Here is a 115,343-nt window from a genome sequence, read left to right as displayed (position 1 = left end):
CCTCTGATATGGCATTAAAAGTGGCGAAAATATATCTTGATACTTATCAGGCCAAAGAAGTTTTAGCTCTGTCAGAAGACAATCTGGCTATCCATAAAAAGATCTATGCTGACATAAAACGTAAGGCAGAGCTCGGACTTGGATCGACAGCAGATGTGTCTCAGGTTGAGGCCCGTATAGCAAAAGCAGAAGCCAATGTTTTAGCTGCTCAGAATAATTACTTCGATTCTCAGTCCGAATATGAGCGTTACGTAGGGGAAGCCCCATCTCACTTGATTTATCCTGAAGTAGACATGAAACCAATGCCGGATAAATTGAAAAATGCAGTCAAAATCGCATTTAAGCAGAATCCGACTATCAAAGTAGCTCAGTTTGACGTCGTTGCAGCAAAGTATCAGTACAAACAATCAAAAGCACCAACGATGCCGACATTTTCAATTGAAGCGAGCCACAGCCTTCGTGATGATGCAGGAGGTTACGTCGGAGGCAGTAGCGAAACGACCGCAATGCTAAGAATGAATTACAATCTGTATAAAGGCGGTTCTGACCTCGCAGACATAAAAAGTAATGCTTACAAACTCAATAAAGCAAAAGATCTGAGAGAAGATACGTTCAGGCAGGTTAAAGCAGGGCTTTCCTTATCGTGGAACTCATTAGAGTTTACTAAGAAACAAATGAATTATCTGTCTCAACATGTAGACACCGTTTCTGATACCGTCATTGCCTATCAGAAACAGTATCAAATTGGTCAGAGAACATTGTTAGATCTGTTAAATAGCCAAAACGAATTATTCGAGGCACGAAAAGACTACCTAAGTGCTAAATATTCCCATCAGTATGCTAAGTATCGCGTCTATAATGCGTTAGGCAATCTACTCAATATTTTACGAATAAACATTCCACAAAAATGGACTGTTTCGGAGGTAGAATAGAGCATGATGAATAATCTATTCAGAATTTATGCTCCGATAATCGTAGCTTTGATTATGTCGGGCTGCACATCCCTTTCAGAAAATACATTGACCGACGAATATAGTTACATTCAAACCCCGGCAACAAAACAGTCTGCTGATTTGAATGATATTGATAAGGACGGCGTAATCAATGCACGAGATCGATGTGAGTCAACGGAAACCGGTGCAAAAATAAATAATAATGGTTGCGGACATACTTTTGGCAAAAATGAAAAAAAACAGCTCCATATTTTATTTGCACATAATTCCAGCGTTATAAATCCGATTTTCGCCGGTCAGATAAAAGAGATGGCCGCTTTTCTGGCGGATTACCCATCAACCTCAATAGAGATTAACGGTTACGCCAGCAAAGTTGGTGATGAAAATAGCAATTTGAAATTATCTGAAAAACGAGCTCAGGAAGTTAAAAAATGGCTAATTAATTATGGAGTGGCACCATCAAGAATCCGAATTGTAGGACATGGTGAATCAAATCTGGTAATCGATGATGATTCCGAATTTGCCGCAACTAAGAACAGACGGGTTACCGCAACCGTTGTCACTAATGGTCGTGTTGTAGAAAAACAATGGACTATTTTCTCTAAAATTCCGAGAAACGCTGATTCGTACTAACCATAAGTCTCTCCGACACCGAATGTTGGATGGAAGCAGAAATCCCATCGAAGGCGCCATAGTGGCGCTTTCTTCTGTATTAAAGTATGGGAAATTATTCTCTTCAATGATACCCTCTAAACACTTTGTATATGAGGTATTAATCATGTCTAAATTAACTAATGACGTTAATAAAAATCTTGATCTCTTCATAGAAGAGTCAACAGCGACAAAACTTGTCTGGGGACTGAAAAATGACGAAGGCTGGTTGTCTTGCGACTCAGCAGAATTTGAAAACAGCGAAGTTATGCCATTTTGGTCTGCCAAAGAAAATGCTGAAATTCATAATGTTGAAGAATGGAGTGATTTTGACGTTGTAGAGATTCCACTTGATATTTTCGTTGAAGACTGGTTGATAACCTTAGATGAAGATGGGATTCTTCTGGGAATTAACTGGAATGAAAACCTGGAAGGCAAAGAAATTGAACCCGTTGAATTAGCCAAAAAATATCTCTGACACTATTTGAAGTACTAACCAAAGAACGACAATTACTATGAAACTAACTAAATTAACTCCGGAAATTTTCCAACACATATATCGGGATATCGTTGAATTCAGAACCACATTCGATCTGCCAGTCGCCGATCCGGACAGCCTTGACTCTAACGCAGACACCCTGCATACCTCACTGGCAATTGAAGAACTTACGGAGCTAGCTCAGGCAGACAATATTGTTGAGCAGGCTGATGCCATTGTTGATACCGTATATGTACTTATGGGACGTCTTGTTCATCTGGGAATGAACTCGATAGAAGCAAACCTTGGTATCAATTATATTATCGACTTATTATTAAATGTTGCAGAAAACCGTGGCATAGATTTTATTCCTTGCTGGGATGAAGTTCACAGCTCAAATATGAGCAAAGTGTGTAAATCTTTTGATGAATATAAACAAACAGAAGATTTTTATTCAAATCAGGGCATCACAATATCACCAAGTGAAAAAGGCGCTTACATTATCGCAAAATGCTCTGCCGATTTTATTGGCGAAGAAAAAACCATTCGTAAAGGAAAGGTTCTCAAATCAGTTAATTATCGCCCTGCTGATCTGGCCCAATTTTTCAAATCATAATCCCTTTAAATAAAAAAAAGCCATCTTGTTAAACAAGATGGCAAGAAGACTATAAAAAGCCTAACAAGAACGAGAATGTATCACTCTTATTAATGCCAATTGTGTGCCAACTTTTTTAAAACCATTAACTCTATGAATAATAGGGAATTTTTCCATTAAGCAATTTCCCTAGCATGCTGATTGGTAATTAACTGCTCCACGGTTGTGCTTATTGCACCAAAATTAATCGAAAATTAAGTGTCTTTTTTCTTCAATTTCAATTTGTTGAACTCCGGTATGGAAAACGTTCTGAATCGTTTTTGCCGTTACAACCTCATCGGTCATACCACAACACACGGACTTTGAATCTGACAGCAAAACAACATACTCAGAATACTGAAGAGAACGATTCAAATCATGATTAGCCATAATAACGCTCAATCCTTGCTCTTTCGCTTCGTTAAGCAAAGAGTAGAGATACCTCTCCTGTCCGATATCCAAAGGTGCCGCCGGTTCGTCTAGAATCAACAATTCCCCATCAGGATTCAGTTCGGGCCACACCTGTAAACAGCACCCGATAATTCTTACCCGTTGCCATTCTCCACCAGACAACTGATGGATACTCGATGTTAATTTATCCCGGACATTCAATAAATCAATCAAATGACTCACAACATCCGTGACCTTCTTATGTGATAATGTGACATGGACGGGTAATGAAAGTCTTAAATACTCATAGACAGTCACATTGAATACGGGCTTTTCATTCTGAGCCAGATACGCTCTGACCTTAGATAATTCTTCTAATGAAAAAGTACTTATCTCTGTATTATTCAGTATTATCTGACCTTCATACGAAATAACCCCGGCAAGAGAAGCAAGTAATGTGCTCTTCCCACTCCCGTTAGGTCCGATAATATGTACCTGTTGATTGGCCGGAATCTCAAAAGTAACATTGTCCAGACGCCCCTCAACAGTAACGTTCTTAATATGTATCATGATTTTTTAACAGCATCCATACAAATACGGGGGCACCAATCGTTGTTGTTACAACACCTAATGGCAATTCAGCAGAATCCAGTAACGTTCTCGCCAATAAATCAGCCATAACCAGCAGTAAAGCTCCTGAGATTGCAGTAAGTGGCAATAAATAACGATTTTCACTACCAAATGCCAGGCGTAAAAGATGCGGGACGATAAGACCTATAAACCCGATAATTCCACCCAAAGCAACGGAACCACCAACTAAGACAGCAACAGCTATAATGAGCTGCCAACGTACTTTATATACATCTATACCCAATTGACGGGCGTGAACTTCACCAAGCATCAGTCGGTCCAACAAGTTCCCTTTACTCATGACCCAAATCACAGCAGGAAACATAATTAAACTTATCCAATGCTGCTTCCATGTTACTCCACTAATACTTCCCATTAACCAATAAATGAGCAGGCGTAAACTTAAGTCATCACTGAAATAAAAAAACCAGGTCACAACCGAACTTGCCAGAATTCCCATCGCCACCCCAACTAACAACAAACGGGCTGTGGTCAGCCTCATCGCTCTGGCGATAGCAACTAATATAAATGTAAATAAGAGCGCCCCCATAATAGCACTAATCATGAATCCAACAGGTGTCGCAAACATGGGAAAAATAAATAAAAGAATAACCATTGCAACACTTGCGCCACCCGATACCCCGATGATACCGGGTTCGGCAAGTCCATTCCCAAGCAAAATCTGTAAAGTTGCACCAGACAAGGATAAAGCCGCACCAATCATGATTGCAGCCAATAACCGGGGCAATCTTAAATCTGTAATAAGCTGAATTTCAAATGATGACTTAGGTGATAAAGGAGAAATAAACACTTCCCCAAACATGAGATAGACAAATGAAAAGACAATAAGAGTAATAAAAAAGAGACAGATAGCTTTTAACCATTTCTGTCTCTGTCGTTGAGTAAGCTGATAAAAATCCATTATCTGAAAACTAAAATTTTATTTCAGATAACATTACCTGTTAAAAAAACGAATAGAAAGAAAATTTAGCTCATTAATCATAAATCAGCTGACTTTCTTCATATCTCGGTAGTACATCAAACACCATAATAGCGGCAATATCTCCAACAGATACCGTGCTATCAGGAAATAACACCGCTTCACCATCATTTTTTGCCATCAACGGCTTTTCTCCGTCCATACCAAATACCTCACCATGTTTAAACCGGGTAAAATTCGGAAGCTCAGACGAAAATAAAAAACGGAACTCATTATGCTGTTTGACAATGGTCCTTGTTACTCTGAAATATTTAGGGGCTTTCGGTATATGTTCGCTCTTCTCTTGTGCCATAAAATCCCGAAGGGTTAGTTCAAACCCTTGATTTCTTCTTTGACTGATCTCAGCGGCTTTTACGGATAATTCAATTTGAGCTGAATCAACCTCAAACTGATTGGCAATATTCCAGGTGAGCGTCTGTGTTGGTGCATTGTGCAAGACAACAGCATCAATATGCGATAATTCAAAGAATTCAAACAAACGGGATGAACGAACCGGCGCCCGGACTTTGGGACTATACGCAACGGTTGGATAAATCGATGAACGGTCATTAATCGTAATATCCAGATAAAGCCCTTTCTGCGGATTAATCCCACTCCAAAAAGCTTTCACGTAGTTCTGCAAAGCATCATCAAGAGTAACCGGAAGACCGTCAGAAATCTCATTTAAAATAAACAGACAATGTATTTTTACCTTCTGAAAACCACTAATAACGTCATCAAGAAGGGAATCAATAAAACTAAGATGTGATGCATTCTTTGCGGATGCACAGCAGGTTACCAGCAAATGGGGAGTCTCATCACTAACTTCCGAAGGAATAATTTCAAAAACGCCAGCATCATGTAAAACAACTCTGACATCATTCGAGACGGTTTTCTCCTCTTTCTCCAGTCTGGCCGTCAGATATAGACTGTCGTTTAAAAAGGACTGTTCAAATAACTTGCTGCACATGCTTACACCTGAATCTTAACAAAAACTAAAGACAACACATTGAGATGGTAGAATTACGTGTAAAAACTAATAGTATCATGACGTTGTTTATTACGTGAATCGAATCGCTCACAATGTGACGCCGATACTTTTCACAGTAACGAAAGGCTTTCTGTCCATAACAATTTCAAAATGGGTCAATGACTGATTGGAAATCGTTAACCGAGTAAATAAAGAAGCATTATTCCAGGGGAAACCCAAAACGTTAGCCAGAATCATACGAATAACACCGCCATGAGTAATAATTAATAAGTCTTGATCCAGACCCGAGATAACTCCTTCCCAGGTGACAGAAATCCTGTGATAGAAATGCTCTAATGTTTCTGCCTCAGGTAATGGATTTGCCTGAGGATCCTGCCAGAAGCGGTCAAGCGTACCCCATTCATCTTGAGGGATACGATCAAAAGGCACTCCGTCATAAACACCAAAATTCATTTCACCCAAATCGGGATGAACCCTCAACGTTTTATGTTCCGAATCTGAGATTAACTTCCCCAGAGACAGACAGCGGGAAAGTGGCGAGCTGATAATCGTCGAAAAACTGACCTCTGCCGCATGAAGCTTCTGATGAATTTCCTGTTGCGTCGTCACCGGAACTTTAGCGTCAAACTGGCCATTCAATGCTGCTGCTCCTTCCGTTTTCCCATGCCTTAATAACCAGACGTTAATTTTTCTCACAACGCCCCCTTCAAGACTAACGGGAGCCCGGCAGACACCAGGAAGACATTGTCTACAACACCGGCAATAGCCTGATTCATCCAGCCGGCGTTATCAACAAACAGCCGGGTAATCTTGCCCATAGGGACAACCCCAAGTCCAACTTCATTCGACACCAGAACATAACTGGCTTCGGAATCTGAGAGGACTCTGACAAGTTCCTGAACTTTATCCTGAACTTCGTTCTGAGAAATGTCATTTCCGTCATTATAAATAATGTTATTCAACCAGATGGTCAGACAATCAACTAATACCACATCACTTCGCTGAAATGTTTGTAACTTCGATGCAAGTTCTGTCGGACATTCATGTTCAATCCATTCGGAACCTCGCCTTTTTTGATGCTCGGTAATCCGCTCTTTCATCTCAGCATCAAAAGCAATAGCGGTCGCGACATAGTGAAGACGAGTATGCGGCTCTTCAGAATACAACCTGGAAACAATACTTTCCGCAAAACGTGATTTCCCGCTACGTGCTCCGCCCAGAATAAGGTATGTTGACATTATTAGTTACACCGTCACACCAGCTTCATCAAAACTCGCCATTGTATTATAAAATTCACAGGCAGAACGGAGTAATGGAACAGCCAGAACGGCCCCTGTTCCTTCGCCAAGTCTTAGCCCTAGAGAAAGCAATGGCTTCGCTTCCATTTTACTCAAAACCAACTTATGGCCGGATTCTTCCGACTGATGTGAGAAAATCATATATTCTCTGCATTCAGGCTCAATTAAAGACGCAACATAAGCAGAGACAGTCACAATAAAACCATCAACCAAAACGGGGGTTTTCTTCCTTCCTGCACCTAAAAAAGCGCCAACCATTTGGACAATTTCATAACCTCCGACATTCGCAAGCACTGTCAGCAGGTCCACATCTTTATTTTGCTCTGCCGCTTTAGTAACAATCGCAAGTTTAGTCGCATATTGCTCTGGATTTATTCCGGTACCAAGTCCAACGCACGCCTCAGGATTACTTTGAGTAATAGACGCAAGAATTGCTGCTGCACTGGTTGTATTGGCAATACCCATTTCACCAAACATAACCAGATTAGAACCCGATTCGATAGTATCAGCGACGATCCGCTCACCCAGATCCAACCCCTGTTTCACCTGCTCTGATGTCATAGCTGGTTTGTGAGCGAAGTTTTCTGTACGCTCTCCAAGTCGTTGCAAAACAAATATCTCATCCTGCGGACGGTCAACCGGAATCATGATGCCACAATCGATTACCTTCATCGCCACATCATTACTACGGCAGAAACAGTTTACTCCGGCTCCTCCGGCTAAAAAGTTCATGACCATCTGATAAGTGACCTCACTTGGAGCGATACTCACACCTTCATCAGCGACACCATGGTCACCGGCAAATACCAGGACGGTTGGTTTTGTTACGTCAATATGATCTACCGTACTCTCTTTCCCCTGAGACTGAATCAATGCTAATTTTGTTGCCAACTGCTCTAAAATGCCCAAAGAACCAAGAGGCTTTGTTTTTTGATCAATACGATGCTTGATGTCAGCTAAATATTTTGTCTCCAACATGGTTTTCTCTTTTCTGATTAATGAGTTAATCCTTCCAGTGTACTCAGCCATTTGATAAATACCACAGGAAAATACGTCTTCTCTATGCTCATTCCCTCTAATAGTGACAGCTTATTCCCTACAGAAACTAAATCATTTCAGCGAAAAAATGGGTCAATGCCTTCCACGAGCGATTAGTTGATCGAGCCTGAAAAGCAAAGCCTGGATTGTTCGCTTTGGGGTTAGTAAAAGAATGTCCGGTATGACCAAATGTCAGAATTTGCCAATCTGAACACCGTTCTGACAATTCCTGGCAGAGGGTATCGAGCGAGTCTGGTGGAGATAAAGGGTCGTCATACCCATGTAGAATCAGCACCGAAGGCTTAATCTCCGGTATGTCCGCATTATCAGAGACCGGAGCGTCATAGACCCCATGGAGAGAGACTACGGCAGTGAAAGATTCGCCACTACGAGCCAAATCAAGTACCCCCTTGCCACCAAAGCAATAGCCCATTGCTCCAATCCGTTGCTCGTCCACGCCATCAATCCCACGAAGCGCATTCAACGCGGCAAGCATTCTCTGACACAAGACATGTCGGTTTTCATCAAGTTCGCTCTTCCATAATGTTGCCTCTTCCGGAGAGGTAGTCGAACGCCCATCCCCATAATAGTCAACAACAAGAACGGAATACCCCTGTGCAACCAGTTCTTTCCCTCGTTCAACGAAGAATGAAGTAATCCCACAAAACGCTGGCGCAATTAGTATACCGGGCACCGGTGTCGTTTGTTGATCATCCCAGATAAATTGTCCGTGCATGGTGGTATCACCTTCCGTGTAAATATGTTGCTTTTGCTGAATCATCCTTTCTTCCTCATTGATTGTTATGTGTGTTCTACTTTTCGTAGACTGACCCGAACCCTGTATCCTGTATCCTGTATCCTGTATCCTGTATCCTGTATCCTGTATCCTGTATCCTGTTAGAACATTTATAACGAAATCTCAATAATACAGCCAGCCTTGCTTTATCTGAACCTACTTTGCTCCCATTGAATCTACCCCGGTATTAGAAGATAATGGCCGCATTTAGTATTGCCTTCGTGCTATGTAGTGCAATAAAAAAGCCCGAACAGACAACAAATAAAACAGACAGAATCCATTTTATATTAAGGGTTACTTTGAATAATTCAGAATTTGAGCAAAAAGGGACTCAAAAAAAGGGAGAAAAACCGACATTCTTCTTTTTTGACTATGAAACCTGGGGTGTAAGTCCGGCAAAAGATCGACCTTGCCAGTTTGCGGGAGTCAGAACAGATGCCGATTTTAATATAATCGAAGAACCTTTGGTTATTTATTGCCAGCCACCTCACGACTACCTACCTGCACCGGAAGCAGCACTGGTCACCGGTATTACTCCTCAGGTAGCGATACAAAAAGGCTTACCGGAACCTAAATTTATCAGCAAAATTTACGATGCCTTGTCTTGTCCGAATACCACCAGCGTCGGCTATAACAACATTCGGTTTGATGACGAAGTAACCCGTTATACCTGCTATCGCAATTTTCTGGATCCCTATGCCTGGGCATGGAAAAACGGTAATTCAAGGTGGGATATGCTTGATGTCATGCGGGCATGCTATGCACTCAGACCAGACGGTATTCAATGGCCTGAAAATGAAGATGGTTTCATCAGTTTCAAGCTTGAACATCTCTCCGTTGCAAATGGGATTGAGCACAGTAATGCACATGATGCAATGGCAGATGTAATCGCAACGATAGAAATAGCAAAAAAAGTAAAATCGGCTCAACCCAAACTGCTCAATTATTTTTTTGAGAACAGACAAAAACGCAAACTCAATACCCTGGTCGACATTGTAAACCTGACACCACTCGTCCATGTGTCAGGTATGTTTGGGCGTGAATGCCAATATACCAGTTGGGTTGTGCCTCTGGCCTGGCACCCCGGAAACTCAAATGCCGTAATTGCCGTTGATTTGGCGAAATCACCAGAACTGTTGATTTCGATGACCTCTGAAGAACTGCGCAAAAGGCTATACACAAAGAAAGAAGAATTATCCGATTCTGAATTGCCCGTCCCGATTAAACTTATTCATCTGAATAAATGTCCGATACTGGCACCGGCAAAAACGTTAACGGCGGAGAATGCCCAACAAATTGGTATAAACAGGCAGCAATGCCTGGAAAATTTAGCCCTTATCCGGCAACACCCGGAGATTCGAGAAAAAGTAACAGAGATTTTCAGTGAAAATAATGAATTCCCAACCAAAGATATCGACGAGCAACTCTACGACGGTTTCTTCTCCGATACGGATAAAGCAGCAATGGACATCATACGTGAAACTCATCCGGATGCTCTGGGCAGTCTGAATCTTACTTTTGAGGATGCCAGAATCGAACCGCTTCTGTTTCGTTACCGGGCAAGAAATTATCCCTGGACATTAACATTACAAGAACAACAGAAATGGCAGAGTCATTGCCAGAACTATTTTGAAGGACATATACACAACTATATGAATAATCTTGAAAATCTTGTAACTCAATATGAGAACCAACCAGACAAATTAAATGTCCTGAAATCCGTTTATAGATATGTTCTTAATTTAACAGACTGACTGATTGTTTTTTTATTTATCATAATGTGGTTGAAATAAAATGATAAAAACACTTTTTCATTATCTCATTTCCTTATTTCTCATTTTTGGTTCCCTGTTCGTCGGGAATTCGATTCAAAGCGCACTAGGTATTGCAATTCCAGGCAGTATCATTGGAATGCTTCTTCTGTTTGTTTTACTGGCCTCCGGTATTTTCAAAGTCGAGTGGATTCGCCCGGGAGCCAGTTTGTTTATCCGGCACATGATGTTTCTATTTGTTCCTATTAGTGTCGGATTAATGGTCCACCTTGATACTCTGATGAGTAACGTCATTCCAATTGTGGCCAGTGTCATTGGCGGTTCGCTGATCGTGATGGTGACACTTGGACTTATCCTTGATAAATATTTATCTAGAAAAGGGGATTGATATGTGGTTTGTTCTAACTGTTGCAGTATTTTATGCGGTTAAATGGATCGCTCAAAAAATTAATTCACCTGTTTTCAATCCATTGCTAATCAGTATCATTGTATTGATAACTGTTTTAATGTCTTTTCACATTCCGTTTGATACTTATTATGCTCAAAATTCATGGATAAGTTTTTTACTCCAGCCTGCCGTTGTCGCTCTGGCTTTTCCTTTGTATGAACAACTACCTCAAATACGGGCCAACTGGAAGCTTATCATCACGTCATGCCTGGTCGGCAGCTCATTATCAATGATTACCGCTAGTATTATCGCAGTTTTACTTCATGCCGACATACCACTTATCGCAGAGCTGCTAACCAAATCAATTACAACCCCTATTGCTATGGAAGTCGCTAGTCAGCTTGGTGGCGAGCCCTCCATCGCCGCAATATTAGTATTACTGGCAGGATTATTCGGAGCAATTCTTGGTTACCCTATCTGTAATATTATTAAAATAAAACACCCGGTTGCCCGAGGGTTAACCATGGGAACGGTGTCTCACGCTCTGGGGACATCGGCTTGTGCAGAAAGAGATCCTAGAGATGCAGCATTCAGCTCTCTGGCTTTGGTTTTATGTGGTGTCATTACATCCATACTGGCGCCCCTCTATCTTGCATTTGCCATGTGGTTATTTCATCTCTTAAATTAGTGAGATTTAGATCGCTATTAAGTGAAATATCAAATAGCGTACATCATAAAATAGTGATCTTAGTATCAGAATATGCCCAAAGGTCTGTATAATCTATCTATACAAAAATGCAGATTCAGGCATAAGAATGACAATTACACAGCGTTTAACCGAGCGTTTTCTTTCAGAAAACACGACCACTGTTTGTGCCATTGAGCATAAATTAAAATATCAACTGCTCGAAGAGTTTAAAACAAGCGAACCTGAGCTATGCTTTGCGCTTCTGCCACTAGCGGCATCTTTAGCTCATGTTCCTCTCTCTGGATTTTCTGTTGGAGCTATCGTAAAAGGCCTGTCCGGAACACTTTATTTTGGTGCCAATATGGAATTTTCAGAATCGGCTATCGGGCAGACAATTCACGCGGAACAAGCGGCATTTAATAATGCATGGATGAATGGCGAAACCGGTATTTCAGACATATTTGTCAGTGCAAGCCCCTGTGGCCATTGCCGACAGTTTCTGAATGAAATTACAACGTCAAAAGAACTCAATGTGTGGGTCAAGGGTAAACCTGGTAGCAAGCTCACCTCACTCCTCCCGGAAGATTTTGGCCCACAAGATTTGGGGGTTCATACCGCTTTAATGGCCAATAAATCCACTGAGGGTCACTCTGAGCTGGAATCAGCGCTCTCCCGCAGTTACTCCCCCTACACACATAGCCCTTCTGCCGTCGTACTGACAATGAAAGACGGAACACAGTATGCCGGTGCCTATGCTGAAAATGCAGCGTTTAATCCAAGCCTACCGCCATTACAATCGGCACTAATAATGTGTTTACTTCATGGCAATCAATTAGCAGATGTCTCCGATGTCTTACTCACTGAGAATAAAGGCAACAAAGTAAAGCACGGGCAAATCACAAAATTACTCTGCTCAGTCATACTTCCAAATGCAACATTTCATCAGGTTGAAGACTTTAAGTAGAAAACCTGATTTCTGTGCCTTATTTACACAGTACTCTTGTAAATAAGGCTTTTATCTGAAAGTGTTCCTGACAAAGTTAAAAAACAAAATATACGTCAGACAAACGACGCAAACGTTTGCTTTGTGTGTTTTTTTAGGTATCATCTGCTCCGGTTTAGTCATGATAGTAAGGTAGTGGTTTATGTTAGGGACAGCAACAGCAAACTCAGCAACAAAAGTCCTGCTCCTTGGTTCCGGTGAACTGGGTAAAGAAGTAGCAATTGAATGCCAACGTCTAGGCTTAGAAGTTATTGCCTGTGACCGATATGAGAATGCACCTGCAATGCAAATAGCTCACAGATCTATTGTATTCAATATGCTTGATGCACATGAGCTTCGTTCCGTCATCAACAAAGAGAAACCGGACTTTATCGTTCCGGAAGTCGAAGCTATTGCCACAGAAGTGCTTGTCGAAGTCGAGCGAAATGGAATTAATGTTGTACCAAATGCAAATGCAACCCTGTTAACGATGAACAGAGAAGGTATTCGCCGCCTGGCAGCTGAACAGCTCAATTTACCGACATCACCTTATTCTTTTTCTGAATCCTATGAAGAGTTTTGTAATTCCGTTGAGACTGTCGGTATTCCTTGTGTAGTAAAACCGGTAATGAGTTCGTCAGGCAAAGGACAAAGCATAATAAAGTCTCAAAATGATGTTAAATCCGCCTGGAATTATGCACAGGAAGGAGGCCGTAGTGGTGCCGGAAAGGTTATTGTTGAAGGGTTTATTGATTTTGACTACGAAATAACACAACTAACCGTCAGAGCGACAGATGGCATTCATTTCTGTGAACCTATCGGGCATCGTCAGGAAGATGGTGACTACCGTGAATCATGGCAACCTCAGATTATGTCTCCTCAGGCGAAAGCCAATGCACAGGAGGTTGCAGGAAAAATCGTGGATGCTCTCGGTGGTTACGGGATCTTCGGTGTCGAACTTTTCATTAAAGGCGATAATGTAATATTCAATGAAGTCTCCCCACGTCCTCATGATACAGGCCTGGTCACCCTGGTTTCACAGAACTTATCTGAATTTGCTCTTCATGTCAGAGCGTTTCTGGAACTTCCTATCGGGCCAATACAACAAATTTCATCCGCTGCTTCTGTCGCTTTGCTGGGCAATGGTTGTTCAGAAGATCTGAAATACAATGGCATAGCCGATGCTTTATCAATCACAAACTGTCAGTTACGCCTGTTTGGAAAACCTGATATTAATGGTAAACGTCGTCTGGGCGTTACCCTTGCAACAGATGAGACAATCAATAAGGCAAAAGCAAAAGCAATCGAGTGTGCAAATAAGATAGATATTATTTACTAATATCTATCTCTTAAAATACAGTTATCACGTTCAGATAAAATCAAAAAGGCCTTTTTACAGGCCTTTTTTCACAGTACCAGCTTAGAATTTCTTTTTATTCTGGCTTAATACTTTCCACCCGAGCTTTTAACTTTTGACCAGGTCTAAACGTAACAACCCGTCTAGCCGTAATTGGAATGTCTTCCCCCGTTTTTGGATTTCTTCCAGGCCGTTCGTTTTTATCTCTTAAATCAAAATTACCAAAACCTGATAGTTTTACCTGTTCGCCATTTTCCAGTGCTTTCCGAATTTCTTCAAAAAACACTTCAACCGTTTCCTTGGCATCCCTTTTACTAAATTCGAGTTTCTCGAACAGGTTTTCAGCCAAATCGGCCTTTGTAAGCGCCATAAAACTTTTCCTCAAAGCTATGTTGAACCTTACTGTTCTACAACAGCACCAAAGCAGTAGTCTACTGTCAGACCTTAATGACAAGTAACACTACAAAAGTGTAAGCCAACCTTATGATTTACGCCAACTTTTTTAATAACAATCGTGTCCAATTTGTGCTACTGATTAATCATTGAACAATATTTTAAACCAGACCATATGGATATAATCTCTGTGAAATAATAATTAACAGGAATAATATTCTATGGTATTCAATAAAAACAGTAATTTTAATCAGAATCCAATTTTGTGAAATACGTCTAAAGACTGATTTATAAATTTCTGAAAAATAAAGAACTTCTCAAAAATGAGACAAGATAAAATAAAAAATGGACCGCATTGCAGTCCATTTTTATCATCCGTTTTTTCAAAATTTAGTCGCGAAGTGTCGCAGAAAATTTTGCATGCATCTCATTAACCACAGTTTCCACTGCTTCGCTAATTTCTGCTTCTTCCAGAGTACGTTCAGTTGATTGAAGCGTTAAGGCAATAGCTAAACTTTTCTTACCTTCTTCAACCCCTTTACCAACATATACATCAAACAGTTTCGCTCCGGTTACAAGCGGGCTTGCAGAAGATTTACAAGCCATAACAACATCACCAGATGGAACTTCATCAGCAACAACCAAAGCAATATCGCGTCGGTTTGACGGAAATTTACTCAATGAAGCCGCTTCAGGCACAACCCTCTGACTTATCGCATTCCACTCAATTTCGAAAACGATGGTGCGACCATTCAGACCAAGTTTACGTTCAACCTCAGGATGTACAGTTCCGATAACACCAACAGGTTTACCACTTAACAATACTGCCGCGCTCTGCCCCGGATGAAGTGCAGGGTGTTTTACCGTCGCAAACTCAAAATTATGATTAGATGTCAGTTCTAAAACAGCCTCTAAATCACCTTTCAAATCAAAGAAATCAACCGTCTCACTTTCAATATTCCAGTGCTCATCAGAACGGGTACCGGAAATAACGCCAGCCAGAATCGGCTCCTGACGCATACCATTTTCCGCATGTTGATCAGGCGTAAATCTCAGGCCATATTCAAACAGGCGAACCCGGGGTTGTTGACGTTTCTGATTGCGCACAACGGTATTCAACAAACCTTGCATCAACCCAAGTCTCATAGCGGACATGTCAGCCGAAATTGGATTAGGCAACACTAACGGCTCCACATCAGCAACAAACAATTTTTGCTGCTCTGGCTCAACGAAGCTGTAAGTAATCGCTTCGTGATAACCACGATCAACAAGTAAATCTCTGACACGTTTCAGTGGCATATTAGCTTCTTTGTGGAAATTCATCGTCAAAGCTGCCAATGGTGCCTGATTAGGAATATTATCGTAGCCATAGATACGACCAATTTCTTCGATCAGATCTTGTTCAATGGCGATATCAAAACGCCAGGTTGGAGCCGTGGCTGCCCATCCCTCATCCGTTACTTCAACAGCCATACCAAGGCGTTCCAGTATTTCTACCACTTCAGCATCTGAAATAGAATGACCCAACAGAGCATCCAGTTTAATACGACGTAACGTCACTTTGTTCGTAGTTGGAAGGTTGTCATCAGATTCAACGGCAACAACCGGGCCAACGTCACCACCGCAGATATCAACAATAAGCTGAGTAGCACGGGTAACAGCATCATTCTGAAGAGAGTAATCAACACCTCTTTCGTAACGCAAAGAGGATTCGGTATGTAAACCATAAGATCTTGCCCTTCCGCGAATGGCTTCAGGAGAAAAGAAGGCGCACTCTAAAAGAATGTCTTTCGCATCTTCATTCACACCTGAATGCTCACCACCGAAAATACCGGCAAGGGCCAAGGCCTGTTTATGATCGCCAACAACTAATGTATCGGGTGTTAATGTCACTTCATTACCATCAAGAAGGGTCAGTTTCTCTCCTTCTTCGGCCATTCTGACACGAATACCACCATCAATCTTCGACAGATCGAATGCATGCATTGGCTGACCCTGTTCCAGAAGAACATAGTTAGTAATATCAACAACAGGGTCAATGGAACGAATACCACAACGACGTAGTTTTTCCTGCATCCAAAGTGGCGTTTCGGCCTGTACATTCACATTTCTAATAATGCGTCCCAGATAACGAGGGCATGCAGAAGGCGCAAGGACTTCTATCGATGGAGCATCATCAATTGTGGCATCAACATCTTTAATCTCAGGATAGCTGACATCCAAACGATTTAAAACGCCCACTTCTCTTGCCAGACCGCGGATACTAAAACAGTCTGCACGGTTTGCTGTCAAATCAACGTCGACTGTCACGTCATCCAGACCTAAAAATGCCCGGAAATCCTGTCCGATTTCTGCATCATTAGATAATTCCATGATGCCATTTGACTCAACATCAATACCAAGCTCGCTAAATGAACACAACATACCGTGACTGGGCTGCCCACGAAGTTTGGCTTTTTTTATTTTAAAATCACCAGGCAAAACAGCACCAACGGTAGCAACAGCTACCTTTAATCCCTGACGACAATTTGGTGCACCACAGACAATATCCAGTAATTCATTTTCACCGATATCAACCTTAGTAACACGTAATTTATCTGCATCCGGATGTTGAGCACATTCAACAACCTGCCCAACTTTTACACCTGTAAATGTACCTGCGACAGGCAGTACATCATCTACTTCAAGACCAGCCATTGTGATCTGATGAGTTAGCTCGTCAGTGGTAATCGACGGATTCACCCACTCACGAAGCCATGATTCGCTGAATTTCATTCTTAATTACCCCTGAATTATTTGAACTGTTTTAAAAAGCGTAAATCGTTTTCAAAAAATGCACGTAGGTCATTTACGCCATAACGCAACATGGTCAGGCGCTCAACACCCATACCAAAAGCAAAGCCAGTATACTCTTCAGGGTCAATACCTACACTGCGAAGAACATTAGGATGAACCATACCGCAACCCAAAACTTCAAGCCATTTTCCGTTTTTACCTTTTACATCCACTTCAGCAGAAGGCTCTGTAAATGGGAAATAAGACGGACGGAAACGCACTTCTAAATCTTCTTCAAAGAAATTACACAAAAAATCATTCAAAATACCTTTCAGCTGAGCAAAGTTAACATTCTTATCAACCAACATGCCCTCAACCTGATGGAACATCGGAGTATGAGTCTGATCGTAATCATTTCTGTATACACGCCCAGGAGCGATAAACCGTAATGGAGGTTCACTGGCCTCCATAGTACGAATCTGAACTCCTGACGTATGTGTACGCAGCATCAGTTTAGGATTAAAGAAAAACGTATCATGATCCGTTCTTGCCGGATGATCTTCTGCAATATTCAAGGCATCAAAGTTATGAAAATCATCTTCAATTTCCGGACCAGACTGAACCGTAAAGCCCAGCTCTCCAAAGAAACTTTCAATTCGTTCAATTGTACGTGTAACCGGGTGCAAACCACCATTATCTATTTTACGACCAGGCAGGGTGACATCAATAGTTTCCGCAGCCAACTTAGCATCAAGCTCTGCTTTTTGTAATGCTTCTTTTCGTGCTGCAATCGCCTGTTGAACCTGCCCTTTAGCAGCGTTAATTTCCTGCCCCGCACTACGTCTTTCCTCCGGCGGTAATTTCCCCAGATTCTGTAACTGAGCCGTTAACTCACCTTTTTTTCCTAAGTATTGAACACGCACGTCATCCAGTGCGTTCAATGACTCCACAGCTTCTATTGCTGTAGTAGCATTAGCAATGATCTCTTGTAGATGTTGCATCGTTTCCTCGTCTGCCAACGGCAGTCTTTTCAGGACCCTTGGAGGGTTTCTTGGGTATTATCAAAATAAGAAATAAATAGTAACCAAAGTCGGAAATGTTTCCAAACCTAATCTAAAAAGGTAATCAATAACCCGGTCATTGTTGGTTACTACATAAAATTTGAGTGATTATAACAAGTAAAAGCCAGTTGAAACAGACGAGTTAAGTGGAAACCGATGTTTTTTGGAAAGAATATGATTAAGGATAATTCTCAGGTGTAATATAACAAAAAACCCCGGTATCAATACCAGGGTTAGAGCATCTCTGGAGCGACACACGAGGTTCGAACTCGTGACCTCAACCTTGGCAAGGTTGCGCTCTACCAACTGAGCTAGTGTCGCATAAGTCAAGAAGAGATGGTGCCCCGGGCCGGACTTGAACCGGCACAGCGCGAACGCCGAGGGATTTTAAATCCCTTGTGTCTACCAATTCCACCACCAGGGCACGCAATTTATATTAGTATCGCTTAATGGTCTCGGCCATACTAAATTGTCTGGAGCGACACACGAGGTTCGAACTCGTGACCTCAACCTTGGCAAGGTTGCGCTCTACCAACTGAGCTAGTGTCGCAAATGGAGGCGCGTCCCGGAGTCGAACCGAGGTCCACGGATTTGCAATCCGCTGCATAGCCACTCTGCCAACACGCCATTGTATCTTTAAGGTCATCCCTCTCCGGTACGCCATGCATTCTACGGATTCGGTCTTTTCAGTCAACATAAATTTTATAATTTTAATTTGTTTGGTTATTTTACAGTCAAATAAGCGCAAAACTGTGAATAAACTGACAAAAACCATACTAAAACAGAGACTGGCGCAGCATAAAACTTACCATCTGGAGACTTCTCTATATACCCAAATAATGGCAAAAAACGTTCGCAAAAAAACGAACGAACTCTGATAATATTTTACTTAACGAGATATTATAATTAACCAACTCTAATTAGGATCTGATATGACTGTAGTAACCATTATAGGAGCGGGCTGGCTTGGCTCATCACTAGCAACCTATCTGAAATCTGAATACACAGTATATGCATCCCGGACAACGCCAGATGGAGTCAGTGAACTCAGACAAAAAGGAATTAATGGATTCAAATTTGATTTTAAATCCCCGGAAGATTCTCTGGAAACAGTATTCAGTCAACAAACACCAGATATCGTTATTGGCAGCTTCCCTCCGGGATTCCGGAAAGGACATCGTGAAGAGTATACGCTGTACTGGCAGCAGCTATGTCAAGCCTGTCAACAGGCCAAAATCAGTAAGATAATAATGGTAAGTTCTACCTCCGTCTATCCGAATTGTGCAGAAATAATGACGGAAGAATCTGCTTCTCTTTTAATGACGAAACAGGACCCACAATTTACAGATAATGCAAAAATTCTTTTGACTGCTGAAAACTTTGTCCAGAAATCAGGTATTCACTACTGCATACTAAGAATGAGTGGGTTAGTTGGTCCGGGTAGAAATCCCGCAAGATTTATCAATAAAATGAAACAACTGAGTACATTGGCTCCGGCTAACATTGTCCATTTAATTGATGCTGTAAAAAGCATTGATTTTGCAATAAAAAATTTGAATGACGAGATAGTTAATGTCACTACACCCTATACGGTAAGCAAGGCTGAGTTTTATAAATACGCCCTATCCCGGTCAGAATACGATTATGATTTACCTGAGATTGTCAGCGTTGAAGATAAATGCATTGTCAGCGATAAACTTCAGAATCTCGGCTACTCATTTCACTTTTCAGCTACCAGCCAGGCAATTGACAATATCAATGAAACCCCGTAAAAAAGATGCCAAAGTGCATCTTTTTCATTCATCACATATTCAGCAATTCCTTGAAGTGGCGACGGCACAAAGAAACATAACGCTCATTTCCACCAATCGCGACCTGATCACCATCTGAAATAGGCCTGCCATTTTCATCCAGCCGTACGACCATGATCGCTTTCTTACCGCAATGGCAGATTGTTTTTAGCTCAATCAGTTTATCTGCCCAGGCAAGCAAATAGCGGCTACCTTCAAACAGTTCACCCTGAAAATCTGTTCTGAGACCATAACAAAGAACCGGTATTTTTAGTTTATCCACCACCTCAGTGACTTGATAAACCTGTTGTTTTGTCAAAAACTGACATTCATCGATTAAAATACAATGGCATCGCTGCTCTTCATTTAATGATGATATTTCCTGAAATAAATCCGTCGTATCCGAAAATAGACAGGCATCGGATTCTATCCCGATTCTTGAACTGACTTTTCCAGCGCCAAAGCGTGAATCAATAGCCGCCGTGTAAATCACAGGATTCATGCCCCTTTCTTTATAGTTGAAAGCAGACTGAAGTAATGTCGTCGATTTTCCGGCATTCATTGATGAATAATAAAAATATAACTGAGCCAAGTTAATGATTCTCTTTCGTACACAAAAAAGGTGGCCAAAGCCACCTTGATAATAAAGAAATGACTTACTCTTCTTCCGCTTTCGCGATAGAAAGAGCTAATTCCTGAAGGGCGGCCGGGTTAGCCACACTCGGTGCATCGGTCAGCAGGCAAGCGGCAGCCGTTGTTTTCGGAAACGCAATCACATCACGGATATTTTCGGTACCACACAATAGCATGACCAGACGATCCAAACCGAATGCCAAACCGGCATGAGGCGGCGTACCAAATTTCAGTGCATTTAATAAGAACCCAAACTTCTGACGCTGCTCATCTTCACTGATACCCAGAACATCAAAAACGGCAGACTGCATTTCAGAATTATGGATACGGACAGAGCCACCACCTACTTCATAACCGTTTATCACCATATCATAAGCATTGGAGCTCGCAGCGGAAGGATTGGCTTTTAATTCTTCCGGAGTGACGCCCAGTGGAGACGTAAACGGGTGATGCATTGCCGCCAGATTTCCTTCATCATCTTCTTCAAACATTGGGAAATCAACAACCCATAAAGGTGCCCATGCACTTTCATCTGTCAGTTCGAAATCTTTACCGACTTTCAGACGCAATGCTCCCAAAGCTTCGGATACAATGTTGCTCCGATCTGCACCAAAGAGAAGGATATCACCGGATTGTGCGCCGGTGCGTTCAATCATGGCATTAATGATGTCTTCATTAAGGAACTTCGCTACCGGAGACTGAATACCATCCATGCCCGCTTCTTTGTCATTCACTTTCAGCCAGGCTAATCCCTTCGCACCATAAACACCGGCATAGTCACCATACCCATCAATCTGTTTACGGGACATCGCTGCACCACCGGGAACTTTCAAAGCAGCAACACGGCCTTTAGGATCGTTCGCAGGTCCGGCAAAGACTTTAAAGTCGATATCTTTAACGAGATCCGCAACATCAACAAGCTCCATTGGGTTACGCAAATCCGGCTTATCACTACCGAAACGACGCATCGCTTCACTGAACTTCATCACAGGGAAAGTGCCCAGATCAACATCCAGTAATTCTTTCCACATTTCACGGATCATTTCTTCTGTTACGTTTCTGACATCATCCGCCGTCATAAAAGACGTTTCGATATCAATCTGAGTAAACTCAGGCTGACGATCCGCACGCAAATCTTCATCACGGAAGCATTTTACAATTTGATAATAGCGGTCAAAACCGGACATCATCAGCAATTGTTTAAATAACTGAGGCGACTGAGGCAGAGCATAAAACTTACCTTTATGAACCCGGCTTGGCACAAGATAATCACGCGCACCTTCCGGAGTTGCTTTGGTCAGAACCGGGGTTTCGATATCTAAAAATTCGTTGCTGTCTAAAAACCGACGAACAAAGCTGGAGGCTTTAGCCCGAAGCTTAATGCGGTCACTCATTTCCGGACGACGCAGATCTAAATAGCGATATTTTAATCTCTGTTCTTCGGTATTATTCTGGTTAAAGTCCAGTGGTAACACATCTGAACGGTTAATAATGTCAAGACCTGTCGCCAAAATTTCCACTTCACCCGTTGCCATATCTCTGTTGATCTGACTTTCAGGACGAGCCCGTACGTCCCCTGTCAAACGAATACAAAATTCGTTTCTCAGCTGGTTTGCTACCTGGAAAACGTCTGCCATATCTGGATCAACAACAACCTGAACAATCCCTTCACGATCCCGCATATCAATAAAAATCAATCCACCCAGATCGCGACGGCGGTTAACCCAGCCGCACAACTCTACTTTCTGTCCCACCAGAGACTTGTTCAGGTGCCCACAATAATGGCTACGCATAATGAAATTCCCAATAATATCTCTAAAATTTAACTTCCATTACCGAAAAATACCCCGGTAACATAACAAATTACTTTATACTCTGATTACTGAATCAATTCGAGTCATCAATGAAAGATAGTGACGAAATCGCGCATCACCGAAGTTAAGCTGAATAACAAACACACAAAGCGTGTAAATTTCAACCAGTTCTTTCGAATTATTCGAATTCGGAGTGTACTCAAAAAAATTGTCGCTGATTATAGCGCTAAAACTCCGGTAACTACAAAATCAATAATCACTTTTTATATCAATGAAGAACAAAGCCCCTTTAAAATTAGGATTGACCATGTGGTCACACTCACCATGGCAGCAATCACTGTTCGGCCCGGGGACAAAACCCTCAGAACGGCTGGAAAAATATGCCCGGTTCTTCAATACGGTTGAAGGCAATACGACGTTTTATGCGACGCCATCCGTCAGTACGGTGAAAAACTGGTCTGCCGCTACCCCCGGTGATTTTTCGTTTACCTTCAAGTTACCAAAAAATATTACACACAGCGGTAACCTCAGGACAAAACGTACGGAACTCTATGCGTTTCTTTCCATCATGGAGCCGGTAATGGAAAAAATTGGTCTGTGGACGATTCAGCTACCGGCCTCATTCTCTCCCGAACATTTGAGTGATTTACAAACTTTTGTCCGTTATTTTCCCCAGAGTGCCTCGCTTGCTATTGAAGTCCGGCACCAACATTTCTTTTCCAAAGGCCCGGAAGAAAAAGCATTTAATGCATGGTTAATCGATAAAAATCTGGACCGTATCATTATGGATAGCCGGCCTATTTTTTCGGTGTCCCCAACCGGGCCTCTCCTTGCGGATGCGCAGAAAAAGAAACCCAAAGTTCCGGTACATGCGATTTCAACAGCAAACCACCCGCTAATCCGCTTCATCGGTTTGCCTTCGCCCGCGGACAATACCGATTTTATTCAGCCGTGGATCGGAAAGTTATCGGATTGGATGTCGAGAGGGAAAATCCCCTACCTCATGGTTCACACAGCAAATAATGACTATGCGCCTGAGCTTGCAATGGCATTTTACGATACGCTCTGTAAGCAATGTCAAATGCCCGAGCGCGCCGTATTATTAAATGAAAATCATCAACCCCAGATGACGATGTTTTAATTTATTGATATCCGGATGACATTAGTCCTATTTTTTTCTAGAATACGCCGTTTTCAATAAAATTCAGGCGGGTTTTCTTATTTGCCTGGAATTGGTTCAATGCCCAGAGGTTCGTAATGGCAAATAAAGACACCATTTTTTCAGCACCCATTGATAAAATCGGTGACTTCGCATTTGATGAACGTGTTGCCGAAGTTTTTCCTGATATGATTCAACGGTCGGTTCCCGGCTACAGTAATATCATATCCACCATTGGGATGCTCACTCAACGCTTTATAACTGCAGACTCAAATCTCTATGATTTGGGATGCTCTCTCGGTGCAGCAACGCTTTCTATGCGTCGGCATGTTAACCAGAAAGGCTGCCGGCTCATTGCTGTCGATAATTCTCAGGCCATGGTTGAACGTTGTAAACTTCATATCAATGCCTATCGTTCTGATACTCCTGTGAGCATCATCGAAGCTGATATCAGGGACATTAAAATAGAAAACGCTTGTGTTGTTGTATTAAATTTTACACTTCAATTCTTATCTCCGGATGACAGACAGTCATTACTTACGAAGATTTATCATGGAATGAAAAAAGGCGGAATTTTAATCATCTCAGAAAAATATACCTTTGATGATAAAGCTTCAAATGACCTACTCATCGAACTTCATCATGATTTTAAACGGGCAAATGGCTATAGCGAACTCGAAATCAGCCAGAAAAGAACCGCAATCGAAAATGTCCTGAGATCGGATTCTATACAAACGCATAAAGACCGTCTTTACGATATTGGCTTTAAATCAGTTGAGGTCTGGTATCAATGCTTTAATTTCGGCTCAATGTTTGCCATCAAATAAAAACAACAATTTCTTGATTCACTTTTCACTTGGACACAGCGAATGTTTAATTTTTCAGACATTTATAAATTATTAGCTGACGATGAATGTTTACAACCCTGGCTAACTATTTTGCCGGGGCAACTAACACAATGGCAGAATGATTCCCACGGTGACTTTGAACGCTGGTTGAAGGCATTAAAGAAAATTCCGGATTTCAAACCCGATAATATCGAGCTAAAACAAGAAGTTCGTCTTTGTAATCAGGATCCCATTTCAGCTTCAGAAAAAGCGAAGATAGAAAATCTTTTACGCACCTTTCACCCATGGCGTAAAGGGCCGTATCACATTCATGGAATACATATTGATACCGAATGGCGTTCAGACTGGAAATGGGACCGGGTTATTCCTCACATTTCTCCGTTAAAATACCGGAAAGTATTGGATGTTGGATGCGGAAATGGCTATCACATGTGGCGCATGTTAGGCGAAGGCGCAAAAATGTGTATAGGTATTGATCCTTCCCATTTATTTTTACTTCAGTTTGAAGCAATCAGAAAATTGATGGGTAATGACCAGAGAGCACACCTTTTACCTCTGGGTATTGAACAATTACCAAAATTAGAAGCATTTGACACAGTTTTCAGTATGGGCGTTCTCTATCATCGCCGCTCTCCTCTGGACCATCTTTTTCAGCTAAAAGATCAATTGGTCTCCGGTGGCGAGCTGATTTTAGAAACACTTGTTATTGAGGGGGATGAAAATCAGGTCCTGGTTCCTTTTGATAGGTATGCTCAGATGAGAAATGTTTACTTTTTCCCTTCAGCTAAGGCGTTGAAAGGCTGGTTGGAAAAATGTGGATTCGTCGATGTCATTATTGCTGATGAAAATGTAACATCGACAAAGGAACAACGTTCCACCGACTGGATGACCAACAATTCGTTACCAGAATACCTAAACCCGGAGGATCCATCGAAAACAATTGAAGGCTACCCAGCCCCAAGACGAGCAATTTTAGTTGCCCGAAAACCATAATTTACAATCCTCTAACGCTCACAAAAAAGAATAGCGTTAAGCTACCTGCCAGATTTATTAAGCAGATCTGTTCAAAGTAGCAAACTGTAGATCAAACGTAGTAGTAAGGCTCTCAATGTTTAAAAAATTTGCCATTATAGTAGCAATGATCTCTCTTGTCGGTTGCGAATCAATCAACGCAGAGAAATACCATCAAGCCACGCTCAAAGCTATTCATAATTCAGAAGAAAAAATTGGTGAAAAACTCACAAATTTAGAAACAAAGGTCAATAATCAAACTAAATACATTGATAGCCTCGAAACTGAATTGTTGACCTTAAAAAAACAAGTCAATAAGTTAAATTCTCTTACCTATCTTGGCAACAGCAGCCAAAACATCAAAATCACTTCAACGGCGAGACGAAACACAAAAAATATTGATAGCAATAATAAAACTATTATTTTGGGATCTGTCGAGAAAGCCACTATTGATATGATCAACGAAACTTTGGATGCCCGCGTAGATACCGGTGCAAAAACATCTTCCATCAATGCAGAAGATATAGAAAAGTTTGAACGAAATGGGGCTGAATGGGTTCGGTTTCATATTGCTAATAACAAAAATAAAAAAGAAAAGCAGTGGATTGAAGCTCCGGTCATCAGAAGCGTAAAAATCCGGCAAGCCACGAATGAAAATGCACAGAAACGCCTTGTCGTTAAATTATGGGTTACGGTAGGAAATATTCATGAAAATACAGAGTTTACACTTGCTGACCGCTCTCAAATGAGCCATCCCCTTTTACTTGGCCGAGAATTTATAAGAGATATTGCCCTTGTGGACGTCAGTAAACAGTACATCCATACCAAAAGCTCGAAAAATTCGACTCAAACACAAATTCAATAATTAAGCAGATCAATATCATGACATCCCGGATTCCACTTTACGTTTCGATTGTTGCTCTCATTTTATTTGGCTTATACCTGACACTTTTTCGCCACATAACCTATGGTGTTCCCTGGACCCCGGGAGAAACCAAACAGGTCTGGGAAGTAGAAGCCAGAATTCAATTTGATGCCTTAGGGAAACCGGTCAAAGTATCACTTGCAGCCCCGGAAACTCAGGAAGGGTTTACTCTGTTAAACGAGTCAGCATCATCTCCCGGTTACGGTGTTTCTTACGTAAACGTCAATAATAGCCGCCGTGCAGAATGGTCGAAACGCATAGGAAATGGCCCGCAAAGTATTTACTACAAAGCTCAGTTTTTAGTGGACCCACATGCTATATCGAACAAAAAAGGTCCGGATAAACCGGTCACTACGCCATCATTTGACGGCCCGGAAGCAACCGCAGCCCAATCACTTATAAATCAGGCAGAAGAACGTTCATCAGACGACGTTACCTTTACCAGAGAGCTGATAAAAGCACTAAATGATACAAACAGCCAGAGTGCTCAGTTGCTGTTAGATAAAATGGAAAAGTATCAGGTTATAGAAAAAATTCTTTCCTATGCCGGCATTCCGAACAAAATTATTGGTGTATTACAACTAGAAGATGGCCGTCGCCGTCAAATGATAGAGCCAATGAATCAGGTATGGAATGGTAAAAAATGGGTTCTCTTTGATCCGAGAAGCGGTTCACAAGACCAGCATTCAAATTTACTGATCTGGGATGAGTCCAATATTTCACTGCTTGATGTGATTGGTGGTCAGCATAGCCGGGTTCAGTTCAGCATGATTAAGCAGGAAGTTTCAGCAAATCAGGCAACAAACAGCAAAGTAAATGCGGACAACTTACTTAACCTGTCTATACACAGTCTGCCTCTTGAAGAACAAACAATGTTTAAAACCATCATGCTTATCCCAATTGGTGCTTTCATAGTTGTCTTCCTGAGAGTGATTGTCGGACTCAAAACGTCAGGAACCTTTATGCCGGTTTTAATCGCGGTTGCCTTTGTCCAGACTCAACTACTGCCCGGTATCATTGGATTCTTACTTATCGTAGGAACCGGCCTGGTTATACGAAGTTACCTGTCCAAACTGAACCTTCTTCTGGTTGCCCGAATATCGGCCGTTATTATAGTCGTCATTTTAATTATTGCTCTGTTCACGGTTCTCTCCTTCAAACTGGGAATTACTCAGGGGCTAACCATCACGTTCTTCCCTATGATTATTCTGTCCTGGACAATAGAAAGAATGTCTATTCTGTGGGAAGAAGAAGGCGCAAAAGAAGTCATGCTTCAGGGAGGTGGATCTTTGCTTACGGCCATTCTTGTTTATCTGGCAATGACAAACAGTTATATCCGGCACCTTACATTTAACTTCATCGGAATCCAGCTCATTGTTCTGGCTTTCATCCTGATTCTCGGAACTTACACAGGCTACAGACTAAGCGAATTACGTCGTTTTAAAGCCCTTGCCGAGGATGAATTATGATTGGTTATTTCACCTCCCCTTTTCAACTGGCTGGCAAAGGGATATTAGGAATGAACAAACGCAATCATAGCTATATCGGCCGGTATAATGATCGCTCTAAATATCCGCTTGTTGACAATAAACTCAAAACGAAAATCATTGCAGAAAAAGCCGGCTGCATTATACCTGAGCTGATTGGTGTTATATCCAGCCAGTATCAGGTACGGAAAATTCACGATATTGTGAAAAACTGGCCCGGATTCGTTATCAAACCAGCGCATGGCAGTGGTGGTAAAGGGATACTGGTAATTAACAAACATGACTGTAACTCATACCAGAAGCCATCAGGCTCAATTATTAATAAAGAGGATCTGGAACGTCATATCAGTAACGCTCTGGCAGGTTTGTTTTCTCTTGGAGGGAAAAATGACGTTGCTATTGTTGAAAGTCTGATTCAGTTTGACGACTGCTTCGACGGGTTCAGCCACGAAGGAGTTCCTGATGTACGGGTTATCGTATTCAAAGGATTTCCGGTTATGTCGATGATGCGCCTGTCTACCACCGCTTCAGATGGCAAAGCAAATCTGCATCAGGGAGCCGTCGGAGTCGGACTAGATATGGCAACAGGCAAAGCAGTAAAAGGGGTTCAGTTTGGACAACCGGTCACCCAACACCCGGATACTAAACGAAATCTGTCAGAGTTATGTGTTCCACACTGGAAAAAATTGCTGCTCCTCGCTTCGAGTGCCTGGGAAATGACGGGGTTAGGTTATATGGGAACAGATATGGTATTAGATAAAACTCAGGGACCTATGGTCCTTGAGCTGAATGCCCGTCCCGGATTAGCAATACAAATTGCAAATGGTGCCGGGTTGTTACCCAGACTGAAAAAAATTGAAGCATTTGGCGAACAATATCAAATCCCTTCTGTTGAAGAACGGGTTGACTATTGTATGAATCACTTTAATGTTGACTCGAAATTATAAAAAATTACAGATTCAGATGTTCAATAAGAACAAATTTGGTATCAACGCTTAATTCAACCCATTAACACGTGCCTTAACTTCAGTTCTGCATACAAAGCTCAGCCTATTTAGTTGCTCGGCTATGCTCTCTTATTCGCCCGTAACAAATATAAGATTTTCTTCATTCATTTAGCACTTTTCCTTCATATAAAAATAGGAAAAAAAATGCCATTTTCCGACTGTTTTTCTCTTCGCATTAATGGACCAGTATTTAGTTACAGGTTCTAAAGAGGAAAAACCAATGCGAAAACTCATAGATGTGATTAAACACCGGAACAACAAAAATACCAATATTAGTTATATGAGAGATTATTATAATTTCAGGCTTAAGGCGACTACGAGTAAACTAGAAGCGACAGCAATTATCTATATGTCATCATTGCTTAACCTACACCTTGAAAATGAGAATAAAGAAAGTGAATCAAATAAAAGGTAACTACATAGCAATTAGAACGTCTGTCATTATTTTACAGCATGCCAGTTAAGGCCTGTATTTAATTAATAACACGAATCATTGTAATCATAGAACATAACCCCAAAGGGGTGGTAACCTTGTTAAAAGTCAAACTGTTGAGATACTATAAACGCTTAATCCCATACGGTTCACTTCAAAACTGTTGGATTACCTTAAGCGATATTGCAGATACGCTCTGCACAACGATACGTCATGCCAGAAATTTGATAAATCAAATGCGAGATATTGGGTGGATAGACTGGCATCCTAATACCGGACGGGGTCATCGTTCTCTGCTTTTTCTTAATTACGATTTGAGCCAGCTTGAAGAGCTTATTGCATTAGAATGTATTGAACAGGGCCTATACGATAAGGCTCTCGCAGTGCTCGAAGAAAATCAGTGTCGACTTGGCACTCTACTTAAAACAACCACTGGTGCGACCTATAAAGAAGGACAACTATGCCTCCGACTCACATACTATCGTCCTTTTTCCGCATTACTTCCTCATACACCCCAGAAAAATAGTGAACGTTTCCTATTACGCCAAATCTACAGTTGCCTGACTCAATGTGATGAAAAAGGCGTGATATCAAGCCAATTAAGCCATCATTGGATAAGTGAAGATAATGATCAGCAGTGGTCTTTTTATTTGCGACCGGATCTCACCTTTCATAATGGAGAGGTGATCAATGCTGACGTTGTATCAAACTTATTCACTCAATTAAAATCCCATCCAGACTATAAGATTGAATTGGAGCACCTAAAAGAGATCTCAGCCGTTCAACCGCTATGTGTTAAGTTTACTTTGAGTGAACCCGATCTCAGTTTTCCGGGACTTTTATCAGATATAAAATACGCTATCCAACCGCCGGAGCAACTGAGCGCGAATTTAAGACATCCGGTTATTGGCAGTGGATTCTTTCAAGTTAAAGAACATACTGAAAATACATTGTATCTATCAGCTTTTCGTGATTTCTATGGTAGTCGGGCGTTGCCGGAAAAAATCGCCATTTGGCACGTGGCTGATGAAACAGTTTCGGCTAATAATACATCGCAATCACATCAATCATATGTTGGAAAAGTCCAGCTTAAACTTGACAATCATACATCGAACGCTGCTAATAAAGAACATGTCAGACTTGAATACGGTTGCCAATACTTATTGTTTAATCTTAATCAAGCCTTTTCTCCGTTGACAAGTGAACAACGGCAATGGCTATCAACTTACTTAGCTCCTGAAAATATTATTCAGGAGCAGCATTTGGATATTTCTATATTAGGTACCGTTATTGCCAGAAATTTACTTCATTCATGGCAAGCCGTTCCAAAGATATTCTCACCTAAAATCACGCTGCCAGAAACAATAAAAATAGCCGTGTATGACCAACGCGATCTCAGATATTACGCAGAAGCGATTACTCGCCTGCTAGAGAAACAAAATGTATGTTGTGTGGTGCATTATTATTCTCTTGTTGACATACAACATCGTGCCAGAATAAATAGGTTATCAGAACAAATAATTCTGACCAGTGTAAATATTGATGATAACAGACCGATATCATTGTTTCGCTGGTTTTATGCAGATCCACTATTTAGAATTTCATTATCAAATAGTAAAAGCCAATTTTTTTTCAATAATCTGAGATTAATAAGAAAAACAAATACCATAGATCATTATGATATAAAGTTGGAAAAATTGGCTTGTCAAATGATCAATAATTTTTGGATAATACCGTTATTTCATCACTTACAAGTCGTATTATTTCAGGATGAAATTCAAGGAGTCTCTATTTCAAACTGGGGATGGCCTGAACTAAAAGACATATGGATTACTGAAAAAAGTTGAACCAGTTCGCGGATCGTATTAAGAGGGTTCAACTGCCTAGATCCATTTATTCAATATGTTGAAAGCATGTATGCCCCTCAAAATTGAATGATGTAAACACTATAACCAGATGAATATACGGCTCATATCCATGAGTCATGGTATTCATTAATATGGCTATACAAGCAAATAGTGTAGCAATATCCGATATGTTACGATAAATAAAAGTTCAAAAGCATAAGATGTCTGACATGCAAAAGCTATTAGAGCCTGTTAACTCGTTTCTTCACTGTGAAACACCTGATGAATGGGTTAACAAAGCAAAAAAAACAGAAAATTTACAATTAATCCTAACTGATCATTTGATGGCAGAGCTTAAAGCTGCACAGACAGCTTTATGGCTGATTAGAAAATATGCTGTCGATAAAAAAAGTGGTGATGCTTTATTAGCGTGGCTAAAGCCATACGAAGACTTTATTTATCGAAAAGAGGGGGATTTGGATAAACTGGCTAAAAACTTAAAATTTAGTAAATCTGTTGTTCCTGAATCTGACTCTCAACTTGGCCAAGACCTTATCAATAAGATGATTTTGCTCATTAATGAGGAGTTACACCACTTTTATCAAGTTCTCGAAATTATGCAGTCCAGAGGTATTCCATACAAGAACATCACTGCTGGTCGTTATGCGAAGGGGCTGATGACTCACGTAAGAACTCATGAACCTGAAACACTGATAGACAAGCTGATATGTGGAGCATACATCGAGGCAAGGTCTTGTGAGCGGTTCGCTAAGTTAGCGCCATATTTAGACGATGAGTTAAATAAGTTTTATGTTTCATTGTTGCGATCAGAAGCCAGGCATTATCAAGACTACTTAGCCCTGGCTCAAAGTGTTGCTGAATCTGATATCTCGGAGAGAGTTAAATTTTTTGGTGAAGTAGAGGCTGAGCTAATTAGTTCACCAGATACTGATTTTAAGTTTCATAGTGGTCGGCCTCTGAAGTAATAGGAATAACGGGAAGCAAATGCTTCCCTTTTCATAGTTTAATGTAACTCAGGCTTACTGGCCGTTTTTCCAAATCCCTTCAAACCAACGACATGAACATGTTCATGGTCCTTGAAGACTTTACGAACCAGCTTATATGTTGTTCCTTTTTCAGGACTGATATTTTCAGGCGCGGCGATAAGTAACTGCATATCCAGTCTCTCACACAATTCAAACAGGGTGGAAATTGATTTTCCATCCAGCCGTGCAGCTTCATCGAGAAAGAGTAACCGGCAAGGCACAATATCTTTGCTGCGAAGACGTCTTGATTCTTCTTCCCAGCTCTGAATAACCATAAGCAAAATGGATTGTCCGGTACCAATTGCTTCTCCCGTCGATAACGCTCCGGATTCAGCCTGTAACCACCCATCAGACCCACGGTTAACCTCAACGCTCAGTTCCAGATAGTTCCTGTAATCCAGCAATTCTTCACCAAAGATCTGTGGTGAGCGCTGTCCTAAGTCAATGTGTGGATTCACTCTCTGGAACAGTTTTGCCATTGCCTCTGAGAATGAATATTTGGCACTATCAAATAGATCTTTATGCTGTGACTGCTGATCTGCAAGACTTAGGAGTAATGTCTCATGGCTCTCACGAATTTTAACATTCAGACGAACACCATTAACCTGACCAAAGTGAATATTCGATAGGCCCTGATTGAGCATCCGGATGCGGTTTTCCTCACGTTGAATTGTTTTACGAATTATACTTGCAACCGATTCAGAACTAATTGCCAGTCTCATTTCCCGTAAATTCAGTTCTTCTGTCAGTCTTGCCAGTTCGACTTCCATTTCTTCAATCGCTTCAACCGGGTCATCAGTCTTAATGATATCCTGACGAATCCGCTCTCTGAGATGCTGATAAACGGCAATATAGAACAATACTTTTTTCTCAGGATGAGCATTATCTTCTGAATGTCGCAAAGCATCACGCAAAACTTCATTATTTGCGACTGCAATACGAAGTGCTCCTAATGCCTTATCAGACATGGATCGTAATTCATCGGCACTCAGATAAACCAGTTCCCGCTTATTTAAACGCCGGTCTACATCATTTTCTCGGGCCAGTTTAAGGACAGAACACCATCCAGCTTTCGCATTGACGACAAATTTTCGTGTTTCGGAATACTCTTTTTTTACTTTCTTCACACGTTTCATCAATGCAGACATTTCAAGTTCAGTGGCTGTCACTAATCGTTCCAGCTCACTGTGTCTTGAGCGGAGTGTGCTGATTTGATTATGTAGCTGCATTTTACGCCGTTCTGCTCTTTCAAGTGAATGCTCATCAGCATCTACCCCAAGATCAGATAACTCCTGCTCAAATTCCTGAACCGTCTCCTGCTTAGACTGGTAGGCACTCTTTAATGAAGCCAATAGCTGGTTATACTGATTATATTGTTGCTGAATCTGTTTCAGCCCGTCTCTGGACTGAGCTCGTTTCTCTTCAGCGACAACAAGTTGTTGTTTCAGTTGTTCACTTAATTCAGAACTATGATCCGCCAAACTTACCGATTCTTCATAGGCAAGATGATGACGGCGTTCATATAAATTACTCAATGCAAATAACTGACGTTTCAGTCTCTGCAGTTCATCATCAACCGACTGATACTCCTCTTGCAAGGTATCTCTTTCTTCCGGATCAACTTCCAGACCGTTAATTCTGACCTGCAAATTTTCAATAACCTGCCCGTGCCGGTTTATAAACAGCTTTGCATCAGCAACATTTTCAAGTTTTTCTTCTAACTGAATTTTTTTCTCAGATAAAAGCTCAAGATTATTCAGTTCACCAATCTGATGGGAAATTTTCTCTAATACAGAGCGGACATGTTGACTATCTTTCAATGCTGTCTGATATTGCATTGCTTTACTCTCTAATTCCTGAAGTTCAGGTTCCATTTGAGCAAGCAATCTACGCTTTTCATCTATTTTTGCTTCAGGATCTTCTTCAAATGCGATAGAAAGGTGCTGGGACACAAATTCATTAAAAGCCTGATACAAACGCTGCAATTTCTGAGAATCAAACGCCGCCTTTGCATGAGATTCCACTATGTCATCCCTTTCCTCTCTTAATAACTCCAGACGCTGTTCTCTTGCTGCTCGCCCGAATAAAGGTATTTTGGGAAAACGGGAGTACCGTAGCTGCTTATCGTTCAGCTGAACACAAACAGCCCCATCAAGCTCTTCGGCATCAAAACTGCTGTCATCAAAAGCATCAATATCGCCTTCAATAACATAAATATCTTCCGGGCAATCATCCATATTGCTCAGAATTTCTTTCACACCATCCAGATCACTGACCACAATAGCGTGTCGTGCCGGGCCATACATCGCACTAAAATACGGCGCATCATCCAGTGTAATATCATCATAAATTTCGGATAGTAATATGCCACCGACGGAGTCCGCCAACGCTTTCAAACGAGGGTCATTAGCCCCGCCCGGCAATCCAAGGCGTTCAATTTCCTGTTCTACCGACTCACGTTTTCTAAACAGCTCATCCTTTAACTTGGATTGTACTTTCTCATCATCCAGCACTTTCTGCATTTCAGTCAAAACCTCCGACTGAGACGTCAGAGATACGGCTCTTTGCTCTTCGATCTGATGTAATGCACGCTGAGCTTCAATCCAGGCCGGCGCTTTTTTCTCAAGTTCCTGCAGATCTTTTGTCAATGTTTCGCGACTTGCCACCAAAGCCCGCTTTTGCTCCCGGCTCTCCTCAAGAAGCTGTTCTGCCTCATCTATCCGTTCCTGACATTTTTCAGATTCCAGCTCGACATCAGACAGCTCTCCTAATGAAACACCACATTGAGCGACATAATCATTTCTGAGCAGTGCCACTTCTTCAACCGATTGGATACGTTGAGAAAGGGAATTCAGACTATCCAGCCACTGAGGCTCATTATCAAGCGTTCTTTCTGCGTCTTGTCTCTGAAGGATATAAGATTGAGCGACATGTTTCGCCTCTTTCCGGCTAACCGTCGGCACCAGTTCTTTCACCAGCGAATACGCTTCATCAAAATTTTGAGTGGCCGCAGAAACGATATCCAGCTTGTGCTTAGTGGCTAATAGACGTTCCGTCAGCTCCGTCTGCTTACTCTGTAAGTCAGCAACATAATCCGCAATATCATCAACCGATAAGGCATCATTACCCAGCTCTGTTTTAGCCTGCTGCAATAGCTGCCATGCCTGTTGATATTGTAAAGCTCTGGTCTGCTGAATATCCAATGCCTGTTGGTAATCGGCTAACTGAGTTTTCAGGCTGTCAACTTCATCCTCATAATGGGCATATAGCTCTTCACCGGACAAGACTTTTTCCTGAGCTTCTTCGACCACCATCAGTTGTTCTTCCAGCCGGTAATGAATGTCTTCCAGATCTTCACGGTAACGCTCAATTTTTTCTTTCTGACGTAACGCACTCTGAACCAGCTGAAGATGATCACTTGCCGACTGATAATCCAGCTCAACATGATTTTCCTGTGAGGCTAATTCATCGAGCTCAGAATGAGCATTCTGCAAACGTTCATTCTGAATCAACAAAGAAGACTGTGATTCCAGCAATTCCTGACGAAACGACAAAGCGTTTTCAAGTTTCATACGCCTTTCATTAGCGTGACGCATGTAATCTGCAGCAACATAATCCGTTGACTCTGCAATCAGGTGTTTGAATAAATCGCGATCCGTCTGAGTTGTTTTTATCGCTTCTAATGTCATCCGGTTTTCACGTAAGGCGGATTCCATATCCTGAAATGCTTTTTTGACTCCACCATTTTGTGGTAGTAAATAATCTCTCAGTGAACGGGTAATTGCACTCGAGATACCGCCATATAATGAAGCTTCAATTAATCTATAAAATTTCCCGCGATCGGAACCAGAGCGTAATTTTTTAGGAATCACACCAAAATCAAACATTTGAGTATGATAATCAACAATTGAGTTAAATGTTTTGCAGTTTACCCCTTCTAATCCAACCAATACCTCTTTAACTTCATTCAGTTGACGAACACGAGCCTGTCCGGTCGACAATGTTTCCGTCAAGATATCAGTCGGTTTTTTATCACTTGGCAGCCCTTGAACCAAAAAAGGTTTAATATCAACTTTTTTATCTCTTCCGGCGACTTGCTGAAGCTTAACAACAAACAACAGACGCTGTTTTTTTGAGTTCACGACATCCAGACATGAATAACAGGTACCAGGTTGTAATTTACCAAACAGTCCTTTGTCCCTTGACGCCTGAGAACTTCCGGCTTCGGTCGTATTTCGGAAATGCAGCAGGCTCTGATCCGGAATTAACGCAGTGATGAATGCCGCCATTGTCGTTGACTTCCCGGCACCGTTCCCGCCAGACAGTGTCGTTACTAAGTCATCGATATCAAATGTACGGGCAAAAAAACCATTCCAGTTGATCATTGTTAATGACTGATATTTACCCCGTTCAATCATGCTTCACCTTCTGCACGTTCTAATTCTGCCTGTTCATCTGTTTCTTCGCTGTCATCATAAGACAAATTTTGTTGATTTGGTGATAAGTCATCACTTTGAACAACTGCCTCGCCATCTCTGATTAACCGAATCTGAGCCTGTTTAGGATCTTCACCGGTTCTGACATCCGCACCAAAACGAAATGCCGCTTCTGTTATTCGGAATTTTGACATTTCCCCGATGGTAATTAACATCCCCATGCGCTTTAAACGACGGAGAGATCCCCTAACTTTATCGAATAGCTTTTCTTTATCTAAATCAGACCCTGTTGCACGATTGGCGGACAGCTTAAGCAATTTATTTTCATCAGTTAAAGACAACAGTTCATCAAAAAGCTCCTGTTGAGTAAAAATACCTTCATGAGCAAGGCGCTCAGGACTTAAGTATAAAAAACACAACACTTTCCCAACTAACATATCCAGTTCAGACAGAACACTTCTGTTAATTAACGACGTAGATCGTGGTCTCAGATAGAAAAAACCCTCAGGCGCCCGGACTAATTCAGTATTATAACGTTGATAAAATTGAGATAATTCAATTTCAAATTCAAGCAGAAACGCATGATTATCAAGATCATCCGTAGAAATATGTCTTCCTCCCCGCAATAAACTGTCCAGTGCGGGGAAAAGTGGATTTGAAATTGCTTTTGCCAGTTTCTCCGGCATATAGTCATTAATATCTGTCGATGACATTTGCTTGTACCTTTGCGCCAAAATCGTTTATTGCCTGCCAGTCCGGCTGAATGGCTCTGTAATCAGCTTCTGAATAGCCAAGCCTCACGGCTTGGTCAATTACAATTCTTGCTAAATCAAAATGATGTGCATATGGATGTTCTGCCAGATATTCACGAAGTACTGTCCCAAGATCAAGTGGGGTCCCCTGCTTTTTATGAACAGACAACATCTCTCCTATTTTTTCAGACAACTGATTACTTACTTCCTCAAATTCTTCAAATTCCAGCGCTTCAGGAACAGCTCCCGTGACTTCTTCATCACGAAGTACCAGTGAGTCATCTCTCATATCCTGGAGGCGCTCCGCATTCGCAAATGTAAGCATCCACGGATGTTCAAAATAATGTTTGATGGACTCTCTGAGTCTCTGACTGAAAGCTCTGTTCTGATCCATATCAATAGCGGTACGAATGAATTTATGCACATGCCGATCATAACCAATCCAGAGGTCTATTGCCTGCTGACCCCAACTGATAATCCGGTCCAGTTTAATTTGCAGCATATATAAGATTTCACTAATAAAATCCAGTTCATCACGACCATGCACGATCTCCTGAATATCTAAAATCTGCGTCTGTAAATTATCACCGGCAGCCTGAAGCGTATCCTGTAATTCTTTCAATGTATTCGATGTTTCAGAGAGTAATTTTTCACAATTATGAATAGCCTCGCGCCAGTCTTTATTTAACAACTGAGCAATATCATCTTTCACTTCCTGTTGTTGCTCGTCCATCACTCTCTGATTCATATCAATCTGATCAAAAATCTCAGCAACAGAATATTTCAACACTCCGTATACTTCTTTTTGCCAGTATGCCTGCGAACCACCTTTAACAGCAGCGTCAGTGGCTTTGCTCATTTCATCTGCGAGCATAGCCAGTTGAATGGATAGCCTCAATTTTGAAAACTGACGGTGACGGATATAATGATCGGTGATACCAATTGCCAATGGAGACAGTCGGTAAATGCTATTCCCATCGTTCAGCTCACTGGTAAACCGTCGCAATAAACGCTGACTTACTAAGTCATTAATCGCGTTATTTGCACGAAATGATGACGCATCTGCCGTGTCCTCAAACATATCAGATACTATCTTAAAGGCATCGTGCAATTCACCTTCACCCAGTTCTTCATCAAATTTATCGCCATTCAGAACGGCTATCGCAATCAAAAAAGCCAACTTCTCTGAAGTCAGATTCAGCGAAAAACCATTCGTTTTAACCCAATAAACTAATTCATCTATTGGTTGTAGTTCTTTTTCCTGAGTCTCTTCAATCACTACTCAACCTTTATAACTTACGAGCCCAAACATGGATATACCTTCCCATCGATAGGAAAGGCTCCTGCCGGCAATAGGTTCTTTCCAGCTCTAACAGCTCATCAAAGGAGTACTCTCCCATATTTTTCCGGTTTCCGATATAGTCTGCAAAAGATCGAATTCCAGAGCGCCCTTCAATAGAAAAACCGCTATCTTCGATCCACCGATAAACATCATCAGGTATCAAACCTTTCTGAGGTTGAAGTTTAAACCTTTTACGATATGGCATACCATTAAGAACATGCGGGATATTGCCACAGACTGCATTTTTAAATAATAAACCGTGCTGATTGTAAAACATAATCGACACAATTCCGCCTTTTTTAGCAAAAGACAATAATTGCTTCAACACTAATTCTGGTTCAGATAACCACTCCATTACAGCATGGAAAAGGATTAAATCATTATTCCCATATTGATTAAGATCCAGTTCCTGAACAGGACTGTGAACGAACTTAAACTGCTCAGAAAGTCCCTTTATCTTTATGTCTTCTTCTGCCAGTTTCAGCATTTCGGATGAAACATCACACAATGTTATATCATGCCCCTGCTTTGCCAGTTTTTGGGAAAGTTGCGCTAGCCCCCCTCCTGCATCTAAAATAGAAAGAGGGAAACAATTATTTGAAAAGCTTTGTAAAATTTGCTCAAAATCTTCCCAGACAATGATTTGACGAATTTCGCCTTTATCTGAGCCGTATATGTTTTTCACAAATTTGTGGGCAATATCGTCGAAATTGCGATCTTCAGTCACTTTAATTTGAGTTATGATAACGAATCGTATGGTTATTCTGTCATAGGAATGGCAATAATAAAGAGGGATTCTGAGATTTTACTCTCAACTGATGTTTTTTCGGGCTATTTTCTATGTTTGAGTTAAAAAAAATTCTGGCTTCGGTGGTTATGCCACTCCCAGCCCTGCTTATTCTTGGTTTCGCCGGACTTATGCTGGTGATGTTTACACGAAAAAGAAAAACAGGATGTGTCATTATTCTGTTCTCTTATGTCACCCTTTTCTTAGCGTCTTTTCAACCGGTATCATCGCGCCTTCTTATGCCATTAGAGCGACAATACCACTCCTTTCTCCCAATTGAAGGTAATATTGATTACATTCTTGTTTTAGGCAATGGGCACGTTGTTGATGACTCACTTCCACCAACATCTCAAATTAGCCGTACGGCATTGATGAGATTAGCCGAAGGTATTAGGATTAATCGTATGTATCCCGGTTCAAAGCTCATTCTTTCCGGTTATGCCGGAGGCACAGGTATTAGCCATGCCCGGATGCTGGCCAAAGTCGCCCTATCTCTCGGTGTCGCTAAATCTGACATTGTACTAATGGAAACCGCCCGCGATACTTGGGAGGAAGCAAGACAAACAGCCGCTTTTGTAGGACAAGACCGCCTGGTCGTTGTTACATCCGCCAGTCATATGCCTCGGGCAATGCTCGAGTTCAAGATGGCCGGACTGAATCCAATCCCAGCCCCCACCAATTATCTTGCACAAAAAAATATTAAACAGTTTTGGGTAAAATATACTCCAGGTTCACAATATCTGGAACAAACTGAAATTTACTGGCATGAAACTCTGGGCCGTTTCTGGCACTATTTGAAAGATTGGGCTGCATCTCAGGAAGCGGCTGTCAGTAAAAACGAAATGACAACTTTGTAAAAAGCATGTGTAAGCATCCACTGCAGCATTCATAAAATTGTCACAATTTTATATGTTTTGTATTGCCTTATTTCAGCCCCCAGACTAAAATTCTGTCGCTAATTTATAGCAATCAGCAAATCAATTGTGTAAAACCGCTTGTTAAGCGGTTTTATTATTTTAAATGCTTAAGGCCTCCCCTAAACATTTAACGATTAGGCCATATTGAGCAGTTTCACTGATATCATTAAGTATTCTACAGGAATTAATATGGCCACAATCAAAGATGTTGCGCGCCTTGCCGGCGTATCAACAACCACGGTTTCACATGTAATAAATAAGACCCGGTTTGTTGCAGAAGCGACACAAGAAAAAGTCATGGGCGCAGTAAAAGAATTAAATTACGCACCCAGTGCTGTCGCCCGCAGTCTGAAATGTAACTCGACCAGGACCATTGGTATGCTGGTTACTCAATCCACCAACCCTTTTTTCTCTGAAGTTATAGATGGTGCCGAGAGCTATTGTTACCGGCAGGGTTACACCTTAATTCTGTGTAATACCGGTGGCATCTACGAAAAACAGAGAGATTACATCAGAATGCTTGCCGAAAAACGGGTCGATGGCATATTAGTCATTTGTTCTGATTTAACAGATGAACTTCTATCTATGCTTGATACCTACAATGATATTCCAAAAGTTATCATGGACTGGGGAGCTCAAAGTGCTCATGGTGATAAGATTATTGATAATTCAGAAGAGGGCGGCTATCTTGCTACAAAATATTTAATTGATAATGGGCACCGGGATATTGCATGCCTTAGCGGTCATCTCTCTAAGGCAATCTGTCAGGAACGTATACAAGGATTTCGCCGGGCAATGAGTGAAGCATCTCTTACTGTCGAAGATGACTGGATTCTGGAAGGTAACTTCGAATGCGATACCGCCGTACTTGCTGCCGATAAAATTCTGGTTATGGATAAAAAACCAACAGCAGTTTTCTGTTTTAATGACACAATGGCTCTTGGATTAATAAGCCGCTTGCAGCAAAAAGGGGTAAATGTCCCGGATGATATTTCAGTGATTGGCTATGATAATATAGAACTAGCTGAATATTTCTCACCACCGTTAACAACCATACACCAACCCAAACGACGGGTCGGTAAAAATGCCTTTGAAATTTTACTGGAACGTATTAAGAATAAAGAGCATGAACGTAGAGTTTTTGAGATGAAACCTGAAATTGTCATCAGAGACTCGGTAAAGACAATAAAATGAAGCTAATTTGTTGTATTTGCAATAAATTATTATACGAATAATTTTTTCCTATTACATATTAGAATGTTAGCATTTTCTTAACCTGTAAATACGGGTTGCCGTTCAAAAAAAATTGAACTAGAATCACATTGAACACATCGCGAATCTTCGTAGTTCGCATGTCAGGTAAATGGGCAAACCATTTGAAAGAATGGGGCGCAAAGCTTCCGGCCTTAGTCAGTCACCTGAAAGGTAGCGGGGTTGCCGATGACAAAGGATTCATTACTTTTGCTAGTTATTCGGCGACGGCGGGTAATAATATACCGAGATCGAGATAGAGAATAATGAATAAACCAGTACTACTAAATTCCATGAGATTGTTCGAATCTCTTGGAGAAGTTAAATCACGTTCAATGTTCGGTGGGTTTGGAATTTTTGTTGATGATGTAATGTTTGCATTAGTCGTTAATGATCTTCTTCATATTCGTGCCGATAAACACTCAAAAGACGCCTTTAATGAGGATGGGTTTAAACCCTATGTCTATTCTAAAAAGGGATTTCCAGTTGTAACCAAGTATTATGCACTTCCCCACTCTTACTGGAGTACTCCCGAAATCATATTTTCACTAGCGAAAAATGCATTTCTTTTCGCTAAAAGTGAAAAAAAGCACCAGCTAAAGTCCAGTCCCCAAAGAATAAAAGATCTGCCCAATTTAAGATTATCAATTGAAAGAATGCTAAAAAAAGCGGGGATAAAAACCGTTGACGAACTGGTTGAACAAGGTTCACTAAACGCGTATAGCGCGATTTTAAAAACCTCAAATTCCACACCGTCTCTGGAACTGCTATGGGCATTAGAAGGGGCAATAAATGGTATCCACTGGTCTGTTATCTCAAAAGAACGCAGAGATGAGTTATCAAAACAACTCAACGCACACAGCTAGTCTATAAGAACACCCACCGCAACTAAAATCATTAGCTGCGGTGGCTTTCAATAAAATCAATCACGATCTGATTAAATTCCTCGTTTTTTTCGATATTACAGACGTGACCACAATTATTAATGACATAAATACTACACAGCGAACTCTCAGTAACCGTCTTTCTAACCAGGTTTAAGAAGAACCGGTCCTTATCACCCATGACATACAACGTTGGGCATGTTGGCTTATTTACCGCCAGTCTTTTCATTAATTCATCGACTTCTCCTATCAGAGCAAACCAATGTCGGAACTCAATCCTTTTTAAACTTCGTGCTTCACGGATAAATAATTTTCTCGCTTCCTTCTGACTTCGGTGAGGCATGATTATCCAGGCAAAAAACTTATATAACCACAAATATGGAATAATACTCTTACATGCATTACCCAGTATTGCCAACATATTGGCAGCAGACGTCAGACTGACTACTGCACCGGCTAAAGTCATACTCAAAACCACTGAAGGTTTGATTTCTGCCAAATGTCTTACGATGATAGTTCCTAATGACATTCCTATAAAATGAGCCTTAGCAATATTATTCTTATCTAGCACTTTCAGAACATCATTAACGATCAGATTAAACGAATAATTATTGACAGATGCTTCATCAATATAAGAACAAGATCGACCATGACCACGCAGATCAATCAAAAGAAGATTATAGTGATGTTTTAGAGTCTTGATTTGTTTATACCAGGTTGCGCTACTCCCCCCTGCCCCATGAATGAATACGATCCAGTCAACATCTGAAGATAGAAAATGTTCTTTGAAATAGAGAGTACCTTCGGTCATCTGTTTTAATCAGAAATTTGTCAATAACAATCTGATAACTCTAACATAAAAAGGCGCTGACGCGCCTTTCAAAAGTGTTACATTAGTGCATTTTTATACATTTTTATGTACTCATTTGCAGAATCACTCCAGCTGAAATCTCTCGACATCGCTCTGAGCTGAACCTCTTTATAAATATCAGGCTGCTGCAAGTACAAAATCAACGCTCTTTGCATACAAATCAATAATGCCTGAGGCGTCGGATCACTAAATGAAAACCCTGTCGCATCATCAGGGTTCCGGTCAAAATCAATGACCGTATCCTTCAGACCTCCAACCGTCCGGACTATAGGCAATGTTCCGTAAGCCATACTGTAGATTTGATTCAAACCACAAGCTTCGAACTCCGAAGGCATCAGAAAGAAATCACTTCCAGCTTCCACCAAATGAGCATATTCATTACTGTAAGCTTCAAAAAATGCACATTTTTCAGGATATTGAGATGCAATATTGTGCAACTGGTTAGCCATTTCCGGTTCACCGGTACCAACAATAGCAATCTGAACATCATTTCGCAGAAATTCACTCAAAATCGGTAATAAGTAATGAAATCCTTTCTGAGCCGTCAAGCGGCATACCATCCCAAAAAGAGGCACATCTCTTTTAGGCAGGTGGAAAGACTCTTGCAGCGCATTTTTATTCGCTAATTTGCCTTCAGCTACTGATTCAGCAGAAGAAGCATCGTAATTTTTCGGTAAATAAACATCTGTTTGTGGGTTCCACTCTGAGTAGTCACAGCCATTCAGAATTCCGTACAAATCCCTTGATCGACTGACAAAATCATCAACCAGTCCATGAGAACCTAAAGGGGTCATCAACTCCATCGCATAATTAGGACTAACAGCATTAACTCTGTCTGCATAAGCAATGCCCGCACGTAACATACTGATATAACCATATCCATATTGAAGATGTTCCATCCCCGATACATGCAATTCTGGTATCGACTGCAATTCATCGGCAGAAAATACACCTTTAAACATAGCATTATGAACGGTCAGAACACTCTTCATGTCTGCAAAATAATCGTCACTGACATAACGAACCTTCAGCAGAAAAGGAACCAATCCGGTATGCCAGTCATTAGCATGTATAACGTCGGGCTTTAAACCCAATTTGGGAAGTACATCCAAACTTGCAGAAGAGAAAAAGGCGAACCTGTCTCCATTATCCGCATAGGCTCTGTTATGCTCAGCATAAAGCTCCGGTCTGTTAAAAAAGTCATCGTTATCAATAAGAAAAACTTCTATACCGTTAAACTCGGCGCTTCTTACTTTATAAGGAGTATGCGGCCAATACGATAACTCGGTATCCAGTACAATCGGACAACTTTCAATATCAGGTACAGAACGATAAGCGGGCATAACAACCCGAACAGAAAGGCCTTTATCTTTTAATGCGATAGGGAGGGCCTTAGCAACATCCGCCAGCCCTCCAGTTTTCACAATCCCTTGCACTTCTGAAACAGTAAACCAAACATCGATTTGTTTCATGTCAAAATCCAACTTTCGCCCCTTTACTCACTACAACAACACCACCAGGTGAGACATGATAGCGTTTTCTATCTAACTCTAAGTCTTCACCAATTACTGTTCCGGGAGCAATTTCTACATCTTTGTCAATTATCGCGCGCTTGATAATACAATTTTCCCCAATTTTTGTATCACCAAGAACAACGGTTTCACTCAACATACAACCCGATGCAACATTACTACGATAGCCTAAAACCGATTTATAAATCTGACTTCCCTGCACATAGCTTCCCCCGGAAACCAAACTATCTGTTATCTTAACTCTATGATTTTCAACGTCAACAAAAGTTGCCGGTGGTAATGGAGGATAGTAAGTATGCAGTGGCCAGCTACGATTATAGAGAGAGAACTGTGGATCTTTGACCAATAAATCCATATGAGAAGCCCAGTATGAATCGATAGTACCGACATCCCGCCAGTAATGATCGATCTCTCCTTTTATCTTGTTAGATGAGAAGTCATACACATAAACGTCTCCACGAGGATACATTTTAGGAATGATATCCTTACCGAAATCATGACTTGAGTTTCGGTCAATACAGTCCTCACGGAGTTCAGAACAAAGTGCATCAGAATCAAAAATATAGTTCCCCATAGAGACTAACGCCCAATCAGGCTCTCCGGGAATCGATTTAGGATTACGTGGTTTTTCCTGAAATCCTACCATTTTCCCATTCTTATCCACTTCAATTACACCAAAGCCAGACGCATCTTTGATTGGCATTCTAATTGCTGATACGGTTAATTTTGCCTCCATTGATTTGTGATATTCAAGCATTTGCCTGACATCCATTTTATAGATGTGGTCCGAACCAAAAATACAGACGTAATCCGGTTCAGCGAGTTCAATAAAACGAATATTTTGATAGATAGCGTCAGCTGTGCCTTCATACCAACGTTTTCCATCTCTCATTTGTGCAGGTATAACATCAATAAAACGATCCGTAATACCTGAAACGTGCCACCCTTTTTTTAAGTGTAAATTTAAGGATTGTGATTTGAATTGGGTTAACACGTAAATCCGCATAATATCTGCGTTAACAAAATTATTAAGCGCAAAATCAATTAAGCGGTAGCTTCCCCCGAAAGGGACTGAGGGTTTACTTCGAGATTGAGTAAGAGGTCTTAAACGAGAACCTTCTCCCCCAGCTAAGATCATGCTTAATACACCAGCCATATTTTTATTTCTCCATCTACTTTCTTTTCATTCCTTGCCCAAAAATGAGACATTTTTTTTATGGGAATCTTTCTTACATCGCACATACAGTGCAACATGTTGTTTATAAGTTATCGAATTTTAAAAAGAATACAATGATAAAAACGTTAAGTTACGGCATCTGATATATTGTAATTTCAAAGTCACAACATTGGTCACATAAACAAAATAAGATTAGGACAAATTCAGAAAAAAGGATCAAAATTATAAATTAAGTCATATGACACCAAATTCTTTCTATTTCCAGTGTCGAAAAGCACAAAAAAAGCAGCCGAAGCTGCTTTTGGTAATTGTTATCATCTAAATCACTTCTTGCTTTTTTTCCGATTATCGGTAATCACCCAGTCACCGTCGATGTACAAAGCAGTCCAGCCAGTAGGTTTGCCATTCTCCTCAGAGCGGACATAGTGTTCTTTAGATTTTCGACTGAAGCGTATCACGGCAGGACGTCCGTCCGGGTCCTGTGCGGGCGCTGAAGCCAGATATTTGAATTTATCTGAGATACGCTCTTCATACTTAACAAACTCCTCAACAAGAGGCGCTCTGGTCTCTCTGGATTTAGGGAAATTGCTGGCAGCCATAAACAACCCGGATGCACCATCTCTGAGCACAAAATAGGCATCAGAGTTTGAGCATGGTAATTCAGGGAAGTGAACCGGATCTTCTTTTGGCGGTGCAACTTCACCATTCTTCAGTATTTTACGGGTGTTCTTACACTCTTCGTTAGTACATCCCATATATTTCCCAAACCGGCCATTTTTAAGCACCATATCGGCACCGCATTTATCGCATTCGACAACCGGCCCGTCATAACCTTTAACTTTAAACTCACCGAATTCGACTTCGTATCCATCACAATTAGGGTTATTACCACAAACATGAAGCTTTCTTTTCTCATCGATAAGATAAGCATCCATCGCTGTACCACAAATAGGACAACGTTTTTTTGCTCTCAGGGCCGCAGTCTCGACATCTTCTTCAAGAACATTGATGATACCCTCTTCATCACCGAGGTTTATGGTCGTCTTACAACGCTCTTTAGGAGGAAGAGCATATCCGGAACAACCAAGAAAGACGCCTGTGGATGCAGTGCGGATACCCATGGGACGAGAACAAGTCGGACACTCTATATCCGTAAGTACGATATGGTTTGGCTTCATGCCGCCTTCAGCTTCATCTTTTTCAGCGTCATTGAGCTCATCAGAAAAATCATGGAAGAAATTATCGAGAACCCCCTTCCAGTTCATATCACCTTCAGCAATCTTATCGAGCTTCTCTTCCATACGGGCAGTAAAGTCGTAGTTCATCAAATCCTGAAAGCTTTGGTCGAGACGATCCGTCACTATCTCGCCCATTTTTTCTGCATAAAAACGACGCTGTTCAACTTTTACATAACCACGATCCTGAATCGTTGAAATAATAGAAGCATAGGTAGATGGACGCCCAATACCTCTCTTCTCTAATTCTTTAACAAGAGCGGCTTCTGTATAACGTGCCGGTGGCTTGGTAAAGTGCTGTTTAGGATCCAGAGACTTCAGCGTCAGCGTATCGCCCAGCTTAACTTCAGGTAGTAGCTGATCTTCATTTTTACCCAAAGGACGTTGAACACGGGTCCAACCATCAAATTTCAGAATCCGGCCTTTTGCTTTTAATGTAAAATCGTCAGCTTTAACGCTAATGGTACTGGAAATGTATTTCGCAGGCGTCATCTGACAAGACACAAACTGATTCCAAATCAGTGAATACAGCTTGTGTCCGTCCGGATCCATACCTTTTAAATCCGCTTCAAGAACAGTCACATCTGATGGACGAATGGCTTCGTGTGCTTCCTGCGCATTTTCCTTACTGCCATATACATTCAATTTACCCGGCAGATAATTCTCACCATAATTGTCTGAAATGTATGCTCTGACAGCATCGATGGCTTCCGAACTTAAATTGGTCGAATCCGTACGCATATAAGTAATATACCCGGCTTCATACAACCGCTGAGCCAACATCATGGTTTTCTTAACCCCGTAACCGAGACGGGTACTGGCAGCCTGCTGCAAAGTAGACGTTATAAATGGTGCAGTCGGTTTACTTGATGTGGGTTTATCTTCCCGCTTACAGACTTCATAGGTAGCACGTTTCAGTGTCGCAAGCGCTGAATTGGTTTCTTCTTCGTTTCCGGGTCTGAACGATTCACCATTTTTCTGAGCGACTAATAGCTTTAACTGTTCTGAACCGGACGTTTCCGTATTTGCATTGATATCCCAGAACTCTTCCGGAATAAAGGCTTTGATTTCTCTTTCCCGTTCAACAAGCAGTTTTACGGCAACAGACTGAACTCTGCCGGCGGATAATCCCCGGGCAACTTTTTTCCACAATAATGGCGAAACCATAAAACCCACAACACGGTCCATAAAACGCCGGGCCTGCTGCGCATTTACGCCATCAATATTAACAACACCCGGATGCTCAAATGCCTGCTGAATCGCATTCTTTGTAATCTCGTTAAAGACAACACGTTTATAGCGATCTTCATCACCACCGATTATTTCTTTTAAATGCCATGCAATTGCTTCCCCTTCACGGTCCAAATCCGTTGCGAGATAAACATAATCTGCGTCTTTGGCCAGCTTCTGCAATTCAGCAACCACTTTTTCTTTGCCTGGAAGAATTTGATAATTGGCTTTCCACTCATGATATGGGTCAACACCCATTTTTTTCACTAATGAATTTCTTGCCTTCTCTTCCGCAGACAGGTTTTTGTTGGTTTTAGCTTTGGTTTTTTTTGTACTATTCGCTTGACCAGATGTAGGGAGATCGCGAACGTGACCGACACTAGACTTAACTATATAGTCTTTACCAAGATACTTATTAATTGTTTTCGCCTTGGCAGGAGACTCCACAATTACCAGTGATTTACTCATAATCGACCCAAATGTCCTTAATCACTATGCGAATCCAGAACTCGCAATATAAATATATTCTTTGAAAACTCTTCTTTTTTTAATATCGAGCGTTAAATGAATAAGATCAACCTGTTTTTTTAAATTGACTTCTGATTGCTCGACAATTGCTCTATTACTCATCATATATTGATTGAAACGAAAATAACTATCATTACATATTGAATACAAAGAGAAGGTGGTGTGCATTATGGGACAAAATTCATTATAAATGTCAAATAAACCATAACTATTTTACTTAACTGCTATTGATATCACAGCATATATCAATAAAATCGTTGCAATAATTATAGAGGAGAACAGTTATGAGTGATCTAAAACACATTCACAAAGATGAACTGCTAAATATTGCAAATAAAACACTTTCTGAACACGAACAATACATAGAAGGAATGAAAGTTACCGACGTTTCCGAGAGCAATAATTTCCTCATTTTTAAAGGCGACTATTTTCTGGATCCGGCCGGTTTACCAACAGCCCAAACGACGACAGCCTTCAACCTTTACAAGTACTTAGCTCATGCATTATCAAAAGAGTACACGCTAAACTAAGTTAACCGGGCAACATTGACGCCACCCGGTTTTTACTAGTAACACAGGCTAACTCAGACTTAGCCGGGCAAGCCTGTCAAAATAGTCCGGAAATGTTTTAGAGGTACATTTCGGATCATTAATTGTTACCGGTGTATTACTCAATGCAACCAATGAAAAACACATCGCCATCCGGTGATCATCATAAGTATCAATGGTAGCATGCACAAACTGCTCAGGAGGGGTAATAACTATATAATCTTCCCCTTCTTCAACCGTAGCCCCAACTTTACGCAACTCAGTAGCCATAGCCGCTAATCGATCCGTCTCTTTCACACGCCAGTTATAGACATTTCGTATGGTTGTTGTTCCATCCGCAAACAAGGCCGCAGTCGCAATTGTCATCGCAGCATCCGGGATATGATTAAAGTCCATATCAATGGCTTTTAACACGCCTCTACGGGCAATAACATAATCGTCCGCCCATTCTATTTCAGCGCCCATTTCAGCTAATGCATCAGCAAACCGGATATCACCCTGAATGCTGTTTTTGCCAATCCCGGTGACTTTAACTTCTCCACCTTTAATCGCAGCAGCGGCTAAAAAATAAGAGGCTGAAGATGCATCACCTTCTACCAATAATTTCCCCGGAGACTGATATTGCTGGCCAGCCGTAATAACAAATTCTTTATAATCGTGATTACTTACCGTTACACCGAATTTTTGCATGATATCAAGCGTAATATCGATATAGGGCTTAGAAACCAAATCACCAACGATTGAAATCGTTATATCTTCCGATGCCAGTGGGGCTGCCATTAAAAAAGCTGTTAAAAACTGACTTGATATCGAACCATCGATTTCAACCCGTCCACCATTTAAGCCTGTCCCTTTGATCTTCAACGGAGGAAAACCGCTGTTCTCCAGATATTCGATATCAGCACCTGACTGACGTAACGCGTCAACCAAATGGCCAATTGGGCGTTCTTTCATACGGGGTTCCCCCGTCAAAACAAATTCACCTTCTGACAAAGTCAATGCGGCAGCAAGCGGCCTCATTGCCGTTCCGGCATTTCCAAGAAACAGTTCCAGTGATTCTTTTGACAAGAATGGATGACCTAATCCTTCTACTTCACAAACCGTTTTATCCTCAGATAATGTGTACTGAACACCTAGTTTCTTCAGGGCATTCAGCATGTGTCTGATATCATCGCTGTCCAGCAGATTTGTTAATGTTGTTTTACCGACTGCAAGAGCAGCCAGTAACAAAGCTCGGTTTGATACACTTTTTGAACCAGGCAGGTTCACCTCTCCATTAATTGATTTAACAGGCGGTAACGTTAGGCTTTCCATCTAATGTGATTAATCCTTGACGCCCTACTTTTCCAGAGAGTAAGGCGAATAATTCTTCGTATGGTGAGACTAACGAAATTTTGGGGGTTTCTCTAGATCTAATTAGCACTTTTATCGGAATTAATAGTCTTTATCTACCCGAACACCATCTTTAAAATACAGGATTCTGACTTTATCATTACGGAGAAAAATCATCTGTCGGTCAACATCCTGGATAACATCGATTAACTGTCCGTCCTTAGTTCTGATTAGCAAATCAACACCTTCATCATGCATTTCATACGGTTGGCTTACATAATGATTTGTCACAGCAGCACCGGCAACGGTTCCGACAATCGTCGCCAGTCCTTTTCCCCGACCACCTCCAAACTGATGTCCAATCACACCACCGGCAACCGCCCCCAAAAATGTTTTCAGACCATTATTTTTTGCATATTCAATCTCTGTGCTATTAAAATAGCGAACAGAGTCCACTGTTCCGAATACTACTTTGTCGACAGGTCTTGCAACATTTCTCTGATAACCTGCATTGGCAAAAAAGGGTAAAAAACTTAATATCAATACAACCCAACGCATGAATTTCTCCGTATATGACAATTTATTTAACTGAGCTTAGTCCAGAATGTGTGAATTTCCCATCGCCCTTTGACGCACTTGATGAGCCAAACGGACTACTCGCTTTTGGTGGCGACCTGCAACCGGAAAGGATTCTTTATGCTTATCAACATGGCATCTTTCCCTGGTATGGGCCAAACGAACCCATCTTATGGTGGAGTCCGGCACCACGTGCCGTATTTAAACCTATGACATACAAACCCGCGAAGAGTGTTAAAAAATTCCAGAGAAAGACACAATTTTTGGTCAGTATTAATAAAGATGCAGACTCTGTCATAGATTTTTGTGCCTCAACCCGGACACAAGAAGAAACCTGGCTTAATCAGGATATGAGAACGGCATATAAAACATTACATAAACAAGGATATGTGCATTCCGTTGAAGTATGGCACGATAGTACTCTGGTAGGGGGGTTATACGGTGTCCTGATCGGTTCACTATTTTGTGGTGAGTCCATGTTTTCGCTGGAATCAAATGCTTCTAAAATCGGATTATGGTTTTTCTGTCATCATTTTGCTGCCAATGGAGGAAGACTGATTGATTGTCAGGTGATAAACCCTCACTTAAAATCATTGGGAGCAACTGAAATGAGCAGAGAGCGTTTTTTATCAACCCTGACTATTTGTAAAAATGAGCAAGTCACTTCCTCATGTTTTTCAGCTCAATGGCTAACTCAACCAGAAGACTAAAAAGATCTTAATATGCAGAGCATTCAGATAGGACTAACAAAAGAGCACCCCTGTAGTTATCTAGATGGACAAAAAGAGCGTGTTGCGGTAGCAATCGACCCTAAAATGCAAACCGCAGAGAATTATGAAATTCTGTTAGCCAATGGATTTCGCCGAAGTGGAGCCACTATTTATAAGCCATATTGTAAGCATTGCTCACAATGTCAGGCACTACGAGTTGATGTCATGAATTTTATTCCATCTCGCAGTCAGAGACGGGTGATAAACAAATCCAGGCATTTGCGATTTGAATTAAAAGACAGACTTGATAGCGAATGGTTTTCTCTGTACGCCGATTATATCGCAAAGCGACATAATACCGGCTCAATGTATCCTCCGGATAAAAAGGAATTTGAACATTTTGCATCCTGTCCCTGGCTTCAAGTCAATTATCTTCATATCTACGACGAGGATAAACTTATCGCGATTGCTGTGATGGACGTATTACCTGATTGTGCCAGTGCATTTTATACTTTTTTCGACCCGGAAAATTCTTTATCTCTGGGAACTGTCGCAGCAATTTTTCAGATTGAATACTGCAAATTGGCACAAAAACAATGGCTATATCTCGGTTATCAGATAGACTCTTGTCCGGCAATGAACTATAAAGTTCGATTTCACCCTCATCAAAGGCTAGTAAATCAGCTTTGGCGAGGGTAAAATACGGGCCAACTTTACTAATCTCGTTTTTGGCGACACTTATGGGTCGTCATTTCCGCCACATTTTCTAAAGAGGATTAAATGGCTAAAGAAGACGTAATTGAAATGCAGGGAACTGTCCTTGATACTTTACCGAATACCATGTTTCGAGTTGAATTAGAAAACGGTCACGTAGTGACAGCACACATTTCAGGAAAAATGCGTAAAAATTATATCCGTATTCTTACTGGAGACAAAGTGACTGTAGAGATGACTCCTTACGATCTTTCTAAAGGTCGCATCGTCTTCCGTGCTCGTTAATATCCCGAGAATATCTCAACAAAAAACGGAGCATATGCTCCGTTTTTTGTTCCTGTTTATTCCAGAGAAGTGACTTAGTGAATAGCTTCTTCTTTTCTACCCACACAAACAAAAGACAATTTATCATTCCCTTTGTCTAAAGATACTTTCACTGTTCCGCCATCAACCAGAGAACCGAACAGAAGTTCATTGGCGAGAGGTTTCTTAACCTGCTCCTGTATGGCCCGGGCCATTGGACGAGCCCCCATCGTCTTATCGTACCCTTTGACTGCAAGCCAGTCTCTGGCTGCCTGATCGACTTCGAGTGAAACCCCTCTGGCATCAAGCTGAACCTGTAATTCAACAATAAATTTGTCCACAACCTGATGGATAACTTCTTCATCTAAACTACTGAACCAAATGATATTATCTAACCGATTACGAAATTCAGGGGTAAAGACTTTCTTAATTACAGCCATTGCATCATGGCTGTGATCCTGCTGGATAAGCCCGATGGATTTTTTCACGGTTTCCTGAACACCCGCATTGGTGGTCATCACTAAAATGACATTGCGGAAGTCCGCTTTTCGTCCGTTATTATCAGTTAGAGTACCATTATCCATGACCTGTAATAGCAGATTAAAAATATCTGGATGCGCTTTTTCAATTTCATCCAGCAAAACCACGGAATGAGGATGTTTTATCACCGCATCCGTCAACAGTCCTCCCTGATCAAAACCGACATAACCCGGAGGCGCTCCGATCAAGCGACTCACCGAATGACGCTCACCATATTCCGACATATCAAACCGAAGCAGCTCTATGCCCATTAGTTTCGATAGCTGAACCGTCACTTCTGTTTTACCGACACCTGTCGGACCGGCAAACAAAAACGAGCCAACAGGCTTGTTCTCTGCACCCAACCCGGCCCGCGATAATTTAATCGCTTCAGTCAAAACATCAATGGCCTGATCCTGACCAAAGACCAACATTTTCATCTTATCATCCAGATTCTGTAACACATCTTTATCACTGGCTGACAAAGATTTTTCCGGAATACGGGCAATTTTGGCTACCATGGCCTCAATATCACCAACACTAACCGTTTTTTTACGGCGGCTCACCGGAACAAGACGAGCTCTGGCACCAGCTTCATCAATAACATCAATGGCCTTATCCGGTAAATGTCTTTCATTGATGTATTTCGCCGATAACTCAACCGCCGCTCTTAAGGCTTCTTTGGTATAACGAACATCGTGATGCGCTTCATATTTCGGTTTCAGCCCCATCAGAATTTTTGTTGTATCATCAATGGATGGTTCAACAACATCAATTTTCTGGAAACGTCTGGATAACGCCCGTTCTTTTTCAAAAATATTATTATATTCCTGATATGTGGTCGAACCAATACAACGTAGCTGCCCACTACTTAATAATGGCTTAATCAGATTAGCGGCATCAACCTGACCACCCGATGCCGCTCCGGCACCAATAATAGTGTGAATCTCATCTATAAACAGAATCGCATCATCTTCACGTTCTAACTGTTTCAAAATATTTTTAAAACGCTTTTCAAAATCTCCCCGATACTTAGTTCCGGCTAATAATGAACCAATATCCAGCGAATAAATCACACTGTTCTTAATGACATCCGGAACCTGTCCCTGAACAATTCGCCAGGCAAGACCTTCCGCAATCGCCGTTTTCCCAACCCCGGCTTCACCAACAAGTAATGGATTATTTTTACGACGACGGCAGAGAACCTGAATGGTGCGTTCTAATTCAGCATCCCTACCAATCAGTGGATCGATCTTACCCTGTGCAGCCTGATGATTTAAATTTGCAGCAAAGTTATCTAAGCGATCTTCGGTATTGGTTTCTTCCGGAGATTCACCAAAAGCATCCGATGATGAATCACCATCACCGGAATCAGAAAGCTTTGTAATTCCATGGGAAATAAAATTAACGATATCAAGGCGGCTGACATCATGTTTTTTCAGAAGAAACGCAGCTTGTGATTCCTGCTCACTAAAAATAGCGACTAACACATTTGCTCCACTCACTTCGCTCCTGCCTGAAGACTGGACATGAAACACCGCTCTCTGCAGTACTCTCTGAAAACTTAATGTTGGTTGTGTTTCACGAGTTTCATCATTTTCAGGTATAAGAGGAGTTGTCTGATCAATAAAAACATTTAATTCACCCCGAAGGTCATCAAGATTTGCACCGCATGCGACTAACGCATCCTTAGCTGCATCATTATCCAATAATGCAAGCAGGAGGTGTTCAACGGTCATATATTCATGTCGTTTATCTCTGGCTCGGGCAAACGCACCATTCAAACTGGACTCTAATTCTTTGTTAAGCATTGTGACCTCCTCAAGGAACGATCAATGTATCGTTCTGGCAAGATTTAAGCTCGTTCCATCGTACATAACAACGGGTGTTCGTTTTCCCGAGAATACATCGTTACCTGCGCAACTTTGGTCTCAGCGACTTCAGCCGTAAATGTTCCACACACTGCTTTACCCTCATAATGAACTGCTAACATCGTTTGCGTTGCTTTTTCGATATCCATCGTAAAAAACCGTTGCAGCACATCAATAACAAAATCCATCGGAGTGTAATCATCATTTAGCAATAACACGTTATACATTGCTGGTGGTTGTACAGCTGTTTTTTCTTTCTCCAGTAAATCTGAGTCTGGAGTCACCCATTCAAAATGTTTACTCATAATGGCCGACTTTTCTTAGAGAGTTTTCCTTCTAATTATAAGTTTGAAATATTCTCAACAAACCAGGTAGACTGCGCCAACTGTTACCATAATCGTTCGTTCAGAGAAAAACATCTCTTACTTAGAGACTAATGCAGCAATTGTATCGCTGCAAATAAAAGATTGCCATTTAGTTCAATAAGTTTGTCAGATTAATATCGTGAAAAGCGCCCCCTCACAAATACCCTATCTTTTAGTTACAGAAATGTAAACACAATACCGATTTGTTGCAATCATTAGCATATTTATACGTTTTTACTATTGACTGTGCTTAATAAACCGCTAAATTGGTTGATTAGTGAGTGATTTTTAGTAACGAGTTACTGATATTATTCACAGAATCGAAACAAATTTGTAAACAAACATTTCCGTTTCGCGGTCAATACTATTTCCAGTAAACTAAATGCATGAGGGATGTATAGCATGGCTACAGGTACAGTAAAATGGTTTAATAACGCTAAAGGATTTGGCTTCATATGTCCGGAGGGAGAAGATGGGGATATCTTTGCACACTATTCCACTATTCAAATGGACGGATATCGTACTCTGAAAGCAGGCCAGGTGGTTTCTTACGAAGTCGAGCAAGGCCCAAAAGGCTATCACGCCAGTTCGGTCGTTCCGATCGAAGCACAACAGGCGAAATAATGTCTTGAATTCGTACCCGGCTGAACCATTTTATACGTCGACGTATTCACAGTGAGACAAAACCCGCCAATGGCGGGTTTTATTGCAATTAAAGACCGGAAATAATCGAATTCAGTGATTCACTGGGCCTCATCAGTTTAGAAACGAGACTAAGTTCAGGTAAATAATACCCACCCAAATCGGCCGCTTGCCCCTGAATGCTATTTAACTCATTCATAATTTGAGCTTCATTCTCAGATAATGCTTTACTTACCGGTGCGAACTCAGCCGCAAGCGCTTTATCCTGAGTCTGCTCTGCCAAAGCCTTAGCCCAATACATAGCAAGATAGAAATGGCTTCCCCGATTATCGATATCCCCGACTTTACGGGAAGGAGACTTATTATTATGCAAAAATTCACCGGTTGCTTTATCCAAAGTTTCCGCCAGCACTTTTGCTTTCTCATTTCCGGTAACAAGGCTTAAATGCTCAAGAGATGCAGCCAGAGCCAAAAATTCGCCCAAAGAGTCCCAACGCAGATGGTTTTCTTTCACAACCTGACTGACATGTTTTGGCGCTGAACCACCGGCCCCAGTTTCAAATAGACCACCACCATTCATAAGAGGAACAATGGAAAGCATTTTTGCTGAGGTTCCAAGTTCCAAAATTGGGAATAAATCCGTCAGATAATCACGCAAAACATTACCGGTAACAGAAATCGTATCCTGTCCAGCTTTACATCTTTCAAGTGAGTATTTTGTTGCCTCAACCGGTGAAAGAATCTTAATCTCCAACCCGGAAGTATCGTGTTCCGGAAGATACGTTTTCACTTTTTTAATCAGCTCGACATCATGAGCTCTGTTTTCATCAAGCCAGAAAACAGCAGGAGTCTGACTCAACCGGGAACGGGTAACAGCAAGCTTTATCCAATCCTGGATCGGTGCATCTTTTACCTGACACATACGGAATAGGTCGCCCTCTTCAACTGGTTGTTGTAAGAGAATGTCACCGGATTCAACATCAACCACGTTCACTACGCCTTGAGCTGACATAACAAACGTCTTATCATGAGAACCATATTCTTCTGCTTTCTGTGCCATCAGACCAACATTAGGAACCGTCCCCATTGTTGTTGGATCAAAAGCACCATGTTCCTTACAAAAATCGATCACGGCCTGATAAACACCAGCATAACAACGATCAGGAATCACGGCTTTTGTATCATGCTGCTGACCATCCGGTCCCCACATTTGACCAGAAGTTCTAATCATTGCAGGCATAGAGGCATCGACAATAACGTCACTCGGCACATGTAAATTGGTTATTCCTTTGTCGGAATCAACCATTGCCAGTTTCGGGTTGTGCTCATAAACAGCCGCAATATCCGCTTCAATTTCTTTTTTCTGGACATCGGACAGAGAAGCAATTTTTGCGTAAACATCACCGATGCCATTATTCGCATCAACGCCTAAATCGTCAAATACCGCCTTGTGCTTTTCAAATACGTCTTTGTAGTACTCTTTTACGGCATAACCAAAGATGACTGGATCGGAGACCTTCATCATGGTTGCTTTGAGGTGAAGAGAGAACAAAACATCCTGAGATTTTGCATCTTCAATTTCCTGACGATAAAAATTCACCAGCGCCGATTTGCTCATTACGGATGTATCGATAATTTCCTTATCCAACAATTTGAATTCTGGTTTCAGCGTTGTTTCTGTACCATTTGAACCCACAAACGTAATAGCAATATTTTTCTCACCATCCGTTGTCAGCGATTTTTCGCTGCCAAAAAAGTCATGTCCCTGCATACTGGCAACATGAGACTTGGAAGTTTTGCTCCAGGCCCCCATAGAATGCGGATTTGTTTTCGCATAATCTTTCACTGACGCAGGAGCTCGTCGATCAGAGTTACCCTCTCGCAAAACCGGATTAACAGCACTGCCTTTAATTCGGTCATAAGTTGCTTTTATCGCCGATTCCTTTTCATCTTTCGGTTCATCCGGATAATCCGGTAAAGCATACCCTTTTGACTGAAGTTCTTTGATCGCAGCCCGTAATTGCGGAATGGAAGCAGAAATATTAGGTAATTTAATAATATTTGCGTCTGGAGTCTGTGCCAGTTCACCTAATTCACTTAGTGCATCACCAATTTGCTGATTTTCAGTCAGATAATCTGGAAAGTTAGCAATGATACGCCCCGCCAGTGAAATATCACGCGTCTCCACAGCAATGCCTGAGGATTTAGTAAAAGACTTGATAATCGGAAGCAAGGAATGCGTTGCTAGTGCAGGAGCCTCATCGGTAATTGTATAAATAATAGTAGGCTTATTTGTAGACATAAAATTTCCCTATTTTATCTGGCAATCATCTATTGCCCAATACTTGATGCATTGTATGTCACACGAGGTCGTGCGAGATGAAGGCCAAAGTGTACGCGTATTTTCTAAAAAAATCACACAAATCATTATCTTAATGAGATTTTTGATACTTAATTCACCAAAAAACATGAATTCCCTATCATATAGGCAACCAGATTGATTATAATTAGTGCGACTTTAAGTTTGCGTTGTTTTTTATTATATGACACATTCTGAGATTTTAGATTGTAGCCCATTAAAACAACTTAGAAAACTTTTTCATTCATCACATTTACAAAATCGTAAGGACGTTAACATGGCTAGCCGCCTTGGCAAACGAACTCATAACCAATCACGGCTCTCCAGCACAAGAAGCCGTAATCAAAAATCCCGCCTAAAAAAGCACAATTCAAACCGGAGACGCTCTAACCGTAATAACGCTATCCACCTGGAACAAAGAAAAGTCATTATTTTTAACAAACCGTTCGACACTCTAAGTCAGTTTACAGATGGAGAAGGACGCCAGACTCTTGCTGATTTTATCCCAGTAAAAGAAGTATACGCTGCCGGAAGACTCGACCGGGATAGTGAAGGATTAATGGTTCTGACCAATGATGGTTCTCTTCAGGCTCAGTTAACTCAGCCAGGATCGAAATCACCCAAAACGTACTGGGTTCAGGTTGAAGGCGATCCAAGCGAAGAAGATTTAGAAAAATTACGCTCCGGTGTTGAACTAAAAGACGGGATGACACTTCCGGCTCAAATTAAAATCATTCCCCAACCTGATATATGGCCCAGAAACCCTCCGGTAAGATTCAGGGCAACCATTCCTACAACATGGTTAGCGATTACGATCATTGAAGGGCGGAACAGACAAGTCAGACGTATGACAGCTCATATCGGCTTTCCGACACTACGACTGATAAGAGCGTCAATCGGAAATATTTCGCTGAACGATTTAGAACCGGGAGAGTGGAAAGAAATCAGCCTCCCATAACAGGAGACTGTCTCATAACATAAACTCAGTAACAGTCAGACTATCGTATTATTTATGTCTTTCTTTTAGTTTATTGACAACATCACTAACGGAAAGCTCCTGATCGTTCAGAAGCACAAGCAGGTGATAAATCAGGTCAGCTGATTCACAAATCAGTTCCTCTTTGTCACCCGCCGTTGCCGCAAGCGCAACCTCAACGCCCTCTTCGCCAACCTTTTGCGAGATACGTTTTGTACCGCGGGCATATAAACTGGCAGTATATGAGGTCTCTGGATCGGATTGTTTACGTTCTCCCAGAAGAGTTTCAAGCTGATGAAGCCACACCATTTGAGACTCTTCCTGCTTATCACCATCCCAACAGGTTGTTGTCCCTTTATGGCAAGTAGGGCCAACAGCATTGACTTTGACCAATAACGTATCTTGGTCACAATCTAATGAGATGTTTTTCAAATGTAAAACATTGCCTGAAGTCTCACCTTTGGTCCATAACCGTTGTTTGGTACGGGAGAAAAACGTTACTTTGCCTGTATCAATCGTTTTAGCCAGTGCGTCTTTATCCATATATCCCATCATCAGGACCTGACTCGAAGTGAAATCCTGAATAATGGCAGGAACCAACCCGTCAACTTTTGCCCAGTCAATACGACTACTCAGGGTTTCTAAGGGTTGTGCTATTTCACTCATTTTCTTACTCCGATACCTTGTGTTCTTAAATAGGCTTTTAATTCGCCAATATTAATGATTTGTTTATGAAAAACAGATGCAGCCAGAGCACCATCAACATTTGCTTTTATAAATGCTTCTGAAAAATGTTCCATTGCACCGGCACCACCAGAAGCAATCAATGGGACACAGCAAACATCACGGACCATATTCAGCTGTTCGATATCATACCCGTTGCGAACACCATCCTGATTCATCATATTCAATACAATTTCGCCTGCGCCTCGTTTCTGTACTTCCTGAACCCAATCGCGGGTTTCCCAGCTTGTTGCCTTAGTCCGTTCTTCATCACCCGTAAACTGATATACCTGATATTTCCCGGTTTCTTTATCAAAATAGGAATCGATTCCGACGACAATGCACTGTACTCCGAAACGATCGGCCAGGTCAGTAATCAGCTCCGGATTAGCCAGTGCCGGGGAATTAATCGACACTTTATCGGCACCAAATTCTAAAATACGCGCAGCGTCTTCTGCCGATTTAATACCACCTGCGACACAAAATGGAATATCAATGACTTCGGCGACTTTAGCCACCCAGCTTTTATCGACAACACGGCCATCACTCGATGCCGTAATATCATAAAAAACTAACTCATCGGCACCCTCTTCGGCATACCGTTTAGCCAGAGGAACAATATCACCGATGATCTCATGATTCCGAAATTGTACCCCTTTAACAACCTGACCATCTCTTACATCAAGACACGGGATTATTCGCTTTGCCAACATTCGAATGCCTCCTCTGCTGTGAATTTACCATCTAATAGAGCCCGACCGACAATGACACCGGCAACGCCTGTTCCCTTTAATGCCTCAATATCTTCAAGACTCCCGATACCACCAGAAGACTGAAATGAAATTTGTGGGTATTGTTTACAAAGATCAACATAAAGTCCGACATTTGAACCGGCAAGTGTGCCATCCCGGGAAATATCGGTGCAAAGAACATGTTTCAGACCTACCGTTAAAAAGTCATCAATCAATGTTTCTATCGTGACACCTGAATCTTCCTGCCACCCTGACACTGCCACTTTTTTTACGCCGTTTGCATCGATATTGACATCAAGCGCCAGAACGATATGCTCTGCGCCAAATTTCGTGAACCACGATTTGACCAAATCCGGACTCTTAACTGCTGTTGAACCGACAACAACCCTCTCAGCACCGGCTTCAAGCAGATCAGCAACGTCCTGTTCCGTTCTCACTCCTCCACCAATCTGAATATTGGCCGGAGTACTTTCTAACAAGGTTTTAATCAAAGATAACTGCCTTGCCGATGTATCTTTTGCACCTGTTAAATCAACCAAATGTAACCAGTTTGCACCGGCCTGATGATAAAGATTAAATTGTTCTGACGGGTTCACTTTATATTCAGTTACCTGACCATAATCACCCTGAAATAACCGGACCACCTGACCATCAATTAAATCTAATGCTGGAATTATCACAACGCTTTCCTTGTGTTATAGCTCTAAAAAGTTTTTCAGCAGCTTCGCGCCTGCTTTGCTGGAACGTTCAGGATGAAACTGAACGCCGTAGTAGTTACCACTCTGAACCGCTGCCGTAAACGGGTTGCCATAATCACATTGAGCAATCGTATAATCACCAACAGGCATTGCAAAGCTATGGACAAAATAAAAATATTCGCCCTCTTCAATGCCTCTAAAAAGCGGATTACCAGCAGTTGCAGAAACTGTATTCCACCCCATGTGCGGTAACGGTAATTCTCCGGTTTCCATCAAACGGACTTCGCCATCACAAAGACCTAAACAATCCACAATTTCGTTGGCTTTCCGGCCCTTCTCTTCAGAAAGTGTACCCAGCAACTGCATTCCCAGACAAATACCCAATACCGGCTTATCAACTTTTTTTACCAACTCAATCAGATTGCGCTCTTTCAGATTCTTCATTGCCTCACTGGCGGTTCCGACTCCCGGCAGAAAAAGCTTATCTGCACTCAAGACCACCTCAGGATCCTTAGATATCGTGACATCATAACCAAGGCGTTGAATAGCAAACCGGACAGAAGAAACATTGGCACAACCGGTATCTATAATTACCACTTTCTGATCAGTCATTAGAGTACTCCTTTACTACTGGGAAGCTCATTCCCCTCGACTTTAATTGCCTGACGTAAAGTTCGTCCAAACGCTTTAAACAAACTTTCTATGATATGATGATCATTCACACCCGTAGAAGAAAGATGTAGCGTACAGGCCATTGTATCGGTCAGAGAACGGAAGAAGTGATAAACCATCTCCGTAGAAAAATCACCAACGTCTTCCCGGCTAAACTTCGCATCAAATTTGAAATAAGGCCGACCGGAGATATCAAGCGCACACTGCGCCAGACATTCATCCATAGGTAAGGTAAAACCAAACCGGCCAATGCCACGTTTATCACCCAACGCTTCTTTGATTGCCTGCCCCAGTGCCAGTGCAGTATCTTCGATGGTATGGTGGTCATCGATGTGTAGATCCCCTTTCACTGACAGCTTTAACTGAAACCTGCCATGTGTGGCGATCTGATCGAGCATATGATCAAAAAAGCCGATTCCTGTTTCAATTGAATTTCCACCGGTTTCATCCAGATTAACAAAAACCGATATATCCGTTTCTTTCGTTTTTCTCTCGACTTTTGAGATTCTTGGCCGTGTGGTTAATAACTTAACAATCGCAGGCCATGACATTGTGTCAGGATTATACTGAATCCCTTTAACCGCCATATTTTCAGCCAGCTGCATATCAGTAGGTCTGTCACCGATCACTGCCGACTGTTGAAAATCCACTTTCCCCTGCTGCAAATAATCTTTAACTAAACCAAGTTTTGGTTTGCGACAGGTGCAATCCTCATGATCGAAATGAGGACAGATTAAAACATCATCAAATATGACGCCCTGAGATTCAAATATTTCCATCATCATATTATGCGGAGCATCAAAATCATGCTGAGGATAACTGTCCGTTCCTAAACCATCCTGATTCGTCACCATCACTAAACGATACCCGGCTTCCTGCAAAGTAAGCAAACTCGGAATAACGAACGGCTCCAGTTTAAGTTTATCAAGACGGTCAACCTGAAAATCGATGGGTGGCTCAACGATTAACGTTCCGTCCCGATCGATAAATAATATTTTCTGTTGCTTGCTCACGGAATAAATCCTTTTTTAACTGAGTCACTATGATTCTAAATAACTACGCAGGAAACTGAGCGTTCTTTCACACTCTTCCCGGCTACCGACACTGATACGAATGCAATCTTCGACCGGAGAATTTCTCAGAATAATCCCCTCATTCCAGGCGGCTTTAAAAACAGCATCACCAGCAGGGAACTTCACCAATAGAAAATTACCCCAGCCATCAAAAACCGTCACACCATCCAAAATAGACAATCCGGCCTGTAGATAAGCCTTATTCGCATTAAGATCAAGAACCTGACGTTTAGTCCGGGCCCTTCCGGCTTCAGACAATGCTTCGGATGCAATTTCCGCAACCGGCTTAGGGATCGGATATGGCGCGATCACTTTCATGAGCACACCAATGATTTCCTGATTGGCTAAAGTAAAACCGCAACGAAGCCCTGCCAGTGCAAACGCTTTTGACAGCGTTCTTAAAATAGCCAGATTCGGATAAGAACGAATCAATTCTGACACGGAAGACTCCGGAGAAAAATCAATGTACGCTTCATCAATCACCACAATGGCCTTATTCTGAGTCATTTCTAATAACGTTTTAATATCCTGCTGATCAACCAGATTACCGGTCGGATTGTTCGGACTGCAAACAAAAATGACTTTCACGCTATCAAGGCTCTGACGAATCGCCGCCAAATCCAGCTGCCAGTCATCAGTCAGTGGCACTGTTTTACGTTCAACCCCAATGGTTTCCGCGCTGATAGCATACATACCGTAAGTCGGCGGACAATACAGAATGGCATCTTCACCCGGTTCACAATAGGCACGTATCAGTAATTCAATACCCTCATCTGCTCCCCTTGTAGCAATCACCTGATCAGCAGACACTCCGGCATAAGAAGCATAAGCCGTAATAAGTTCTTCAGGCTGACATTCCGGATAGCGGTTTAATTCATTCAATGCCGGAGAATATTCATTCGAATAAGGGGATTCATTGGCATTTAGCCAGATATCACCAGTTCCACCTATTCGGCGTGCTGACAGATAAGGTGTCAATTGCTGAACTTGTTTTCTTGCTAGTTTTTCCATGATTCTTACTTCCCTTCGGCTAACTTTTCAACACGAAGAGTGACTGCCCTTTTATGCGCATCCAACCCTTCCGCTTCCGCCATGGTGACAACCGTTGGAGCCAGTAATTTCAAGCCGTCAGACGTTAATTCCTGAACGGTCATACGCTTACAGAAATCAGCAAGCCCTAAACTGGAATATGTTCTTGTGTAACCATAAGTCGGTAAAACATGGTTTGTACCGGAAGCGTAATCACCGGCCGATTCAGGTGACCAGTTACCCAGAAAAATAGAGCCGGCATTATCCAGTAAAGGTAACAGTTCTCTTGGCTCACGGGTCTGAACAATAAGGTGCTCAGGGCCATAATAATTTGAAATTGAAACGGCTTGAGTTAATGACTCAGCGACAATAATCAGGCTTGAAGAAAGTGCTTTTTCAGCAATCTCAGCACGGGAAAGCAGAGCCAACTGAGATGTCACTTCTTCGGTGACTTGATCTGCAATTACTGGTGACGGTGTAACAAGAACAACCTGAGAATCGGGACCATGTTCGGCCTGACTAAGAAGATCTGCCGCAATAAACGCCGGTTCTGCCGTTTCATCCGCAATCACCATCACTTCGGAAGGGCCAGCGGGCATATCGATTGCCGCACCACGAAAATCATTGCTTACCTGACGTTTCGCTTCCGTCACATAGGCATTACCCGGGCCAAATATTTTGTCTACTTTGGCAACAGTTTCAGTGCCATAGGCCATTGCAGCAATAGCCTGACCGCCACCGACATTATAAACTTCATCAATTTTACATAGCCTGGCTACATATAAAATCTCATCTGCGATGGGAGGAGGCGAACACAATACCACTTTGCGGCAGCCGGCAATCTGAGCCGGCACACCCAGCATCAAAACAGTGGATGGTAACGGAGCGCTACCACCGGGAATGTATAAACCGACAGTATTAACAGGCCGGGTAACCTGCTCGCAAACAACACCCGGCATAGTTTCAACTTTTACTAGCTGAGGTTTCTGAGCTTTATGAAATTTACTGATATTTGTATATGCCTGCTCTAAAGCCGCCTTCATTTCCGCAGACAGCCGGTCACAGGCGGCGTCAATTTCCTCACCGGACACCCGGATAGAAGAGGTTTCAACCTTATCGAATTTTGCAGTCAGCTCGCGAAGAGCACTGTCCCCTTCACTTTGAACTTTTGCAATAACGTCTGAGACGGCCGCTTTGATATTGGCGCCTTCTGTCACGGCAGGCCGTTCCAGAATTGAAGTTTGTTGTTCTTTACTTAACGATTGCCATGCAACTGTTCTCATTTCCCTACTCCATCATTTTCTCAATTGGTAAAACCAGAATAGAGCTGGCACCCAATGCTTTAAGCTGTTCCATGGTTTCCCAGAACAAATTCTCAGAACTGACCAGATGTACCGCCATACGAGATTTGTCAGCAGAAAGAGGAAGGACTGTCGGATCTTCTGCTCCCGGTAATAATTCTTTGATTTCCTGAAGTTTCTCAACAGGAGCGTGCAGCATGATATATTTTGATTCTTTCGCCTGTTGAACTCCGTTCATACGGGTCAGCAGTCTTTCAATTAGATCCGCTTTATCTGACTCAAACTCACCGGTACGCTGGATCAACGTCGCTTTCGATTCAAATATCACCTCCACTTCTTTCAGGCCATTTGCTTCCAGCGTTGCACCCGTTGACACCAAATCCGCAATGGCATCGGCCAGTCCGGCACGGGGAGCAACTTCAACAGAACCGGTCAACATACACGTTGTGAAGGGGATATCACGACGATCCATGTAAGATTTAAGAATATGTGGATACGTTGTCGCAATACGCATGCCTTTCAAATCTTCAGGGCCGTTATACTGTTTTTCCTTATCCACAGCGATTGATAAGTGGCAACCACCAAAATCAAGACGGCGAAGGGTAATGAAATCGTTCTGAACTTTCTGAACAGCACGGTTTAAACGAACTTCTTCGAGTTCATTTTCGCCAATGAAGCCAAGATCCACAACACCATCCATAATCAATCCGGGAATATCGTCATCCCTAACCAGTAGTAAATCGATTGGCATATTCAGCGAGTGCACAACCAGACGCTCGCCCATGACATTAAATTTCACTCCACACTGTTTTAGCAGAGTCATGCATTCTTTACTTAAGCGACCTTTTTTTTGTATTGCAATTCTTAGTCGTTGTGTTGGCATTACATTATTCCTTTATTTTGTAAATTCTGTTTTGTTTGTCAGGCGAAAAAGAAAAAACCCTCGGGAGCCAAGCTCCCGAGGGTTTTAACAAATTCTTTAGATGTTAACCTCCGGGAGTATCTGTCTCCCGGGTATGCGCTCATCTCCCCGAAAGACGATTAGGGATGATGATGGTGATGAAAAGTAATTTCAAAAAGGCGCATACTAATTTAACTCATTTCGTTGTGTTGGATTCACCTTACACTAAGAAATACATAATTTTCAAGCTTAAATTTCATTTTTTTATTTTATATCATGCAAAGAAAAAAGAGAGACAATGCCTCTCTTTTAATTCATTGAATTACAAAATATTATGCTAAATCGGGCTGTACCTGCTTCGCACCACTTAATTTTGACATACCGGAACAAATAACCACAAACGCAACCGACGCTGCAGAAAAAGACATAAATGTCGAATCCGTCAGACCTAAAACCACATATCCGACAACAGACACAAGTGCAACTGCCAACGCATAAGGCAACTGAGTAGACACATGATCAATATGATGACATCTTGCTCCTGTAGACGACAGAATTGTTGTATCCGAAATCGGAGAACAGTGGTCACCGAAGACTGAACCTGCCAGCACCGCACCTAACATTGGCAACATTAAAGCAATTTCTGTCGATGCAGCAATATCACCAGCTATCGGCAACATGATACCAAACGTACCCCATGACGTACCTGTCGCAAAAGCCATAAGCCCGGATAAAATAAACAGTAACGCGGGTAACCAATGCACATCAATATTACTTTGAACAAGAGACGCAAGGTAAGCGCCCGTTTTAATATCTTTAATGGTTGAACCAATTGTCCATGCAAAAATCAGAATTAAAATAGCACCAAACATTGAACGGGCGCCCAACCATAGCGCTGATACTGTTTGTTTAGCTACGATTTTTTGTCTGACAACGGAATAAAGCGCTGAAACTACCCCCGCAATACCGCCATAAATTAATGACATACCAACATCGGTATTTTCAAACGCACCCAACAGATTAAATTCCAACCCATCCGCTTTAAGTGCTTCATTACCGGTATACAACATTGAACATATCGTTGCGATAATCAGAATCACAATCGGCATAATTAAATCCGAGACTTTACCATTCTCGCTTTCTTTAATGTTCAGTTCATCCATCAAATCCACGGCAGAATTGTCACTATCCTGATGTGTCATATCATGCTCGTGAGCCTTCATCACACCGATATCCAGCCTGAAAATAACGACGGCAAATACCATTAACAAGGCGAAAATGGCATAGAAATTCATTGGTATCAGACGCACATACGCCCCCAAAGGACTGTAGTCTGTAATACCATGAGTGACAAGAATCCCACCCACGATAGTCATTATATAAGCCCCCCAGCTGGAAGCCGGCATAATGACGCACATTGGTGCGGCCGTTGAATCCAGAATATAAGCAAGTTTAGAGCGAGACACATTAAAACGATCTGTTACCGGACGGGCAATAGAGCCAACAGCAAGACTATTAAAATAATCATCGACAAAAATGAAAACGCCGAGGAACGCGGCAAGAAGTTGTGAGCCGATTTTCCCTTTAACCCGGGCCTGTGCCCAGTCAGCAAATGCTTTTGTACCACCAGATAAGGTTAGTATCGCCGTCATCATACCCAACAATATAAGGAATCCGACAATACTCATATTCCAGCTATTAATTCCCCCATCTTCAATAAAGATAGAAAGAACCTGATCTTTTATATAAATAAAAGCGTTAAATATAGAAAAATCTGTTAATAATAAAGCACCTAAAACAATGCCCACACCCAACGACAATAAAACTTTACGGGTAATAATAGCTAGACTTAACGCGATTACCGGCGGAATTATTGATATCGGAGAGGAACTAAAATCAATTAAATTCATGATCTTCAATCACCAAGTATTAATATGGGAAGAGATCTACTGCAGAACATTACAACTCAAACTGTTTGCAATTGTTGAACTAAGTGACAGGGAAGTGAACACTTCACCCAACCCACAGTAGCGCTCCATAGTTTCTATTTATATTCTCGACTATGGCAGTGTTGTTCCTTTCGAATACAACCCCAGCGAATTGTTTTGATATACAAACTCACTTCGGCAAGATAACCTTTCAATACAGCATGACGGTATCACCCTATCTGTACTTACTGATTTAAATTGCGCCTCTACGTAAGGTGTCATATACCAATTTATACTTTGATATATCGCACCCAAGCCAGGAGCGCGTTATTTTACGGTTTAAATCCATTTTTTCAACATAAATAACTACTTTTTTAATCTCATCCAGCACATTAATTCATTTTAAGTCATTATTTATGAATAAATATTCAATTATATAAAGTCATCAATATGTAATTTGTATTTATATAACGTAATATTTATTTACTATTAATTAAATTTATTCTACATTCTGATATATTAATTAATTGCTCTATATTGTATTATTAGTAATACAGTTTTATTCTTATAAATGTATTTATATTCTTTTAGTGGGATTTTGAAATGTCTGAACTAACTAAAACATTATTGAATATTCGCAGCCTACGCGCATATGCCCGAGATTTAACCCTTCAACAATTAGAAGAAGCTCTGGAAAAATTAACGCTTGTTGTTGAAGAAAGAAAAGAAGTTGAAGAACAAGAGAAAGCCGAACGTGAAGCTCAGGAAGCAAAACTTGCAGCTATCGCGGATCAAATAGCTAAAGATGGTATCGATGTTGATGCTTTAATTTCAGCACTTTCTGGTGAAGTTAAAACAAAAACAAAAACAAAAAGACAACCACGTCCTGCAAAATATAAATATGTAGATGAAAGTGGTCAGGAAAAAACATGGACAGGTCAGGGTCGTACGCCTTCTGTAATACAGAAAGCACTTGATGAAGGCCGTTCTTTGGAAGATTTTGCCATTTAATTGTGCAGATATCTTAAAAAAACAGGCACCAAATGGTGCCTGTTTTTTTATTTCTCATTATCTGTCCCAATAAGACTCTTCCAAACTGTCTTCTCTTTCCGGTAATCCTCTCGACAACCGGGGCGAATTCTGAGCTAATACTTCAAAACTGGCCCTATTAGCATATTTACATACCTGAGAAAATGACGAATAAGTTAAACATTCATAATTGTGTTTCTTTGAATTCGGGACATTTACTTTGTGAAAACCATTCGCCGCCATATCATGTAAAAGTGCTGCTAACGCTGCATCTCCTGCACCATTCGTATTTTTAATTGTTTCCGGTCCCCCCATATACGGAGAAATATGTGAATACACTCTTAATGGCTGAGCACAATTTTCTTTTTTCATAGGACGACTGAATTCATATTGATTAAATTCAGAAATAGAACCTGGTAATAAAGGACGGGTTGTTTCTCTTTTTGCATTATTATCCGTATAACCTGCCATAAATAAACCAATAGGGCCAGCAGTACATAAAACCAAATCCACCCAGTCTAATGCTTTATTTGCAGCTAATAACGGATCAGAAATCCCGGTCAATGCATATCCTTCATCTTCATTCATCGCGACAACAGTTATATGTTCACGTATAAAAGACTGCCAGAAAGAAACATTTTGCTCTATTACAAATTTAGTGCCTAACGTTAAAACAATTGGAATATCATTATTTTTTGCATATTCAATAGCCTTCATTGCGGAATCTGGCATAGGATCGCCATCTTTACAACGTAACAAATAAGCACTCAGAACTAATGCTGATGCATTTTTAAATATATCCTCCGGTATATTTTCCCAATGCAACTGATTCATCCGTCCTTCATTTATTGCAAATGTTCTCTCTCCATCATCGGAAATAAGTGTGAAACAGCGTCCAATGGGTCCATCCACCCCCTGGAGATAATTCAGATCAACACGACTGGAGGTATTCGATAAATATTGGTATCCATAACTGCCAATACGAATATTTTCACTCATGACACCTAATAATGTAGAACGGGCATCAGCTAATACAGAATAATTATGCAAGGTATTTCCAATCGTTCCACCGGCAAACTGATCAGTAATTAAATTTTGTTCAACTAATTCAAGATACAACTTCTCGGCCTTAGCATCATCAATAACCAATGAATGCCCGACACTTAAGTCATATTTTTTTATTAATTCATCGGACACCGTTGCTTCAATATCGACCAAAACCTGATCCATACCAATAACGTGAGTAAAAGTTAATGAGTGATTTGGCATATTGAGCGCCACTAACGGATCTCTTTCAGTGACGGGGAAATAATGTTTCGTTTTACGTTGGCCGGGGAACTTCATGGATAATCATTTGCTAAATATAAGAGGCGCTAATTCTATATTTGTCCTGACACAGGTGCAATTCATCCGGCCAAATGAAATCGATTACCTGATAAAAAATCCCCCACTTTTTTAATCAAAATAATGTTGCTTCATTCTTATGGTCATTTTTTATTCATTTACTCTTCAAATCAAACGTAACCGAATTCAAACTCTGTCCCCTTGTATATCTTTCTGTTAAAATTTGCGCCACGTTTTAAGAGTGGTAATGAATATGAGCGAAAATCCAAACGCAAACAGCCATAAGAAAGTCATTGTTGGCATGTCAGGGGGTGTTGATTCCTCCGTTTCTGCGTATCTTCTCCAGCAACAAGGCTACCAGGTTGAAGGCTTGTTTATGAAAAACTGGGAAGAGGATGATGGTGAAGAATACTGCACCGCTGCTCAGGATCTGGCAGATGCACAGGCTGTATGCGATAAATTAGGCATACATCTGCATAAAATTAATTTTGCCGCGGAATACTGGGACAACGTCTTCGAATATTTTCTTGCAGAATATAAAGCAGGCAGAACGCCCAATCCGGATATTCTTTGTAATAAAGAAATTAAATTTAAAGCCTTTCTGGAATTTGCAGATGAAGTTCTGGATGCAGATTATATTGCGATGGGTCACTACGTCAGACGTTCTTTTCCTGTTTCAGGTGAGAAACCTAAGATGTTACGTGGACTCGACAATAATAAAGATCAAAGCTACTTTTTATATACATTAAGTCACGAACAACTCGCCCGTAGCCTGTTCCCTGTTGGCGAACTTGAAAAACCTCAAGTCCGCAAAATTGCCGAAGAACAAGGTCTGATAACAGCCAAGAAAAAAGATTCAACCGGCATCTGTTTTATTGGTGAGCGTAAGTTTACCGAATTTTTGTCCCGTTACTTACCGGCCCAACCAGGAAAAATTGAAACACCTGAAGGTAAAGTAATTGGTGAACATCAGGGATTAATGTACCACACGCTGGGCCAACGAAAAGGGCTTCATATCGGTGGACAGAAAGGCGGTGGCGGTCATGAAGACCCATGGTATGTTGCTGATAAAGATCTGAAACGTAACGTGCTGATAGCGGTCCAGGGGGCAGACCATCCGTTATTAAAATCCAATGGATTAATTGCCTCTCAGCTTTACTGGGTAGATCGTCAGGCTATCACAGAACCATTAAGCTGTTCTGTAAAAACTCGTTACAGACAGGCAGATATTCCTTGTACTGTGATTCCAATTGACGAAAATAACATAAAAGTTATTTTCGATACTCCGCAGGTTGCAGTAACTCCGGGACAGTCGGCTGTTTTTTACAGCGGTGAATGCTGTCTTGGTGGCGGAATTATCGAACAACGTATTTAACTCATTACTTAAGAATTGGTAAAAAGGAGCCTGTTGTGTCTCATTCAATTTATGACCGAACCATTGCATTTGCCGGCTTATGTCAGGCCGCAACCCTGGTTCAGAAACTAGCAAGGGACGGTTCCTGTGATGAGCAAGCATTTGAGGCTTCTTTAAAAGCCCTTCTTTGTATGAACCCCAAAAGTACTATCGATATTTTCGAAAATGAAGAAAACTTAAAAGCGGGACTGGAAACCATTTGTGATAAATTGAACAGCTCTGCACTCGGAAATGAACTCACCCGCTATATTATTAGTGTTATGGCTCTGGAAAGAAAACTGAATGCCAGAAATGATGCCATGTCACAACTCGGCGACAGAATTGACACGCTGGCCCGCCAGTCCGAACACTATCCGATTACCGAACCACAGATGGTCAGTAACTGTGCCAGCATTTATCTTGATGTTATCAGTCCTCTGGGGCCAAGAATACAAATCGCCGGAACCCCATCCGTTTTGCAACAGACACACAATCAGGAAAAAGTCCGCGCACTTCTTCTGGCTGGTATCCGTTGTGCGGTGCTCTGGAGACAGGTAGGCGGCCGTCGTCGGCACCTGATCTTTGGCCGGAAAAAAATCATAGAGCAAGCAAGAATATTACTTGCTAGAATTCACTAGAAATTCAAAGTTACACTTTTTTCTCTCACTTAACTCATAATTCAGGAGATAAACATGGAACTGTCAGCACTGACTGCTGTTTCACCGGTAGATGGCCGCTATGGAAGTAAAACGATTGCGTTACGCAGTATCTTTAGTGAGTATGGCCTCCTAAAGTACCGAACTATCGTTGAAATTCGTTGGTTACAAAAGCTTTCAGCAACTGCCGGAATCCCAGAAGTTCCTTCTTTCAGTAAAGAAGCAAACGATTACCTGGATCAATTGGCCGCTGGTTTTAGCGAAGAAGATGCCGGACGTATCAAGGAAATCGAACGTACAACAAACCACGATGTTAAGGCTGTTGAATACTTCCTTAAAGAAAAAATCGCAGAAATTCCTGAATTACACAAAGTAACAGAATTCATTCATTTTGCCTGTACATCCGAAGACATTAACAATACATCGCATGCACTAATGCTAAAAGAAGCTCGTGATGAAGTGATCCTGCCTGAAATTCGCAATATCATTGACGCTATAACAAAACTTGCTCATGAATACCGCGATGTACCGTTACTTTCCCGTACTCACGGTCAGCCTGCTTCCCCATCAACAATGGGTAAAGAAATGGCAAACGTTGCATACCGGATGGAACGTCAGTATAAGCAGATTGAACAGGTTGAAATCCTGGCAAAAATCAATGGCGCTGTTGGTAACTACAACGCTCACCTATCTGCTTATCCGGAATTAGACTGGCACAAGTTCAGTGAAGAATTTATCACTGAATCACTAGGCGTTAACTGGAACCCTTATACCACTCAGATTGAACCGCATGACTACATTGCTGAATTATTTGATGCCGTCGCCCGTTTCAATACTATCCTGATCGACTTCGACCGTGATATCTGGGGTTATATTGCTTTGGGTAACTTCAAGCAGAAAACCATTGCCGGTGAAATCGGTTCTTCCACCATGCCTCATAAAGTGAACCCGATTGATTTCGAAAACTCAGAAGGTAACTTAGGCTTAGCCAATGCTATCTTTACTCACCTTGCTCAGAAATTACCCATTTCCCGCTGGCAGCGTGATTTAACAGACTCTACCGTTTTACGTAACCTGGGTGTTGGTGTTGGCTATGCCATTATTGCTTATACATCCACACTGAAAGGCATCAGTAAACTTGAACTGAATGCCGACGCTCTGCTGAAGGAACTGGATCAGAACTGGGAAGTCCTTGCAGAACCAATTCAGACGGTAATGCGTCGCTATGGTATCGAAAAGCCTTATGAAAAACTGAAAGAACTGACTCGTGGCAAACGTGTTGATGGTGAAATTATGCGTAATTTCATTGATAGTCTTGAACTTCCTGAAGAAGAAAAAGCCCGTCTGAAACAGATGACACCGGCAAGTTACATTGGTCAGGCTATTGAGCTGACCGATAAACTATAATAAGTCAGACAACATCCGATAATTCTGATAAGGCTTCTCCGGAAGCCTTATTTTTTCACAAAAAAGAGCGTTACTTTTCCAACCGTTGCCCCATATTTTTTAATGTATGAGATATTAAAAACATGGTTCTCATCCTGACGGTATAACCAGTCATCAAAGGATACGTCGATATCTCCACCCTCAAGTTTCAGAGTAAAATCATACTGCCAACGGAATACATTTCCGACCGCTCTTCCCTCAGCCGTACCAATAATATCATCGGCTGTACCTTCATAGTGACCATTGGCTAAACGGGATATCTTCCAGACACGCGTATCCTTTTTCCCATCATGATAAGTAAACCGCTCATCAAGTGTTAATGTATCACCGTCAACACGTCCATCAATCGATACATAAAACCGGCCGGTTTGCTTGTTGGTGTAATCCTGAACCATTCCCCAGGCTTCTGTTTTACCTTCAAAATACGAGAACAGGTCAAAATCCGGGTCAGTACCTTTATAATCATTCAATTCTGCAGAACAGCTGACTAAAAAGACACTGAGAGACAAAATCAAAGCTCTTGCATATTTCATCCTATTTTTCTCCAAATAGCTGTTGTCGCTGGGCCGGATACTCTGTTTTCTCCCCTAGCCAGATGGATAAAAATGCATCTGAAAATGCCGGGCTGAAAGATTGACCGATCTTTACCCAGTCAGGAGAGTGAACCGGTTTAAAATAAAAGTAGCCTCTTTTATCAAGTACCACGAAGGCAAGACTGTCACCTTCAGTGACGTCCGGATAAATAGACGATAACTGTTCCAGCCATCTATCCAGCTGATCATGAGTATAATTTTGCTGCTCCCACTGATCTTTTGTCGCTTCTACCAGTTTTTCTCCTTTAATATCGCGTTGATACCGGATTACAAGTGCCAGGTTTTGTTCTGATAAGGGCTTTTCCGGTACCACTTCCTCAGACTGAAACCGCAACGAAGAGGAATAAATATCCCAAAAAAGATACGAAAATTCCGCTTCGCCCTGTTTTGTCCATTGTTGCCAGAAAAAGTCTTCTCTGGACAGGCAGACCGTTGAAAAAAACAACAAGGAAAGAGAAAGCAACTGGCTTCTTAATCCGCTATTTTTTGGCATAAATTGTGACCATCGCATAGGTTACTCCTACCCATTCAATAAACAGAATGACCGATGTAAGTTCCGTAGATAACGGAAATACAACCGACTCCAGTTGACATGCAGCGTTGTAACTTAATACCCCGCCAACACCACCAAGTAAAAGTAACCCTATACGTGGCAGAGAAAACAAATGCTCAATAATCTGACTGGCATAAACAGAAAAGCTAAGCCAAAGCAAAACCAGCCAGAACGGAATAAAATTCGAATGCCCCGTAAACCGGTATAATCCAAAACCATAATTAACACTGTCGAGCAACACCCCCAATACGCTCAGGCTGAAACAAAAATAAAATTGCTTTTTACTCCTGAGAAAAATAACGGTAATAATGACCATCCACATTACGAAGGTAATCCACTGCACATCCTCCGGATACAACACCAAAGCGAGCCAAACCGCCTGAAACAATACCGATGCCGCCCAGATGTTCAATTTAACCCATTTCATTTTTGTTTTTCGAAAGTCAGTTGAACCGTACTGATCGCTTTGGCTAAAAATCCTCCTTCACAATAACAAAGATAATAACGCCACATCCGGATAAACCGCTGATCATAACCAAGCTGTTCAACCTGCTCTATTTTGGATTCAAACTCTTTCCGCCAATGATTTAAAGTACGCGCATAATCCAGACCGATGTCTTTAACACTCCTTAGATTCAACCGGCTATAGTGCGTCGTTGACTGTAGCAGGGCATTCAGTGATGGAAGAAAACCGCCGGGGAAAATGTACTTCTGAATAAAATCTACGTTTTGTGAATAGCTTTGATAACGCTGATCTGAAATGGTAATCGCCTGAATCGCCATTTTCCCTTCAGGTTTAATTAAATCATTACATTTTGTAATAAAATCATTCAGATACTCTTTACCTACCGCCTCGACCATTTCGATTGAAACCAGTTTGTCATACCGGCCTTCCAGTTCCCGGTAATCTTTCCTGAGCAGCGTAATTTGGTTTTCCAATCCCAGAAATTGGATTTTTTTCTGCGCATAATGAAATTGCTGATCAGAAATCGTGGTGGTCGTAACCCGGCAACCATAGCGGCTGGCCATATAAATGGCCATTCCACCCCACCCGGTACCTATCTCCAACACATGGTCACCGGAATTCAGTTCCAGTTCCTGACATAGCCGATCCATCTTACTCAGTTGAGCCTCTGCTAAGTCATCATTACCAAGTTCAAATAACGCGCTGGAATACAGCATTCGTTCATCCAGAAAAAGCCGGTAGAAGTCATTGCCTAAATCGTAATGAGAATGGATATTTTCCTTTGACTGGCGCAAAGAATTTTTATTTAACCAATGTCGGAATTTATAAACCATTCCGGTAAAAAAAGCGGTTTTCGCTTCAATCAAGTCTACCGATTCCTGATTCAACGCCATCACTTTCATTAATCCCGTTAAATCCGGGCTATCCCACTCCCCGTCCATATAAGCTTCTGCTGCGGCAATACTGCCACCACTTAACACCCGCTGATAAACACTCATATCATGAATCGTAATCATTGCTTCAGCATGACCTTTCTCTTCGTAGCGACCGAAATGATGCTGAGAACCGTGTCCCGGATCACCAAACTTTTCATCAACAATCAGATGTCCGGTATCAAGCTTTGATAAACATTTAAAAATAATGCTTCGGGCCAGTTTCGCTCTTCGTGATAATTCTTGTCTTCGGCCAATGGTACCGGATTTCAACATTGTGTATTCCTCCTGACTTCATAGCAGTTATCTGGCATCCTTTTCAGGATGATCATAAACAGGGGTGCCTTTCTTCCAGAGAACAAAGGCATGCCAGTAGATTCCCAGTAACATTTTTAATGTCTGAACCGGAGTCCGTATCAATAACCGGTTCAGATTTTGATTGGTAAACGGGACCGATTTCATTGTCAGTGTGGCATCAAACTCTTTCACGTCCCGGTGGCACTCAATATGAACAGAAAGGGACTTGCCCAATGGCTTTAACCGCCACTGATAACATTGGTCGACGGGATTGAACGGAGATACATGGAATGCTTTCTCACAGGTCATCTCCTCGCAACCGGCTCTGAGTACATAATAATGCCGCTCATTCCAGGGAGTATTACTCACTTCCGCAACCAAGCTATTCCAATGTTCCTGTGCGTCGTAAACATAATAAAAATTGACCGGGCTGAAATAGAAATCCAGATAACGAAGATGAATCACTGCCATAACTTTACAGTCATCTTTTTTCAGTGATTGCTCTGTTAACTTATTCACAGTATCGATTACCGCAGACTTCGTATCCGGCCCCCGGTCTCTGAAATAGTCGGTATGTTTAAAACGAGCCCAGTGCCACCAGTGAGTCCCGAACAGAGTCACCTGTGAAGAAAGTCGGGCTATTTCATCCAGATTAATACAAACCATAAAAACCGGGTAAGTCAGCTCATGTTGTGTCGGCACATACCGCCGGTGACGTATGATCCCGGTTAACAGGCGACTGGTAAAATCCGTATCCATTATGCCTCCTTCGGAGAGTGAAGCTCCGATGCTGCCATTTGCTTAATCTGCCGGACAACATCTAAAGCACTTCTAACACCATCTTCATGAAATCCGTTATACCAGTAAGCCCCACAAAACCAGGTACGGAAACGGCCATCAATATCATGCTTTCTGGCCTGAGCTTTTATGGTTTCCGGGGTAAACACCGGATGATGATAGACAAACCGGCGAATCACACTCTTAGGATCAATATCGCCGTCACTGTTTAAACTTACGCAGTATGTCTGCTCAGAGTTCAGTCCCTGAAGAATGTTCATGTTGTACGTTAATGTCGGCTTACCGAAAGAATTATCGGTCTGGGACTCACTAATCCAGTAGTTCCAGGCTGCCCATGCACGTTTTCTCTCCGGCAATAACCGGATATCCCGGTGCAGTGTGACCTGATTTGCCTGATATTTTATTCCGGACAGTACGTCCTGCTCGTCATCTGAAGGATCGTTTATCATTTTCAGCGCCTGATCACTGTGACAGGCTAAAATGACATGATCGTATACGGCAGTCTGCTGTGCCGTTTCTACTTCAACGCCATGCGAATTACGTTTGATGCCGGTAACTGGTGTTTTAAGATAGATAGAATCTTTAAACCGTTGAGTCAGAGGCCCGATATAGGATTTTGAACCACCATTGACAACAAACCACTGAGGCCGGTTCACCAGATCCAGCAAGCCATGATTTGAAAAAAAACGCAAAAAGAAAAAGAGTGGAATTTGCCGCATATCCGCCACCGTCGATGACCAGATAGCAGCTCCCATAGGGAGAATATAATTATGACAAAAATAATCACTGAATTTATATTCTCCTAAAAATTCTCCCAGCGTTTTACCGATGGTCAGCTCATTGCTTTGGCGGTACTGTTTTTTAGCCAGATAGTTAAACTTCGTAATCTCATATAGAAACCGGTAAAAAACCGGATTCAGTAAATTTCGTTTCTGGGCAAAAAGCGTCGCCAATGTATGGCCGTTATATTCCAGATCGCACGAGTCATTACGAACACTAAAGCTCATCTCGGTCGGTTTCCCTTCCACATTCAACTCTTTAAGTAAGCGGATAAAATTTGGATACGTTTTGTCGTTGTACACGATAAACCCGGTATCGATAGCCAGCGTTTCATCTTCTGTTTCAACATCAATCGTCGCTGTATGGCCGCCAATATAATCATTCGCTTCATAGACAGTGACATCGTGCTGCTGACTAAGATAGTAAGCAGCGGTTAACCCGGATATACCACTCCCAATCACGGCTATTTTCATTATCACTCCTTAGCTCTGTACAAAACGGTTGACGACACTGCGTTGCCATTCAAACGGCAACAGCCCTATCAGGCGGATTATCCATGTGAACCGTCTCGGGAAATAAATGTAAGCCTGCTTAAATTCAATCCCTCTGATAATAGACCGGCTGGCCTGCTCAACCGGAATGCGCATCGGCATCGGAAATGAGTTTCTATCCGTTAGCGGTGTCTGTACAAAGCCTGGCATAATAAAAGAAAACACCAGTCCCCGATCTTTCCAGTCTTGCTGTAACGAACGGAACAGATAGTGTAGTGCGGCTTTCGATGCACCATATGCAGCAGCCCGGGGCAACCCGAGCACGCTGGCAATAGAACCGGTCATAACCAGATGATGTCCGGGTTTCAGAACAGACTGTATCGCTTCCAGACAATGAACCGTCCCCATAAAATTGGCATCCATAACCTGTCTTATAACGTCCGATTTCAGAATTCCGTCATCGACGTACTGGCAATCGCCGGCATTCAGAATCCAGATATCAGGGATAACAGAAAGAGAATCTATTGCCTGAGTTACCTGCTCACGGTCTGTAGTATCAAAAAGGCACATCTGCATATTTTCAAACTGTTCGGTCAGCTTTGATAACTTATCCCTGCTTCGTCCGCACGCCACCACCCAATGACCTTTTCGTGCATAATCGACAGCAAGTTGCCGTCCGATTCCAGAGCTTGCTCCTGTGATAAAAATCGTTTTCACGTGGCTAACCTCTTTTTGATAAAGTGGATGGCAGAACCAAGCAAAGGGAGGTGCTCATAAATCATCTGCCCCATATCGAAGTAGTCCCGGTGATAAATAACCTGCCCATCAAGAAACTTAAGGTGACTGGTTCCGTCAACACAGACAGCCTGCCCGCGATTGATTCGTGGATGAATAAATGTCATTGTCCAGGTGACATATCCGAGCGAACCGCTCTGGCATACATCCCCGATATCGAAACGGCACTCAGAGACATTGGAAAACATTTCAGAAAAATAAGTCAGCAGCGACGGAAGACCACACACCTTATGAACGGGATCCTCAAATACCACATCCTCATGATATACCGTTTTCAGAACCTCCAGATTGGAGCCGTCGAGTTCGTTGTATGCCTTTGTAAACGTTTCAACATCCATGGATACTCCATAGTTGTACAAAATTTTATTTTGTAAACATAGTACAAAAAAACGAACCTCACAAATTTAAACCTGCATTAATTTCCGAATAAAAAAAGCCCGCTATGCAGCGGGCCCCGGTGAGTATAAACAGTAATATTTATGTGATTACTATAAGTTTTTCAATGCATTAATTCGTTTATCTAATGGCGGATGGCTCATTAACAGTTCACTTAAAGTACGCTTACCATTAATTCCAAAAGCCATCATAGAACCATCCAGCTGAGATTCATGACTCGATTTCAGCCGTTCCAGTGCGGCAATCATCTTCTGTTTTCCGACCAACTGAGCAGCACCGGCATCAGCATGATATTCACGAACACGGCTGTACCACATCGTAATAAAACTTGCCAGTATGCCAAAAACAATTTCCAGAACCATTGACACAGCGAAATACACCAGTGTATTCGAACTTTCCCCTTCATCGGAATCCCGGGACGAGACAACCGAAGCAATAATTCTCGATAAGAAAATAACAAACGTATTCAGAACCCCCTGCAGAAGGGTCATGGTCACCATATCGCCATTTGCGATATGGCTCACCTCATGCGCTAACACGGCTTCGGCTTCATCTCTTGTCATGTTATGCAACAGTCCGCTTGACACTGCGACCAGCGAATCGTTTTTCTTAGCACCGGTAGCAAACGCATTGATATCGGGCGCATCATAAATTGCGACCGTGGGCATACCTACTCCCACTTTCTGGCTCTGACGTTTTACCGTTTCCAGTAACCAGTGCTCGGTTTCATTCCGTGGATTACTGATGATCACCCCACCGACCGACCGCAAGGCAATCGACTTCGACATCATCAGTGAAATAAGAGAACCACCAAAACCAAACACCGCCGCCATCACCAACAGACCGGAGATTCCCCCCGGATTAATACCGGTAACCGCAAAAACAATATTGAGCACGATGCTCAACACAAAAATAACCGCCAGGTTGGTAATTAAAAATAACACCACTCGTTTCATTGTGTACTCTCCAATAGAGGACGATATAAACCTGTATATCAACAGATTAACTCTGATAGCTGATATATATAGTCATCGATCTTTAAAACAAGGTTAAGCAATAAATTGAAACATTTGATTTCAGATCCACAAACACACCGGTCTTCCTTTCCCGTTATCCCGGGTAAATTTATTTCACACTCCATCCAGATAAAGATAACTCAAAATATTTGTTGATACGTACAACAAAGTTGCACAGCGATTGTTTTCATTTTATTATTGTTGATACTATCAACTAAAAAACAAAAAATATGATGCTCTCAGTACAACAAATACGGAGTGAGCTTCGCTACTTAGTCCGTGAATTAGGCTTACTTGATAAAAACTGTCTGAATTCGGGTCTGTCACTGATGCAGGCTCACCTCCTGACCTATCTGCAAAAAAAACGGCTCAACTTCTTTTTCTGAACTGTGTAACCAACTCAGTGTTGAAAAAGCATCATTAAGCCGGACCATCCACTCGCTGTCAGAGAAAAACTACGTCGCCACAATCCGGATAGCAGATGATAAACGACAAAAATATTTTTCGCTGACTCCGGAAGGTACAGAAAGGCTGCACGAAGCCGACTCTTCCGCTAACACCGAGCTGTCTCTGTTGCTAAAATTACTAAAAAAAGAAGAAATTCAAAACGTTATTGATGGTCTCAGAACACTGAGATTAAGTGCATTTCGGAAAAATGCCGTTCAGAATAAAGCCAGAGTTCAGATTGAGTCACTGAAAACCACGTATAAAGATGAAATTAATCATCTGATCAAAGACATCTTTTCCGGTGAACAAAATATTCCTCCTCACTTAGTGCCGTTATCCGCCGATATTCCCCAAAAATGGTGGATAGCCCGATCAGGAGAGTACATTCTGGGAGCCGTCGCGTGCTGGAAAGAAAACGAAACATGGCACTGGGGTCGTTTTGTGGTTGATGACCGGTTCAGAGGTCTGGGAATCGGTAAATCTCTGGCCCGCCACTCGTTAAATCAAATGTGGCAGGAAACTGACGAATTACAAATCGATGCCCGGGATACCACGGTCGGAATCCTGCAGAATTTAGGCGGAGAAATCCTTGGAGAAAAAATGGATTTTTACGGTATGCCGGTCACGCCAATGCGAATGACACAGCAACAGTTCCGCGGTGCCGGAGAACCGGAAGAATTAATCATCCCGATCACTCAGTAAACGCCCCTTATCCTGTGTCTGAAGTACAAAGCACGAAGATTCCGGACCCCATACCTTGACCATGACATCGTTTGTATTAGAATAACTGTATATGTATGGCTCTGATCCATTTGTGTGTGGTTATAAAGCCAAAACTACCCAACTTTCATTTTGTTCTGCACATTCCATTTGTCTAAACCAAGTTAAATAATTGTCCAGATAAGCTGTTCCAACCCCTCGAAACTGTGCTAACCATGCTTTCCAACGCATCGTCCAGTTATTGAGTGTTTGGATATGGTATATCCCTTCAATTACCCTCTTCTTATCCAGTGTAATTAGGCGTTTGTGGTCTATCTCAAATGGTAAATCTTCTATGATACTTTTATAGCTGATATTACCGTCGGTACAAAGTACGCTTTGTGGTGTTAGAACTGGTATTAATGCTTGTTTTAATTGTTCTTTTGTATCACGTTCTAATACTTGATGAGTAACTACGCCCGTTCGATCTAATGCTAGAAATATTGGTACTTTGGGGACGTCTCCACCACCACGCTTGCGTGGCTCTCGAAGCATTTTCTTAGAGCCTTTGAATGACTCATTAATAAAGGTTTCATCTGCCTCAATGATCCCATGCAGCTCGGAGGGCTTATGTTTACAAGGCGCAGCTAATAAACGATGACGCCATAGCCATGCGGTTTTGACATTAACACCCAGTTCTTTTGCTGCCCCCCGAAGTTTAGTGGTTAACCACATACCTTCAGAATATTGATGCCATTTCCCCTGCATTCTCAGTCTCGCCAATGGAGTGCCAGTTAATGAATTAAACGTGCGAGAACACCCCTTACATTTATAACGTTGCTGACCTCGTGCTGTGGTTCCATGCTTAGTAAATTCAGGACTTCCACAATATGGACAATGTGATATATGCTCTTCTTTGTCAGCAATAGCTTTACCAACTTGGTTGCTGGAAATCAGAGATTCGATTTTGTGTCGTAATCGTTTAAGTTGGGGGAAGTTGAGTGTATTAATTTCTTCAGTTAGTTCATTAAACTCTTCTGTATTCATAATGAACGCTCGTTGGTTTGAATACTTGTTATAAGTATAGTCAAACAACACACAAATGGATCAGAGCCATATGTATACAGTTATTCTAATATCTATGAACGTGATTCCTATCTTTGCCAGTGCCGGTATCACCGGCTTTGAAAGTCCGGCCGGTGAATATACCCAGCTAAGAATAAACCTTGACGAACTGCTCATCGAACATCCCAGCGCAACCTTCATTGGTCAGGCATCCGGTGAATCAATGCAGGGAATAGGAATATTTGATGGTGACCTGTTAATTGTCGATCGTCACGTGTCCGTACAAAATCAGGATGTTATCGTGGCAAATTATAATGGTGAGTTTGTCTGTAAAATGATCGACCTGACACACCGTCTACTTTTGTCAGCCAATGAAGCCATGCCCCCGGTGCGTATCGGATGTCAGGACATCTTTTCCATTGAAGGTGTTGTCATCCGCTCCATCCGCTGTCACCGATCCAGCTATTTGATTTCTTCCGGTGTGTAATGATGTTTGCTCTCGTTGATGCAAATTCCTTTTATTGCGGTGCCGAACAGGTATTCCGGCCTGACTGGCGCGGTAAACCCGTTATCGTATTATCAAACAATGACGGGATAGTGGTAGCGGCTAACCGTCAGGCAAAAGAAGCCGGCATCCCTAAATTTAAACCCTACTTCGAAGTAAAAGAAATGTGCGATCTTAAAGGCGTTATCGCACTTTCTTCAAACTATGAGCTTTACTCGGACTTATCTGCGAAAATGATGGATGTCATCGGACGCTTTGCTCCAGACCAGCATATCTATTCTATTGACGAATCTTTTCTTTCCTTCCATCGCTGTTTCCCTGCCATTCAAAACTTACTCACACATGGCTTAACATTACGGCAAACCGTATGGAAAGAATGCCGGCTGGCCGTTTGTGTCGGTATCGGACCAACGCTAACACTGGCAAAAGTAGCCAGCCATATTGCCAAAAAAAATCAGCAACACCACGGTGTATACGTCATCGAAAAAGAACGGCAATACCTGAAAATATTAAAACAGCTGGAAGTGAGCGAAGTATGGGGGATCGGCCGGCGCACGTCTGCCAGCCTGAAAATCATGGGCGTGAACAATGCCTATGACTTAGCCTGTTACTCTCCTGAAAAAGCCAAAAAAGAGTTTAATATTGAAGTTGAAAGGACAATACGGGAATTAAACGGCATCCCCTGCAAAGGATGGGATACCCCCCGTTCCGATAAAAAACAGATCTATTCAACCCGGAGTGTCGGCCGGCGTATTACCGAACTGGAATCATTGCAACAGGCACTGGCTAAACATGCCGGTATTGCAGCCAGAAAAGCACGAAATCAGCACTCATTATGCCGCGTTATGCTCTGTTTTGCATCGAACTCTTCCTATGATGCAAGACCACAAAGTTCCCGGATACTTCATCATTTCCCCTACCCGACTGACGATTCTATTCAGATCGTCAAAGCCGCCACCGAAGCCGCCGGAAAACTGTTTAAACCCGGAGTACACTACTACAAAATCGGCGTGGGTCTGATCGACCTGCTAAATGGCCGACACGAACAGTTCGATTTATTCAACCCGGCACCTGCGGATAACCGGTTAATGTCCGTGCTGGATTCGTTAAATGGCCGCTATGGAAACGATACGGTTTTTCTGGCCGCTCAGGGTACCGAACAGAAATGGAGTATGAGAAGAGACATGCTGACTCCGCAGTACACAACCCGCTGGCAGGATATACCGAAAATCAAATGCTAACGCCTTCTAACGAAAATAAAATTCTGAATCAACGGATAAATGCCTTGCCTCTCCGTTTTCAAACTTTTCGGTTTTCAATAATTGAATGATTAAGTCAATAAATTCTTGTTTAGAATAGCCGATGGTCGAAAAGAAATAGCTTCTAATTTGTGAAAAGAACGTATTATCAAAGCCATATATCGCTTGCCTTTCAACCACATCCCTATATTGTTCCCTACAATAATCAACTGCCGCCATCGCCATCGCGTCTGAAGTACAAAATATCCCTAGGTTTTGGATATCAAGCGTATGATTTGAGAGATATGCTAACGCTGACTCGTATGAGTAATCACAATAGGCCAAAAGCTCAATATCTATACCGTATTTTGCCATTGACTGCTGATAGCTGAGCACGCGCTGTTTTTCAGTAATAGATGTCTTTCGACCACACAATAACACCGCTCTTTTGATACTTCGCTCGTAAGCATTGATGATTGCCTGCTCAATACCAAGTGCTTCATTGATTGTCACCGAAAGTCCGGCATCTGCTTTTTTGCCATTGAGCATAATTACTTTGTCAGTATAAAAAAGATGAGGAGCCTCTTCCGGCTCAATCAGATCGGAAAAGATAAGTGCTGCATCAACCCGGTGAACAAAAGGACTTCTCTTTATATCGGCGATATCCTTCTCTGATCGCAGACGGACAAATAATGTTTGTTTCCCGATACTTTGTATCGATTGAATAAGAAGATCAAACAGAGCCAGATCACTGATATCTGAAATATGGTTGACAACAATTGCGATCATCCCTGTAGATTGATTAATTAAGCTTTGGGCAAAAGGATTAGCTACATAACCCAGTTGAGCCGCAGCCTCCGTTACCCGGGCCTTTTTGTCAGCGGCTATTGGTCTGTTTTTCCCTGATAGTGCTCTGGATGCGACTGATTTTGACACACCAGCTAACTTAGCCACATCCTCTAAAGTAGGTACGGAAGAGTTACTTTTCATTTAGCTTTGCCACTATATTCCGAATAATCTGAATGTCAGTAATATCTCTATTAGTATCACTTGACGCATTGGTTCCCATCGAAACTTTATTATTCATCGTCAACATCTTACTGGGATGAGTAATCTTAGCAGACAGATGAATTTCTCTAGCACCAGTAGCATCAATAATGGCTTTTGCATTGTGTTGATTAACACCACATCCAGGCATTACCGATATTCGACCGTTAGCTTGCCCGACTAAAGACGTTAAGTTATCGATGCCTTCAAAAGCAGCAGAACGACCTCCGGAAGTAAGGACTCTTTCGCATCCCAGGTCGATCAATTGCTCTAAGGCGGGACTGGCAGAGTTCACCAAATCAAATGCCCGGTGGAAGGTGATACCTAAACCTTTTGCACTGTCGACCCATCGTTTAACAGCTTTTACATCGACGTTAGCATCTTCAGTCAAAGCTCCGATAACTATGCCACTGACACCCGTTTCCCGGAAGAATTGTATTTCATCACACATCATGGCGATCTCATCAGCAGTAAATAGAAAATCACCACTTCTTAGGCGTACCATTGCATACACAGGCACTTCAGAATGCTTTACTGCGTATTGAGTCAGTCCATATGACGGAGAGACCCCGCCAAGCGGAAGTGAACTACAGAGTTCAATCCGGTCAGCCCCACCAACGAGTGCATTGTTTAAAGATTCAATGCTATCAACACAAACTTCAACTAAAACTTTGTTCATTTTCTTATTCATTTAAGCCAGTTACACTCTTTCGGCAATAAGATGCTCCGGAGATCTCATCCCTGTTTTATACACCCAGTATTTAATCTCTTCTTCGCAGCCTATGTTAACAACACGGTAATTGTCATCTTTATCAATTGCATGTATGACGACACCAGCAAGAAATCCGCCTTTCAATGCTTTCAACTCTTCAACAGCCATATCAACAGCTTCATACAATGAGTAACCAAGACGCATAGCCATAACAATTGAGTAAGAAGTATTCGCCCGAATTGTCATCTCTCCGGTATGAGTACAGGCCGCAGCCCCATAACGACTATCAGCATAGAAACCAGCACCGGCAATTGGTGAATCACCTAATCTTCCCGGATATTTCCATGCCCACCCTGAAGTACTTGTCGCTGAGTAGATACTATTACGGCAATCTCTGGTTAGAAAAACCGTTGTATCTCTTACTTTCTCCGGGTCAGTAATCATTGTATTCAGTTTGGCTAATGAACGACCCGACATATCCGGATTCTCTTCGTTAGTGATTTCCTGAAGCTTTTTAAACCAGACGTCTTTCGATTCTTCCATCAATGGGTTTTTGCACTCAAATCCCATTTCGTATGCAAATCTTGTCGCCCCTTCTCCTACTAAGATTTCATGATTAAGCTCTTCCATAACTTTACGGGCGATGCGGGTAACATGAAAATGATCTTTTACCGCACCCACCGCTCCCGTACGCAGATCATCACCATCCATCACTGCGCCGTCAAACTCCATATCTCCTAACAGATTCGGCCAACCGCCAAACCCAACACTTCTCACTGTTGGTTCTGCCTCTACTTTCTCGATCCCACAAATAATGGCATCCAGGCCATTTTCACCAGAGTCCAACATATTGGCCGCATCCTGGATACCCGGCCACGCTTCTGAATTAGAAAGAACAATCATTTTTTATTATCCATTTATCCTGGAAACACCATAAAGATGTAACGTAAGAACACGCTATATGCGCTGTTCTGTATCCATATCGAAAAAGTGAAGTCGCTCAATACCTGGGATCACACGAATGGCTCCACCCACTTCCTGATTATTGTGGGTTCTGAGCATCAAAGATTGTCCTCCAGAAAGAGTCATTGCAATATTACATTCAGCGCCCAGATATTCTACATACGTCGTATCACCGACGAACCCTTGTTGAAAATTGAAATCAACTATCTGTAGATCTTCAGGCCGAATGCCCAGACAAACCTGATGACCAGCATAGATGCCCAGGTTGGGGTACAACGATAACGGAAATTTAAACTGGTGAGATTCGCCAATACTTAACACCACGTTCCCGTTTTCGACAGCAACAGTGACATCGATAAAATTAATCACAGGTGAACCAATAAACCCGGCAACAAACTTATTAATTGGTGTTTCGTACAATGCCTTCGGTGAGCCGATCTGCTGAATAACCCCCTGGTTAAATACAACAACCTTATCACCCATTGTCATTGCTTCAACCTGATCGTGCGTCACGTAAAGTATCGTTGCGTTAATTTCTTTATGCAGTGCGGAGATTTCCTGACGCATTTTGCTGCGAAGTTTCGCATCCAGATTTGACAAAGGCTCATCAAACAAAAACACCTTAGGGCGACGGACAATCGCTCGTCCTAAAGCTACACGTTGCCGTTGTCCGCCTGAAAGTTGACCAGGCTTGTTGTCCAGGAAAGGCGTGAGGTTTAACATATCAGCTATATTACGCACCATAGTATCAATTTTTTGCTTCTCTATCTTTCTGATACGCAGTGCCAGTGCCATGTTTTCATACACAGTCATATGTGGGTAAAGTGCATAACTTTGAAACACCATGGCAATATCACGGTCTTTTGGTAGTTCATCATTCATCTTCTTGTTATCAATGATTAGCTCACCATCAGAGATATCTTCTAAGCCTGCAACCATTCTTAATAATGTAGACTTCCCACAACCTGATGGGCCAAGTAAAATCACAAACTCACCTTGATCAATGTCTACTGTCGCGTTTTTAATTGCTTCGAATCCGTTGGGGTATTCCTTACGAATATTTTTTAATTGAACATAACTCATTACACCTCTCCTTTTACAGACAGAGAGTGACAAATTTCACTAAGCAGTAACGCACCGTAACCAGTCGCCGCTTTGTCATAGATTTTTCTGTGGGGAATGTTGTGAGACATTGCCGCAGAGTCGATATGGACCCAGGCTTGGTTATCACGCACAAAATGGCTTAAGAAAGTCGCCGCGACGCAGGGACTACCATGGGGATCTTCGCTACCATGCTGCAGATCAGCATAATCACTTTTCAGCGGCAAGTTAAACCAACCGCCTATCGGCATAGGCCAGACTCTTTCACCACAGGCCGAACCAGCACTTTTCACCACTTCAACAAAATCATCACTGTTGCTCATCAAAGCCGAGTATCCTTTGCCTAAAGCGATACCAACTCCACCAGTCAAGGTCGCAATATCAAGAAGATAGTCAGGATTATAGGTTTCCTGGGCATAATATAATACGTCCGCCAAGACCATTCGTCCTTCTGCGTCAGTCGAGATAATTTCGACATTTTCTCCAGATAACATGGTAACGACATCACCTGGCTTTAACGCTTTACCCGATGGCATATTTTCTACCAAGCCGCACAAACCAATAACCCGGACAGGTAGCTTTGCCTGGCTTATTGCATACAAAGCCCCGACAACCGACGCAGCTCCTCCCATATCAAACTTCATGGTGCTCATAAATTTAGCGCCCTTGATACTGATACCGCCGGAATCAAAGGTCACGCCTTTACCGATCAAAACGATGGAGGTTGTTGCCCCTTCAGGGTTGTAATCCAACGTCAGTAACTGGCCGTCATGCTCGCTGCCTTGCGCAACACCCATCATTCCACCGAATCCCATAGAGGTAAGCTTCTCACCACCAATAGCGCTTATTTTTATGTCTGGAATTTGCAATTGTTCAACAGCTTTAACAAAAGTCTCGGGGTACAGCTGATTAGCTGGTTTATTCATTAATTCACGGGAATGAGTTTGAGCGATGGCAAGCGTACAACCACGTTTATGGGCATTCTGCAGCTCAACATTCTGCGCCTCTAACCCAACAACATTTATTGTTGGATGTAAAGCATAAGACTGACTGTGCTTGTAGCGATAACCGGCAAGTGACAGACCAAAACTGAGCCACTTCACCCATACTTCAACTGAGTTATCAGTAAACAGATCATCATCAAATAAAAAAGTAAGCTTAGAAAATGAGAATTTACGCGCAACATCAAAACCGATGTCCTGTATATCATCGACCGTGAACTCTCTCTTTTGATATCGAACACTACAACCGCTAATATCATAGTTTTCATCTAGTTCTGATTGAACGCAAGGTTCGATTAGAATTTGCCGTTCTTTTTGAGCATCCAAACCATCCGATGAGTAAATTAACTCTGTCATTTTTACCCCTTTACCGCCCCTTCAGTCAGGCTTTCCATCATTTTTTTAGAGAAAAGAATAAATATGATTAACAGTGGCAGCATTGCTAAGAAGCTACCTGTCATAACCAAATTCCATGGTGTTGAGGTTGCTCCGTTTAGAGAACGAAGTACCAGTGTAATAATTTGCTTATCCGGTGTTTGCAGGGCTATAAGTGGTAACATAAAGTTATTCCATGCTGCCACAATCACCATGATGGCAACGGTCATCAACGGCGCGCGCATCATCGGCAGACCGATGCGGAAAAAAATCTGCAGTTCATTAAGACCATCTACACGAGCGCTATCAAAAATTTCTTTCGGCATTGTAGAAGCGACAAACTGGCGAACCAGAAAGACACCAAAAATATTCACGCCGGCAGGCAACCAAATAGCAGCTAAGGTATTAATTAGCCCGAGTTCTTTTATAATCAGAAAGTAAGGTACTAAGTTAACAACTGCCGGAACCATTAACGTCAACATCAAGGTCGAAAAAATAAAGTTCTTCCCTTTGAATTGATAGATTGCAAATGCGTAACCAGCGGCTGCGGATACCGATACAGAGTTTACTGTAGATAAAGTGGTCACAACTAACGTGTTCCACATCGCCTGGTTAAAAGGTACCTCTTTAGCCAACTCACGATAGTTATTCATAAACTGATCGCCAAAGCTTAGTGACATACCCATAATTGATGCACTGTCTTGTGTCGATAAAAGCGCAGACCAAAAAAATGGGAATATAGATATAAACGCTAATACAGAAACAAATACGTAAATTAATACCTTAGCTGGGTCTGGTTTGCGTTTTTGTGAAGGGACTACCTCGCCTTGATCAGAAGTAAATAAACGATTTGTAGTTTTCATTAATCAAGACCTCGCTTAATACCTTTCTTACCAAAAAATAAAAAGAACAAGGCACTAAATGCAGATATAATTAAAAACAAAATCCATGCGATGGCAGAAGCTGTTCCCATATCACTCCAGTCCCACCCCATCTTATATAAATACAGTGAAACGGTCATACCTGAATTTGCCACACCACCATTCCCGTGGGTCAACATCATCGGCTCTTCAAATAGCTGCATATTGCCAATGAGGGTCATTAATGTGGCAAAGAATATATAAGGAACCAGTAATGGCGCAGTAATAAACTTAAATTTCTGCCATTTGTTTGCACCATCTAAGTCGATAGCTTCATACAGCTCTTTCGAAACAGATGCCATTCCTGTCATATATATCACTGTATTGATTCCAGTAAATTTCCACGTCACCTGATTCGCAATGGTTAAACGAATCCACTCAGCGTCAAAAAAATCGATAGGTAACGTCGCCAGAAACTGATCAAGGTGAAGCTCCTGACCAAGCGAATGGAAACCCGCATTAATTGCCCCAAAAGGAGAAAAAACATTGAACACGACTAAGCTCACGGCAACACTTGATGTTATATAAGGCAAGAATATTGCTGCTTTAAAAAACTCAGATCCTTTGGTTATGACTTTTAGCAAAAAATACGCAAGAGAAATCGCTAATACATGCTGACAAACACCTGAAATAAAGGATATTTTTATTGTATTCCATAATGACAACCAAAATATTTCGTCTGTAATTGCATAATAATAATTTTCCCAGCCAATAAATTTCATTGATGATAATCCTTTAATCGGATTCCATGAATGAAATGACAAAAACGCTGAAAATATAATAGGAAATACGTTAAACGTTAAGTACAGAATTAAAAAAGGGAGCAGCAATATATAAGCCACCCTATGATCATGTAACATCCCTTTAAATAATTTCATAAATTATCCAAACTAATATGGTTTATACGTTCGGCTATTGTGGAGATAAAAACTCAGACAGAATATTCAATACTGCCTGAGTCCCTTTTTATAGCGTACGCATTCTGCGTTTTAGTAGTTTGTTCGCCGCTTCAAGAGTTCTGTCAACATCAGCATTCTGCGCGACGATTTTCTTAATCGCGTCATTCAAGATACTGTTTGCAATGTTATCAACCGGAGAAGCTGAATATGGCTTAATATTTTTCACGATTTCCGTGTAATATTTCATTGAGTGCTGACCACCAAGAATGTCGCTGGGCTGGTCGAAAAACTTATCGGAGTAAACTTCCATACGAGCAGGAAGAGTACCGGCAATTTTAGCGATATCCAAAACATTGTCTTTTTGCATCAGGAACTGAATAAATTTCCAGGCTTCTGATTTATGTTGGCTTTGCTTAGGTATCGCAAACACAGTACCGCCTGCGTTTACGTTGGTGTTATTCGGAATACCGGACACACGCCATAAACCAGATTTAGCACCTTCAGGATCATATTCCTGAAGAATACGGCCTTCTATCCACGGGCCATCAATATCGGCGAATAGCTTCCCTTCACGAAACAACTTGATAAATTTCTGGTCATTTGACGAACCATCAAGTGCTGCAACTAAGCCTTTGTCGTAAAGCTCTTTCACCAGTTTAACCAGACCTTTAATTTCATCAGATGCCAGATTTGGTTCGCCATCTTTCAGATATACAGGTTGACCAGGCTGGCTGTTTGTACCCATGACCAATGGATTAATCAAACTTGTGGCTGCAGGCAATATATACGCACCTTTTTTCTTTTTGATTTGCTCAGCAAAAGCAATGAATGAATCCCAGTTTTTAGTCACATCTTCGATATTTGCACCAACCGAATCGACTAAATCTTTGCGATACACCATAACTACCGGTCCAGTATCAAAAGGAACACCGAAAATATCACCTTGTTTGTTTTCTGATAACGTCAGCATGGATTGGTCAAATACCCAACCGGTATCAGAAATATTGTAAGGAGCAACGGATAAATCTGTCAGGCCACCTGCGTTTACAAAAGAGCCTAATTTAATCGTGCTAATTGATACAACATCCGGTGCACCTTCACCAACAGCAAGTGCCGTTGTTAATTTATCGTGGCAATCTCTGAAACCACAGCTCATGGCGTTGATATCAATATCTGGATTTTGCTTCTCAAACTTTGTCACCATCTTCGCTACATAGTCTTTTGGTAGATAATGTGAGAAAACAATTTCTGTCTTAGCATAAGTAAACTGAGAGGCAAGGAGTGTTGCAAATAAAGTTACGGAACCCGTAATATTTTTGATCTTCATAGTCATCTTCCCTAATGCGATAAAGAATGCGTTTTAAAACCCACTGCAACGCACTCTTTAACAAACTGAAATCGATTTCACTCACAGTGAAATCGATTTCAGTTTTGCATAAAAGGTGGTTAAAAATCAACCCCAAGCCAAAAGTATTTATAGATTTTCACAATGAGTATCACAAGCACGCTGATACCTACAGACTGAGGAAGCTATTCAGAACGTCAAAGTTCAGGACCGTTGGCAGGATATACCGAAAATAAAATGCTCACCCGACATATATCACCGCGTCGTTAGTCATGGGCAAGGCTCAATAATAAATTGATTAGCCAGCTGATTTTAGCGTCTTTTTCTTTAATTTTATGCCAGTAAAGCTTTATCTGAAAATCCGGAATCGCAATCGGCGGTTTGAAACAGACAATGTTCAGAGATTCCGTCAGCGTCCGGGCATATATGTCCGGAAGAGCAAGCAGATAATTGGTCTCTTTCAGCAAATACGGCGCACTCAGAACGCTCGGGAGTGTAATAGCCACTTTTCTTTTTTTGTTCCGTTTTGCAAGCGTATCATCAACGATGCCCTGTTTTTCATTCCAGGGCGTCACCAGAATATGCGGGTATTTTAAAAATGCCTCCAGATTCAGTTTATCCTGCCCTGCCAGCTCTGTGTGGGCACTATCCATTGCGATGCAATATTCACCTTTCAGCCAGACCGCGTTGCCAATCTGGCTGGAATATTCCGCATCATGATCGAATCCGAGAGCAATATCAATATCACCGGATTCAAGCAAATCCGACGGGATTCTCTCTTCCCCCTGAACCAGCCGGATCGTAATATTGGGATAGTGATTCGCTAAGCAGGCACTTAGCTTAGGCATCAGACACCAGGCAATAAAATCCGTCGCCGAAATAACAAAATGATGTGAACCACTGTCAGGATTAAAAGGGACGGATGTCGTCAAACCACCCTGCAACAGATCCAGAGCAGGAGTCACGACGGCAGCCAGCTCTTTCGCTCTTTCTGTCGGAGTCATCCGGTTATTAATCCGGATAAATAACTCATCATCCAGACGTTCACGCAATCTGGCCAGACTGTGGCTGCAGGCCGACTGACTGAGATTCAGTTTCTCAGCGGCAATATTAACGGATTGGGTTTTATATATGAAATAAAAAACCTTAATTAAGTTTAAATCGAGATTCTCAAGTTTAATCATGAATACGATGCAGACAAACCATGCAAACAATGCACTTAAATCATATTACAATGACCGATATACTACCTAAATTCAAGAACAACGGAGAGTATTAACATGAAAATAAGACCAGCAACCATCAACGACGTTAACGCGATATTAGGGTTCATCAAAGAGCTGGCCGAATATGAGAAAGCGTCACACTGTGTAAAAGCATCCGAAAAAGAAATAGCAGACAGCCTGTTTAGTGAAAAGGCATCGGCCAAAGCGCTGATATGTGAAATCAATAATGAACCGGTTGGTTATGCGGTCTATTTTTATAATTACTCGACATGGCTGGGAAAAAACGGTCTGTATCTGGAAGACCTGTATGTCACCCCTTCGCACCGGGGAACCGGCGCCGGTAAGTTGTTAATGAAAACACTGGCATCAATCGCCGTCAAAAATGACTGCGGCCGTTTTGAGTGGTCAGTATTGCACTGGAACCAGCCAGCCATTGATTTTTACCAGCATATCGGTGCAGAAGAACAGGGAGAATGGCGGATATACCGACTGACCGGAGAAGCACTTAACCGGTTTGCTGCTGACTGAGCGCCTACGGTATCACTCACTGACAGGTAGCCATCAGAAAGAGCCACCGGTGGCTACCGGCCATTTACCTCATCGGTAAAAAATTTTATGCATTTCTGCCTACATGAATTTATTGCATTCAAATTTAATTGCATATTATCAAATTTATTTTAAAATGGCATATGACAATTAAAAAATAGGAGAATTGTAATGTCATTCAAACAGGCATATCTTTATTTTTTCTCATGGGCAGCATTACTGGGATTAGGCGCTCCATTTATGATTCTGTATCTTGCCGCTTCCCGGTAGTCAAAACATAACCTTGTCTTTTAATAAACGAGAATGGCTGGATGATGGCCTGAACAGGACCAGTACAAAATCGAAGGGAAATATAGCCGGTGCTTAATCGCTATCGGTAGAATAATCTCTGAAAATACCAGCCATATCTCATTCCTGCCTTCTAAATATGCCATCGGGCGAGCCCCACAGCGAACTTTGCTTTATCTTTATTGTCTGCACCTAAACAATAAAAAAGAAGTAAAGCAGCATTCACTGAGGAGCGTTTATGACAATAATGCAAAAAGTATTCTGGTTGATTGCCAGTGCCGGAAATATTGCGTCACTATACTGCTATGCGGTTTTTGGCAACCTGCTCTCATTATTTTTCCTGATTTTCACTCTCTTATATACACTGATCGGCATTTACGACTTAACCATCAGCAAACACAGCCTGAATAAGCTTTATCCGGTTGTCGCATACATCCGCTACATCCTTGAGTCGTTCAGGGTGGAAATTCAGCAATACTTCATTGCGAACAATACGGAAGAACGCCCTTTTAACCGTGAGCAGCGTTCCTTGGTTTATCAGAGATCTAAAAACGTACGCGACACCATTGCGTTTGGTACACAGCAGGATTTAATGGCTGAAAATTATCTCAGCCTGTGGCATTCGATGGCGCCGCAAACGGTCAGAAAAGACATCCGGATTCGTATCGGCGGAAAAGAATGCACCCAACCTTATGATGCATCGTTTCTTAATATTTCTGCCATGAGTTTTGGTGCTCTCAGTTCCAATGCCATTGAAGCGCTGAATTTAGGGGCAAAAAAAGCAGGTTGTTACCACAATACCGGCGAAGGTGGTATGAGTGATTACCACTTAAAACATGGTGGAGATCTGGTCTGGCAAATCGGTTCGGGCCTGTTTGGCTGCCGGACTCCCGAAGGCAGTTTTGACGAAGATGCCTTTAAAGCCATCGCCACACGTCCACAGGTCAGAATGATTGAAATTAAACTGAGTCAGGGAGCCAAACCCAGCCATGGAGGTGTCCTTCCTCAGGTTAAAATCACCCCTGAAATTGCAGCTATCCGGGGAATTCCCATGGACAGAGACTGTGTTTCGCCGGCCATTCATCCAGAATGCACCACACCGGTTGCCCTGCTTGGTTTTGTTCGCCGGTTGCGTACCTTAAGTGGCGGAAAGCCGGTAGGATTTAAGTTGTGCGTCGGCAATCCGGCTGATTTTCTCGGTATTTGTAAAGCCATGCTGGAGACCGGTATTCTTCCGGATTTTATTACCGTAGACGGCGCCGAAGGTGGTACAGGAGCAGCACCGGTTGAGTTTACCAACCGGCTTGGCATGACCTGTCTGGAAGGATTATATTTTGTCCACAATGCTCTGATCGGAATTGGTGTCAGAGATTCCATCCGGTTGATTGCATCCGGAAAAACCGCTTCCAGTTTTGATCTGCTGACCAAAATTGCGGTTGGAGCCAACGCTGTCAACGCTGCCCGAACCATGATGTTTGCTCTGGGCTGTCTGCAATCCCGCCACTGCAATACCAACGAATGCCCGACAGGCATTGCTACTCAGGATCCGGTCCGTGCAAAAGCCATTAACGTGCCATTAAAAAGTGAGCGGGTAAAAAACTTCCATCACAATACCCTGCACAGTTTTTACGAACTGGTCGGAAGCTTAGGGCTGGATGATCCGGAGAAGCTGACGTTATCGATGTTGAAGAACCGGACAACGGATGGTCAGTTAATTTCGCTTGGGCAACATTTCCGTCCGCTGGAACCGGGCGCTTTGCTGAAAAATCAGGCGCCGAATGAAGCATGGAACCTTTGGTGGCAGTCCTGCTCTGCCGGGCAATTTCACACCGAAGAGCAGATTATCTATCAGGCTCCGGTTACCCTGACCTGATTATGTCATCGTTAAATTATGGCTATTCAATATGTATTTTGACCAAATTTATCTAATACATTAATATGTCACTAGTTGATTATTGTCTGTGATTTTTTCTCGTTCAGACAACATCGTGAATTAAGTTCACTACATATGATTATTAGATGAATTTTTTACTAATGTGACATATTCGGCTTTTTCTTATGGTAAGAACCCAAGAAATTATATATTTATCTTATTTTTCATTGCCTTGATGTAAGAACATAAGAATTAATTAGCGAACTATACGGAATTTTTGAGGAAAACTATAAAGAATTTTTCCGTATATTAAATTGTTAGGGTCACAAGGAAATATCGATGAGTGAAGAAGATAACGAAGATAAGAAATTACCTGAGAGTGGAAAGGTAGCTAAAATTTCACGCGGCGCCCTTCAAGCAGTTGGTGGGGCTGTGCCGTTCGCGGGTGGTGTTTTTTCTGCAATCGCTGGCGCTTGGTCTGAGGGTGAGCAGGATAAAGTTAATCGTTTCTTTGAAGACTGGGTTCGCATGCTACAAGATGAACTCAAAGAAAAAGAAGAAACAATAATTGAAATTATGGCTCGACTTGATTTGCAAGACGAAGCTATATCAGAGCGAATATCAAGTCTTGAATATCAATCATTGGTTAAGAAAACATTCCGTGAATGGTCTGGTGCTGAAAGTGAAGATAAACGTGTGTATATCCGCAATATATTATCAAATGCAGCCGCATCAAAGGTATCAAGCGATGATGTAATTCGTATGTATATCGATTGGATCAACCAATATTCAGAAATGCATTTTCAGGTTATAGGGGCAATCTATAATTCTGACGGAATAACACGCGGTGAAATCTGGCGAAAAATTGGTAAGGGGCCTGTTCGAGAAGATTCTGCTGATGCCGATTTATATAAGTTATTAATCAGAGACTTAAGCACTGGCGGGATTATTCGTCAGCATCGGGAAGTTGACAGGTTTGGAAATTTCATTCAGAAACCAACGCAAAGAAGACCCAAAGGAAGCGGCCCCAAACCGCCAGTTTCTGCTTTTGATGAAAACGAAGGGTATGACTTAACTGGCCTTGGGCAACAGTTTGTTCATTACGCCATGTCAGAACTACCATTAAAAATAGAATTCCAGCAAGATGAAGAGCAACCCTAACAAGGCGCTGCTACGGAAAATTTACTCGCTGGAGCTCCTAAATTTCCGCAGAGCACGGCGTTATATTTTTATTGGAGTTTTATGGCACGATTAGAGAAATTAGACTTCGGAACTATTGAGTCTATTTGTAAAATACTTGGCGATACGGAGCGTGGGTTTACTGGCTCTGAAATTGCAAAGTTGTTGTACGAAGCCAAAATTGAGGATATAGACGCCTTAAATACTAAATGGAAGCGTTTAAATTCAGCACTTGCAAATAGACAAGATCAGGACGGTTGTGCAAATCCTGTACTTCACTTTATACAACTAGCGATGTCTCCATCGAAACATTACAACAACTTAGAATGGTTTAATGATACTCGCTTTAAGTTGAATCAAGTATTGAGTTTTGCTGGGTACTTACTAGGCGAGAACGGTAAAGTTTCTAGTTCTTCAAAAGCCTCTACGATCAGTGAAGCAGCAGCTAGAGCAAGCAAGTTGAAAGAGCATTTGGTATCTAGAAATGTTCACCCCGACGTTTTGTATTACTGTCGTGAAGAGCTGCTTGTGGACAATTATTTCCATGCTGTTTTTGAAGCGACAAAAAGTGTAGCTGATAAAATAAGGAACAAAACTGGGTTAACTTCAGATGGAGCTAATTTAGTAAACGAAGCGTTTGCATTCAAAAATGCTCCTCATATACCCCATTTAGCCTTAAACACTCTTCAAACAGAAAGTGAAAAAAGTGAGCAGAAAGGTTTTGTAAACTTGTTAGTTGGTTTGTTTGGTACATTCCGAAACACTACGGCTCATTCTCCCAAGATTACTTGGAAAATTGACGAGCTTGATGCGTTGGATATTTTGTCAATGGTGTCTCTGGTTCATCGTCGCTTAGACAAAGCTACGGAAGCAAAAAAGATGTACGAAAACAAAATATAACAAACGAGTATGGTGTCAATAATTAAATTTTCGCCATATTCTCATCCCACATACGACCGCCTCTTAGCTTTGAATTTAGTATCACAACCATCTTTCTAACGCAGGCAATAATAGCTACTTTTTTGGGTTTCCCTGCACCAAGTAATCGTTGATAAGTGTTCTTAAAAACAGGGAGGGTTACAATTGCATTGCAGACATCATTGCCATATACAGGATTGTACGCACCAGAGCGCGTCCACCTTGGATAATTCGTTTGCCTTTATAACGACCACTTTCTCTGTTCATTGGAACAACAACTATCAGGGAAGCGGCTTGTTTATTGTTAATATAACGTTTTAGTGCCCATTCGGACGGTTATAAGTTTTAGGAATGACATGTACAAAATAAAACAAAGTGTGATTAATAAGCGGAAAAGAAGCCCCTATTTTACAGCATTGTATGTAACCGGTTTTGCTATTGTGTGCTATCTACTAACACAAGGCGAAGAATTCGACTGGATTGGCTTTTCTTTTGTTTTCGGTTTAACGGGTATTCTTTCTGTCGGTGCAAATCTAGTTGGGTCAAAACGCTTTATTAAATACGCGTTAAACCATGCAATAATTGTGACAAACGAAGGATTAAAGATAAAAAATCCAGATACATACAGTATTTTGCCTTGGGAGAACGTGACTCAGGTGAAACAAAAGCTGAAATCCGGTCAAGTATCAAAACTTTCACTACGTACTTCTGAAAGTTCTATTGATTTAACCAACTACGAACAACTGGATAAATTGGTATTGGAACTCAAGCAGTTCATAAAACCGGAAGTGTGGAAGTAAACTCCTAGGGTCTGTTGACCTTTGATGGTTGATTTTTGTTCACTCTGAACGGGTTTTGATCGCGGCGCAGGGCATGTAGCTTAGTCATTCTAAGCAAATGACCTGCAACAAAGAGCAAAGCCAGTTCAGATGAACCCTTCGGGCAGCGTTTGATGGTGATTTATTCAGCGTTGGGTCATGACTCATGTAGATGACTACACTTCACATGCCCCGCCTTGCCTAAATCACCATCAACTCGCTGCAAAAACCATCACCAAAGATCAACAGACCCTAGCAATACAACCGACTAAGGTTTCAATATATTTTCCTACTCTGACAGAAACATTTTAGAGCAATAAACTACCGATGCTGAAAAACCGGACAACGGATGGGGGTAGCTGATAAGGCTAAAAAATTTAACACAGGCAGTGTTAAATTAAACTTTCCAAAAAAGTTTGCCATTGTTCTCCCCGGCCATAATACTCCGTATGAGGCAGTCTGATCAGTTGTCCTTTGTCCTCAAGGAAAAGTGTCGGATAACCCTGCACCTGTAATTGCATCATCAGTTGATGACTATGATTAATTACTGCGTCTTCCGGGTTTTCCTCTGTTTGCATTTTTTCCCGCCATAACATTTTGTCTAGCCCCGAATGAACTGCGAGCTCTTCCAAAGTTGACTGTTCATTGACTGGTTTTCCGTCAATATAATGAGCTTTTTGTATCGCCTTTAACATAATAAACGGCTCCAACCCTAAAGATTCTCCAACCAGAATTGCCCGGGTTGGAAGGTAGGAATCCAGGATCAGATCATCATTACCGGTTACACGTTCGACATAGGATTGTCCAAATTGCGCCCCGGTAAGTTGACTGATGCGTCTGTCACTATCCAGAATATGCTGGCGAAACGATGGCTCAATCGCTTTTTCAGGGAGCATTCCGCCTGGGTGCAGGATGAGTTTAAACTTATTATTATCTGCGATTGTTTCCAGTAAAGGAGTGGCACCATAACACCACCCGCACATTGGATCATAAAAGTAGTGAACAGTGACCATTTATCTCTCCCATATGAATTTTAGCACCAATACTTAAAGCGGCAGGAAACCTGAAGATGGTAGATTGCTTGCCGTTATTTCTGAGTGGAAGCCTGCCGATCTCATTATATATACCCTATACTCCCCCAGAAAGCATTTGTCTCCTGCTGTCAGAGCATTAATTGATTATAATTCTGACCGCTGGTTCAGGACAAAAACAGATCCTGACGGATCTGGTTCCTAACCTTGAAATAGTCATAGAGTAAATACCCTTGTCATAACCGATCCGGCAAACGCTGCCGGACAAAATCGAGGAAAGCCGACACTTTCCTCGATCGGTTAAAACGCTCCGAAGACAATAACGCCACAATGTCGGCTTCCGCTAACTGGTATTCCGGCAATACTCTGACCAGCCTGCCCGTTTCCAGTTCTTCTTTCACATCCCATTCTGAACGTTGAATAATACCCTGACCATCACGGCTCCAGTTTTTGGTCACCCGGCTGACATTACTCGATAAAACCGGGTTCACTCTGACGCTGGTTACCTCATGAGTCTCTGTGTGCGTTAAACGCCACATAGTGGCATCCTCGTCATTTTCTCTTAACGCAATGCAGCGGTGATGTTCTAAATCGCCAGGAGAACGCAATGGCGGAGCCGACTGAAGATACTGCGGAGAAGCCAGTAATAAACGCCGGTTTTTCGATAACACAATCCGTTTCAGTGCGGAATCCTGTAAGTAGCCAATGTAAAACAAAATATCAGGGCTGTTATGTACCGACCACTTAGGGTTATCCGACAGATTCAGCTCGATGGTAGTATTCGGGTACAGGCGCTGAAATTCAGCCGCTAAAGGACCAATGTGTTTTTCTCCGAATCCGAGAGAGGAAACCAACCGGATTTCTCCGGAAATCGTTAACGTTTTTCCGGAAACGTCTTCCGTCAGGTGTTCCAGCTCCTGCAATAACTGTTGACCTTTACCGGCCAGTACCTCACCTTCCGCCGTTAATGAAATTAACCGGGCACTTCTGTCGACCAGTTTCACACCCAGCTTACGTTCAATATTCTGCAGACGTTGTGAAACACTGGGAGGCGTAACATTTAATTTCCGGGCGGCCGCAGCCAGCGAACGGCTACCGGCAATGGTAGTGAAAAACTCAAGATCCTGTGACGATATCATTAAGTTTACCCTTAATGATTGAATAAGCATTCGTTAATTTAACTACATGTTGTTCAATGATACAAATAATAGCGTTCAGTACAGTTCAAAAAATAAGGAGCACTATGGAAAGCGCAGTCATTCTTCACATCACGGATTGGGTTTACGTTTTTTTATTTGGTATTGCCATCATTGCCGGTATTGTTGACGCCATCGCAGGCGGTGGTGGATTGATCACCGTTCCTGCCCTTCTGCTAACCGGTCTTCCCCCGATGTCCGTTCTGGGGACAAACCGGCTTCAGGCTGTCATTGGTGAGCTGACGACCTCTTTTATGTACATATCCAGCCGGCAACTTCCAGTAAAAGGCATCATTTCAGGTTTAATATGCACATCAACCGGAGCTGTCTGCGGTGCACTGGCCGTCAGCCTGATTGATAAGGAAGCTCTGGAAACCCTGCTTCCGGTATTAATGGTTGCTATTACCCTGTATTCCGTTCTGTCCGGAAAACTCAAAGCAACCGAAGCCTCCGAACCCAAAATAAGTACCACGCATTTTATGATGCTGTGTGGCCTGCTTATCGGTTTTTATAACGGTTTTTTCGGACCGGGAACCGGTTCTTTCTGGATGCTGGCCTTTGTTACTTTACTCGGCTATACCATCAAACAGGCCACCATGGCAACCAAGCCGCTGAACCTGACCGGCAACTTTATTTCCCTGATCCTGTTTGTTTTTCTGGGTCAGGTTGATTACCAGTTAGGGCTGATAATGGGTATCGGGCAAATTATCGGCTCGGTGATCGGAAGCCGGTTTGTGCTTTCCTATGGCACCCGTCTTGTCCGTCCGGTTTTTATTACGGTCACTCTGATCATGACAACCAAACTCATTTATGAACATGTACCTGTCGGTTGGTTTATATAACCAACATAACTCAACAAAGGCATAAGCACATCTACGGAGCACACTACTGACAAAAACTGTCATTACCAAACCGTATAGTGTCCTCCGTTATCAGGTTATACCATTATTTCACAGGAGTGTTTATGATTCAGTTTGATTCCATCGTTCTTTATGTTGACAACATTGAAACCAGCAAAGCGTTTTACGAAGACATCTTTGACTGTCAATGCACCGTTTTATCGCCAACCTTCGTCTCTTTTTCCTTACCTTCAGGTATAAACATGGCACTAAAACAACGCTGCCACGTTTCACTGGAAGCAGATATAACAGGAGGAGGAATGGAGATCTCTTTCACTACCGAAAATACCGACAGCCTTCATCAGTTATATAAAGTCTGGGAAAAGAAAGGGGTAACGTTTTTGCAAACACCAACCAAATTAGTCTTTGGACTGACCATTGTTGCCTCAGACCCGGACGGACACCGGATCCGGATTTTTACTGATAAATAACCCGTCCACTGAGTGAATCAGCTATTGGCATTGAAGGCATCCATGCAGTTGATAATGTAGTCTTTCATCTTTTTGATCGGTGCGCTCCGGACACGACCTTTGCGCAAAATCAAATCTAAAGACGTATCAAGCGTGTACATGCCTTCAATATCGATAGCCACAAGCGATTGGTTTTCCAGCTCTTTCGTGACACAGACCTTGGGCAGTAGGGTTCCGCCTAACCCGGCTTCGACATAATTCTTCAATGCCTCAAATGAATTACATATCAGTAAATCGTTCAGACGGATTTCCTGACGGGCTTCGTATAGATTGGTTGCCTGCCGGATGCTGAACGACTCATTCAATAATGCCAAAGGAATCTCGGATAATTCGGAAGGCGAGCATATGTCCAGTTGCGCCCATTTGCTGTCTCTGGGAACCAACAGGCTCAGTTCCTGAAACGAGCAGGAATAGAGAACATCAATTTTGGGGTCCTGTGGGGCATTCAGTAACAGCCCGATATCCGACTCCTCGTTTTTGATGCTTTCAACCACATCATCCCCGCCGCCAACATTCAGAACCAGCTTTACGCCGGGATGATTACGGGAAAAGCCGGTAATCGCATTATTGACGAGATCCGGGATAAACCCACCCCCGGTTGATATGCGGAGTGTGCCGGATTTCAAATGTTCAATCTCAGACAACTCCGAGATAAGATCATTTTTTCTCTGGTTAATATCCTGAATGTACTCCGCCAGGCGAATACCGGCTTCCGTCAGATTGACTCCGCGGCCAAGGCGATCCATCAGACGGGTATTAAGCTGATCTTCAAGCTGGGAAACTTTCCGGCTGATCGCCGAAGGTGATACGTGCAGAATCTCCGAGGCCGCACGAATACTACCCGTTTTTGCCACAACTTCAAAATATCTTAATGCCCTGTCGTCCATGTTTTCCTTACCGGAGCCGGGTTATTCTGAGAGTAACTGTTCTACCATCCGGATCCAGAAATTCGCACCAATGGGTAAAACATCGTCGTTAAAATCGTAATTTGCACTGTGCAGATCATGCGAATGTACCTGACTTCCGTTTCCAAGCCAGATGTATGCGCCCGGACATTTTTCGAGCATAAAGGCAAAATCTTCTCCGCCCATACTCGCCGGCGGGTTCAGATGAACCTGCTCAATTTCCGGCATCTTTTCCAAAACGGCATAACACTTTTTCGCAGCCTCCACTGTATTTATAGTAGCAGGGTAGCGCCGGGAATAAAGTATCTCGGCCTGACAACCCTGCGCAGCAGCAATACCGGTCACGACGTCTTTCATTCTGGATTCGATCAGATCACGGACGTCAGGAGAAAAAGAACGGGTCGTTCCCTTCAGAGTCACTTCTTCCGGAATAACATTATAGGTATAACCGCCATTTATCTGGGTAACACTAATGACACCCGACTTTTGCGGGTCCAGATTACGGCTGATGATTCCCTGAAGCGCACTGACAACCTGAGTCGCAGTATAAATAGGATCGGCGGTTTTATCCGGCATGGCACCATGTCCGCCAATACCTTTGATTGTGATATCAAAAGTGTCAAACGCCGCCATTACTGCCCCTTCATGGACACCGGCCTGCCCTGCCGGCAATCCGGGCCAGTTATGAAGACCGTAAACTTCTGACATCGGGAATTTTTCAAACAGACCATCTTCTATCATGGATCGGGCACCTGCTTCATTCTCTTCCGCCGGTTGAAAAATGAAGTGGACCGTTCCTTTAAAGTCCGGATTTTCAGCCAATACAACCGCGGCACCAAGCAGCATCGTTGTATGTCCGTCATGCCCACAGGCGTGCATTTTCCCCTGATGTTTCGAGCAATGAGCAAAAGTATTTTGCTCATCCAGATTCAGTGCATCCATATCGGCCCTTAACCCGATGGTTTTTCCGTCGCCTAGTCTGCCATGCAATGTTGCCACAATTCCGGTTTTACCCAGACCGCGGTACACATCCAGCCCAAGCGCTGTCAGTTTCTCTGCAATGATATCTGATGTTCTGAACTCTTCGTAAGCCGTTTCAGGATGTGCGTGGAGATCCCGTCTCCACGTCACAAGCTGGTGATGCTCTTCTGAATAAGGTTTAATGTATTCTGTCATAAACTTATATCTATTTTATCTGATTCATTAGCAACCCGATGTTCTCCGGGACCGTTTAAAGCAGTAAATCTGCAACAATGACGGAACCTAAATAAGTACCGGTAAAGACTAAAATCGCAATCAGAACAATTTTTCCACCAGCGGATTTAAAGGTTTTGACTTCCTGCTTAGTAATCGCTAAACCGGCATAAGCAAGTACCGGACTGACTAAACTTAAAAAATTAATCTCTTTGACGTGATTCAGTATGACCTCAGACACCGGTGATGCCGGAATCGTAAGCAGTACGCTGATCAAAGATAACCAGGCAACCGAAGGTAAATAAAATGGCATCACTTTCGCAAGCCAGAGGCCGGCCATCACCATCGCAAAAATAATAGCCATACCGGGAAGTGCCGATAATGGTGTAACGCCAGAACCAGTCCAGTTACTGATCAGAGCAATTGCACAGACAATGACTAAAACAATCGCATGATCAATCAGGTTAATATTCGAATTTACATTTTTTTCTGCTGCTGTATCAGACATTTAAATCACTCCCTTTTGTCACAGTTTCATTTCCTTTGCGGGTTAGCAGACCATACAATTTTTCAGTTAAAGGCAACGCAATAAACAATCCGACAAAAAGACCGGTCGCATTGGTCAACAGATTACTGGCACCGGCCAGAGCAAGAATTTCATCCTTCATTGCCGGGATTGATTCGCCTAATGACGCCGAACATGCCGCTGTCATACTGCCACTACCGACACCGCATGCCATTGCAAGTGCACGTGGGTCAAACCATCCGGTGGATGCAAGCAAAGAAGCTAAAATCGCAAAATACAGCGTTCCGAACATGGTTCCCATAACATAAACACCCATCACACCGATACCTTCCTGACTTTTCAGGCCATATTTGTCAGAAATAAGCGCAATGTTGGGTTCACGGGCAATGGAGAAACAAGCACCGATGGATTCCCGGCCCATTTTCAGTACTAATATCGCAACCGGCATCGCTATTAATATGGTTCCTAAGTTACCGGCTTCCTGCAGAATCATCGCCGGACCTATTTCTAAAATTTTATTCAGAGAAGGACCAATCAATGTTCCGAATTTTGCCAGAAAAGGGAAAACTGAAATAATAATAATCGGTGTGGCTTTCGCTGCCTTTTCAGGCGTTAAAATACATTTAGCTTTGCTGATAACATTCGGGTTTAAAAGTAAACCCATAATAAAGGCATAAAAAAGAGGGAGTAATACAACACTGCTGCTGCCAAGGGGGACTTTTATTATTCCGATCAACTCGGCAATGACCGAAATAATAATCACCACAAGGTGAAGTAGCCAGTTACCAGACTGGCCTTTTAGACTGCTCATCGCTAATTTCCTTTTAGTAATTAAATATTCCATAAAAATATGAAGCCTTTTGATTTAATCACAGAGGAAATAAGATAACTAATGCTATAAAGCCAACAAATTGTTCTAAAAAAAGCAACACAATATAAAATATTGTTGTTTCAGACAGATACCGGCAAGTTTTGAAAATATAACTACTAAATGAAAAGAAATTAGATGATTATGTAAATAATTGTATATTCTGCAACAGAAAAATAACGTAATTAATAAAGTACACGGGTAAATAATAAAAAAGACAGGATGATAATGTATCAGTCAGAAAAGAATTTAAGAATGGATTTACATAAAATAAATCAGAAGGCGCAAATTAACCTTCTGATTTTGAATTATTATGCAGACATAAGTGGTTCTACATTAATATATTTTCCAAGTTCACTACGCTTTGCGCTTGGCACATATGGAATTTCCCCGAGCTTAGGCGCATCAATTTCTTTTTCAAGCAGCTCAATAATTTCCGCGTAATGTTCGGTTCCCGGATTAATCCGGTTTGCAACCCAGCCAACAATATTCAACCCATCAGCGCGGATGGCTTCAGCGGTCAGTTTGGCATGGTTTAGACAACCTAATTGAATTCCGACAACAAGAACAACCGGTAACTGTTCTTTTTTAACCCAGCTTGATAGATAATTATCATCGGAAACCGGCACACGCCAGCCTCCAGCGCCTTCCACTAAGACGCTGTCGGCATTCGCTTTATGCTTTGCCAGTTTTTCGCTGAGGACATCAAATTCTATTGTGACATTTTCATGTTTTGCTGCAATATGAGGAGACGTAGGCAACAAAAGAGTATATGGATTTACATCATTATAATCTGCTTCACTGCTTGCCGCTTTCATCAGGTGTAGCGCATCGGAATTGCGGCGTCCTTCAGGTGTTTCTTCACACCCGGCCGCAATGGGTTTATATCCCAGAGTGCTTATACCTTTCGCAGATAAGGCCTGCAATATCGCTTTCGACGCAACGGTCTTACCGACATCAGTATCCGTACCCGCAATAAAAAATGCATTTATCATTGTCGTATTACCCCAATACACACTTGATAGGTTGCAGGTAATAATCCTGCAGAATTTTGAAAACGCTGGTATTCCCGCTCAACGGCACATAGCGCATTGCGACTTACCAGACCGTTATCCCGGTTATTGACATGGGTGGCCCCGATGCCTTTAAGGTCTTTCATTAATGCGATTGCTGATTCATACCAGACTGTAATTCTACGCAAGTCTAACTGATGGTTTTCTATATCAGATTGCGCTAACGCAAGTTTTACCCTTTTTAAACTTTTGAACACATTGACATGTTGATGCCGGTCAACTTGTGCCCATGACCAGCGCAGTTCGTCAAGCGATCCATCCAGCAGAGTTGAAAAATAAGCCGTACCGTCGGATTTCAAAACCCGTTTAATTTCTGTCATCGGACGGGATAAATCTTCACACCACTGGAGGGCAAGACTGGATGTCACATAATCAAATGTTCCGTCAGGAATGGGTAATTGCTCTGCATCAGCACATAAATAACTGACCTGCTGCGTTCCCAGCATCTTTTCTGCGACCTGAAGCATCCCCTCACTGATATCCACACAGGTAACGTGTGCTCCACGCTCAAGCAACGCTTTGGCAACATAGCCTGTACCGCATCCCAGATCCAGAATCCGTTTACCGGCAAGATTGTCCGGGATATTCGCCAGTAAAATATCCGCCACATCCCGCTGAAACTGAGCATGCCGGTCATAGCAGTGAGCCGCTTTGGAAAACGCATTAGCGATATATTCTTTATTTGTAGGCTTACTCGCAGTCGTGGGCAACATGAAGGTTCTCCAGCGTGTGTTCCAGACAGGAACATAATTTATCAACGTCCGTCACACTGTGTCCTGAGGTTAGCGTAACTCTTAGCCGCCCCTGTCCGGCTGGGACAGTCGGTGGCCGAATTCCGGTAATCCATATTCCCTGACGTCTGATCTGCTCAGCAACCGCAATGGTTTCATTTACTCCGCCAATCAGAATCGGCTTAATTGCCGTAACAGTTTCAACATAATGGGCACCGAACGGACTCATTCTTTTGTGAAACAGCGCCTGTAATTCAGCGAGTTTATCTCTGCGCCATTGCTGCTCTTTAATCATAAAAACAGCGTGATTTAAGGCGTAAGCCTGTGACGGAGGCATCGCCGTCGAATAAACATGATGGCGGGCAAACTGATTAATATAATCACCGACAGAATGGCTACACATAATGGCAGCGCCGGACAGGCCGAATGCTTTACCAAAAGTAACAACCAGAAGATCCGGCTTCACTCCGGCCAGATGGGTTGAACCTTTGCCCTGCTCACCTAAAACACCAATACCATGGGCATCATCAACAATCAAAATGGCTTTATTACCAATGGCCTGGTGCATTTCTCTGACAGAGGCCATGTCTCCGTCCATACTGAAAACACCTTCCGTGATAACTGCTGTAGGATGGTCTTCATCCCTGAGAAAGGATACCAAATGTTTTATATCGTTATGTCTAAACCGCTTCATCGTCGCCGGAGACAACATACCGGCTTCCATCAGTGATGCATGATTTAACTTATCCTGCAGCAACAAATCGCCTTTTTTAAACAACGATGTAATCAGAGCCTGATTCGCACTGAACCCTGAATTAAACAACACACACTCGTCATAATCCAGCCATTCACACAGAGATGTTTTTAACAACTCGTGGGGATAACTGTTTCCGACCACCATTGGCGATGATGAACTGCCCGCGCCAAACCGGTCCAGTCCCTGCTGCCATTTTCGGATCAATTCAGTGTCATTAGCCAGACCAAGATAATCATTACTGGAAAAATTGAGATAGTTCCGGTCACCGAAGCAAAGTTCTTTTGTATTTCCGTTGTCAATTTTCAGCACCCGGCGCTCCAAACCCAGTGCTTTACGCTCCTGTAAAGCACTGGTGATACGCTGATCAAAGAGATGCATCATAGAACAAATCGTCTTTTTGAGGACGCGATACCACGTTCTCAACAACACGATCCAGTAATTTGCTCTCTTCGATTTCATCCGGCTTTTGCGCCACATGCTGATGATTGATACCCAATTTATCAAAGAGAAGCATATCGGCATCTTCTGATGGGTTCGGGGTCGTCAGCAATTTGCAGCCATAGAAAATTGAGTTAGCGCCTGCCATAAAACATAACGCCTGCATCTGCTCATTCATATTTTCACGTCCGGCAGAAAGACGGACTGCCGATGCAGGCATCATGATTCTTGCCGCCGCAATAAGGCGTATAAAATCAAATGGCTCAACATCTTCAGCGTTTTCCAGAGGTGTTCCTTTCACTTTGACCAGCATATTAATAGGCACACTTTCGGGATGAACAGGCAGGTTCGCCAGTTCAGTTAAAAGACCGGCGCGGTCATTAGCATTCTCACCCATACCGATAATACCTCCGGAACAAATTTTCATTCCGGCGTCACGAATATGAGATAAGGTATCCAATCTGTCCTGATAAGTTCGCGTCGTAATTATTTTTCCGTAAAATTCAGGGGAGGTATCCAGATTATGGTTGTAATAATCCAGTCCGGCATCCGCCAGTTCCTGGGCCTGCTGCGCAGTTAACATACCAAGCGTCATACAGGTTTCCAGACCCTGCTCTTTCACTCCGGCAATGATCTGCTTGATATAAGGCATGTCCCGTTCTTTAGGGTTTTTCCATGCAGCCCCCATACAAAAACGGGTCGAACCGGCCGCTTTGGCTTTTTTCGCCGCATCGAGTACACGCTCAACTTCCATCAGACGTTCTTTTTCAACATCGGTACTGTAGTGTGCGCTTTGCGGGCAGTATTTACAGTCTTCAGGGCACGCCCCGGTTTTAATCGACAGCAGGGTACTAACCTGAACATAGTTATGAGGATGATGCTCCCGGTGAACTAACTGAGCCTCAAAAAGAAGGTCCATGAACGGTTTTTCCAATAGTTCCCGAACCTCTTTTACGGTCCAGTTATGACGAACTTCCACATGCAATCCTTAACGTATTTATTGTTATTGGCTACTAGTCTATTCGCTGCCCGCTTTATGTCAATACCATTTTATTTTTATGGTTTACATTTGGTTATTTATTAACCAAAAGCTATTCCTACAATTACTCTATTACGGCCATTTTTTACATTCAAAGCTCAATTTTATGTTAAAAATTACAAACAAAAACAGTTGATGAATATTTTCCTCGTTTTATGATGTAACCCTAAAAATAAATCAACAGGTTTACCATTGGTTAAATAATGAGCATAGACATTCAGTTTGATCGCCAGCATATCTGGCATCCTTATACCTCTACCATTAATCCTTTACCCTGCTACCCGGTTAGTCATGCTGACAATAATCACCTTTATCTTGAAACCGGTGAAAAGCTGATTGATGGTATGTCTTCGTGGTGGGCAGCCATACATGGCTATAATCATCCCGAACTGAACCATGCTGTAGAATCCCAGATTAAAAGTATGTCTCATGTTATGTTTGGCGGGTTAACGCATCAGCCAGCCGTTGAATTATGTAAACGGTTGGTAAAAATCACACCGCCATCACTGGAAAAAGTATTTCTGGCAGATTCCGGCTCTGTCTCGGTTGAAGTCGCCCTAAAAATGGCCTTGCAGTACTGGCATGCACTTGGAGAAGCCCGGTCAAAATTTATTACGGTTCGTCACGGATATCACGGAGATACCTTCGCCGCAATGTCAGTAACGGATCCGGACAACTCCATGCATAAACTTTATAAAGGTTTCTTACCTGAACATATTTTTGTCGATTCTCCGGTCACCGGATTCTGGCAGGAATGGCAGGAAAGTGATATGCAGGGTATGAAGCAATGCATTGAAGAGCATTCCCATAATGTTGCTGCGGTCATACTGGAGCCCATCGTTCAGGGCGCAGGAGGAATGCGAATTTACCATCCTGAATATCTGAGGCAATTAAGAACACTATGCAATCAACATAATTTACTGCTTATTGTCGACGAAATAGCCACTGGCTTTGGACGGACAGGAAAGCTTTTTGCCTGCGAACACGCAGATATTGAACCCGATATTATGTGCGTTGGGAAAGCCATTACCGGTGGATATATGACACTGGCTGCAACCCTTACTACAAAAAAAGTAGCAGATACTGTGTGTAGCGGTGAAGCCGGTTGTTTTATGCATGGTCCGACCTTTATGGGTAACCCGCTTGCCTGCCATGTCGCTACAAAAAGCCTCGATTTACTGACAAAAAATGACTGGCAAAGTAAGGTGGAAACCATTGAAGCTATCTTTAAAAAGCAACTTCCGTCTTTAATGAACCTGAAACATGTCAGCGATGTCCGCTATCTGGGCGCCATCGGAGTTATCGAAGTGGACCAGCCGGTCAATATGCCTGAAATACAGGCCTTTTTTGTCAAAAACGGCGTCTGGATCCGTCCGTTCGGCAAACTGATTTACATCATGCCACCTTATATCACCCCGGCCAGTGACATTGAATATTTGATACAGATGATAAGAGAAGCCGTCCAGATATCCGCTCACTTCCAATAACCGGATAACTTTATTAAATACACAGCCTTATTCATAATAAAATATGGCTGTGTGCTCCTGAAAAAGTTACATCATTCCCATCTGCTTTATTTCATTAAGTGAAGTCATCAATGCAGTACGTAATGTCACCACCTGCCCGATAATAATTAATGCCGGACTCAACCCGGCCAACTTAACAGCCATTGATTTCAGTTCATTCAATTGAAAAGTATGCACTTCCTGTTCTTTACTGCACCCCTTCCCAACAACGGCCACCGGGGTATTCAAAGATAATCCGGCTTCGTATAACCCGGACTGAATAGCATTGGCTTTTTCAAGTCCCATATAAAAAACTAACGTTTGTCCCGAATGAACCAGTCCGGCCCATGCTGGCATTGCGCCGGAAACGACATGTCCGGTGACAAACGTTACACTGCGGGACACTTTCCGGTGAGTCAACGGTATCAATGCACTGGCAGAACAGCCAATGGCCGCTGTTACCCCCGGAACAACCTCATACTGAATACCATTTTCGGCTAATAAGAGCGCTTCTTCCCCTCCACGGCCAAAAATAAAGGGGTCCCCCCCTTTTAGGCGAATCACATTTTTTCCACTTAGCGCCAGGTCAACCAATAACTGCGAGATGGTTTCCTGTTTCATACTTTGCCGACCACAGCGTTTGCCAGCATAAATCATATCGGCATCGGGATGACATAATGCCAGAATGTCTTTGCCGACAAGACGGTCAAACACAACGACTTCTGCATTTTCAATTAAACGAAGCGCTTTGACTGTCAACAGATCCGGATCTCCGGGTCCGGCACCAACAAGGCAGACTCTCCCTTTCTCGTCACTACGACCGGATAATCCGGAGGCGCTGACAGTAGAATCTTCATACATTCTATCGTGAGGAAGATAAGTCTCGTCAGAAAGGAAAGGCATATTTTTCATGTAACTAACCGGCGAACTCAAATTGAAACATCAGGAAATACCATACCCGACTGAGAAAAAGTCCTTATGTTACAGATCAAATTGTTGATATCTGCCAGACAAAAAAAGACCCAACCTGAAAGTTGAGTCTTTTACCCACCAACGTTGTTATTTGTATTCACATCCAATTACCTTTAATCATAGGGATACTAGCAAAAGACATACCAACGCAAATTATCCTGTAAATACAACAACCAAAGAATAAAAATAAAAAAAGGTTGCATGATATAAGTGCAAACTGCCCTATGTACATGCAACCTTTTCGCGTTATCCGCTGAAAATTAACCGATGTGAGTTAAACCATTCATGTATTTTCTCAATACTTCTGGAATTTCAACACGGCCATCTTCCTGCTGGAAGTTTTCAAGAATCGCAACCATTGTACGACCTACCGCAAGACCTGAACCATTCAGTGTATGAAC

At 42.1% G+C, this 115,343-nt stretch carries 107 protein-coding genes, 4 tRNA genes, 3 pseudogenes, 2 riboswitches and 1 other annotated feature (2 of these 117 running past the window's edge); of the genes and pseudogenes, 43 read left to right on the top strand and 71 right to left on the bottom strand.

The window, feature by feature from the left end:
- From LRQ06_RS20900 to LRQ06_RS20885, 4 genes are all read left to right on the top strand, one after another.
- Positions 1 to 932 carry the 3' portion of a TolC family outer membrane protein gene (locus LRQ06_RS20900; protein WP_238484037.1) on the top strand. 382 nt of this gene lie to the left of the window's left edge, so the window shows 932 of its 1,314 coding nt (coding positions 383-1,314); its start codon lies beyond the left edge, outside the window; its stop codon occupies positions 930 to 932.
- A gap of 3 nt (positions 933 to 935) precedes the next feature.
- On the top strand, positions 936 to 1,586 hold the full coding sequence (locus tag LRQ06_RS20895) for an OmpA family protein (RefSeq protein WP_232768959.1): 651 nt from the start codon (positions 936 to 938) through the stop codon (positions 1,584 to 1,586).
- Positions 1,587 to 1,731: 145 nt separating this feature from the next.
- Positions 1,732 to 2,082: a DUF2750 domain-containing protein gene (locus tag LRQ06_RS20890; RefSeq protein ID WP_232768958.1), complete on the top strand. Its 351-nt coding sequence runs from the start codon at positions 1,732 to 1,734 to the stop codon at positions 2,080 to 2,082.
- Between the two features lie 37 nt (positions 2,083 to 2,119).
- A complete protein-coding gene (locus LRQ06_RS20885) occupies positions 2,120 to 2,698 on the top strand; it encodes a nucleoside triphosphate pyrophosphohydrolase family protein (protein WP_232768957.1) in 579 nt (192 codons plus the stop codon).
- A gap of 222 nt (positions 2,699 to 2,920) precedes the next feature.
- Here LRQ06_RS20885 and btuD read toward each other — a convergent pair whose 3' ends face one another.
- The 7 genes from btuD to LRQ06_RS20850 form a co-directional block, all read right to left on the bottom strand.
- Entirely contained in the window at positions 2,921 to 3,676 is a 756-nt protein-coding gene (gene btuD, locus LRQ06_RS20880; protein WP_232768956.1) for a vitamin B12 ABC transporter ATP-binding protein BtuD, read from the bottom strand.
- Positions 3,663 to 4,658 (bottom strand): vitamin B12 ABC transporter permease BtuC, encoded by a 996-nt coding sequence (btuC, locus tag LRQ06_RS20875; protein ID WP_232768955.1) that lies wholly within the window; start codon positions 4,656 to 4,658, stop codon positions 3,663 to 3,665. Before btuC ends, btuD begins: the two co-directional genes overlap by 14 nt.
- A gap of 73 nt (positions 4,659 to 4,731) precedes the next feature.
- Complete coding sequence (locus tag LRQ06_RS20870; RefSeq protein WP_232768954.1) at positions 4,732 to 5,685, bottom strand: succinylglutamate desuccinylase/aspartoacylase domain-containing protein; 954 nt, start codon at positions 5,683 to 5,685, stop codon at positions 4,732 to 4,734.
- Between the two features lie 108 nt (positions 5,686 to 5,793).
- Positions 5,794 to 6,402, bottom strand: coding sequence for a histidine phosphatase family protein (locus LRQ06_RS20865; protein WP_232768953.1), 609 nt, complete (start codon positions 6,400 to 6,402; stop codon positions 5,794 to 5,796).
- Positions 6,399 to 6,944: a bifunctional adenosylcobinamide kinase/adenosylcobinamide-phosphate guanylyltransferase gene (gene cobU, locus LRQ06_RS20860; RefSeq protein WP_232768952.1), complete on the bottom strand. Its 546-nt coding sequence runs from the start codon at positions 6,942 to 6,944 to the stop codon at positions 6,399 to 6,401. The genes LRQ06_RS20865 and cobU overlap by 4 nt, the downstream gene beginning before the upstream one ends.
- A gap of 6 nt (positions 6,945 to 6,950) precedes the next feature.
- Positions 6,951 to 7,982, bottom strand: a complete 1,032-nt coding sequence (gene cobT, locus LRQ06_RS20855) for a nicotinate-nucleotide--dimethylbenzimidazole phosphoribosyltransferase (protein ID WP_232769030.1) — start codon at positions 7,980 to 7,982, stop codon at positions 6,951 to 6,953.
- A 127-nt stretch (positions 7,983 to 8,109) separates the two neighbouring features.
- Positions 8,110 to 8,823 (bottom strand): dienelactone hydrolase family protein, encoded by a 714-nt coding sequence (locus LRQ06_RS20850; protein ID WP_232768951.1) that lies wholly within the window; start codon positions 8,821 to 8,823, stop codon positions 8,110 to 8,112.
- Between the two features lie 314 nt (positions 8,824 to 9,137).
- Between LRQ06_RS20850 and sbcB the strand changes: the two genes are divergently transcribed.
- From sbcB to purT, 5 genes are all read left to right on the top strand, one after another.
- Positions 9,138 to 10,592: an exodeoxyribonuclease I gene (gene sbcB / locus LRQ06_RS20845; protein WP_232768950.1), complete on the top strand. Its 1,455-nt coding sequence runs from the start codon at positions 9,138 to 9,140 to the stop codon at positions 10,590 to 10,592.
- A 40-nt stretch (positions 10,593 to 10,632) separates the two neighbouring features.
- Positions 10,633 to 10,998 (top strand): CidA/LrgA family protein, encoded by a 366-nt coding sequence (locus tag LRQ06_RS20840; protein ID WP_232768949.1) that lies wholly within the window; start codon positions 10,633 to 10,635, stop codon positions 10,996 to 10,998.
- A 1-nt stretch (position 10,999) separates the two neighbouring features.
- Positions 11,000 to 11,686 carry an LrgB family protein gene (locus LRQ06_RS20835; protein WP_232768948.1) on the top strand — a complete coding sequence of 229 codons (687 nt, stop codon included), beginning with the start codon at positions 11,000 to 11,002 and terminating at the stop codon, positions 11,684 to 11,686.
- Positions 11,687 to 11,813: 127 nt separating this feature from the next.
- Positions 11,814 to 12,650 (top strand): cytidine deaminase, encoded by an 837-nt coding sequence (gene cdd, locus LRQ06_RS20830; protein WP_232768947.1) that lies wholly within the window; start codon positions 11,814 to 11,816, stop codon positions 12,648 to 12,650.
- 181 nt (positions 12,651 to 12,831) lie between these two features.
- Positions 12,832 to 14,007, top strand: coding sequence for a formate-dependent phosphoribosylglycinamide formyltransferase (gene purT / locus LRQ06_RS20825; protein WP_232768946.1), 1,176 nt, complete (start codon positions 12,832 to 12,834; stop codon positions 14,005 to 14,007).
- Positions 14,008 to 14,101: 94 nt separating this feature from the next.
- Here the strand turns inward: purT and ihfA are convergent, their stop codons facing one another.
- The 7 genes from ihfA to LRQ06_RS20790 all read right to left on the bottom strand — a co-directional run bounded on the left by ihfA (position 14,102) and on the right by LRQ06_RS20790 (position 18,881).
- Positions 14,102 to 14,395, bottom strand: coding sequence for an integration host factor subunit alpha (ihfA, locus tag LRQ06_RS20820; protein WP_232768945.1), 294 nt, complete (start codon positions 14,393 to 14,395; stop codon positions 14,102 to 14,104).
- Between the two features lie 413 nt (positions 14,396 to 14,808).
- A complete protein-coding gene (gene pheT / locus LRQ06_RS20815) occupies positions 14,809 to 17,193 on the bottom strand; it encodes a phenylalanine--tRNA ligase subunit beta (protein ID WP_232768944.1) in 2,385 nt (794 codons plus the stop codon).
- Positions 17,194 to 17,210: 17 nt separating this feature from the next.
- A complete protein-coding gene (gene pheS / locus LRQ06_RS20810) occupies positions 17,211 to 18,194 on the bottom strand; it encodes a phenylalanine--tRNA ligase subunit alpha (RefSeq protein ID WP_232768943.1) in 984 nt (327 codons plus the stop codon).
- A gap of 305 nt (positions 18,195 to 18,499) precedes the next feature.
- Positions 18,500 to 18,575 (bottom strand) — tRNA-Gly (locus tag LRQ06_RS20805).
- Positions 18,576 to 18,591: 16 nt separating this feature from the next.
- Positions 18,592 to 18,678, bottom strand: a tRNA-Leu gene (locus LRQ06_RS20800).
- A gap of 50 nt (positions 18,679 to 18,728) precedes the next feature.
- Positions 18,729 to 18,804 (bottom strand) — tRNA-Gly (locus LRQ06_RS20795).
- A 3-nt stretch (positions 18,805 to 18,807) separates the two neighbouring features.
- Positions 18,808 to 18,881: transfer RNA gene (locus LRQ06_RS20790), tRNA-Cys, on the bottom strand.
- Positions 18,882 to 19,186: 305 nt separating this feature from the next.
- Here LRQ06_RS20790 and LRQ06_RS20785 point away from each other — a divergent pair.
- Positions 19,187 to 20,026 carry an NAD-dependent epimerase/dehydratase family protein gene (locus LRQ06_RS20785; protein ID WP_232768942.1) on the top strand — a complete coding sequence of 280 codons (840 nt, stop codon included), beginning with the start codon at positions 19,187 to 19,189 and terminating at the stop codon, positions 20,024 to 20,026.
- 31 nt (positions 20,027 to 20,057) lie between these two features.
- Here LRQ06_RS20785 and LRQ06_RS20780 read toward each other — a convergent pair whose 3' ends face one another.
- The gene (locus tag LRQ06_RS20780; protein WP_232768941.1) at positions 20,058 to 20,636 is read right to left on the bottom strand and encodes a thymidine kinase; all 579 of its coding nucleotides are present in this window, start codon (positions 20,634 to 20,636) and stop codon (positions 20,058 to 20,060) included.
- Between the two features lie 64 nt (positions 20,637 to 20,700).
- Positions 20,701 to 22,470, bottom strand: coding sequence for an aspartate--tRNA ligase (gene aspS / locus LRQ06_RS20775; RefSeq protein WP_232768940.1), 1,770 nt, complete (start codon positions 22,468 to 22,470; stop codon positions 20,701 to 20,703).
- 292 nt (positions 22,471 to 22,762) lie between these two features.
- On the opposite strand from aspS, the gene LRQ06_RS20770 reads away from it, so the two are divergent.
- The 8 genes from LRQ06_RS20770 to miaE all read left to right on the top strand — a co-directional run bounded on the left by LRQ06_RS20770 (position 22,763) and on the right by miaE (position 32,194).
- Positions 22,763 to 23,632, top strand: a complete 870-nt coding sequence (locus tag LRQ06_RS20770) for a DUF72 domain-containing protein (RefSeq protein WP_373054850.1) — start codon at positions 22,763 to 22,765, stop codon at positions 23,630 to 23,632.
- 116 nt (positions 23,633 to 23,748) lie between these two features.
- On the top strand, positions 23,749 to 24,477 hold the full coding sequence (cmoA, locus tag LRQ06_RS20765) for a carboxy-S-adenosyl-L-methionine synthase CmoA (RefSeq protein WP_232768938.1): 729 nt from the start codon (positions 23,749 to 23,751) through the stop codon (positions 24,475 to 24,477).
- A gap of 42 nt (positions 24,478 to 24,519) precedes the next feature.
- Positions 24,520 to 25,491 carry a tRNA 5-methoxyuridine(34)/uridine 5-oxyacetic acid(34) synthase CmoB gene (gene cmoB, locus LRQ06_RS20760; protein ID WP_232768937.1) on the top strand — a complete coding sequence of 324 codons (972 nt, stop codon included), beginning with the start codon at positions 24,520 to 24,522 and terminating at the stop codon, positions 25,489 to 25,491.
- Between the two features lie 115 nt (positions 25,492 to 25,606).
- Entirely contained in the window at positions 25,607 to 26,374 is a 768-nt protein-coding gene (locus LRQ06_RS20755) for an ATP-dependent zinc protease family protein (RefSeq protein WP_232768936.1), read from the top strand.
- A 17-nt stretch (positions 26,375 to 26,391) separates the two neighbouring features.
- Entirely contained in the window at positions 26,392 to 27,903 is a 1,512-nt protein-coding gene (locus tag LRQ06_RS20750) for an inactive transglutaminase family protein (RefSeq protein ID WP_232768935.1), read from the top strand.
- Positions 27,900 to 28,868: an alpha-L-glutamate ligase-like protein gene (locus LRQ06_RS20745; protein WP_232768934.1), complete on the top strand. Its 969-nt coding sequence runs from the start codon at positions 27,900 to 27,902 to the stop codon at positions 28,866 to 28,868. Before LRQ06_RS20750 ends, LRQ06_RS20745 begins: the two co-directional genes overlap by 4 nt.
- A 591-nt stretch (positions 28,869 to 29,459) precedes the next feature.
- A complete protein-coding gene (locus tag LRQ06_RS20740) occupies positions 29,460 to 31,208 on the top strand; it encodes an SgrR family transcriptional regulator (protein WP_232768933.1) in 1,749 nt (582 codons plus the stop codon).
- 221 nt (positions 31,209 to 31,429) lie between these two features.
- Positions 31,430 to 32,194, top strand: a complete 765-nt coding sequence (miaE, locus tag LRQ06_RS20735; protein WP_232768932.1) for a tRNA isopentenyl-2-thiomethyl-A-37 hydroxylase MiaE — start codon at positions 31,430 to 31,432, stop codon at positions 32,192 to 32,194.
- A gap of 38 nt (positions 32,195 to 32,232) precedes the next feature.
- Here miaE and mukB read toward each other — a convergent pair whose 3' ends face one another.
- Genes mukB through cmoM form a run of 4 tightly spaced genes read right to left on the bottom strand, consistent with a single transcriptional unit; the run spans position 32,233 to position 39,511 of the window.
- Positions 32,233 to 36,672, bottom strand: coding sequence for a chromosome partition protein MukB (mukB, locus tag LRQ06_RS20730; RefSeq protein ID WP_232768931.1), 4,440 nt, complete (start codon positions 36,670 to 36,672; stop codon positions 32,233 to 32,235).
- The gene (gene mukE / locus LRQ06_RS20725; RefSeq protein WP_232768930.1) at positions 36,669 to 37,403 is read right to left on the bottom strand and encodes a chromosome partition protein MukE; all 735 of its coding nucleotides are present in this window, start codon (positions 37,401 to 37,403) and stop codon (positions 36,669 to 36,671) included. Before mukE ends, mukB begins: the two co-directional genes overlap by 4 nt.
- On the bottom strand, positions 37,384 to 38,721 hold the full coding sequence (gene mukF, locus LRQ06_RS20720) for a chromosome partition protein MukF (protein WP_232768929.1): 1,338 nt from the start codon (positions 38,719 to 38,721) through the stop codon (positions 37,384 to 37,386). Before mukF ends, mukE begins: the two co-directional genes overlap by 20 nt.
- 10 nt (positions 38,722 to 38,731) lie before the next feature.
- Positions 38,732 to 39,511: a tRNA uridine 5-oxyacetic acid(34) methyltransferase CmoM gene (gene cmoM / locus LRQ06_RS20715; RefSeq protein ID WP_232768928.1), complete on the bottom strand. Its 780-nt coding sequence runs from the start codon at positions 39,509 to 39,511 to the stop codon at positions 38,732 to 38,734.
- A gap of 113 nt (positions 39,512 to 39,624) precedes the next feature.
- On the opposite strand from cmoM, the gene elyC reads away from it, so the two are divergent.
- From elyC to LRQ06_RS20700, 3 genes are all read left to right on the top strand, one after another.
- A complete protein-coding gene (gene elyC / locus LRQ06_RS20710; protein WP_232768927.1) occupies positions 39,625 to 40,428 on the top strand; it encodes an envelope biogenesis factor ElyC in 804 nt (267 codons plus the stop codon).
- A 249-nt stretch (positions 40,429 to 40,677) separates the two neighbouring features.
- Positions 40,678 to 41,682 carry an HTH-type transcriptional repressor PurR gene (purR, locus tag LRQ06_RS20705; RefSeq protein WP_232768926.1) on the top strand — a complete coding sequence of 335 codons (1,005 nt, stop codon included), beginning with the start codon at positions 40,678 to 40,680 and terminating at the stop codon, positions 41,680 to 41,682.
- Between the two features lie 162 nt (positions 41,683 to 41,844).
- Positions 41,845 to 41,930, top strand: a riboswitch (cyclic di-GMP riboswitch).
- Positions 41,931 to 42,005: 75 nt separating this feature from the next.
- Positions 42,006 to 42,605, top strand: coding sequence for a TfoX/Sxy family DNA transformation protein (locus LRQ06_RS20700; RefSeq protein WP_232768925.1), 600 nt, complete (start codon positions 42,006 to 42,008; stop codon positions 42,603 to 42,605).
- A 31-nt stretch (positions 42,606 to 42,636) separates the two neighbouring features.
- On the opposite strand, the gene LRQ06_RS20695 is transcribed toward LRQ06_RS20700, so the two are convergent.
- The 4 genes from LRQ06_RS20695 to topA form a co-directional block, all read right to left on the bottom strand.
- Positions 42,637 to 43,434, bottom strand: a complete 798-nt coding sequence (locus LRQ06_RS20695) for an alpha/beta fold hydrolase (protein ID WP_232768924.1) — start codon at positions 43,432 to 43,434, stop codon at positions 42,637 to 42,639.
- 77 nt (positions 43,435 to 43,511) lie between these two features.
- Positions 43,512 to 44,966 (bottom strand): glycogen synthase GlgA, encoded by a 1,455-nt coding sequence (glgA, locus tag LRQ06_RS20690; RefSeq protein WP_232768923.1) that lies wholly within the window; start codon positions 44,964 to 44,966, stop codon positions 43,512 to 43,514.
- 1 nt (position 44,967) lies between these two features.
- Complete coding sequence (glgC, locus tag LRQ06_RS20685) at positions 44,968 to 46,182, bottom strand: glucose-1-phosphate adenylyltransferase (RefSeq protein WP_232768922.1); 1,215 nt, start codon at positions 46,180 to 46,182, stop codon at positions 44,968 to 44,970.
- Between the two features lie 344 nt (positions 46,183 to 46,526).
- Positions 46,527 to 49,136: a type I DNA topoisomerase gene (gene topA, locus LRQ06_RS20680; protein ID WP_232768921.1), complete on the bottom strand. Its 2,610-nt coding sequence runs from the start codon at positions 49,134 to 49,136 to the stop codon at positions 46,527 to 46,529.
- Between the two features lie 344 nt (positions 49,137 to 49,480).
- Between topA and LRQ06_RS20675 the strand changes: the two genes are divergently transcribed.
- Positions 49,481 to 49,726, top strand: coding sequence for a DUF2498 family protein (locus tag LRQ06_RS20675; protein WP_232768920.1), 246 nt, complete (start codon positions 49,481 to 49,483; stop codon positions 49,724 to 49,726).
- A gap of 48 nt (positions 49,727 to 49,774) precedes the next feature.
- Here LRQ06_RS20675 and aroA read toward each other — a convergent pair whose 3' ends face one another.
- Both aroA and LRQ06_RS20665 read right to left on the bottom strand, forming a co-directional pair.
- Complete coding sequence (gene aroA / locus LRQ06_RS20670; RefSeq protein ID WP_232768919.1) at positions 49,775 to 51,058, bottom strand: 3-phosphoshikimate 1-carboxyvinyltransferase; 1,284 nt, start codon at positions 51,056 to 51,058, stop codon at positions 49,775 to 49,777.
- 120 nt (positions 51,059 to 51,178) lie between these two features.
- On the bottom strand, positions 51,179 to 51,634 hold the full coding sequence (locus tag LRQ06_RS20665) for an outer membrane lipoprotein (RefSeq protein WP_232768918.1): 456 nt from the start codon (positions 51,632 to 51,634) through the stop codon (positions 51,179 to 51,181).
- Positions 51,635 to 51,648: 14 nt separating this feature from the next.
- Between LRQ06_RS20665 and aat the strand changes: the two genes are divergently transcribed.
- From aat to infA, 3 genes are all read left to right on the top strand, one after another.
- The gene (aat, locus tag LRQ06_RS20660) at positions 51,649 to 52,362 is read left to right on the top strand and encodes a leucyl/phenylalanyl-tRNA--protein transferase (protein WP_232768917.1); all 714 of its coding nucleotides are present in this window, start codon (positions 51,649 to 51,651) and stop codon (positions 52,360 to 52,362) included.
- 12 nt (positions 52,363 to 52,374) lie between these two features.
- Positions 52,375 to 53,061: an arginyltransferase gene (locus LRQ06_RS20655; RefSeq protein ID WP_232768916.1), complete on the top strand. Its 687-nt coding sequence runs from the start codon at positions 52,375 to 52,377 to the stop codon at positions 53,059 to 53,061.
- Between the two features lie 81 nt (positions 53,062 to 53,142).
- Positions 53,143 to 53,361: a translation initiation factor IF-1 gene (gene infA / locus LRQ06_RS20650; RefSeq protein WP_001040192.1), complete on the top strand. Its 219-nt coding sequence runs from the start codon at positions 53,143 to 53,145 to the stop codon at positions 53,359 to 53,361.
- A 74-nt stretch (positions 53,362 to 53,435) separates the two neighbouring features.
- On the opposite strand, the gene clpA is transcribed toward infA, so the two are convergent.
- Both clpA and clpS read right to left on the bottom strand, forming a co-directional pair.
- Entirely contained in the window at positions 53,436 to 55,709 is a 2,274-nt protein-coding gene (gene clpA / locus LRQ06_RS20645) for an ATP-dependent Clp protease ATP-binding subunit ClpA (RefSeq protein WP_232768915.1), read from the bottom strand.
- A 44-nt stretch (positions 55,710 to 55,753) separates the two neighbouring features.
- Positions 55,754 to 56,074 carry an ATP-dependent Clp protease adapter ClpS gene (gene clpS, locus LRQ06_RS20640; RefSeq protein WP_232768914.1) on the bottom strand — a complete coding sequence of 107 codons (321 nt, stop codon included), beginning with the start codon at positions 56,072 to 56,074 and terminating at the stop codon, positions 55,754 to 55,756.
- 462 nt (positions 56,075 to 56,536) lie between these two features.
- Between clpS and cspD the strand changes: the two genes are divergently transcribed.
- The gene (gene cspD / locus LRQ06_RS20635) at positions 56,537 to 56,758 is read left to right on the top strand and encodes a cold shock domain-containing protein CspD (protein ID WP_232768913.1); all 222 of its coding nucleotides are present in this window, start codon (positions 56,537 to 56,539) and stop codon (positions 56,756 to 56,758) included.
- An 88-nt stretch (positions 56,759 to 56,846) separates the two neighbouring features.
- Here cspD and LRQ06_RS20630 read toward each other — a convergent pair whose 3' ends face one another.
- A complete protein-coding gene (locus tag LRQ06_RS20630) occupies positions 56,847 to 59,078 on the bottom strand; it encodes an NADP-dependent isocitrate dehydrogenase (protein ID WP_232768912.1) in 2,232 nt (743 codons plus the stop codon).
- 466 nt (positions 59,079 to 59,544) lie between these two features.
- On the opposite strand from LRQ06_RS20630, the pseudogene LRQ06_RS20625 reads away from it, so the two are divergent.
- Positions 59,545 to 60,093 (top strand): annotated as a pseudogene (locus LRQ06_RS20625) (pseudouridine synthase); the annotation flags it as partial.
- A gap of 48 nt (positions 60,094 to 60,141) precedes the next feature.
- On the opposite strand, the gene hisIE reads toward LRQ06_RS20625, so the two are convergent.
- The 9 genes from hisIE to LRQ06_RS20580 all read right to left on the bottom strand — a co-directional run bounded on the left by hisIE (position 60,142) and on the right by LRQ06_RS20580 (position 69,170).
- Entirely contained in the window at positions 60,142 to 60,777 is a 636-nt protein-coding gene (hisIE, locus tag LRQ06_RS20620; RefSeq protein WP_232768910.1) for a bifunctional phosphoribosyl-AMP cyclohydrolase/phosphoribosyl-ATP diphosphatase HisIE, read from the bottom strand.
- On the bottom strand, positions 60,774 to 61,547 hold the full coding sequence (hisF, locus tag LRQ06_RS20615; RefSeq protein ID WP_232768909.1) for an imidazole glycerol phosphate synthase subunit HisF: 774 nt from the start codon (positions 61,545 to 61,547) through the stop codon (positions 60,774 to 60,776). Before hisF ends, hisIE begins: the two co-directional genes overlap by 4 nt.
- Positions 61,529 to 62,266, bottom strand: coding sequence for a 1-(5-phosphoribosyl)-5-[(5-phosphoribosylamino)methylideneamino]imidazole-4-carboxamide isomerase (hisA, locus tag LRQ06_RS20610; RefSeq protein WP_232768908.1), 738 nt, complete (start codon positions 62,264 to 62,266; stop codon positions 61,529 to 61,531). Before hisA ends, hisF begins: the two co-directional genes overlap by 19 nt.
- A 15-nt stretch (positions 62,267 to 62,281) precedes the next feature.
- Positions 62,282 to 62,896: an imidazole glycerol phosphate synthase subunit HisH gene (hisH, locus tag LRQ06_RS20605; RefSeq protein WP_232768907.1), complete on the bottom strand. Its 615-nt coding sequence runs from the start codon at positions 62,894 to 62,896 to the stop codon at positions 62,282 to 62,284.
- Positions 62,896 to 63,969, bottom strand: coding sequence for a bifunctional histidinol-phosphatase/imidazoleglycerol-phosphate dehydratase HisB (gene hisB / locus LRQ06_RS20600; protein ID WP_232768906.1), 1,074 nt, complete (start codon positions 63,967 to 63,969; stop codon positions 62,896 to 62,898). Before hisB ends, hisH begins: the two co-directional genes overlap by 1 nt.
- A 27-nt stretch (positions 63,970 to 63,996) precedes the next feature.
- On the bottom strand, positions 63,997 to 65,040 hold the full coding sequence (gene hisC / locus LRQ06_RS20595; protein ID WP_232768905.1) for a histidinol-phosphate transaminase: 1,044 nt from the start codon (positions 65,038 to 65,040) through the stop codon (positions 63,997 to 63,999).
- A gap of 5 nt (positions 65,041 to 65,045) precedes the next feature.
- Complete coding sequence (hisD, locus tag LRQ06_RS20590; RefSeq protein WP_232768904.1) at positions 65,046 to 66,341, bottom strand: histidinol dehydrogenase; 1,296 nt, start codon at positions 66,339 to 66,341, stop codon at positions 65,046 to 65,048.
- Between the two features lie 4 nt (positions 66,342 to 66,345).
- On the bottom strand, positions 66,346 to 67,242 hold the full coding sequence (gene hisG, locus LRQ06_RS20585; RefSeq protein ID WP_232768903.1) for an ATP phosphoribosyltransferase: 897 nt from the start codon (positions 67,240 to 67,242) through the stop codon (positions 66,346 to 66,348).
- A gap of 48 nt (positions 67,243 to 67,290) precedes the next feature.
- Positions 67,291 to 67,422 (bottom strand) — a sequence feature (His leader region).
- Between the two features lie 170 nt (positions 67,423 to 67,592).
- A complete protein-coding gene (locus LRQ06_RS20580) occupies positions 67,593 to 69,170 on the bottom strand; it encodes a Na+/H+ antiporter NhaC family protein (RefSeq protein WP_232768902.1) in 1,578 nt (525 codons plus the stop codon).
- A gap of 110 nt (positions 69,171 to 69,280) precedes the next feature.
- Positions 69,281 to 69,465, bottom strand: a riboswitch (Lysine riboswitch).
- Positions 69,466 to 69,791: 326 nt separating this feature from the next.
- Here LRQ06_RS20580 and LRQ06_RS20575 point away from each other — a divergent pair.
- A complete protein-coding gene (locus tag LRQ06_RS20575; RefSeq protein ID WP_232768901.1) occupies positions 69,792 to 70,199 on the top strand; it encodes an H-NS family histone-like protein in 408 nt (135 codons plus the stop codon).
- Between the two features lie 57 nt (positions 70,200 to 70,256).
- Here the strand turns inward: LRQ06_RS20575 and LRQ06_RS20570 are convergent, their stop codons facing one another.
- Positions 70,257 to 71,561 carry an inosine/guanosine kinase gene (locus LRQ06_RS20570; RefSeq protein ID WP_232768900.1) on the bottom strand — a complete coding sequence of 435 codons (1,305 nt, stop codon included), beginning with the start codon at positions 71,559 to 71,561 and terminating at the stop codon, positions 70,257 to 70,259.
- A gap of 253 nt (positions 71,562 to 71,814) precedes the next feature.
- Here LRQ06_RS20570 and mnmA point away from each other — a divergent pair, with 253 nt between their 5' ends.
- From mnmA to purB, 3 genes are read left to right on the top strand one after another with little or no spacing between them, the layout of a single operon-like run.
- Positions 71,815 to 72,936 carry a tRNA 2-thiouridine(34) synthase MnmA gene (gene mnmA, locus LRQ06_RS20565; RefSeq protein ID WP_232768899.1) on the top strand — a complete coding sequence of 374 codons (1,122 nt, stop codon included), beginning with the start codon at positions 71,815 to 71,817 and terminating at the stop codon, positions 72,934 to 72,936.
- 35 nt (positions 72,937 to 72,971) lie between these two features.
- A complete protein-coding gene (gene hflD, locus LRQ06_RS20560; RefSeq protein ID WP_232768898.1) occupies positions 72,972 to 73,592 on the top strand; it encodes a high frequency lysogenization protein HflD in 621 nt (206 codons plus the stop codon).
- A 54-nt stretch (positions 73,593 to 73,646) separates the two neighbouring features.
- Positions 73,647 to 75,017: an adenylosuccinate lyase gene (gene purB / locus LRQ06_RS20555; protein ID WP_232768897.1), complete on the top strand. Its 1,371-nt coding sequence runs from the start codon at positions 73,647 to 73,649 to the stop codon at positions 75,015 to 75,017.
- A gap of 47 nt (positions 75,018 to 75,064) precedes the next feature.
- On the opposite strand, the gene LRQ06_RS20550 is transcribed toward purB, so the two are convergent.
- The 9 genes from LRQ06_RS20550 to htpX form a co-directional block, all read right to left on the bottom strand.
- On the bottom strand, positions 75,065 to 75,589 hold the full coding sequence (locus tag LRQ06_RS20550; protein WP_232768896.1) for a DUF3833 domain-containing protein: 525 nt from the start codon (positions 75,587 to 75,589) through the stop codon (positions 75,065 to 75,067).
- A 1-nt stretch (position 75,590) separates the two neighbouring features.
- Positions 75,591 to 76,160 (bottom strand): chalcone isomerase family protein, encoded by a 570-nt coding sequence (locus tag LRQ06_RS20545; RefSeq protein ID WP_232768895.1) that lies wholly within the window; start codon positions 76,158 to 76,160, stop codon positions 75,591 to 75,593.
- Positions 76,129 to 76,629 carry a DUF2878 domain-containing protein gene (locus LRQ06_RS20540; RefSeq protein ID WP_232768894.1) on the bottom strand — a complete coding sequence of 167 codons (501 nt, stop codon included), beginning with the start codon at positions 76,627 to 76,629 and terminating at the stop codon, positions 76,129 to 76,131. Before LRQ06_RS20540 ends, LRQ06_RS20545 begins: the two co-directional genes overlap by 32 nt.
- Positions 76,626 to 77,876 (bottom strand): SAM-dependent methyltransferase, encoded by a 1,251-nt coding sequence (locus tag LRQ06_RS20535; RefSeq protein WP_232768893.1) that lies wholly within the window; start codon positions 77,874 to 77,876, stop codon positions 76,626 to 76,628. The genes LRQ06_RS20540 and LRQ06_RS20535 overlap by 4 nt, the downstream gene beginning before the upstream one ends.
- Before the next feature lie 27 nt (positions 77,877 to 77,903).
- Positions 77,904 to 78,656: a DUF1365 domain-containing protein gene (locus tag LRQ06_RS20530; protein ID WP_232768892.1), complete on the bottom strand. Its 753-nt coding sequence runs from the start codon at positions 78,654 to 78,656 to the stop codon at positions 77,904 to 77,906.
- The gene (locus tag LRQ06_RS20525; protein ID WP_232768891.1) at positions 78,656 to 79,948 is read right to left on the bottom strand and encodes an NAD(P)/FAD-dependent oxidoreductase; all 1,293 of its coding nucleotides are present in this window, start codon (positions 79,946 to 79,948) and stop codon (positions 78,656 to 78,658) included. Before LRQ06_RS20525 ends, LRQ06_RS20530 begins: the two co-directional genes overlap by 1 nt.
- Positions 79,949 to 79,957: 9 nt before the next feature.
- Positions 79,958 to 80,683: an SDR family NAD(P)-dependent oxidoreductase gene (locus LRQ06_RS20520; protein ID WP_232768890.1), complete on the bottom strand. Its 726-nt coding sequence runs from the start codon at positions 80,681 to 80,683 to the stop codon at positions 79,958 to 79,960.
- Entirely contained in the window at positions 80,680 to 81,099 is a 420-nt protein-coding gene (locus LRQ06_RS20515) for a nuclear transport factor 2 family protein (RefSeq protein WP_232768889.1), read from the bottom strand. Before LRQ06_RS20515 ends, LRQ06_RS20520 begins: the two co-directional genes overlap by 4 nt.
- A 150-nt stretch (positions 81,100 to 81,249) precedes the next feature.
- Positions 81,250 to 82,113, bottom strand: a complete 864-nt coding sequence (gene htpX / locus LRQ06_RS20510) for a protease HtpX (RefSeq protein ID WP_232768888.1) — start codon at positions 82,111 to 82,113, stop codon at positions 81,250 to 81,252.
- A gap of 411 nt (positions 82,114 to 82,524) precedes the next feature.
- Between htpX and LRQ06_RS20505 the strand changes: the two are divergent.
- Together LRQ06_RS20505 and LRQ06_RS20500 are read left to right on the top strand one after the other, a co-directional pair.
- Positions 82,525 to 82,635, top strand: a pseudogene (locus LRQ06_RS20505) (GNAT family N-acetyltransferase); the annotation flags it as partial.
- A 111-nt stretch (positions 82,636 to 82,746) separates the two neighbouring features.
- Positions 82,747 to 83,322: a GNAT family N-acetyltransferase gene (locus LRQ06_RS20500; protein ID WP_232768887.1), complete on the top strand. Its 576-nt coding sequence runs from the start codon at positions 82,747 to 82,749 to the stop codon at positions 83,320 to 83,322.
- Between the two features lie 120 nt (positions 83,323 to 83,442).
- Here the strand turns inward: LRQ06_RS20500 and LRQ06_RS20495 are convergent, their stop codons facing one another.
- Positions 83,443 to 84,366, bottom strand: coding sequence for an IS1595 family transposase (locus LRQ06_RS20495; RefSeq protein ID WP_232766161.1), 924 nt, complete (start codon positions 84,364 to 84,366; stop codon positions 83,443 to 83,445).
- Between the two features lie 94 nt (positions 84,367 to 84,460).
- Between LRQ06_RS20495 and LRQ06_RS20490 the strand changes: the two genes are divergently transcribed.
- Entirely contained in the window at positions 84,461 to 84,871 is a 411-nt protein-coding gene (locus LRQ06_RS20490; protein WP_232769029.1) for a LexA family protein, read from the top strand.
- A gap of 2 nt (positions 84,872 to 84,873) precedes the next feature.
- The gene (locus LRQ06_RS20485; RefSeq protein ID WP_232769028.1) at positions 84,874 to 86,130 is read left to right on the top strand and encodes a Y-family DNA polymerase; all 1,257 of its coding nucleotides are present in this window, start codon (positions 84,874 to 84,876) and stop codon (positions 86,128 to 86,130) included.
- A gap of 6 nt (positions 86,131 to 86,136) precedes the next feature.
- Here LRQ06_RS20485 and LRQ06_RS20480 read toward each other — a convergent pair whose 3' ends face one another.
- The 9 genes from LRQ06_RS20480 to LRQ06_RS20440 form a co-directional block, all read right to left on the bottom strand.
- The gene (locus LRQ06_RS20480; protein ID WP_232768886.1) at positions 86,137 to 87,117 is read right to left on the bottom strand and encodes a LacI family DNA-binding transcriptional regulator; all 981 of its coding nucleotides are present in this window, start codon (positions 87,115 to 87,117) and stop codon (positions 86,137 to 86,139) included.
- Entirely contained in the window at positions 87,107 to 87,853 is a 747-nt protein-coding gene (locus LRQ06_RS20475; protein WP_232768885.1) for a copper homeostasis protein CutC, read from the bottom strand. Before LRQ06_RS20475 ends, LRQ06_RS20480 begins: the two co-directional genes overlap by 11 nt.
- A 21-nt stretch (positions 87,854 to 87,874) precedes the next feature.
- Positions 87,875 to 88,789 carry a glycosylasparaginase gene (locus LRQ06_RS20470; RefSeq protein WP_232768884.1) on the bottom strand — a complete coding sequence of 305 codons (915 nt, stop codon included), beginning with the start codon at positions 88,787 to 88,789 and terminating at the stop codon, positions 87,875 to 87,877.
- A gap of 54 nt (positions 88,790 to 88,843) precedes the next feature.
- Positions 88,844 to 89,932: an ABC transporter ATP-binding protein gene (locus tag LRQ06_RS20465; protein ID WP_232768883.1), complete on the bottom strand. Its 1,089-nt coding sequence runs from the start codon at positions 89,930 to 89,932 to the stop codon at positions 88,844 to 88,846.
- Positions 89,932 to 91,308, bottom strand: coding sequence for a M17 family metallopeptidase (locus LRQ06_RS20460; protein ID WP_232768882.1), 1,377 nt, complete (start codon positions 91,306 to 91,308; stop codon positions 89,932 to 89,934). The genes LRQ06_RS20465 and LRQ06_RS20460 overlap by 1 nt, the downstream gene beginning before the upstream one ends.
- Positions 91,309 to 91,310: 2 nt before the next feature.
- Positions 91,311 to 92,189 (bottom strand): carbohydrate ABC transporter permease, encoded by an 879-nt coding sequence (locus tag LRQ06_RS20455; protein ID WP_232768881.1) that lies wholly within the window; start codon positions 92,187 to 92,189, stop codon positions 91,311 to 91,313.
- Positions 92,189 to 92,968 carry a carbohydrate ABC transporter permease gene (locus LRQ06_RS20450; protein WP_232768880.1) on the bottom strand — a complete coding sequence of 260 codons (780 nt, stop codon included), beginning with the start codon at positions 92,966 to 92,968 and terminating at the stop codon, positions 92,189 to 92,191. The genes LRQ06_RS20455 and LRQ06_RS20450 overlap by 1 nt, the downstream gene beginning before the upstream one ends.
- Positions 92,969 to 93,212: 244 nt before the next feature.
- Entirely contained in the window at positions 93,213 to 94,472 is a 1,260-nt protein-coding gene (locus LRQ06_RS20445) for an ABC transporter substrate-binding protein (RefSeq protein WP_232768879.1), read from the bottom strand.
- 284 nt (positions 94,473 to 94,756) lie between these two features.
- Positions 94,757 to 95,674 (bottom strand): LysR substrate-binding domain-containing protein, encoded by a 918-nt coding sequence (locus LRQ06_RS20440; RefSeq protein ID WP_232768878.1) that lies wholly within the window; start codon positions 95,672 to 95,674, stop codon positions 94,757 to 94,759.
- Positions 95,675 to 95,770: 96 nt separating this feature from the next.
- On the opposite strand from LRQ06_RS20440, the gene LRQ06_RS20435 reads away from it, so the two are divergent.
- The 4 genes from LRQ06_RS20435 to LRQ06_RS20420 all read left to right on the top strand — a co-directional run bounded on the left by LRQ06_RS20435 (position 95,771) and on the right by LRQ06_RS20420 (position 100,502).
- Positions 95,771 to 96,244, top strand: coding sequence for a GNAT family N-acetyltransferase (locus tag LRQ06_RS20435; RefSeq protein WP_232768877.1), 474 nt, complete (start codon positions 95,771 to 95,773; stop codon positions 96,242 to 96,244).
- 544 nt (positions 96,245 to 96,788) lie between these two features.
- The gene (locus LRQ06_RS20430) at positions 96,789 to 98,423 is read left to right on the top strand and encodes an FMN-binding glutamate synthase family protein (RefSeq protein WP_232768876.1); all 1,635 of its coding nucleotides are present in this window, start codon (positions 96,789 to 96,791) and stop codon (positions 98,421 to 98,423) included.
- A gap of 339 nt (positions 98,424 to 98,762) precedes the next feature.
- Complete coding sequence (locus tag LRQ06_RS20425) at positions 98,763 to 99,584, top strand: hypothetical protein (protein WP_232768875.1); 822 nt, start codon at positions 98,763 to 98,765, stop codon at positions 99,582 to 99,584.
- Positions 99,585 to 99,665: 81 nt separating this feature from the next.
- The gene (locus LRQ06_RS20420) at positions 99,666 to 100,502 is read left to right on the top strand and encodes a TIGR02391 family protein (protein ID WP_232768874.1); all 837 of its coding nucleotides are present in this window, start codon (positions 99,666 to 99,668) and stop codon (positions 100,500 to 100,502) included.
- A 22-nt stretch (positions 100,503 to 100,524) separates the two neighbouring features.
- On the opposite strand, the pseudogene LRQ06_RS20415 reads toward LRQ06_RS20420, so the two are convergent.
- A pseudogene (locus LRQ06_RS20415) lies at positions 100,525 to 100,832 on the bottom strand (transposase); the annotation flags it as partial.
- Between the two features lie 44 nt (positions 100,833 to 100,876).
- Here LRQ06_RS20415 and LRQ06_RS20410 point away from each other — a divergent pair.
- Positions 100,877 to 101,320, top strand: coding sequence for a hypothetical protein (locus LRQ06_RS20410; protein ID WP_232768873.1), 444 nt, complete (start codon positions 100,877 to 100,879; stop codon positions 101,318 to 101,320).
- Positions 101,321 to 101,730: 410 nt separating this feature from the next.
- On the opposite strand, the gene LRQ06_RS20405 is transcribed toward LRQ06_RS20410, so the two are convergent.
- Positions 101,731 to 102,351, bottom strand: coding sequence for a DsbA family protein (locus LRQ06_RS20405; protein ID WP_232768872.1), 621 nt, complete (start codon positions 102,349 to 102,351; stop codon positions 101,731 to 101,733).
- A gap of 254 nt (positions 102,352 to 102,605) precedes the next feature.
- Positions 102,606 to 103,508 carry a LysR family transcriptional regulator gene (locus LRQ06_RS20400; RefSeq protein WP_232768871.1) on the bottom strand — a complete coding sequence of 301 codons (903 nt, stop codon included), beginning with the start codon at positions 103,506 to 103,508 and terminating at the stop codon, positions 102,606 to 102,608.
- Between the two features lie 104 nt (positions 103,509 to 103,612).
- On the opposite strand from LRQ06_RS20400, the gene LRQ06_RS20395 reads away from it, so the two are divergent.
- Complete coding sequence (locus tag LRQ06_RS20395; RefSeq protein WP_232768870.1) at positions 103,613 to 104,407, top strand: TSUP family transporter; 795 nt, start codon at positions 103,613 to 103,615, stop codon at positions 104,405 to 104,407.
- 122 nt (positions 104,408 to 104,529) lie between these two features.
- Positions 104,530 to 104,895 (top strand): VOC family protein, encoded by a 366-nt coding sequence (locus tag LRQ06_RS20390; protein WP_232768869.1) that lies wholly within the window; start codon positions 104,530 to 104,532, stop codon positions 104,893 to 104,895.
- Positions 104,896 to 104,912: 17 nt separating this feature from the next.
- Here LRQ06_RS20390 and LRQ06_RS20385 read toward each other — a convergent pair whose 3' ends face one another.
- From LRQ06_RS20385 to bioB, 8 genes are all read right to left on the bottom strand, one after another.
- Positions 104,913 to 105,821 carry a LysR family transcriptional regulator gene (locus LRQ06_RS20385; protein ID WP_232768868.1) on the bottom strand — a complete coding sequence of 303 codons (909 nt, stop codon included), beginning with the start codon at positions 105,819 to 105,821 and terminating at the stop codon, positions 104,913 to 104,915.
- Between the two features lie 21 nt (positions 105,822 to 105,842).
- On the bottom strand, positions 105,843 to 107,015 hold the full coding sequence (locus LRQ06_RS20380) for a M20 aminoacylase family protein (RefSeq protein WP_232768867.1): 1,173 nt from the start codon (positions 107,013 to 107,015) through the stop codon (positions 105,843 to 105,845).
- Between the two features lie 55 nt (positions 107,016 to 107,070).
- The gene (locus tag LRQ06_RS20375; protein ID WP_232768866.1) at positions 107,071 to 107,541 is read right to left on the bottom strand and encodes a hypothetical protein; all 471 of its coding nucleotides are present in this window, start codon (positions 107,539 to 107,541) and stop codon (positions 107,071 to 107,073) included.
- Complete coding sequence (locus LRQ06_RS20370; RefSeq protein WP_232768865.1) at positions 107,534 to 108,370, bottom strand: DUF3100 domain-containing protein; 837 nt, start codon at positions 108,368 to 108,370, stop codon at positions 107,534 to 107,536. The genes LRQ06_RS20375 and LRQ06_RS20370 overlap by 8 nt, the downstream gene beginning before the upstream one ends.
- A gap of 368 nt (positions 108,371 to 108,738) precedes the next feature.
- On the bottom strand, positions 108,739 to 109,422 hold the full coding sequence (bioD, locus tag LRQ06_RS20365) for a dethiobiotin synthase (RefSeq protein WP_232768864.1): 684 nt from the start codon (positions 109,420 to 109,422) through the stop codon (positions 108,739 to 108,741).
- A complete protein-coding gene (bioC, locus tag LRQ06_RS20360) occupies positions 109,419 to 110,213 on the bottom strand; it encodes a malonyl-ACP O-methyltransferase BioC (protein ID WP_232768863.1) in 795 nt (264 codons plus the stop codon). The genes bioD and bioC overlap by 4 nt, the downstream gene beginning before the upstream one ends.
- Complete coding sequence (locus LRQ06_RS20355) at positions 110,191 to 111,366, bottom strand: 8-amino-7-oxononanoate synthase (RefSeq protein WP_232769027.1); 1,176 nt, start codon at positions 111,364 to 111,366, stop codon at positions 110,191 to 110,193. The genes bioC and LRQ06_RS20355 overlap by 23 nt, the downstream gene beginning before the upstream one ends.
- Positions 111,353 to 112,405 carry a biotin synthase BioB gene (gene bioB / locus LRQ06_RS20350; protein WP_232768862.1) on the bottom strand — a complete coding sequence of 351 codons (1,053 nt, stop codon included), beginning with the start codon at positions 112,403 to 112,405 and terminating at the stop codon, positions 111,353 to 111,355. The genes LRQ06_RS20355 and bioB overlap by 14 nt, the downstream gene beginning before the upstream one ends.
- Positions 112,406 to 112,674: 269 nt before the next feature.
- Here bioB and bioA point away from each other — a divergent pair, with 269 nt between their 5' ends.
- Positions 112,675 to 113,952: an adenosylmethionine--8-amino-7-oxononanoate transaminase gene (bioA, locus tag LRQ06_RS20345; RefSeq protein WP_232769026.1), complete on the top strand. Its 1,278-nt coding sequence runs from the start codon at positions 112,675 to 112,677 to the stop codon at positions 113,950 to 113,952.
- Between the two features lie 66 nt (positions 113,953 to 114,018).
- Here bioA and cobA read toward each other — a convergent pair whose 3' ends face one another.
- The gene (cobA, locus tag LRQ06_RS20340) at positions 114,019 to 114,882 is read right to left on the bottom strand and encodes a uroporphyrinogen-III C-methyltransferase (RefSeq protein ID WP_373054849.1); all 864 of its coding nucleotides are present in this window, start codon (positions 114,880 to 114,882) and stop codon (positions 114,019 to 114,021) included.
- Positions 114,883 to 115,202: 320 nt separating this feature from the next.
- Positions 115,203 to 115,343, bottom strand: the final stretch of a protein-coding gene (gene serS / locus LRQ06_RS20335; protein ID WP_232768861.1) for a serine--tRNA ligase. Its footprint extends 1,167 nt past the window's final position; the window shows 141 of its 1,308 coding nt (coding positions 1,168-1,308); its start codon lies off the right edge, out of view — the gene reads right to left on this strand; it ends in the stop codon at positions 115,203 to 115,205.

Source organism: Vibrio salinus (genome assembly GCF_021272385.1).
Lineage (GTDB): Bacteria > Pseudomonadota > Gammaproteobacteria > Enterobacterales > Vibrionaceae > Vibrio > Vibrio salinus.
This window is presented reverse-complemented; position numbering and strand designations above follow the sequence as displayed.

Bases quoted from the DNA above. Each gene is read 5' to 3' on its own strand.
- LRQ06_RS20895 (WP_232768959.1), top strand. From the start codon at position 936: ATGATGAATAATCTATTCAGAATTTATGCTCCGATAATCGTAGCTTTG.
- LRQ06_RS20890 (WP_232768958.1), top strand. From the start codon at position 1,732: ATGTCTAAATTAACTAATGACGTTAATAAAAATCTTGATCTCTTCATA.
- LRQ06_RS20885 (WP_232768957.1), top strand. From the start codon at position 2,120: ATGAAACTAACTAAATTAACTCCGGAAATTTTCCAACACATATATCGG.
- btuD (WP_232768956.1), bottom strand. From the start codon at position 3,676: ATGATACATATTAAGAACGTTACTGTTGAGGGGCGTCTGGACAATGTT.
- btuC (WP_232768955.1), bottom strand. From the start codon at position 4,658: ATGGATTTTTATCAGCTTACTCAACGACAGAGACAGAAATGGTTAAAA.
- LRQ06_RS20870 (WP_232768954.1), bottom strand. From the start codon at position 5,685: ATGTGCAGCAAGTTATTTGAACAGTCCTTTTTAAACGACAGTCTATAT.
- cobU (WP_232768952.1), bottom strand. From the start codon at position 6,944: ATGTCAACATACCTTATTCTGGGCGGAGCACGTAGCGGGAAATCACGT.
- cobT (WP_232769030.1), bottom strand. From the start codon at position 7,982: ATGTTGGAGACAAAATATTTAGCTGACATCAAGCATCGTATTGATCAA.
- LRQ06_RS20850 (WP_232768951.1), bottom strand. From the start codon at position 8,823: ATGATTCAGCAAAAGCAACATATTTACACGGAAGGTGATACCACCATG.
- LRQ06_RS20840 (WP_232768949.1), top strand. From the start codon at position 10,633: ATGATAAAAACACTTTTTCATTATCTCATTTCCTTATTTCTCATTTTT.
- LRQ06_RS20835 (WP_232768948.1), top strand. From the start codon at position 11,000: ATGTGGTTTGTTCTAACTGTTGCAGTATTTTATGCGGTTAAATGGATC.
- cdd (WP_232768947.1), top strand. From the start codon at position 11,814: ATGACAATTACACAGCGTTTAACCGAGCGTTTTCTTTCAGAAAACACG.
- purT (WP_232768946.1), top strand. From the start codon at position 12,832: ATGTTAGGGACAGCAACAGCAAACTCAGCAACAAAAGTCCTGCTCCTT.
- ihfA (WP_232768945.1), bottom strand. From the start codon at position 14,395: ATGGCGCTTACAAAGGCCGATTTGGCTGAAAACCTGTTCGAGAAACTC.
- pheT (WP_232768944.1), bottom strand. From the start codon at position 17,193: ATGAAATTCAGCGAATCATGGCTTCGTGAGTGGGTGAATCCGTCGATT.
- pheS (WP_232768943.1), bottom strand. From the start codon at position 18,194: ATGCAACATCTACAAGAGATCATTGCTAATGCTACTACAGCAATAGAA.
- LRQ06_RS20785 (WP_232768942.1), top strand. From the start codon at position 19,187: ATGACTGTAGTAACCATTATAGGAGCGGGCTGGCTTGGCTCATCACTA.
- aspS (WP_232768940.1), bottom strand. From the start codon at position 22,470: ATGCGTAGCCATTATTGTGGGCACCTGAACAAGTCTCTGGTGGGACAG.
- LRQ06_RS20770 (WP_373054850.1), top strand. From the start codon at position 22,763: ATGAAGAACAAAGCCCCTTTAAAATTAGGATTGACCATGTGGTCACAC.
- cmoA (WP_232768938.1), top strand. From the start codon at position 23,749: ATGGCAAATAAAGACACCATTTTTTCAGCACCCATTGATAAAATCGGT.
- cmoB (WP_232768937.1), top strand. From the start codon at position 24,520: ATGTTTAATTTTTCAGACATTTATAAATTATTAGCTGACGATGAATGT.
- LRQ06_RS20755 (WP_232768936.1), top strand. From the start codon at position 25,607: ATGTTTAAAAAATTTGCCATTATAGTAGCAATGATCTCTCTTGTCGGT.
- LRQ06_RS20750 (WP_232768935.1), top strand. From the start codon at position 26,392: ATGACATCCCGGATTCCACTTTACGTTTCGATTGTTGCTCTCATTTTA.
- LRQ06_RS20745 (WP_232768934.1), top strand. From the start codon at position 27,900: ATGATTGGTTATTTCACCTCCCCTTTTCAACTGGCTGGCAAAGGGATA.
- miaE (WP_232768932.1), top strand. From the start codon at position 31,430: ATGTCTGACATGCAAAAGCTATTAGAGCCTGTTAACTCGTTTCTTCAC.
- mukB (WP_232768931.1), bottom strand. From the start codon at position 36,672: ATGATTGAACGGGGTAAATATCAGTCATTAACAATGATCAACTGGAAT.
- mukE (WP_232768930.1), bottom strand. From the start codon at position 37,403: ATGTCATCGACAGATATTAATGACTATATGCCGGAGAAACTGGCAAAA.
- elyC (WP_232768927.1), top strand. From the start codon at position 39,625: ATGTTTGAGTTAAAAAAAATTCTGGCTTCGGTGGTTATGCCACTCCCA.
- purR (WP_232768926.1), top strand. From the start codon at position 40,678: ATGGCCACAATCAAAGATGTTGCGCGCCTTGCCGGCGTATCAACAACC.
- LRQ06_RS20700 (WP_232768925.1), top strand. From the start codon at position 42,006: ATGAATAAACCAGTACTACTAAATTCCATGAGATTGTTCGAATCTCTT.
- LRQ06_RS20695 (WP_232768924.1), bottom strand. From the start codon at position 43,434: ATGACCGAAGGTACTCTCTATTTCAAAGAACATTTTCTATCTTCAGAT.
- glgA (WP_232768923.1), bottom strand. From the start codon at position 44,966: ATGAAACAAATCGATGTTTGGTTTACTGTTTCAGAAGTGCAAGGGATT.
- glgC (WP_232768922.1), bottom strand. From the start codon at position 46,182: ATGGCTGGTGTATTAAGCATGATCTTAGCTGGGGGAGAAGGTTCTCGT.
- topA (WP_232768921.1), bottom strand. From the start codon at position 49,136: ATGAGTAAATCACTGGTAATTGTGGAGTCTCCTGCCAAGGCGAAAACA.
- LRQ06_RS20675 (WP_232768920.1), top strand. From the start codon at position 49,481: ATGAGTGATCTAAAACACATTCACAAAGATGAACTGCTAAATATTGCA.
- aroA (WP_232768919.1), bottom strand. From the start codon at position 51,058: ATGGAAAGCCTAACGTTACCGCCTGTTAAATCAATTAATGGAGAGGTG.
- LRQ06_RS20665 (WP_232768918.1), bottom strand. From the start codon at position 51,634: ATGCGTTGGGTTGTATTGATATTAAGTTTTTTACCCTTTTTTGCCAAT.
- aat (WP_232768917.1), top strand. From the start codon at position 51,649: ATGACAATTTATTTAACTGAGCTTAGTCCAGAATGTGTGAATTTCCCA.
- LRQ06_RS20655 (WP_232768916.1), top strand. From the start codon at position 52,375: ATGCAGAGCATTCAGATAGGACTAACAAAAGAGCACCCCTGTAGTTAT.
- infA (WP_001040192.1), top strand. From the start codon at position 53,143: ATGGCTAAAGAAGACGTAATTGAAATGCAGGGAACTGTCCTTGATACT.
- clpA (WP_232768915.1), bottom strand. From the start codon at position 55,709: ATGCTTAACAAAGAATTAGAGTCCAGTTTGAATGGTGCGTTTGCCCGA.
- clpS (WP_232768914.1), bottom strand. From the start codon at position 56,074: ATGAGTAAACATTTTGAATGGGTGACTCCAGACTCAGATTTACTGGAG.
- cspD (WP_232768913.1), top strand. From the start codon at position 56,537: ATGGCTACAGGTACAGTAAAATGGTTTAATAACGCTAAAGGATTTGGC.
- LRQ06_RS20630 (WP_232768912.1), bottom strand. From the start codon at position 59,078: ATGTCTACAAATAAGCCTACTATTATTTATACAATTACCGATGAGGCT.
- hisIE (WP_232768910.1), bottom strand. From the start codon at position 60,777: ATGAGTGAAATAGCACAACCCTTAGAAACCCTGAGTAGTCGTATTGAC.
- hisF (WP_232768909.1), bottom strand. From the start codon at position 61,547: ATGTTGGCAAAGCGAATAATCCCGTGTCTTGATGTAAGAGATGGTCAG.
- hisH (WP_232768907.1), bottom strand. From the start codon at position 62,896: ATGACTGATCAGAAAGTGGTAATTATAGATACCGGTTGTGCCAATGTT.
- hisC (WP_232768905.1), bottom strand. From the start codon at position 65,040: ATGGAAAAACTAGCAAGAAAACAAGTTCAGCAATTGACACCTTATCTG.
- hisD (WP_232768904.1), bottom strand. From the start codon at position 66,341: ATGAGAACAGTTGCATGGCAATCGTTAAGTAAAGAACAACAAACTTCA.
- hisG (WP_232768903.1), bottom strand. From the start codon at position 67,242: ATGCCAACACAACGACTAAGAATTGCAATACAAAAAAAAGGTCGCTTA.
- LRQ06_RS20580 (WP_232768902.1), bottom strand. From the start codon at position 69,170: ATGAATTTAATTGATTTTAGTTCCTCTCCGATATCAATAATTCCGCCG.
- LRQ06_RS20575 (WP_232768901.1), top strand. From the start codon at position 69,792: ATGTCTGAACTAACTAAAACATTATTGAATATTCGCAGCCTACGCGCA.
- LRQ06_RS20570 (WP_232768900.1), bottom strand. From the start codon at position 71,561: ATGAAGTTCCCCGGCCAACGTAAAACGAAACATTATTTCCCCGTCACT.
- mnmA (WP_232768899.1), top strand. From the start codon at position 71,815: ATGAGCGAAAATCCAAACGCAAACAGCCATAAGAAAGTCATTGTTGGC.
- purB (WP_232768897.1), top strand. From the start codon at position 73,647: ATGGAACTGTCAGCACTGACTGCTGTTTCACCGGTAGATGGCCGCTAT.
- LRQ06_RS20550 (WP_232768896.1), bottom strand. From the start codon at position 75,589: ATGAAATATGCAAGAGCTTTGATTTTGTCTCTCAGTGTCTTTTTAGTC.
- LRQ06_RS20545 (WP_232768895.1), bottom strand. From the start codon at position 76,160: ATGCGATGGTCACAATTTATGCCAAAAAATAGCGGATTAAGAAGCCAG.
- LRQ06_RS20540 (WP_232768894.1), bottom strand. From the start codon at position 76,629: ATGAAATGGGTTAAATTGAACATCTGGGCGGCATCGGTATTGTTTCAG.
- LRQ06_RS20535 (WP_232768893.1), bottom strand. From the start codon at position 77,876: ATGTTGAAATCCGGTACCATTGGCCGAAGACAAGAATTATCACGAAGA.
- LRQ06_RS20530 (WP_232768892.1), bottom strand. From the start codon at position 78,656: ATGGATACGGATTTTACCAGTCGCCTGTTAACCGGGATCATACGTCAC.
- LRQ06_RS20525 (WP_232768891.1), bottom strand. From the start codon at position 79,948: ATGAAAATAGCCGTGATTGGGAGTGGTATATCCGGGTTAACCGCTGCT.
- LRQ06_RS20515 (WP_232768889.1), bottom strand. From the start codon at position 81,099: ATGGATGTTGAAACGTTTACAAAGGCATACAACGAACTCGACGGCTCC.
- htpX (WP_232768888.1), bottom strand. From the start codon at position 82,113: ATGAAACGAGTGGTGTTATTTTTAATTACCAACCTGGCGGTTATTTTT.
- LRQ06_RS20495 (WP_232766161.1), bottom strand. From the start codon at position 84,366: ATGAATACAGAAGAGTTTAATGAACTAACTGAAGAAATTAATACACTC.
- LRQ06_RS20490 (WP_232769029.1), top strand. From the start codon at position 84,461: ATGAACGTGATTCCTATCTTTGCCAGTGCCGGTATCACCGGCTTTGAA.
- LRQ06_RS20485 (WP_232769028.1), top strand. From the start codon at position 84,874: ATGTTTGCTCTCGTTGATGCAAATTCCTTTTATTGCGGTGCCGAACAG.
- LRQ06_RS20480 (WP_232768886.1), bottom strand. From the start codon at position 87,117: ATGAAAAGTAACTCTTCCGTACCTACTTTAGAGGATGTGGCTAAGTTA.
- LRQ06_RS20475 (WP_232768885.1), bottom strand. From the start codon at position 87,853: ATGAACAAAGTTTTAGTTGAAGTTTGTGTTGATAGCATTGAATCTTTA.
- LRQ06_RS20470 (WP_232768884.1), bottom strand. From the start codon at position 88,789: ATGATTGTTCTTTCTAATTCAGAAGCGTGGCCGGGTATCCAGGATGCG.
- LRQ06_RS20465 (WP_232768883.1), bottom strand. From the start codon at position 89,932: ATGAGTTATGTTCAATTAAAAAATATTCGTAAGGAATACCCCAACGGA.
- LRQ06_RS20460 (WP_232768882.1), bottom strand. From the start codon at position 91,308: ATGACAGAGTTAATTTACTCATCGGATGGTTTGGATGCTCAAAAAGAA.
- LRQ06_RS20455 (WP_232768881.1), bottom strand. From the start codon at position 92,189: ATGAAAACTACAAATCGTTTATTTACTTCTGATCAAGGCGAGGTAGTC.
- LRQ06_RS20450 (WP_232768880.1), bottom strand. From the start codon at position 92,968: ATGAAATTTATTGGCTGGGAAAATTATTATTATGCAATTACAGACGAA.
- LRQ06_RS20445 (WP_232768879.1), bottom strand. From the start codon at position 94,472: ATGAAGATCAAAAATATTACGGGTTCCGTAACTTTATTTGCAACACTC.
- LRQ06_RS20440 (WP_232768878.1), bottom strand. From the start codon at position 95,674: ATGATTAAACTTGAGAATCTCGATTTAAACTTAATTAAGGTTTTTTAT.
- LRQ06_RS20435 (WP_232768877.1), top strand. From the start codon at position 95,771: ATGAAAATAAGACCAGCAACCATCAACGACGTTAACGCGATATTAGGG.
- LRQ06_RS20430 (WP_232768876.1), top strand. From the start codon at position 96,789: ATGACAATAATGCAAAAAGTATTCTGGTTGATTGCCAGTGCCGGAAAT.
- LRQ06_RS20425 (WP_232768875.1), top strand. From the start codon at position 98,763: ATGAGTGAAGAAGATAACGAAGATAAGAAATTACCTGAGAGTGGAAAG.
- LRQ06_RS20420 (WP_232768874.1), top strand. From the start codon at position 99,666: ATGGCACGATTAGAGAAATTAGACTTCGGAACTATTGAGTCTATTTGT.
- LRQ06_RS20410 (WP_232768873.1), top strand. From the start codon at position 100,877: ATGTACAAAATAAAACAAAGTGTGATTAATAAGCGGAAAAGAAGCCCC.
- LRQ06_RS20405 (WP_232768872.1), bottom strand. From the start codon at position 102,351: ATGGTCACTGTTCACTACTTTTATGATCCAATGTGCGGGTGGTGTTAT.
- LRQ06_RS20400 (WP_232768871.1), bottom strand. From the start codon at position 103,508: ATGATATCGTCACAGGATCTTGAGTTTTTCACTACCATTGCCGGTAGC.
- LRQ06_RS20395 (WP_232768870.1), top strand. From the start codon at position 103,613: ATGGAAAGCGCAGTCATTCTTCACATCACGGATTGGGTTTACGTTTTT.
- LRQ06_RS20390 (WP_232768869.1), top strand. From the start codon at position 104,530: ATGATTCAGTTTGATTCCATCGTTCTTTATGTTGACAACATTGAAACC.
- LRQ06_RS20385 (WP_232768868.1), bottom strand. From the start codon at position 105,821: ATGGACGACAGGGCATTAAGATATTTTGAAGTTGTGGCAAAAACGGGT.
- LRQ06_RS20380 (WP_232768867.1), bottom strand. From the start codon at position 107,015: ATGACAGAATACATTAAACCTTATTCAGAAGAGCATCACCAGCTTGTG.
- LRQ06_RS20375 (WP_232768866.1), bottom strand. From the start codon at position 107,541: ATGTCTGATACAGCAGCAGAAAAAAATGTAAATTCGAATATTAACCTG.
- LRQ06_RS20370 (WP_232768865.1), bottom strand. From the start codon at position 108,370: ATGAGCAGTCTAAAAGGCCAGTCTGGTAACTGGCTACTTCACCTTGTG.
- bioD (WP_232768864.1), bottom strand. From the start codon at position 109,422: ATGATAAATGCATTTTTTATTGCGGGTACGGATACTGATGTCGGTAAG.
- bioC (WP_232768863.1), bottom strand. From the start codon at position 110,213: ATGTTGCCCACGACTGCGAGTAAGCCTACAAATAAAGAATATATCGCT.
- LRQ06_RS20355 (WP_232769027.1), bottom strand. From the start codon at position 111,366: ATGCATCTCTTTGATCAGCGTATCACCAGTGCTTTACAGGAGCGTAAA.
- cobA (WP_373054849.1), bottom strand. From the start codon at position 114,882: ATGAAAAATATGCCTTTCCTTTCTGACGAGACTTATCTTCCTCACGAT.